103 protein-coding genes, 2 tRNA genes, 3 rRNA genes, 19 pseudogenes and 1 riboswitch (2 of these 128 only partly in view) are annotated in these 112,555 nt (G+C 67.7%); of the genes and pseudogenes, 51 read left to right on the top strand and 76 right to left on the bottom strand.

What is annotated here, in order from left to right:
• The 3 genes and pseudogenes from LXX_RS00860 to LXX_RS13150 all read left to right on the top strand — a co-directional run.
• On the top strand, positions 1-418 hold the 3' portion of the coding sequence (locus LXX_RS00860) for a TrkH family potassium uptake protein (RefSeq protein WP_041766905.1). The gene continues 1,019 nt to the left of window position 1, outside the view; only the last 418 of its 1,437 coding nucleotides appear in the window; its start codon lies beyond the left edge, outside the window; the stop codon is at positions 416-418.
• Positions 411-1,082: a potassium channel family protein gene (locus LXX_RS00855; RefSeq protein ID WP_011185243.1), complete on the top strand. Its 672-nt coding sequence runs from the start codon at positions 411-413 to the stop codon at positions 1,080-1,082. The genes LXX_RS00860 and LXX_RS00855 overlap by 8 nt, the downstream gene beginning before the upstream one ends.
• A 311-nt stretch (positions 1,083-1,393) precedes the next feature.
• Positions 1,394-1,750 (top strand): annotated as a pseudogene (locus tag LXX_RS13150) (GNAT family N-acetyltransferase); the annotation flags it as partial.
• Between the two features lie 208 nt (positions 1,751-1,958).
• Here LXX_RS13150 and proC read toward each other — a convergent pair.
• Positions 1,959-2,807 (bottom strand): pyrroline-5-carboxylate reductase, encoded by an 849-nt coding sequence (gene proC, locus LXX_RS00845; protein ID WP_041766901.1) that lies wholly within the window; start codon positions 2,805-2,807, stop codon positions 1,959-1,961.
• Between the two features lie 22 nt (positions 2,808-2,829).
• Between proC and LXX_RS00840 the strand changes: the two genes are divergently transcribed.
• From LXX_RS00840 to LXX_RS00825, 5 genes are all read left to right on the top strand, one after another.
• Positions 2,830-3,792, top strand: a complete 963-nt coding sequence (locus LXX_RS00840) for a cation diffusion facilitator family transporter (protein ID WP_011185241.1) — start codon at positions 2,830-2,832, stop codon at positions 3,790-3,792.
• Positions 3,789-4,094 carry a hypothetical protein gene (locus LXX_RS00835; RefSeq protein WP_011185240.1) on the top strand — a complete coding sequence of 102 codons (306 nt, stop codon included), beginning with the start codon at positions 3,789-3,791 and terminating at the stop codon, positions 4,092-4,094. Before LXX_RS00840 ends, LXX_RS00835 begins: the two co-directional genes overlap by 4 nt.
• A 158-nt stretch (positions 4,095-4,252) precedes the next feature.
• Entirely contained in the window at positions 4,253-4,405 is a 153-nt protein-coding gene (locus LXX_RS13955) for a hypothetical protein (protein ID WP_011185239.1), read from the top strand.
• Between the two features lie 93 nt (positions 4,406-4,498).
• Positions 4,499-5,380: a hypothetical protein gene (locus LXX_RS00830; RefSeq protein ID WP_041766898.1), complete on the top strand. Its 882-nt coding sequence runs from the start codon at positions 4,499-4,501 to the stop codon at positions 5,378-5,380.
• A gap of 56 nt (positions 5,381-5,436) precedes the next feature.
• Entirely contained in the window at positions 5,437-5,811 is a 375-nt protein-coding gene (locus tag LXX_RS00825; RefSeq protein WP_155806747.1) for a hypothetical protein, read from the top strand.
• Here the strand turns inward: LXX_RS00825 and LXX_RS00820 are convergent.
• Positions 5,745-6,176, bottom strand: coding sequence for a nucleoside deaminase (locus LXX_RS00820; RefSeq protein WP_011185237.1), 432 nt, complete (start codon positions 6,174-6,176; stop codon positions 5,745-5,747). The two genes, LXX_RS00825 and LXX_RS00820, sit on opposite strands and share 67 nt — an antisense overlap.
• Before the next feature lie 74 nt (positions 6,177-6,250).
• Between LXX_RS00820 and upp the strand changes: the two genes are divergently transcribed.
• The 6 genes and pseudogenes from upp (at position 6,251) to LXX_RS00790 (ending at position 9,138) form a co-directional block, all read left to right on the top strand.
• Positions 6,251-6,883, top strand: coding sequence for a uracil phosphoribosyltransferase (gene upp, locus LXX_RS00815; RefSeq protein WP_011185236.1), 633 nt, complete (start codon positions 6,251-6,253; stop codon positions 6,881-6,883).
• Between the two features lie 407 nt (positions 6,884-7,290).
• A complete protein-coding gene (locus LXX_RS00810) occupies positions 7,291-7,992 on the top strand; it encodes a winged helix-turn-helix domain-containing protein (RefSeq protein ID WP_011185235.1) in 702 nt (233 codons plus the stop codon).
• A 117-nt stretch (positions 7,993-8,109) separates the two neighbouring features.
• Positions 8,110-8,388: pseudogene (locus tag LXX_RS13145) on the top strand (leucine zipper domain-containing protein); the annotation flags it as partial.
• Between the two features lie 109 nt (positions 8,389-8,497).
• Positions 8,498-8,965 carry a M23 family metallopeptidase gene (locus LXX_RS16440; protein WP_068981841.1) on the top strand — a complete coding sequence of 156 codons (468 nt, stop codon included), beginning with the start codon at positions 8,498-8,500 and terminating at the stop codon, positions 8,963-8,965.
• Positions 8,956-9,027: transfer RNA gene (locus LXX_RS00795), tRNA-Thr, on the top strand. The genes LXX_RS16440 and LXX_RS00795 overlap by 10 nt, the downstream gene beginning before the upstream one ends.
• Positions 9,028-9,064: 37 nt before the next feature.
• Positions 9,065-9,138 (top strand) — tRNA-Met (locus tag LXX_RS00790).
• 152 nt (positions 9,139-9,290) lie between these two features.
• Here the strand turns inward: LXX_RS00790 and LXX_RS15045 are convergent.
• Positions 9,291-9,406: pseudogene (locus tag LXX_RS15045) on the bottom strand (tyrosine-type recombinase/integrase); the annotation flags it as partial.
• A gap of 194 nt (positions 9,407-9,600) precedes the next feature.
• Between LXX_RS15045 and LXX_RS13950 the strand changes: the two are divergent.
• From LXX_RS13950 to LXX_RS00775, 4 genes are all read left to right on the top strand, one after another.
• A complete protein-coding gene (locus LXX_RS13950; RefSeq protein ID WP_141692834.1) occupies positions 9,601-9,843 on the top strand; it encodes a hypothetical protein in 243 nt (80 codons plus the stop codon).
• Positions 9,844-10,519: 676 nt separating this feature from the next.
• Positions 10,520-10,750, top strand: a complete 231-nt coding sequence (locus tag LXX_RS14720) for an integrase core domain-containing protein (protein WP_050737794.1) — start codon at positions 10,520-10,522, stop codon at positions 10,748-10,750.
• 172 nt (positions 10,751-10,922) lie between these two features.
• Positions 10,923-11,264 carry a hypothetical protein gene (locus tag LXX_RS00780; RefSeq protein WP_041766890.1) on the top strand — a complete coding sequence of 114 codons (342 nt, stop codon included), beginning with the start codon at positions 10,923-10,925 and terminating at the stop codon, positions 11,262-11,264.
• A gap of 720 nt (positions 11,265-11,984) precedes the next feature.
• Positions 11,985-12,869, top strand: coding sequence for an ROK family protein (locus LXX_RS00775; protein WP_011185234.1), 885 nt, complete (start codon positions 11,985-11,987; stop codon positions 12,867-12,869).
• Between the two features lie 323 nt (positions 12,870-13,192).
• Here the strand turns inward: LXX_RS00775 and LXX_RS00770 are convergent.
• Positions 13,193-14,191, bottom strand: a pseudogene (locus LXX_RS00770) (IS481-like element ISLxx4 family transposase).
• Positions 14,192-14,308: 117 nt separating this feature from the next.
• Positions 14,309-15,027, bottom strand: a pseudogene (locus tag LXX_RS15040) (aldo/keto reductase family oxidoreductase); the annotation flags it as partial.
• Between LXX_RS15040 and LXX_RS00760 the strand changes: the two are divergent.
• Positions 15,004-16,875, top strand: a pseudogene (locus LXX_RS00760) (MDR family MFS transporter); the annotation flags it as partial. The pseudogenes LXX_RS15040 and LXX_RS00760 sit on opposite strands and share 24 nt — an antisense overlap.
• Here LXX_RS00760 and LXX_RS00755 read toward each other — a convergent pair.
• The 6 genes and pseudogenes from LXX_RS00755 to LXX_RS00730 form a co-directional block, all read right to left on the bottom strand.
• A complete protein-coding gene (locus LXX_RS00755; protein WP_011185232.1) occupies positions 16,848-18,233 on the bottom strand; it encodes a cation:proton antiporter in 1,386 nt (461 codons plus the stop codon). The pseudogene LXX_RS00760 and the gene LXX_RS00755 sit on opposite strands and share 28 nt — an antisense overlap.
• 70 nt (positions 18,234-18,303) lie before the next feature.
• Positions 18,304-19,128, bottom strand: a complete 825-nt coding sequence (locus LXX_RS00750; RefSeq protein ID WP_041766886.1) for a phosphatase PAP2 family protein — start codon at positions 19,126-19,128, stop codon at positions 18,304-18,306.
• A gap of 53 nt (positions 19,129-19,181) precedes the next feature.
• The gene (locus tag LXX_RS00745; RefSeq protein ID WP_081423033.1) at positions 19,182-20,099 is read right to left on the bottom strand and encodes a DNA-methyltransferase; all 918 of its coding nucleotides are present in this window, start codon (positions 20,097-20,099) and stop codon (positions 19,182-19,184) included.
• A gap of 812 nt (positions 20,100-20,911) precedes the next feature.
• A pseudogene (locus LXX_RS16435) lies at positions 20,912-21,265 on the bottom strand (integrase); the annotation flags it as partial.
• A 205-nt stretch (positions 21,266-21,470) separates the two neighbouring features.
• The gene (gene menD, locus LXX_RS00735; protein ID WP_011185228.1) at positions 21,471-23,249 is read right to left on the bottom strand and encodes a 2-succinyl-5-enolpyruvyl-6-hydroxy-3-cyclohexene-1-carboxylic-acid synthase; all 1,779 of its coding nucleotides are present in this window, start codon (positions 23,247-23,249) and stop codon (positions 21,471-21,473) included.
• Positions 23,242-23,598, bottom strand: coding sequence for a PLD nuclease N-terminal domain-containing protein (locus tag LXX_RS00730; protein WP_011185227.1), 357 nt, complete (start codon positions 23,596-23,598; stop codon positions 23,242-23,244). The genes menD and LXX_RS00730 overlap by 8 nt, the downstream gene beginning before the upstream one ends.
• A gap of 42 nt (positions 23,599-23,640) precedes the next feature.
• Here LXX_RS00730 and LXX_RS00725 point away from each other — a divergent pair, with 42 nt between their 5' ends.
• Positions 23,641-23,964, top strand: coding sequence for a DUF4229 domain-containing protein (locus LXX_RS00725; RefSeq protein WP_011185226.1), 324 nt, complete (start codon positions 23,641-23,643; stop codon positions 23,962-23,964).
• A gap of 71 nt (positions 23,965-24,035) precedes the next feature.
• Here LXX_RS00725 and LXX_RS00720 read toward each other — a convergent pair whose 3' ends face one another.
• From LXX_RS00720 to LXX_RS00710, 3 genes are read right to left on the bottom strand one after another with little or no spacing between them, the layout of a single operon-like run.
• Positions 24,036-25,019 carry a 1,4-dihydroxy-2-naphthoate polyprenyltransferase gene (locus tag LXX_RS00720; RefSeq protein ID WP_041766882.1) on the bottom strand — a complete coding sequence of 328 codons (984 nt, stop codon included), beginning with the start codon at positions 25,017-25,019 and terminating at the stop codon, positions 24,036-24,038.
• Positions 25,020-25,045: 26 nt separating this feature from the next.
• A complete protein-coding gene (locus LXX_RS00715; protein WP_011185224.1) occupies positions 25,046-26,299 on the bottom strand; it encodes an AMP-binding protein in 1,254 nt (417 codons plus the stop codon).
• A gap of 12 nt (positions 26,300-26,311) precedes the next feature.
• The gene (locus LXX_RS00710) at positions 26,312-27,223 is read right to left on the bottom strand and encodes a 1,4-dihydroxy-2-naphthoyl-CoA synthase (RefSeq protein WP_011185223.1); all 912 of its coding nucleotides are present in this window, start codon (positions 27,221-27,223) and stop codon (positions 26,312-26,314) included.
• 56 nt (positions 27,224-27,279) lie between these two features.
• On the opposite strand from LXX_RS00710, the gene LXX_RS00705 reads away from it, so the two are divergent.
• Positions 27,280-28,272 carry an o-succinylbenzoate synthase gene (locus tag LXX_RS00705; protein ID WP_011185222.1) on the top strand — a complete coding sequence of 331 codons (993 nt, stop codon included), beginning with the start codon at positions 27,280-27,282 and terminating at the stop codon, positions 28,270-28,272.
• Positions 28,273-28,276: 4 nt separating this feature from the next.
• Here the strand turns inward: LXX_RS00705 and LXX_RS00700 are convergent, their stop codons facing one another.
• From LXX_RS00700 to LXX_RS00655, 10 genes are all read right to left on the bottom strand, one after another.
• Entirely contained in the window at positions 28,277-29,296 is a 1,020-nt protein-coding gene (locus LXX_RS00700) for an HAD-IIA family hydrolase (protein WP_041766881.1), read from the bottom strand.
• Positions 29,274-30,059, bottom strand: a complete 786-nt coding sequence (locus tag LXX_RS13945) for a hypothetical protein (RefSeq protein WP_141692784.1) — start codon at positions 30,057-30,059, stop codon at positions 29,274-29,276. Before LXX_RS13945 ends, LXX_RS00700 begins: the two co-directional genes overlap by 23 nt.
• Before the next feature lie 1,009 nt (positions 30,060-31,068).
• A 5S ribosomal RNA gene (rrf, locus tag LXX_RS00690) occupies positions 31,069-31,185 on the bottom strand.
• Between the two features lie 135 nt (positions 31,186-31,320).
• Positions 31,321-34,433 (bottom strand): 23S ribosomal RNA (locus tag LXX_RS00685).
• A 482-nt stretch (positions 34,434-34,915) separates the two neighbouring features.
• Positions 34,916-36,439: ribosomal RNA gene (locus tag LXX_RS00680) — 16S ribosomal RNA — on the bottom strand.
• The 16S, 23S and 5S rRNA genes sit together here, the layout of an rRNA operon.
• A gap of 720 nt (positions 36,440-37,159) precedes the next feature.
• Positions 37,160-38,254 (bottom strand): c-type cytochrome biogenesis protein CcsB, encoded by a 1,095-nt coding sequence (gene ccsB, locus LXX_RS00675; protein WP_041766879.1) that lies wholly within the window; start codon positions 38,252-38,254, stop codon positions 37,160-37,162.
• Positions 38,255-38,263: 9 nt separating this feature from the next.
• Positions 38,264-39,886, bottom strand: a complete 1,623-nt coding sequence (locus tag LXX_RS00670) for a cytochrome c biogenesis protein ResB (RefSeq protein ID WP_011185218.1) — start codon at positions 39,884-39,886, stop codon at positions 38,264-38,266.
• Positions 39,870-40,607, bottom strand: coding sequence for a cytochrome c biogenesis CcdA family protein (locus tag LXX_RS00665; RefSeq protein WP_011185217.1), 738 nt, complete (start codon positions 40,605-40,607; stop codon positions 39,870-39,872). The genes LXX_RS00670 and LXX_RS00665 overlap by 17 nt, the downstream gene beginning before the upstream one ends.
• Position 40,608: 1 nt before the next feature.
• Positions 40,609-41,214 carry a TlpA disulfide reductase family protein gene (locus LXX_RS00660; protein WP_011185216.1) on the bottom strand — a complete coding sequence of 202 codons (606 nt, stop codon included), beginning with the start codon at positions 41,212-41,214 and terminating at the stop codon, positions 40,609-40,611.
• Positions 41,211-41,900: a histidine phosphatase family protein gene (locus tag LXX_RS00655; protein ID WP_011185215.1), complete on the bottom strand. Its 690-nt coding sequence runs from the start codon at positions 41,898-41,900 to the stop codon at positions 41,211-41,213. Before LXX_RS00655 ends, LXX_RS00660 begins: the two co-directional genes overlap by 4 nt.
• Positions 41,901-42,006: 106 nt before the next feature.
• Between LXX_RS00655 and aspS the strand changes: the two genes are divergently transcribed.
• Complete coding sequence (gene aspS / locus LXX_RS00650) at positions 42,007-43,335, top strand: aspartate--tRNA(Asn) ligase (RefSeq protein ID WP_041766877.1); 1,329 nt, start codon at positions 42,007-42,009, stop codon at positions 43,333-43,335.
• Here aspS and LXX_RS16430 read toward each other — a convergent pair.
• The 7 genes and pseudogenes from LXX_RS16430 to LXX_RS00620 all read right to left on the bottom strand — a co-directional run bounded on the left by LXX_RS16430 (position 43,265) and on the right by LXX_RS00620 (position 49,278).
• The gene (locus LXX_RS16430) at positions 43,265-43,441 is read right to left on the bottom strand and encodes a hypothetical protein (RefSeq protein ID WP_176714745.1); all 177 of its coding nucleotides are present in this window, start codon (positions 43,439-43,441) and stop codon (positions 43,265-43,267) included. The genes aspS and LXX_RS16430 overlap by 71 nt on opposite strands.
• Before the next feature lie 52 nt (positions 43,442-43,493).
• Positions 43,494-43,997, bottom strand: a pseudogene (locus tag LXX_RS00645) (UPF0758 domain-containing protein); the annotation flags it as partial.
• A 228-nt stretch (positions 43,998-44,225) separates the two neighbouring features.
• A pseudogene (locus LXX_RS00640) lies at positions 44,226-45,354 on the bottom strand (bifunctional 2-methylcitrate synthase/citrate synthase).
• 32 nt (positions 45,355-45,386) lie between these two features.
• Positions 45,387-46,286: a methylisocitrate lyase gene (prpB, locus tag LXX_RS00635; RefSeq protein WP_011185213.1), complete on the bottom strand. Its 900-nt coding sequence runs from the start codon at positions 46,284-46,286 to the stop codon at positions 45,387-45,389.
• Positions 46,286-47,855 (bottom strand): annotated as a pseudogene (locus LXX_RS00630) (MmgE/PrpD family protein). The gene prpB and the pseudogene LXX_RS00630 overlap by 1 nt, the downstream one beginning before the upstream one ends.
• 82 nt (positions 47,856-47,937) lie before the next feature.
• Positions 47,938-48,468 carry a YbhB/YbcL family Raf kinase inhibitor-like protein gene (locus tag LXX_RS00625; RefSeq protein ID WP_041766875.1) on the bottom strand — a complete coding sequence of 177 codons (531 nt, stop codon included), beginning with the start codon at positions 48,466-48,468 and terminating at the stop codon, positions 47,938-47,940.
• Between the two features lie 9 nt (positions 48,469-48,477).
• Complete coding sequence (locus LXX_RS00620) at positions 48,478-49,278, bottom strand: polyprenol monophosphomannose synthase (protein ID WP_041766872.1); 801 nt, start codon at positions 49,276-49,278, stop codon at positions 48,478-48,480.
• Positions 49,279-49,359: 81 nt separating this feature from the next.
• On the opposite strand from LXX_RS00620, the pseudogene LXX_RS00615 reads away from it, so the two are divergent.
• Positions 49,360-50,290 (top strand): annotated as a pseudogene (locus tag LXX_RS00615) (rhodanese-related sulfurtransferase).
• A gap of 36 nt (positions 50,291-50,326) precedes the next feature.
• On the opposite strand, the gene LXX_RS00610 reads toward LXX_RS00615, so the two are convergent.
• Entirely contained in the window at positions 50,327-50,806 is a 480-nt protein-coding gene (locus LXX_RS00610) for a hypothetical protein (protein WP_011185210.1), read from the bottom strand.
• A gap of 158 nt (positions 50,807-50,964) precedes the next feature.
• Entirely contained in the window at positions 50,965-51,606 is a 642-nt protein-coding gene (locus LXX_RS00605) for an LssY C-terminal domain-containing protein (protein ID WP_011185208.1), read from the bottom strand.
• 466 nt (positions 51,607-52,072) lie between these two features.
• Here LXX_RS00605 and LXX_RS00600 point away from each other — a divergent pair, with 466 nt between their 5' ends.
• Both LXX_RS00600 and LXX_RS00595 read left to right on the top strand, forming a co-directional pair.
• Positions 52,073-53,095 carry an MDR family oxidoreductase gene (locus tag LXX_RS00600; protein ID WP_011185207.1) on the top strand — a complete coding sequence of 341 codons (1,023 nt, stop codon included), beginning with the start codon at positions 52,073-52,075 and terminating at the stop codon, positions 53,093-53,095.
• A 63-nt stretch (positions 53,096-53,158) separates the two neighbouring features.
• Positions 53,159-53,539, top strand: coding sequence for a DUF1304 domain-containing protein (locus LXX_RS00595; RefSeq protein ID WP_011185206.1), 381 nt, complete (start codon positions 53,159-53,161; stop codon positions 53,537-53,539).
• 181 nt (positions 53,540-53,720) lie between these two features.
• On the opposite strand, the gene LXX_RS16425 is transcribed toward LXX_RS00595, so the two are convergent.
• Positions 53,721-54,116 (bottom strand): S-layer homology domain-containing protein, encoded by a 396-nt coding sequence (locus LXX_RS16425; RefSeq protein WP_081423031.1) that lies wholly within the window; start codon positions 54,114-54,116, stop codon positions 53,721-53,723.
• A complete protein-coding gene (locus tag LXX_RS16420) occupies positions 54,010-54,312 on the bottom strand; it encodes an HNH endonuclease (protein WP_041766870.1) in 303 nt (100 codons plus the stop codon). The genes LXX_RS16425 and LXX_RS16420 overlap by 107 nt, the downstream gene beginning before the upstream one ends.
• 241 nt (positions 54,313-54,553) lie before the next feature.
• Here LXX_RS16420 and LXX_RS13940 point away from each other — a divergent pair, with 241 nt between their 5' ends.
• Both LXX_RS13940 and LXX_RS16415 read left to right on the top strand, forming a co-directional pair.
• Positions 54,554-55,045: a hypothetical protein gene (locus LXX_RS13940; protein WP_141692785.1), complete on the top strand. Its 492-nt coding sequence runs from the start codon at positions 54,554-54,556 to the stop codon at positions 55,043-55,045.
• Positions 55,012-55,251 carry a PLDc N-terminal domain-containing protein gene (locus LXX_RS16415; RefSeq protein ID WP_041766868.1) on the top strand — a complete coding sequence of 80 codons (240 nt, stop codon included), beginning with the start codon at positions 55,012-55,014 and terminating at the stop codon, positions 55,249-55,251. The genes LXX_RS13940 and LXX_RS16415 overlap by 34 nt, the downstream gene beginning before the upstream one ends.
• A 326-nt stretch (positions 55,252-55,577) precedes the next feature.
• On the opposite strand, the gene LXX_RS00580 is transcribed toward LXX_RS16415, so the two are convergent.
• From LXX_RS00580 to LXX_RS00570, 4 genes are all read right to left on the bottom strand, one after another.
• Entirely contained in the window at positions 55,578-56,057 is a 480-nt protein-coding gene (locus tag LXX_RS00580) for a DUF7341 domain-containing protein (protein ID WP_041766866.1), read from the bottom strand.
• On the bottom strand, positions 56,044-56,463 hold the full coding sequence (locus LXX_RS13930; protein WP_041766864.1) for a hypothetical protein: 420 nt from the start codon (positions 56,461-56,463) through the stop codon (positions 56,044-56,046). Before LXX_RS13930 ends, LXX_RS00580 begins: the two co-directional genes overlap by 14 nt.
• Complete coding sequence (locus LXX_RS13925) at positions 56,432-57,181, bottom strand: hypothetical protein (protein WP_192807305.1); 750 nt, start codon at positions 57,179-57,181, stop codon at positions 56,432-56,434. The genes LXX_RS13930 and LXX_RS13925 overlap by 32 nt, the downstream gene beginning before the upstream one ends.
• A gap of 294 nt (positions 57,182-57,475) precedes the next feature.
• A complete protein-coding gene (locus LXX_RS00570; RefSeq protein ID WP_041766862.1) occupies positions 57,476-57,862 on the bottom strand; it encodes a hypothetical protein in 387 nt (128 codons plus the stop codon).
• 157 nt (positions 57,863-58,019) lie between these two features.
• On the opposite strand from LXX_RS00570, the gene LXX_RS00565 reads away from it, so the two are divergent.
• Entirely contained in the window at positions 58,020-58,256 is a 237-nt protein-coding gene (locus LXX_RS00565) for a hypothetical protein (RefSeq protein ID WP_041766860.1), read from the top strand.
• Here LXX_RS00565 and hemL read toward each other — a convergent pair.
• The 10 genes and pseudogenes from hemL to hemE all read right to left on the bottom strand — a co-directional run bounded on the left by hemL (position 58,239) and on the right by hemE (position 67,975).
• A complete protein-coding gene (gene hemL / locus LXX_RS00560; RefSeq protein ID WP_223227673.1) occupies positions 58,239-59,606 on the bottom strand; it encodes a glutamate-1-semialdehyde 2,1-aminomutase in 1,368 nt (455 codons plus the stop codon). The genes LXX_RS00565 and hemL overlap by 18 nt on opposite strands.
• Positions 59,603-60,529 carry a porphobilinogen synthase gene (gene hemB, locus LXX_RS00555; RefSeq protein WP_050737973.1) on the bottom strand — a complete coding sequence of 309 codons (927 nt, stop codon included), beginning with the start codon at positions 60,527-60,529 and terminating at the stop codon, positions 59,603-59,605. The genes hemL and hemB overlap by 4 nt, the downstream gene beginning before the upstream one ends.
• A gap of 81 nt (positions 60,530-60,610) precedes the next feature.
• Positions 60,611-61,393, bottom strand: coding sequence for a uroporphyrinogen-III synthase (locus LXX_RS00550; RefSeq protein ID WP_011185200.1), 783 nt, complete (start codon positions 61,391-61,393; stop codon positions 60,611-60,613).
• The gene (gene hemC, locus LXX_RS00545) at positions 61,390-62,379 is read right to left on the bottom strand and encodes a hydroxymethylbilane synthase (protein WP_011185199.1); all 990 of its coding nucleotides are present in this window, start codon (positions 62,377-62,379) and stop codon (positions 61,390-61,392) included. The genes LXX_RS00550 and hemC overlap by 4 nt, the downstream gene beginning before the upstream one ends.
• A complete protein-coding gene (locus tag LXX_RS00540) occupies positions 62,376-63,569 on the bottom strand; it encodes a ferrochelatase (protein ID WP_041768006.1) in 1,194 nt (397 codons plus the stop codon). The genes hemC and LXX_RS00540 overlap by 4 nt, the downstream gene beginning before the upstream one ends.
• Positions 63,570-63,584: 15 nt before the next feature.
• Positions 63,585-64,298: pseudogene (gene hemQ / locus LXX_RS13110) on the bottom strand (hydrogen peroxide-dependent heme synthase); the annotation flags it as partial.
• Between the two features lie 63 nt (positions 64,299-64,361).
• Complete coding sequence (locus tag LXX_RS00535; protein WP_011185197.1) at positions 64,362-64,577, bottom strand: DUF3618 domain-containing protein; 216 nt, start codon at positions 64,575-64,577, stop codon at positions 64,362-64,364.
• Positions 64,567-64,977: a phage holin family protein gene (locus LXX_RS00530; RefSeq protein WP_041766858.1), complete on the bottom strand. Its 411-nt coding sequence runs from the start codon at positions 64,975-64,977 to the stop codon at positions 64,567-64,569. The genes LXX_RS00535 and LXX_RS00530 overlap by 11 nt, the downstream gene beginning before the upstream one ends.
• Before the next feature lie 35 nt (positions 64,978-65,012).
• Complete coding sequence (hemG, locus tag LXX_RS00520; RefSeq protein ID WP_011185196.1) at positions 65,013-66,845, bottom strand: protoporphyrinogen oxidase; 1,833 nt, start codon at positions 66,843-66,845, stop codon at positions 65,013-65,015.
• Positions 66,842-67,975: a uroporphyrinogen decarboxylase gene (hemE, locus tag LXX_RS00515; RefSeq protein WP_011185195.1), complete on the bottom strand. Its 1,134-nt coding sequence runs from the start codon at positions 67,973-67,975 to the stop codon at positions 66,842-66,844. The genes hemG and hemE overlap by 4 nt, the downstream gene beginning before the upstream one ends.
• A gap of 109 nt (positions 67,976-68,084) precedes the next feature.
• Between hemE and LXX_RS00510 the strand changes: the two genes are divergently transcribed.
• Entirely contained in the window at positions 68,085-69,383 is a 1,299-nt protein-coding gene (locus tag LXX_RS00510; protein WP_011185194.1) for a glutamyl-tRNA reductase, read from the top strand.
• Between the two features lie 76 nt (positions 69,384-69,459).
• The gene (locus tag LXX_RS00505; RefSeq protein WP_011185193.1) at positions 69,460-70,851 is read left to right on the top strand and encodes a glycine--tRNA ligase; all 1,392 of its coding nucleotides are present in this window, start codon (positions 69,460-69,462) and stop codon (positions 70,849-70,851) included.
• Positions 70,852-71,024: 173 nt separating this feature from the next.
• Here LXX_RS00505 and LXX_RS00500 read toward each other — a convergent pair whose 3' ends face one another.
• The 6 genes from LXX_RS00500 to LXX_RS00475 all read right to left on the bottom strand — a co-directional run bounded on the left by LXX_RS00500 (position 71,025) and on the right by LXX_RS00475 (position 76,559).
• Positions 71,025-71,933, bottom strand: coding sequence for a serine hydrolase (locus tag LXX_RS00500; RefSeq protein WP_041766853.1), 909 nt, complete (start codon positions 71,931-71,933; stop codon positions 71,025-71,027).
• A 128-nt stretch (positions 71,934-72,061) separates the two neighbouring features.
• Positions 72,062-74,017, bottom strand: a complete 1,956-nt coding sequence (locus tag LXX_RS00495) for a M13 family metallopeptidase (RefSeq protein WP_011185191.1) — start codon at positions 74,015-74,017, stop codon at positions 72,062-72,064.
• Between the two features lie 16 nt (positions 74,018-74,033).
• Positions 74,034-74,432 carry a hypothetical protein gene (locus tag LXX_RS00490; RefSeq protein WP_041766850.1) on the bottom strand — a complete coding sequence of 133 codons (399 nt, stop codon included), beginning with the start codon at positions 74,430-74,432 and terminating at the stop codon, positions 74,034-74,036.
• A 282-nt stretch (positions 74,433-74,714) separates the two neighbouring features.
• Positions 74,715-74,930 carry a hypothetical protein gene (locus tag LXX_RS00485; protein WP_155806744.1) on the bottom strand — a complete coding sequence of 72 codons (216 nt, stop codon included), beginning with the start codon at positions 74,928-74,930 and terminating at the stop codon, positions 74,715-74,717.
• A gap of 685 nt (positions 74,931-75,615) precedes the next feature.
• A complete protein-coding gene (locus LXX_RS00480; RefSeq protein WP_011185188.1) occupies positions 75,616-75,933 on the bottom strand; it encodes a hypothetical protein in 318 nt (105 codons plus the stop codon).
• On the bottom strand, positions 75,930-76,559 hold the full coding sequence (locus LXX_RS00475) for a hypothetical protein (RefSeq protein WP_041766846.1): 630 nt from the start codon (positions 76,557-76,559) through the stop codon (positions 75,930-75,932). The genes LXX_RS00480 and LXX_RS00475 overlap by 4 nt, the downstream gene beginning before the upstream one ends.
• Positions 76,560-76,623: 64 nt before the next feature.
• Here LXX_RS00475 and LXX_RS00470 point away from each other — a divergent pair, with 64 nt between their 5' ends.
• The 3 genes from LXX_RS00470 (at position 76,624) to LXX_RS00460 (ending at position 79,696) form a co-directional block, all read left to right on the top strand.
• Positions 76,624-78,060 (top strand): MATE family efflux transporter, encoded by a 1,437-nt coding sequence (locus tag LXX_RS00470; protein ID WP_141692787.1) that lies wholly within the window; start codon positions 76,624-76,626, stop codon positions 78,058-78,060.
• 211 nt (positions 78,061-78,271) lie between these two features.
• Positions 78,272-78,730, top strand: a complete 459-nt coding sequence (locus LXX_RS15025; RefSeq protein WP_141692788.1) for a hypothetical protein — start codon at positions 78,272-78,274, stop codon at positions 78,728-78,730.
• Positions 78,731-79,066: 336 nt separating this feature from the next.
• The gene (locus LXX_RS00460; RefSeq protein WP_011185185.1) at positions 79,067-79,696 is read left to right on the top strand and encodes a hypothetical protein; all 630 of its coding nucleotides are present in this window, start codon (positions 79,067-79,069) and stop codon (positions 79,694-79,696) included.
• A 43-nt stretch (positions 79,697-79,739) separates the two neighbouring features.
• Here LXX_RS00460 and LXX_RS00455 read toward each other — a convergent pair whose 3' ends face one another.
• Positions 79,740-80,795, bottom strand: a complete 1,056-nt coding sequence (locus LXX_RS00455; RefSeq protein WP_041766842.1) for a lactonase family protein — start codon at positions 80,793-80,795, stop codon at positions 79,740-79,742.
• A gap of 32 nt (positions 80,796-80,827) precedes the next feature.
• Here LXX_RS00455 and nucS point away from each other — a divergent pair, with 32 nt between their 5' ends.
• From nucS to LXX_RS00440, 3 genes are read left to right on the top strand one after another with little or no spacing between them, the layout of a single operon-like run.
• Entirely contained in the window at positions 80,828-81,523 is a 696-nt protein-coding gene (gene nucS, locus LXX_RS00450) for an endonuclease NucS (RefSeq protein WP_011185183.1), read from the top strand.
• Complete coding sequence (locus LXX_RS00445) at positions 81,523-81,942, top strand: SseB family protein (protein ID WP_011185182.1); 420 nt, start codon at positions 81,523-81,525, stop codon at positions 81,940-81,942. The genes nucS and LXX_RS00445 overlap by 1 nt, the downstream gene beginning before the upstream one ends.
• 37 nt (positions 81,943-81,979) lie before the next feature.
• The gene (locus LXX_RS00440; RefSeq protein ID WP_011185181.1) at positions 81,980-82,678 is read left to right on the top strand and encodes an HAD hydrolase-like protein; all 699 of its coding nucleotides are present in this window, start codon (positions 81,980-81,982) and stop codon (positions 82,676-82,678) included.
• A gap of 29 nt (positions 82,679-82,707) precedes the next feature.
• On the opposite strand, the gene LXX_RS00435 is transcribed toward LXX_RS00440, so the two are convergent.
• The 5 genes and pseudogenes from LXX_RS00435 to LXX_RS16030 form a co-directional block, all read right to left on the bottom strand.
• On the bottom strand, positions 82,708-84,606 hold the full coding sequence (locus LXX_RS00435) for a BglG family transcription antiterminator (protein ID WP_011185180.1): 1,899 nt from the start codon (positions 84,604-84,606) through the stop codon (positions 82,708-82,710).
• 440 nt (positions 84,607-85,046) lie between these two features.
• Positions 85,047-86,162, bottom strand: a complete 1,116-nt coding sequence (locus LXX_RS00430; RefSeq protein WP_011185179.1) for an acyltransferase family protein — start codon at positions 86,160-86,162, stop codon at positions 85,047-85,049.
• Positions 86,159-86,449 (bottom strand): hypothetical protein, encoded by a 291-nt coding sequence (locus LXX_RS00425; protein ID WP_141692789.1) that lies wholly within the window; start codon positions 86,447-86,449, stop codon positions 86,159-86,161. Before LXX_RS00425 ends, LXX_RS00430 begins: the two co-directional genes overlap by 4 nt.
• Positions 86,450-86,457: 8 nt before the next feature.
• A complete protein-coding gene (locus LXX_RS16035; RefSeq protein WP_041766836.1) occupies positions 86,458-88,320 on the bottom strand; it encodes a glycoside hydrolase family 97 catalytic domain-containing protein in 1,863 nt (620 codons plus the stop codon).
• Positions 88,212-88,733, bottom strand: a pseudogene (locus tag LXX_RS16030) (glycoside hydrolase family 97 N-terminal domain-containing protein). Before LXX_RS16030 ends, LXX_RS16035 begins: the two are co-directional and overlap by 109 nt.
• A gap of 280 nt (positions 88,734-89,013) precedes the next feature.
• Between LXX_RS16030 and LXX_RS00410 the strand changes: the two are divergent.
• From LXX_RS00410 to LXX_RS00385, 6 genes are read left to right on the top strand one after another with little or no spacing between them, the layout of a single operon-like run.
• Positions 89,014-89,370: a PTS sugar transporter subunit IIB gene (locus LXX_RS00410; protein ID WP_011185178.1), complete on the top strand. Its 357-nt coding sequence runs from the start codon at positions 89,014-89,016 to the stop codon at positions 89,368-89,370.
• Positions 89,363-89,629 carry an HPr family phosphocarrier protein gene (locus tag LXX_RS00405; RefSeq protein WP_011185177.1) on the top strand — a complete coding sequence of 89 codons (267 nt, stop codon included), beginning with the start codon at positions 89,363-89,365 and terminating at the stop codon, positions 89,627-89,629. The genes LXX_RS00410 and LXX_RS00405 overlap by 8 nt, the downstream gene beginning before the upstream one ends.
• Positions 89,629-91,335 (top strand): phosphoenolpyruvate--protein phosphotransferase, encoded by a 1,707-nt coding sequence (ptsP, locus tag LXX_RS00400; RefSeq protein ID WP_041766831.1) that lies wholly within the window; start codon positions 89,629-89,631, stop codon positions 91,333-91,335. Before LXX_RS00405 ends, ptsP begins: the two co-directional genes overlap by 1 nt.
• Positions 91,332-92,846, top strand: a complete 1,515-nt coding sequence (locus LXX_RS00395; RefSeq protein ID WP_011185175.1) for a PTS mannitol transporter subunit IICB — start codon at positions 91,332-91,334, stop codon at positions 92,844-92,846. Before ptsP ends, LXX_RS00395 begins: the two co-directional genes overlap by 4 nt.
• Entirely contained in the window at positions 92,843-93,280 is a 438-nt protein-coding gene (locus tag LXX_RS00390) for a PTS sugar transporter subunit IIA (RefSeq protein ID WP_011185174.1), read from the top strand. Before LXX_RS00395 ends, LXX_RS00390 begins: the two co-directional genes overlap by 4 nt.
• Positions 93,281-93,292: 12 nt before the next feature.
• On the top strand, positions 93,293-94,444 hold the full coding sequence (locus tag LXX_RS00385) for a mannitol-1-phosphate 5-dehydrogenase (RefSeq protein ID WP_011185173.1): 1,152 nt from the start codon (positions 93,293-93,295) through the stop codon (positions 94,442-94,444).
• Between the two features lie 111 nt (positions 94,445-94,555).
• Here LXX_RS00385 and LXX_RS15010 read toward each other — a convergent pair whose 3' ends face one another.
• On the bottom strand, positions 94,556-94,849 hold the full coding sequence (locus LXX_RS15010) for a hypothetical protein (RefSeq protein ID WP_041766829.1): 294 nt from the start codon (positions 94,847-94,849) through the stop codon (positions 94,556-94,558).
• Between LXX_RS15010 and LXX_RS15005 the strand changes: the two genes are divergently transcribed.
• The 5 genes from LXX_RS15005 (at position 94,821) to LXX_RS00360 (ending at position 99,417) form a co-directional block, all read left to right on the top strand.
• Positions 94,821-95,306 carry a glycoside hydrolase family 38 C-terminal domain-containing protein gene (locus tag LXX_RS15005; protein WP_223227672.1) on the top strand — a complete coding sequence of 162 codons (486 nt, stop codon included), beginning with the start codon at positions 94,821-94,823 and terminating at the stop codon, positions 95,304-95,306. The genes LXX_RS15010 and LXX_RS15005 overlap by 29 nt on opposite strands.
• Positions 95,307-95,315: 9 nt before the next feature.
• Positions 95,316-95,516, top strand: a complete 201-nt coding sequence (locus tag LXX_RS14695) for a glycosyl hydrolase-related protein (protein ID WP_223227787.1) — start codon at positions 95,316-95,318, stop codon at positions 95,514-95,516.
• 164 nt (positions 95,517-95,680) lie between these two features.
• Positions 95,681-96,307 (top strand): response regulator, encoded by a 627-nt coding sequence (locus LXX_RS00370; RefSeq protein ID WP_262967457.1) that lies wholly within the window; start codon positions 95,681-95,683, stop codon positions 96,305-96,307.
• A gap of 14 nt (positions 96,308-96,321) precedes the next feature.
• Positions 96,322-97,992, top strand: coding sequence for a hypothetical protein (locus LXX_RS00365; RefSeq protein ID WP_223227671.1), 1,671 nt, complete (start codon positions 96,322-96,324; stop codon positions 97,990-97,992).
• A 327-nt stretch (positions 97,993-98,319) separates the two neighbouring features.
• Positions 98,320-99,417 (top strand): hypothetical protein, encoded by a 1,098-nt coding sequence (locus tag LXX_RS00360; protein ID WP_223227670.1) that lies wholly within the window; start codon positions 98,320-98,322, stop codon positions 99,415-99,417.
• Here the strand turns inward: LXX_RS00360 and LXX_RS00355 are convergent.
• The 3 genes and pseudogenes from LXX_RS00355 to LXX_RS00350 all read right to left on the bottom strand — a co-directional run.
• Positions 99,414-100,460 (bottom strand): YihY/virulence factor BrkB family protein, encoded by a 1,047-nt coding sequence (locus LXX_RS00355; protein ID WP_011185169.1) that lies wholly within the window; start codon positions 100,458-100,460, stop codon positions 99,414-99,416. The genes LXX_RS00360 and LXX_RS00355 overlap by 4 nt on opposite strands.
• Positions 100,450-100,656 carry a DUF3618 domain-containing protein gene (locus LXX_RS13085; protein ID WP_068981816.1) on the bottom strand — a complete coding sequence of 69 codons (207 nt, stop codon included), beginning with the start codon at positions 100,654-100,656 and terminating at the stop codon, positions 100,450-100,452. Before LXX_RS13085 ends, LXX_RS00355 begins: the two co-directional genes overlap by 11 nt.
• Positions 100,657-100,729: 73 nt before the next feature.
• Positions 100,730-101,011 (bottom strand): annotated as a pseudogene (locus LXX_RS00350) (phage holin family protein); the annotation flags it as partial.
• 199 nt (positions 101,012-101,210) lie between these two features.
• Here LXX_RS00350 and LXX_RS00345 point away from each other — a divergent pair.
• The 3 genes from LXX_RS00345 (at position 101,211) to crcB (ending at position 102,675) form a co-directional block, all read left to right on the top strand.
• Positions 101,211-101,735, top strand: a complete 525-nt coding sequence (locus tag LXX_RS00345; protein ID WP_041766823.1) for a universal stress protein — start codon at positions 101,211-101,213, stop codon at positions 101,733-101,735.
• A riboswitch (Fluoride riboswitch) is annotated at positions 101,736-101,807 on the top strand.
• 65 nt (positions 101,808-101,872) lie between these two features.
• On the top strand, positions 101,873-102,265 hold the full coding sequence (locus LXX_RS00340; protein ID WP_223227669.1) for a fluoride efflux transporter FluC: 393 nt from the start codon (positions 101,873-101,875) through the stop codon (positions 102,263-102,265).
• Positions 102,262-102,675 (top strand): fluoride efflux transporter CrcB, encoded by a 414-nt coding sequence (gene crcB, locus LXX_RS00335; protein ID WP_011185165.1) that lies wholly within the window; start codon positions 102,262-102,264, stop codon positions 102,673-102,675. The genes LXX_RS00340 and crcB overlap by 4 nt, the downstream gene beginning before the upstream one ends.
• Here crcB and LXX_RS00330 read toward each other — a convergent pair.
• From LXX_RS00330 to LXX_RS00300, 8 genes and pseudogenes are all read right to left on the bottom strand, one after another.
• The gene (locus LXX_RS00330) at positions 102,644-102,997 is read right to left on the bottom strand and encodes a nuclear transport factor 2 family protein (protein WP_041766820.1); all 354 of its coding nucleotides are present in this window, start codon (positions 102,995-102,997) and stop codon (positions 102,644-102,646) included. The two genes, crcB and LXX_RS00330, sit on opposite strands and share 32 nt — an antisense overlap.
• A gap of 202 nt (positions 102,998-103,199) precedes the next feature.
• Positions 103,200-103,535, bottom strand: coding sequence for a ParB family protein (locus LXX_RS00325; protein WP_176714751.1), 336 nt, complete (start codon positions 103,533-103,535; stop codon positions 103,200-103,202).
• A 96-nt stretch (positions 103,536-103,631) separates the two neighbouring features.
• Positions 103,632-104,648: pseudogene (locus LXX_RS00320) on the bottom strand (NAD(P)/FAD-dependent oxidoreductase); the annotation flags it as partial.
• 45 nt (positions 104,649-104,693) lie between these two features.
• Positions 104,694-105,200 (bottom strand): annotated as a pseudogene (locus LXX_RS16025) (isoprenylcysteine carboxyl methyltransferase family protein); the annotation flags it as partial.
• Positions 105,201-105,764: 564 nt separating this feature from the next.
• Positions 105,765-106,151 (bottom strand): annotated as a pseudogene (locus LXX_RS16410) (type III polyketide synthase); the annotation flags it as partial.
• Between the two features lie 276 nt (positions 106,152-106,427).
• Positions 106,428-106,832 (bottom strand): RidA family protein, encoded by a 405-nt coding sequence (locus LXX_RS00310; RefSeq protein ID WP_011185161.1) that lies wholly within the window; start codon positions 106,830-106,832, stop codon positions 106,428-106,430.
• Between the two features lie 11 nt (positions 106,833-106,843).
• Complete coding sequence (locus LXX_RS00305; protein ID WP_011185160.1) at positions 106,844-107,632, bottom strand: IclR family transcriptional regulator; 789 nt, start codon at positions 107,630-107,632, stop codon at positions 106,844-106,846.
• The gene (locus LXX_RS00300) at positions 107,629-108,642 is read right to left on the bottom strand and encodes a sugar kinase (protein WP_041767991.1); all 1,014 of its coding nucleotides are present in this window, start codon (positions 108,640-108,642) and stop codon (positions 107,629-107,631) included. The genes LXX_RS00305 and LXX_RS00300 overlap by 4 nt, the downstream gene beginning before the upstream one ends.
• 468 nt (positions 108,643-109,110) lie before the next feature.
• On the opposite strand from LXX_RS00300, the pseudogene LXX_RS13080 reads away from it, so the two are divergent.
• Positions 109,111-109,539, top strand: a pseudogene (locus tag LXX_RS13080) (IS481-like element ISLxx4 family transposase); the annotation flags it as partial.
• Between the two features lie 39 nt (positions 109,540-109,578).
• Here LXX_RS13080 and LXX_RS00295 read toward each other — a convergent pair.
• The 3 genes and pseudogenes from LXX_RS00295 to LXX_RS00285 all read right to left on the bottom strand — a co-directional run.
• Positions 109,579-109,950, bottom strand: coding sequence for a hypothetical protein (locus LXX_RS00295; protein WP_011185158.1), 372 nt, complete (start codon positions 109,948-109,950; stop codon positions 109,579-109,581).
• 200 nt (positions 109,951-110,150) lie between these two features.
• A pseudogene (locus LXX_RS00290) lies at positions 110,151-111,870 on the bottom strand (alpha-mannosidase); the annotation flags it as partial.
• A gap of 32 nt (positions 111,871-111,902) precedes the next feature.
• Positions 111,903-112,555: the 3' portion of an IS30 family transposase gene (locus LXX_RS00285; RefSeq protein WP_223227743.1), read on the bottom strand. 367 nt of this gene lie beyond the right edge of the window; only the last 653 of its 1,020 coding nucleotides appear in the window; its start codon lies beyond the right edge, outside the window; it ends in the stop codon at positions 111,903-111,905.

The raw sequence follows: 112,555 nt of genomic DNA, 5'->3' as shown, positions 1-112,555 counted from the left end.
CTCCACCGCCGGCGGCATCAAGGTGACGACGCTCGCGGTGCTCTTCCTCGCGGCCGTCGCGGAAGCGCGCGGGGTGGAGCCGATGGATGCGTTCCGACGACGCATCCCCGTGGACGTGCTGCGACTGGCGGTGGCGGTGGCGCTCTGGGGGGCGACGATCGTGGCGGTGTCCGCCGTCCTGATCTTGCAGATCACCAAAGCGCCGCTCGACCATGTGCTCTTCGACGTCATCTCGGCGTTCGCGACCTGCGGCCTGTCCACCGGCCTCACCGAGAAGCTGCCCGACGCGGGCGTCTACGTCATGGCCGCCACGATGTTCTGCGGTCGCGTTGGTACAGTGACACTCGCCGCGGCGCTGGCCCAGAGCCAGCGCAAGCAGCTCTACCAGAACCCCGAGGAGAGGACGCTCGTTGGTTGACCGTATCAAGCACAACGCCCCCGTCCTGGTGATCGGGCTCGGCCGCTTCGGGGCGGCCACAGCCGGTCAGCTGGACCGGCTGAACCGCGAAGTCCTCGCGATCGACACCGATCCCAGCCTCGTGCAGAAGTGGGCGGACCGCGTGACGCACACCGTCCAGGCGGATGCGCGCTCGATCGAGACGCTGCGGCAGATTGGTGCGGAAGACTTCTCCATCGCGGTCGTCGCTGTCGGTTCGTCCATCGAGGCGAGCGTGCTCATCACCGCGAACTTGGTCGACCTACGCATCCCCCAGATCTGGGCCAAGGCGATCTCGCAGTCGCACGGCAAGATCCTCGAGCGCATCGGCGCCAACCACGTCATCTATCCGGAGGCGGAAGCCGGCGAGCGGGTCGCGCACCTCGTCTCCGGACGGATGCTCGACTTCATCGAGTTCGACGACGACTTCGCGCTCGTGAAGATGTACCCACCGAAGCCCATCCGCGGCCTGAACCTCACCGAGTCGGGCGTGCGCACCAAGCACAACATCACGGTCGTCGGGGTGAAATCCCCCGGCAAGCCATTCACCTACGCCACGGCCGACACCGTTGTCTCCAACCACGACCTCATCATCGTCTCCGGCGCCTCCGCCGACATCGAACGCTTCGCCGCCCTCGACGCCTAGCTGTAGTTCCTCGTGAGGTTGCGAACGCGGGCTGCTGGGTTGAGCCGCTGATGCCGGTGTAGGGTCGGTGGTGATTGTGGTGCTGGTGCCGGTGCAGGGGTCGTATTCGAGTTGGATGAATGCGTGAGACTTCCGGCGCGGTTCTGCGGCTCTCGATGTCGGGATTGATCGCTGGGTAGGCTCCCTCTCATGCGTTCGACTCAGACCTCGTGGTGGTGGCTGCGGTAGCAGCCTTGACGCATGTTCGCGGGCTGCATGGCAGTTCACGAACCCGCGATCATCGCCGTGCAGTCCTCCATTCTGGAAGGTGCATGATGACGAACACTCAGCAGCCGCAACGGTTCGAGTTGGAGAGACTCACTTCGGATGCTGCGGGTGAGGTGATGACGTTGCAGCGGGCGGCTTATGCGACCGAAGCGCAGATCTATCACGATCCGTTTCTGCCCGCTCTGACCCAGTCCCTGCCGGACCTTGAGCAGGAGCTCCAAGGACCCGCACTGGGAGCACGCGTCGGCGCGAGGCTTGTGGGCGCCGTCCGGTGGTCGGTTGAGGCTGGCGTCGCGCATATCAGGCGGCTCACAGTCGCGCCCGATATGCAGGGGCGTGGTCTGGGGACGCTGCTGCTCAGGGCCGCCGAGGAGGCCAGCGGCGCGCAGGTCTTCGAGCTCTTCACCGGTCACCTCAGCGAGGCGAACATCCGGCTGTATCAGCGTGAGGGCTATGTACCAGACGCGGCGGGAGGCGCTCCACGACGGCGTCGATCTCATCTTCCTCCGCAAAGAAGTGCCTCGTTCGGCATAACGGCATCGGAGATCGGTCGGTCCCGGCCGATGTCTGAACAACGGTGTGCGGGGTCTGGCCTGATCCGGAAGTCGGTCAGGTGGCGGCAAGTTCGCGGGAGCGGGCGAGGGCGGCGTCGGTGGCGCGGGCGAAGAGGGCGGGGAGGTCAGCGGCGGCGAGGACCCCGATGGCGCGCTCGGTGGTGCCGCCGGGACTGGTGACGCGGCGGCGGAGGTCGGCGGGGTCTTCGCCCGAGGCGACGAGGAGGTCAGCGGCGCCGAGAAAGGTGCCGTTAACAAGGGTGCGCGCCTGCTCGGGTGTGAAGCCTTTCTCGAGGGCGGCGGCGGTGAGGGCCTCGACGAGGAAGAAGACATAGGCGGGCCCGGAGCCGGAGATGGTGCCGAGAGCGTCGAGCTGCGACTCGGGGACGTCGACCACCTCGCCGACGGTCTCGAAGAGGGAGCGGACGAGGGCGAGGTCATCGGGTTCCGAACGGGTGCCGGCGCTGATACCGGTGACGGCCCTGCCGACGACGGCGGGGGTGTTCGGCATCGACCGCACGACAGCCACGGACTCCGGCAGGAGGGACTCGAATGTCGCGGTGGTCACACCGGCGGCGACGCTCACCACGACGGCCCCGGGAGTGAGCGAAGGGGCGATCTCGCGCAGCAGACCGGGGACCATCCCGGGTTTGACGGCCACGACCACGATCTCAGTGCCGGCCACGGCCAGACGGTTGGCGTCCGGGTCGGCCTCAGTGGCGTACGCGGTGACGCCGGGCAGGTCGCCCAACCCTTCGGCGCTGGCAGCAGAGCGATTGGTCGCACGGATGCCGCCGGTCACGGTCACGCCGGGAGCGGTGAGGCCGGACAGGATGGCCCGGCCCATCGACCCGGCGCCAAGCATGGCGATGGTCGGCAGGGTGAGGTTTTGCGTGTCGGTCATGGGGCCATCCTAGGATGAGGCCATGAGCGCATCAGGTGGCACCAGGGCGATCGTCGCGGCCTTCGCCGCCAACCTCGGCATCGCCCTGACGAAGCTCATCGCCTGGCTCTTCTCCGGCTCCTCCTCGATGCTCGCCGAAGGCGTCCACTCGATCGCGGACTGCGGCAACCAGCTGCTCCTGCTGCTCGGCGGCCGGCGGGCCAAGAAGAAGGCGGACCGGAAGCATCCGTTCGGCTATGGCCGGGAGCGCTACGTCTACGCTTTCGTCGTCTCCATCGTCCTGTTCTCCGCCGGTGGGGTGTTCTCGCTCTACGAGGGCGTCGAGAAGCTCACGCACCGGCACTCTCTTGAGAACTCCTGGCTGCCGCTGCTCGTGCTGCTGATCGCGATCGGGCTGGAGTCGTTCTCGCTGCGCAGGGCGATCCACGAGTCGCGACCGCACAAGCAGAGCATATCGTGGCTGCAGTTCATCCGGCGCGCCAAGGCTCCCGAGCTGCCCGTCGTGCTGCTCGAGGACGTCGCCGCGCTCGCGGGTCTGCTGTTCGCGCTGATCGGGATCAGCCTCAGCGTCCTGACGGGCGACGCCGTGTGGGATGCGATCGGCACGCTCCTCATCGGCACGCTGCTGATCGTCGTCGCCCTCGTCCTGGGCTTCGAGACGAAGAGCCTGCTGGTCGGCGAGGGCGCGTCGGACTCGGATGCCGCCGCGATCGAGCGGGCTGTGCTCAGCGGCGGCGAGGTCGAGCGCATCATCCACATGAAAACGCTCTACCTCGGGCCCGACGAACTGCTCTTCGGGGCGAAGGTCGCGATGTCCGGCGAGAGCCGCCTCGCGGACGTCTCGGCGGCGATCGACGCGGTCGAACGGCGGATCCGCGAGGTTGTTCCCGCGGCCCGCGTGATCTACGTCGAACCGGACGTCTGGGTCGACCCGAACGAACGGAATCCCCCCACCGACGCGATCGTCATCAAAGGACTGGAGTGACGAAGACAGCTCTCATCCTGCAGCACAGCCCCAGCATCCACCTCGGCAACATCGGCCCGGTGCTCACAGAGCACGGCTACGACCTGTGCGTGATCGACGCGACGCGGACGGATGTTGCGGCGATCGACCCGACGGAGGCCGATCTCGTCGTGGTCCTCGGCGGCGAAAAGGCCGCTTACCAGTCGGAGGAGTTCCCGTTCCTCGCGGCCGAGCAGCCGCTGCTGCGCGTAGCTGGACGGGACCTCACCCAAAACGACGAGCGGCACACTGCAATAGCACACATTGCGATGGCAGTCGTTTGACGTCAGCCTAGGATCGCTCCGTGCGAAATCGAAGCCCTTTTCTTCGCGCGCTGGTTTTCAGCGTACCGCTCTTCGCGCTGATGGTCGTCCTCTCCACCCTTTGCGTCTTCGACTAGCCATTCGGGAGCGCGTCGGTCAGTTCATACGACACATCGGGGATGACCGTGGAGGCCCCGCCACCGGCAATCGGGCGTCCGCTCATCTGGTTCGGGATGCGGGTGCTGGCCTTCGCGATGGTCTATTCGGCCGTTCTCTGTGCGATGGCCTTCATCCGCAAGTGGCGGAACGGCGACCCCGCGATGCGGCGCTGACTCATCATCTCGGCGGTCTATTTCGGCCTGTGCATCCTCCTGCTTCTTCTCATCTGGCCGGGTTACTGGCAGTACGACTCCTATCGCGTCGTCTTGAAGGCGCAGGAGAACTGGATCCAGACCTGGCAGAACCTGCTGACGTCTGTGTTCTTCACAACGAGCATGATCATCATCCCGTCCCCGATCGCGCCGATCGTCGTCCAGGTCCTGGTTGGATCCGTTGTCGTGGGCTGGCTAACCGCCCGCACAGCGGACCTGTTGCGGCGGTCCTGGCTCGGCTCTGCGATGGTTCTGCCCTTCCTCCTCCCGCCGATCCTGCTCTACAACATGCTTCCGCTGAGAACGACGATCCTGCTCTACATCGAGATCGCGATCCTGTTCCGGCTCCTCCTCAAGCTGCGTCCGGAACTCCTGACGAACAGGTACCGGGAGTTCGTCCTGCTGACGGTGGCGATCGTCGTCGTGGCCTTCTGGCGCTCAGAGAACCTCCTCTACCTCCTCATCCCGTACGCGGCCGTCTCCCTGCGGATCTTCCGCCGCGACCCTGGCAGCAGTCGACGCGCGCTCGCGACCGCGCTGGTGATCGCCGCAGGGTTCTCAGGGGCGATGGCCGGAGTGAACGTCGTGCTGGCCAACTCGAAATACCTGATGACCGCGACCATGAATCCGCTTTCCGTGATGCTCGCCGGCAACCTGGGCGGACCGCACCTCGAAGCGAACCTGGCCGCGATCGATCGATCGACCTCTCCATCCTCCGGAAGTACCCGGACCCGCTGGACATCACGGCGATGTGGGAGAGCGAAGGCGCGGTTCTCCGCGACGGGTACCGAGAGAATGCCGGTGCGTTCCAGCGGGCGTACCTCTCACTCATCCGAGAGAACCCGGGAGTGTTCCTCGAGGCCAGGATGCAGACCTTCGTCGCGACGAATTCGCTGGGCGGCATCCCGTCGGCCGAGGTCAGAGGCAAAGAGATGATCGCTTGCGCGACATGCCATGCCGAACTCCCCGCGATCATCGATCGCTCGCCTGAGATGGCAGCGATCGATCAGGACACGCGTGTCGCGGTCGTCCGTGCCTTCCTGCTCGTCGACGCGAACAATCAGGATGTCCCCGGCGGCCAGATCGTGTGGAACGTCATCCCGGCGCTCGGGCTCCTCCTCCTGCTCTTCGCCGGCGCCCTCGTCCGCCGAAAGCTGTTCGTCGCCGCCATCGCTGCGGGGCTTCTCGCTCGCACCGCGATCGTGTTCGCGACAGCCCCGGCGACATTCTTCATGTACTACCAGTCGACCTACGCGATCGCCTTCGCACTAGCCGTCTTCGTCGCCGTGTACTGGATCGATCAGCGCTTGGCCTCGAAGAAGGCCAGCAGCAGCGCACGGCACTCCTCCGCCAGCACCCCCGCGTAGACCTCGGACCGGGCGGGCAGCCGGCGGTCGCGCAGGATGTCGTACAGCGACCCCGCCGCCCCCGCTTTCTCGTCCCACGCCCCGAACACCACCGTCGTGACGCGTGCCCCCAGGATGGCGCCCGCGCACATCGCGCAGGGCTCGAGGGTGACGACGAGCGTACACCCTTCCAGATTCCAGTCCGCGCGGGAGGATGCCGCCTCGCGCAGGGCGAGCACTTCCGCGTGCGCGGTCGGGTCGCGGAGCAGTTCGCGCTCGTTGCGTCCCGTTCCGATGACCCGCTCACCGGCATCCACCACGAGGGCGGCCACGGGCACGTCGCCGGTCGCGGCAGCGCGGGCTGCGTCGGCGAGGGCGCGCCGCATCCACTCCTCGTACGCGGCGGGGACAGGCAGGGGCACGGGCTTCCTCCCGGGGGTGTTCGGCTACCCTTGAGCCTATGCGAGTGCATGTTGCGGACCACCCCCTGATCACTCACAAACTCTCTGTGCTCCGCAACAAGGAGACACCGGCTCCGACATTCCGGGCGCTCACGGAAGAGCTCGTGACCTTGCTCGCCTACGAGGCGACGCGCGCGGTCCGGGTCGAGCCCGTCGAGATCGAGACGCCGGTCACCTCCACGAGGGGGGTGACCATCAGCGAGCCGCGGCCTCTGGTCGTCCCCATCCTGCGCGCCGGGCTCGGGATGCTGGAGGGCATGGTGAGCCTCATGCCGACCGCCGAGGTCGGGTTCCTCGGCATGGCCCGCAATGAGGAGACGTTCGAGCCGACCACTTACGCCGAGCGCCTCCCGATGGACCTCTCCGAACGCCAGTGCTTCGTGCTCGACCCGATGCTCGCCACCGGCGGCTCGCTCGGCGCGGCGATCGACTTCCTCTTCAAGCGCAATGCGGTGGATGTCACCGCCATCTGCATCCTCGCGGCCCCAGAGGGCCTGGCGGCGCTGGAGAAGGCGACGGAGGGGCGGGATGTGACCATCGTCCTGGGGGCGCTGGACGAGCGCCTCAACGAGAACGGCTACATCGTTCCCGGCCTGGGCGACGCCGGGGACCGGTTGTACGGCACCGTTTAGGTGTACTCGGTCGCCGGGGGTGGGCACACCCTGCCGTAACGATTTGACACCGCAAGTCACAAGACGGTTTACTTCTCACCATGATGGACAACTCGCGTACCCTGACCTCCTTCGAGGCCCTTGGGGATGCCGGCATGATGATGGCCGGCCGCGAATCCGTCATGCATTGCCGAATGTGTCGCTGACCTGACGACCCTTTCGCCGAGCGGTCGCCCTCCGACGTGTACCGCGCGTCGACGCCGGGCAGAGCTCCCCGGGCGCGCCACACGAACGCACCCGCGCATCCGTCCCCTTCTGAACGGGGACATCTCGTAACACCGGAAAACCCCGGGCCTCCGCCGCCACGAATCGCGGAACTCGTCGTACCGGGAACCGGCACATCATCGTCATCCGAAGGACTCCCTCCCATGTCTCTCGCCACCCTCGACACTCTCCGACCCACCGCACAGCCCGCCGCTGCCGCCCCCGCCCCGCGCATCCGCGCCGTGCCGGAGGGCACCGAGGCCCGCGGCTTCGTCCTCTACGTCGGCATCGACGAGCTGAAGGCCGCTTCCGCCGGCACCGACCTCGGCCGCATCGTGGAGGCGCTGAAGCAGCTGACCGCGGAACTGGCGCCCGAGTCCGAGACCTACGCCGCCGTCGCCCTGGCCCCGGCCGGCGCAGGCGGGCGCGATGTGGATGTCGTGCGCCTCGCCCTGCAGGACCCATCCGCCATCGCCAAGCACCGCCACACCAGAGCGGCGGACGAGGACGAGGACGAGGACCGCGCTTCCTCCGGTGTGGTCATCGACATCTCCCGCAAGCGCCTGGTCCTCGACAACCAGGCGGTCGCGCTCACATACAAGGAGTTCGAGCTACTGCAGTACTTGGTCCTGCGCAAGGGCCGCACGATCGAGCGCGCGGAGCTCATCTCCTCGCTCTGGGCCGCCGCCGACGAGGACGAGGTGCCCAACGAACGCACCATCGACGTCCACATCCGTCGGCTGCGCTCAAAGCTCGGCCGCTACGAGGACATCGTGCGCACCGTGCGCGGGGTGGGCTACCGCTTCGACCGGCGCGCGGACGTCTCCATCCGCCACGCGAGCGCGCCGTCGCCCGACCTCTTCTAGGTGTGATGTCCAGGGGGGTTGTTTCGGCGATACGGTCGTGAGGAGTTGAGGGGCGAGGGCCTCCGGTTGTGAAGTGGAGCTGTTCAGTTCAACCGCTTCACGATCCAGGAGGCCTTCGTGTCCCACGTTAACGCTGCTCTCACACCGCGCGCTCGTCTGCGCCTTGCCAGGCTCATCGTCGAGGACCATTGGCTGGTCTCCGTCGCAGCGAAGATGTTTATGGTCTCGCCCGTTACCGCGCGGAAATGGGCGGCGAGGTTCCGCGCCGAAGGCACGGGAGGGATGACCGACCGGTCTAGCCGCCCACGATCGATGCCAACGCGGACGCCGTTGCCCGTGCTCAAGCGGATCGTGCGGGCGAGGTGGCGACGACGCCTGGGGCCGGTGCAGATCGCCGATCTGTACTCGATGCGGATTACCGACACCTTCACGAACGAACCGGACGGCGCCGACCGCTGGGGCGTCCAGCAACCACCTCGGTGTCGATTTCACCCCGGGTGCGGGCGTGCCGATTCGGATCGTCGCGGACGGGGTGGTGCGCGATGTGGTCACGCGCGGCGATGGCTGCGGCGTGAACGTGACGATCGACCACACGATCGGCGGCAAACTCGTCAGCAGCAAGTACTGCCACATGCAGACGGGGTCCGTGCGGGTCTCCGTGGGTCAGCAGGTGACGGTCGGAGAGATCGTCGGTCTCGTGGGCAACACCGGCGTCTCGACCGGCGCCCACCTCCACCTTGAGATCCGCCTCGACGGGACCGGCTCGGTCGGACCCCTACGCCTGGCTCAAAGCCAACGCCTCCTAGCGGGCGCTGCACCTTCGCTGTCCGGTCCGCCAGGTCGGCAGTCCCCTCGCGTGACGAGGGCCGATGCTGGAACGGAGGTGGTCCGAGCCCCTCCCTCCGGGATGCTATTCTCTTACGGTTGCCGAAAACGTCCCCGCCCTGGCCAGGACGCGGCTGCGCCCCCTTAGCTCATTGGTAGAGCACTTCCTTGGTAAGGAAGAGGTAGTGGGTCCGATTCCCACAGGGGGCTCCGTCTCCCCGATCACCTTGCGATCGCAGGAGACCGCGGCGGGGTAGCTCAGGTGGTTAGAGCACACGGCTCATAATCGTGGTGTCGCGGGTTCGAGTCCCGCCCTCGCTACAGACCAGTGATTTACTGGGGACGGCGATCCGAGAGGGTCGCCGTTTTCTTTTGTCTGGTCTTTTTGCCCACATTTTGCCCACACGTGAAAATTCCGCTGCTTTGTCGAGCGCGATCGCAACGGCATCGAGGTCGTCGAACAGATCGGCTTAGGTATCGAGCGTCATCGCCGCTGAGGCATGCCCGAGCATCTTTTGCACCGCTTTCACAGTGGCTCTGGCGAGATGACCAGGCTCGCAGCCGTATGCCGCAGGTCGTGGATCGTCATGGGCGGAAGGTTAGCGGATCGGAGCGCCTGGTCATACCAAGAGTTCTCGCGAATAGTCGGCGTGAACATGAATCCGCCCGCGGGTGTGGAGAACACCATGATTCGCCCTGGGTTTGGTTTCGGTATTTGGATTTGTGAGAGTTGGAACGAGGGCAAGGATCTACACACTTGATTTCTGGAAGCGAGTATTACGTTTGGTGGTCGAAGTGTGCTCTGGTCGTTCGTCTGGTTGGGTTGTGCTGGCGCATTTTTTTGGCAAGTTCGGCGTGAGTCCAGAGGCGTTTCGGAATTGGGCTCGCAAAGCAGAGATCGACGTGGGTGAGAGATCCGGTGCGATCAGTGGAGCACGTATGGAGATTTACCGGTTGAAGAAGCATGTGGGTGAGTTGGAAGGTGTGAACGAGATATTGTGGGCGGTGTCGGTGCTTTTCGCGTAGGAACTCGATTGTCTCGTGACGCGATGATCCGGTTTGTCACCGAGCATCGGGATCGTTTCGGGGTCGAGGCCGTTGCGCGAAACTGCGTCTGACAACTAAGCGTGTTCCACGGCTTCCAACAGCTCGCGCCATAGATGCTTCAGGTGGCGAAGAGGCAGAAACTCACCTGCACGTTGGCCGATTGTGCTGCCCGCTTCGTGAAGAAGCTTGCCAAGCTGCCAGTGCGGTTATGGAGATCGCGTGGTGACGGGAGAGCCACGGCAGAAGAACTGCTGCAACGATCATGCACCAAATGACCGGGATTCCGAATCCAAGGAGCGCAAGAAAGAAGTTGATTCCGAATGCGGTGGCGATCACAGCAACGAGAATCGCCAGCCCAATCGAGAGCATGGAAACGAATGCTGCTGCGGTGAACGGGCTAACGTGGCGTTGTCTTATGAACCTCAGCGTGGCAAGTCCGACGATCAGGGTTCCTGCCGCAAGGGGGCCGATACCGATCAGCGTGTAGGTACTGGCAACAGTGAGCGTGTTGGTTGGCGGTGGGAGCAGGAGCGCGGTCGAGCGCTCCGGTCAGCAGACCGACCCCCGTCCCGGCGAGCATGCCGAGAACGGTGTAGGCGGGGCACGCATCATTCGGGTCATGGGTCGAAGTACATGGCGGTGGTCTACACCGATCGTGCGCATCGTCGTGCTCGGCGCGATGCCGTCGACGGGAACGGTTGGAGACAGCTATGAAAGCGCTCTGGTCGAGGCCGTCAATGGCCTTTACAAAACGGAGTTGATCCGCAGGCAAGGTCCCCAGCGAATCATCGAGCAGGTCGAACTGGCAACCCTCGAATACGTGTGGTGGTGGAACGACCAGCGCTTCCACGGAGAACTCAGCATACGCACCCCGATAGAGGCCTAAAAATCCCACTACACCGAAACTGAATAACCCTTAAGAGGAACCGTTTCTCAAGACTCCCAACAGGAACCAAACCCAGGGCGAATCACACCGCACACTCCCTGACGGCCCTCGGTGGGGTGCGCGGTCTGGTCTGACGATTAGGGATTGACGTGCATCGAGTATTGGTAAGAGCATGAGCGCGCAGCTTTTGCTGCGGTTCAACCGGAACGGCCACGACCCTGGGGAAAGGGCGGAGGCTGGGTGCCGGAGTGATTACGGAAGAAAGGTTCTGATGATGTCTTTCAAGAGGTTTGTCAGGTTGGCGGTGGTCGCGATTCCCGCGCTCGCTGTTCTAATGACAGGGGTGATCGTCGCCCCTGCCGCCAACGCCAAATCGAACTACCGTGTCTGTGGGGTGTGGAATAGTTCTTCAATTGACGGGTGGATAGGCACGGGTTTGGTTGTGAAAATCTACAAGAACGATTACAACTTTGATACTTGTTTCGTAAAGATCGACTACATGATCAATCACTAAGCTGAGGCGTACACTGGGTCGTCTGCAGTATACAGGTTCACCATGAAAACATGTGAAGATTTTTCCTTTGAAATCGGCTATGTGGGTGACCCGTGCTTTTCTATGACGGTGAATAAGATTTATAAGCAAACGTCACAGTGTGACGCAAACTATCCCGTGTTGAATCCTACCGTTACTTTTTGGAGAAATTGATTAGGAGGCGCTCCTGGTGGTCGAAAGATCAGCCTTTTCTTCGGCCGATCGAGCGCCTTCCTCGGCTTCGTCCTCGTGCTGCCGCAGATCATCCAGGCCCTCGGCCTGCCCCTCATCTCGAAGGTCTACCTGTGGCTGATCGGCTTCGCCACACACCCGGGAACGCCGAAACCGCCGCGCCCACGCAACCCAATGCGTGGGCGCGGCCTTTCGTCGTCCCCGGGCGAACCCCGTCCCACGCGTTGGGTCATATCCGACCACACATGCGGTCGCGTAAGATCCAAACCCGGTCAGGTGTGCTTCTTCTTCGAAGGGTAAACAGACCACTCTCGTCACCATCGGTGGCAGCGTGTGACACCGTCCGCGCAACGGTGTGCGATGGGCCCTCCTGGCTCGGCCAGCCAACCGGGGAGAGGTCTCCTCGTCGGTCCGCCGTTCGGCGACCGAGTGCCGACGCGGGCTGCGAGTCGGCTACCGTTCACTAGGGACGGCGGATCCGCCGCTGGGACAAGGGAGGATGGTGGACCGATGATCGCGGGTATCGAGACCGGAGGGACGAAGATCGTCTGCGGCGTTGCGGAGCGGGGGAATCCGGCCGAGCCCGCACAGACTCGGCGGTTCCCCACGACCACACCCGGGGAGACGCTCGGCCGCATCGCCGACTTCCTCCGCGAGGTCGGTCCTGTCGAAGCCGTGGGGGTGGCCTCCTTCGGACCGGTCGACGCCGATCCGTCCTCGTCTCGGTTCGGCTGGGTGACCTCGACCCCGAAGCCGGGCTGGGCCGATACGGACGTGCTCGGCGCGGTGCGCTCCGCCGCGAACGCACCGGTTGCGTTCGTCAGCGATGTCACCGGCGCCGCCATCGGCGAATTCCGCGCCGGAGCCGGGCAGGGCGCCCGCAATCTCGGCTACACGACCATCGGCACGGGCGTCGGCGTCGGGCTCATCCTGGACGGCCGCCCGGTGACGGGGAACGGCTGGCCGGAGCTGGGGCATCTTCTCGTGCGGCGCCACCCCGCCGATCGGTTCGCGGGCAACTGCCCATACCACGGCGACTGCCTCGAAGGGCTGACCGCCGGGCCGGCCGTCAGTGCCCGGTGGGGGGCCGACGCGTCCTCGTTCTCCACCGATCTGCGCGACGAAGCGTTCGACATCCTGGCCTACTACATCGCACAGCTCGCGGTGACGACGGTGTTCACCCTGGGACTCGACCGGATGGTGCTGGGCGGTGGCGTGATGCTCGCACCCGGGCTGCTGGAGCGGACCCGGCCGGCTCTGTCTGCCATCGCGGGTGGCTACGGGCCGCCGCAACTGGCCTCGGGCGACCCCCGCGATCTGCTCGTCGCCCCGGCCCTCGAGTGCGCCTCCGGACTCGTGGGGGCGCTGAGCCTCGCTGCGGACCTCGTGGCCTGACGCTCGGGTGCGAGCGCCTCGTGGCTGGCGGAACTCGCCGCTTTCGGGGTCCGCATCATGATCGCGGCTCCTTGGGCTGACCCCACGGGTTCACCATCGCCGGGCGCTGTTCGGGAAGCCGAAATCCTTGCACTGTCGGGGGATCGTCCTGGCGATCTTCTGCGAATCGGGGACAGTCGGGGCGGATTGTCCACAATGAGTAATAAATTTTGTATCAGGCATGTACAGCATGGACAAAACCGAGTGCCGTGGAAACATCCGGCTCTCCGTAACGGACAGGAGACCTGAACGGGTACAGGACCTGTCCGGTCCGTGTATGCGGCCTAGGTGTGATGTCCAGGGAGGTTGTTGTCGATTCTGCTAATGGGTGGGGCTCTGATGGCGGAGTGGTGCTGGTGATGATTGTAGAAGTGGGGCCAGCCGGGGAGTGCTTCTCGTCGTTCGGCCTCTGAACCATAGAACCGGGCGTAGGCCCAGCCGTCGGCGAGTGTGCGGTGGAAGCGTTCGATCTTCCCGTTGGTCTGTGGTCGGTATGGTCGGGTCTTCTTCGCCCTGATCCCGAGCTCTGTGCAGGCGTCTCGCCAGGCGTAGGACTTGTAGGCGGAGCCGTTGTCCGAGAGGACGAGTTCGACGCTGACATCCCGGTCGGCGAACCAGGCGACAGCACGCCGCAGGACACCGATCGCGGTGTCCGCCTTCTCGTCGGAGCAGATCTCGGCGTAGGCGACGCGGGAGTGGTCGTCGATGATCGTGTAGACGAACGCGGTGCCCAACCGTGGCTCGTAGCGGTGGTTCCTGCTCTTCGTGCGGGTGGCGGTCGCTTCCCGGTTGCGTTCGCCCTGGACGCGGCCGACGAATCGTCAGCCGCCGCCGTTGGGGATGTTGCCGAACTTCGTCACGTCGACATGGATCAGCGATCCAGGGTGGTCGTGCTCGTAGCGACGGATCGGCTCGCCCGTGACCCGATCAATGGTGCAGAGCCGGTTGATGCGGCAGCACACCAGGACGGCGTGGACGGTCGAGGCGGGAAGGCCAAGCTCGCCGGCGATCTGCACCGGCCCCAGGCGTCGTCGCCACCTCGCCCGCACGATCCGCTTGAGCACGGGCAACGGCGTCCGCGTTGGCATCGATCGTGGGCGGCTAGACCGGTCGGTCATCCCTCCCGTGCCTTCGGCGCGGAACCTCGCCGCCCATTTCCGCGCGGTAACGGGCGAGACCATAAACATCTTCGCTGCGACGGAGACCAGCCAATGGTCCTCGACGATGAGCCTGGCAAGGCGCAGACGAGCGCGCGGTGTGAGAGCAGCGTTAACGTGGGACACGAAGGCCTCCTGGATCGTGAAGCGGTTGAACTGAACAGCTCCACTTCACAACCGGAGGCCCTCGCCCCTCAACTCCTCACGACCGTATCGCCGAAACAACCCCCCTGGACATCACACCTAGAAGAGGGTGTGACCGGCGGCCCGGAACAGGCGATACCACTCTTCCCGGGTCAGCGGCAGGTCGGAGCCGGCCGCCGACTCGGCGACACGTCCGGCGTCGGTGGTGCCGAGCACGACCTGCATCCGGGCGGGGTTACGGGTGATCCAGGCGACGCGACGGCGACACCGATCGGGGTGACGCCGTACCGGGCGGCCAGGTCGTCCAGTGCGTCGTTCAGCTCGGCGTAGTGCTCACGGTCGCCCAGGAAGACACCGTCGAAGAAGCCCTTCTGGAACGGCGACCACGCTTGCAGCGTGATGTCGTTCAGCCGGGCGTAGTCGAGGATGCCGTTGTCGCGGTCGGCGGACTGGTCGAGGCCGGCCATGTTGGCGGCGACGCCCTGCGCGATGATCGGCGCGTGCGTGAGGCTCAGCTGCACCTGGTTCACCAACAGCGGCTGCCGCACCCAGCGCTTCAGCAGTTCCACCTGGCCGGGCGTGTGGTTGGAGACGCCGAACGCCCGCACCTTGCCCGACTCCTCAAGCCGGTCGAACGCCGCCTCGACCTCCTCCGGCTCGACGAGCGTGTCGGGCCGGTGCAGCAGCAGGATGTCGAGGTAGTCGGTGTTCAGGGCCGCGAGCGACTCGTCGACAGTCGTCAGAATGTGCTCGCGCGAGAAATCGAAGAAACCGTCCCGGATGCCCGCCTTGGACTGGATGACGACCTGCACGGCCTCAGCCAGCAGGCCTGGGTGACCACGGCTCACCTCATCGTCTCCACGATCGCGACCCCGATCTACGGCAAGCTGTCCGACATCTTCGGCCGTCGCCCGCTGTTCATCTTCGCCATCGTCGTCTTCATCCTCGGGTCGTTCGCGGCCTCCTTCTCGAATTCGATGATCAAGCTGGCCGCATTCCGCGCGATCCAGGGCCTCGGCGCCGGCGGCCTGATGTCGATGCCGCTCGCGATCATGGGCGATATGCTCGCCCCGCGCGAACCGCGCCAAATACCAGGGCTACTTCCTCGCCGTCTTCGGCGTCTCCTCGCTGATCGGCCCCCTGGTCGGCAGCCTCTTCGCCGGCGCCGACCAGATCCTCCGGATCGCCGGCTGGCGCTGGGTGTTCCTCATCAATGTGCCGATCGGCATCCTCGCGCTGTTCATGGTGATCCGCTTCCTGCACCTGCCGAAGAACGCACCCGCATCGGTGCGCATCGACTGGTGGGGCGCCGCCGCGGTCATCGTCGCCCTGGTCCCGCTGCTGGTGGTGGCCGAAGAGGGCCGCAACTGGGGCTGGGACAGCGCTGGTGCGATCGCCTTCTACGCGATCGGCGCCATCGGCATCCTCGCGTTCATCCTCATCGAGCTGGGAATGAAGGACGATGCGCTCATCCCGCTGACGCTGTTCCGCTCCTCCACCTTCTCGATGGCGACCGTCATGGGCGTGTTCGTCGGCTTCGGGATGTTCGGGGCGATGCTGACCATCCCGCTCTACCTGCAACTCGTGCTCGGCGCGAACCCGACCGAGTCCGGCCTCCAGATGCTGGCGATGATCCTCGGCCTCATGATCTCCTCGATCGCCTCCGGCCAGATCATCAGCCGCACCGGCCGCTACCGGCAGTTCCCGATCATCGGAACGGCGATGCTCGCGGGCGGCTTCCTGTACCTGACGTTCCTCGAGTACGACAGCTCGTACTGGTTCATGGCGGGCGCAATGCTCCTCATCGGCCTTGGACTCGGCCAGCTGATGCAAACGCTCACGATCGCCAGCCAGAACTCGGTCGGCCCGAAGGACATCGGCGTCGCGACCAGCGCCTCCACATTCTTCCGCCAGATCGGCGGAACGCTGGGAACTGCGGTGCTGCTCTCCCTGCTGTTCACGGTTTTCCCGACGAACCTGCAAAACTCACTCGCCACCACGTCGACCCTGTCTAACGCCCTCGACGCCACCCTCGACCCCTCGGTGGCGAACGCCCCGGCGAACAAGGGAATCATGGACAAGATCTACAACCGGATCGTGGAACCGCTTGAGAAGAACGCCCAGGCAGGGGCGCGCGCAGCGGGCGTGAAGCAGCTCGTCGCGCAGGGCGTCCCGCTGGACATCGCCGAGCAGAAGGTCCCGGCCGCGCCGATCGATTTCTCGAACGCCGAAGCGCGCAAAACCGTGGTCGAGAGCGCTGTGCCCGAGGTCCAAGCACAGCTCAAGAAATCCTCTGCGAGCAGCGCGAACACCTCGGAGATCGACGACACCTCCTTCCTCACCAAGGCCGACCCGCGGCTCTCGAAGCCGTTCCTCCGAGGCTTCAACGCCTCGGCGGTCACGGTCTACTGGGTCGGGCTCATCGTCGTGCTGATCGCCTTCGCTCTGTCGCTGTTCTTCCGGACCCCGCCTTGCGGGCCAAATCGGCGCTGCAGGAAGCCTCGGACGCCCAAGCCGAGAAGAACGCGACCGAACGCGAACAGGAGGAGCAGGCGGATACCGGCGTCCTCGCGAACCGCGCCGCGGAGACGTTCGGTGCGCTGGTCGAGCCCGGTGCCGACACCGCCTCGGTGCGCGCTCAGCGCCCACAGACGGCAGGCGAGTAGCCCGCCGAGCGCTCACGATGGCCGCCGTCCGGGAGCCGCCGCAGAACGAGCGGCGCCACGACACCGTGCAGCAGGATGCTGCCCACCACGGTGAGCGCCGTCACGCTCAGGATGCTCTTTCCGTCCCCCTCCGGCAGCTGGTTGAAGGCGAGGAGGCCGAACACGATCGACGTGGTGCCCCGCGGCCCGATCAGCCCGAGAAAAGTGCGATCGCGCCAGCCGAGCGGTGAGCCGAGCATCGCGAGGAAGACCGGCAGCGCCCGGAAGACCGTGAGCGCCAGCAGCGCGATGACCACCAGCCGCCCGTCGATCCCCGCCACGGTCACAGCAGTCATCATCCCGCCCAGGATGAACCAGACGAAGTTGGCCGCGACCGTGCTCGCCTCCTCCACCAGCAGCAGTTCCTCGTTCGGCACCGAGCGCATCCCGCTCTTCCGCATCCGGGCCACGCGGAAGACGACACCAGCCACGAACGCCGCGACGAACCCGTTGGCGCCGATGCCGGGCAGCGTCGCGACGCCGAACGCGAGCAGCGGTGCGAGCAGCGTGACGAACCGGATACCGGTGGCGTCCGCCCAGCCGCGGCGGGATGTCCAGTGGGTGAGGAACCCGAGCGCTCCGCCGACGACCAGGCCGACGACGATCGCGAAGACCGTGGCGGGGACTGCTCCCAAGAACGCCTGCAGGAAGTCCGCGATGCCCTTCTCGAGGTGCTTCCCGTCCACCCCGGCCTCGTTCCCCGTGTCGACGATGCGGATGAGGGCGGGCAGAGCGACGGCGACGGCCAGCGACATCCCGAACACCGGTGAGATCAGGCCGTCGTTGTAGCCGCTCTCGACGTTGAGGATGCGGCGCACGCGGGCCGGGATGAGCTGCGAGCGCAGGAGGGCCGTCACCGGAGCGAAGTCGATGGGCATCACGATGCAGGCGATGACGACAAGCACGAAGATCCCGGTCGTGGGCAGCAGCCACGCCCCGACGACCACCAGCAGCGCGAGCGAGAGCGGCAGCGCGATGAGCACCAGCCGCACGAGAGAGCGGCCTTTGCCGCCGAAGAGACCGCCACGCACCTCGCAGGCGTCCACGAAGAGCAGAACCGCCAGGATCAGCTCCACGACGCGCTCGGCGATGTCGCTGTCGATGGCCGCCGTGAACGCGGGCACATCGACGAGGACGACGATCGCCCCGAGCGCGGCGAGCGCGGCCGGGCCGGCGATGCCGGTGCGCTCGAAGCGGCGCGCGACGAGAGACCAGAGAACGACAGCGGCGAAACCGATGAGGACGATGACGGGCACTCGGACCTCCGTTCCGGTGAGCGCCCCGCCCGGCCGGGAGGGCTGCGAACCCCAGTCTGTCACCGAGCGGACTCCGCAGTCGTGCTCATCGCCCGTGTTCGGGGCCGCCCGGGGGCGCTGCCCCGCCAGCAGATCAGGCCAGCGCGCGATAGAGCCGGTTCCCGACGACGGCGATGAGGAATCCCGTCGTCACGATCGCAGCGACGCTACCGGCGTAGGCGATGAACAGGTGCTCCGAGCCCGCCTGCGCCGAGAAGTAGGTCGCGGCCAGCGCAATGACCGCGGCGACCGCACAGACCACGGCGATCGAGAGCAGCGGCAACAGCTTCGAGCGTACGGGCGGGTCGGCCGGAGGAAGCCGTAGCACCGCGAGGACGACCCCGGCGACGCACCCCCAGAAGGCGATCACCAGCATCGCGGCCACCACATCGCTCGGCCGGTGCCACTGCTCGACCAGTGTCGAAGCACCGGCGACGATCGTGAAGACCGAACCGATAACGGCCGCGAGGGGCCGGTATGCTGGGGCGGTGACGAGGAACACCACCAGCGCGGCCGAACCGGCGACGGAGGTGTGACCGGAGGGCAGGGAGTTGGCGAGGCCGATGTCCACACCCTTCTCCAGACGGGACAGGATGGCGTACTTCAGCACCTGCGTACACACATTGGCCGCCAGCGCGGCGCCGACAGCCACGGCGAAAACCGTGCCGTTGCGTCGGACGGCCACGATGGCGATCGCGGTCACAACCCCGATGACGACGGCCACGACCGGCAGGACCTCCAGAAAGGTGGAGGCGAATTCGATCAGATCGCCCTTCCAGACATCCGCCCCGGTGAAGGCGCTCTCATCGATCACCTGGCCGATGTAGCTGCGGACGAACAGGAGATAGACGCCGGCGAATGCGACCGCGCATCCGAGTGCGCCCACGAGGAAAGGCAGGACGCGAAGCTTAGTTCGCATAGTCACCCACCCTCCCACAGGCGGACCGTGAATCGCCAGGACACCGTCCGCGATCAGCCGACGAACCGCACCGGGCTCACTGCGGCGGCGAATCGCTCACGCATCACCGCCAAAGCGTCCGGACTGCTGTCGACCAGCAAGAAGCGCCGGCCCAGCCCGGCCGCGACCGCGCCCGTCGTTCCGCTGCCGGCGAAGAAGTCGAGCACCCAGTCGCCCTCGCGGCTGGAGGCCTGCACGATGCGGCGCAGGATGCCCTCCGGCTTCTGCGTCGGGTACCCAGTCTTCTCCCGCCCGGTCGGCGACACGATCGTGTGCCACCAGACATCGGTCGGCAGCTTGCCGAGCTCAGCCTTCTCCGGCGTGACCAGCCCGGGCGCCATGTACGGCTCCCGGTCGACAGCTGCGGAGTCGAAGAAGTAGCCGCGCGGGTTTTTCACGTAGACGAGGATGGTGTCGTGCTTGGCGGGCCAGCGGTTCTTGGCCTTCGCCCCGTAGTCGTAGGCCCAGACGATCTCGTTCAGGAAGCATTCGCGGCCGAACAGCGCGTCCAGGAGCACCTTCGCGTAGTGGGCCTCGCGGTAGTCGAGGTGGAGGTACAGCGTGCCGTCGTCGGCCAGGAGCCGCCACGCTTCGATCAGGCGCGGCTCCAGAAACTGCCAGTAGTCGTCGAAGCGGTCGTCGAAGCTGAGCAAATCGCCCTTGATCCGCTCATAGCTGCGGCCTTTGAACCCGATCACGCTGCCTCCCTCGGAGCGCACGGACGTGGTCTGCTGCCGCGCCTGCGGACGTCCGGTGTTGAACGGCGGGTCGAGGTAGATGAGCCGGAAGGCGCCGTCCGGCAGAGCGGTCACAACGCTCACGTTGTCGGCGCACACGACCGTGTCGGGTGCGCCGGGATGCCAGAGCGGCACCGTGTCCGCTGAGTCCGCGGCTGTTCTGACATCGGATTCAGTGGAGGCGGGTTCGAGCATGGACCCATTCTTCCGCACCCGGGGAGAGCGCGACAGCAACGAGCCTGACGCAGGAGTTCCCACCGATACCCTTGCGAATCTCCTCCGTTTCCGTCACCGGTCGGAACCGGAGGAGAGCGAGCGCTGGCGGGCGAACCGGCAACCGGCCAGACGCCCTAGGTGTGATGTCCAGGGGGGTTGTTTCGGCGATACGGTCGTGAGGAGTTGAGGGGCGAGGGCCTCCGGTTGTGAAGTGGAGCTGTTCAGTTCAACCGCTTCACGATCCAGGAGGCCTTCGTGTCCCACGTTAACGCTGCTCTCACACCGCGCGCTCGTCTGCGCCTTGCCAGGCTCAACAGGTGGATGTACTCCAGGGACGATTTCACCTTGAACCGGCGTTGGGGGAATGACGAGCCGCGCTTGGTCAGGCACGACCACTGTCCCTCGGCGAGCGGCTCGCATCCGTGCTCGGAGCGCAGCTCCTCAAGCTGCCAGTCCACGCGCAGAGTCCCCGCATCAAGGTCCAGGCCCTCGATCAGGGCTCCGAGTCGTTCGGACTGACGGATGCCGTCGAGCACCGCCACCCACCAGCGGGTGCCCTCCACGTTCGCGGATGCGGCGAGCACGGCGAGCGCCTGCTCGGTGCTGAGGCTGCCGCGAGGGTTCTTCGCGATGACCTCCGGAGGCTTCACGTCGTCCACGACGTTGCGTGTCACAAGCCCGTCGGCCTTTGCGGCGCTGAGCATGCCGCTGAGAATCTCGTGTGCCTTGCGGGCGGTGCCTGTCGCGAGGCCAGCATCGAAGACGGCCTTATGCACCAGGCGAACATCCGAGGGTTTCAGCTCCGAGATGCGCCGGCGGCCGAGGAGGGGAACGATCCAGTTCCGCATCAGAGACTCTGTGGTCGCGAGTGAGTTCGGCTTCAGCCTCATCCAACAATCGGTCTCGATATAATGCTCAGCCCATGCCGCAACAGTCACCGTGCGACCCAAGGTCGTACCGTACTCCGCGATCTCCGCAAGCTTCTGCTTCAGCCTCTCACGCGCGACAGTTTGCGTCCGCGCCGACACCTCACGCTGCCGGCGGCGACCATCAGGGTGGAAGCCGTCGTCATACCTTCCACGCCACAGGCCCTTCGCCCTGTCATAGTGGAGACCGCCCTCACCCGGCGACCGCTTCTTCGGCATCGCTCCCCACCATCCTCGCTAACTCCCCACATAAGTCCCCACATGAAACCGCAAACCCTACCCTTGCAGTTACACCCCTCCACACGCTAGCTCCAGCGGTGGTCCTGCGCCGCCATCCGGGGTGCTCTGTCACACTTCTTATGTCCAGGGCTCCCCGACCCCGGCCGGCACTGCCAGCGTCCGACGCGCACATCGGACGAGGAGGTCAGCGCTCAAGCGGGACCTCCAGGACGCTGGCCCCCGCCGGCGGCGCCGAGAGGGCCTGATCGAGTTCGCCCTTGGTCCGCACGACCCGATGCGCCCACCCGTACGCGGTGGAGAGCGCCGCGATGTCCCCCCTCTGCGGCGTGTACAGGACGCGGTCGAATGCGGCCGGCGAAGCGATCGTCGCGACCTCGAGCCCGTCGAATATCGTCCCCCCGCCATCGTTCCCGACGATCACCTGCACGTTCGGCCAGGCTTCTCCGGAGCCGCCGAGGAGGGCCCCCGCGTCGTGGAGCAGCGCCAGATCGCCCAGCAGGACTCGCGTGATCCCGGGCAGCGTGCCCGTCTCGACAGCGACCGCCTGGCTCGCGAGAGCGACGCCGATGGCCGTCGCGATCGTGCCGTCGATCCCCGCCAGACCGCGATTGGAATGCACGCGCAGTCTCTTCCCCGGAACGATGCGGTCGGCATCCCGGATCAAACGGGACGCGCCGAGCACCAGCCGATCGTGCGGCCAGGTGTGACGCCACAGCGCCTCAGCGAGCAACGGCCGGGTGATCGGTGCGCGGACAGCGGCGAGCTCCATTCGCGCGAACGCCAGCGCGTCGGAAGGGTCGAGGGACCGCGCCTTCGCCAGGTCCGGCGCCGTCGCGTCCGGGGACGCCACCCGCTCCGCGGCCTCGACCAGCCGGCGGCTGGCGGACACCCAGAGTCCCACCCAGGCCCGCGCCTCCGGCGAGCGCGGGTCCGCCTCCACAGCCGGCCGCACCGCACCGACGATGACCGCGCGCCGCCCCGGGTTGTAAGCCTGCCGTCCGCGCGGCGCGACCACGACCGTCTCCACATCGTCGCGTAGCAGCAGGGCGGGCACTTCGCGGCTGAGCGTAGGATGCCCGAACACCACGGCACGGCGCACCCGCCCCCCGAACTCCGGTTCCCGCAGCAGCTCCCGGTACGCGACCACGAGGTTCGGCCCGAAACGGGACCCACTGCTCACTTCCGCCAGCAGCGGGAACCCCGCCGAGCGCGCGTACTCCTCGGCTTCCGGACCGGCGTCCGCCCCGGCGATCACGACAGTGGACGGGCCGATGCCGGGCACGACCGTCTCACGGCCGAGCTTCTGCGCTCCTGCGAGCGCCGGAAGCGCCCCCCGTTCCACCACAGGCAGCGGCGGCACTGCGACGGAGAGCGGCTCTCGGAAGGCGAGGTTCAGGTGAACCGGTCCCGGGTCAGCTGTCTCCGCGCCGACGGCCGCGCGCACGGATTCGACCGCCAGCCGTGCCGCCGTCGCGACATCCTCTTCTTCGCCGCTCGGAGCGGGCACATCCTTCGCGAGCCGCACGGCGACGCCGTACAACCCGTCCTGGTGGGTCGTCTGGCTCGATCGGATGCCGCGAAGCTCCGGCGGCCGGTCCGCGGTGATCACGATGAGCGGCACCCCGGACTCGTGCGCTTCGAGAACGGCCGGGTGGAGGTTGGCCGTCGCCGTCCCGCTCGTCGTCACGACAGCGGCGGGCGCGCCGGTCTCGCGTCCGATCCCGAGCGCGAGGAATCCGCCCACCCGCTCGTCGAGACGGACGTGCAGCCTCACGGCGCCCGCCCGCTCGAGTTCGGCCGCGGCGAGCGCGAGGGCCTGCGAGCGCGAGCCGGGGCTGACCACGATGTCGCGCACGCCGGCTCCGATGAGGTGTGCCAGCAGTGCGAGAGCGTAGTCCGTCGCCGGGTTCCCGGTTCGGGGGAGGCGCTGCGCGGGCTCGTCCGCCGCCCGCGCGTCAGGCACCCCGGTAACCGGTCTGGTCGTCGGGCTTGTTCTTGTCATCCAGGTCGGCGAATTCCTTCTCGAGCCGCCGGATGCGCTCTTCCTGGTCGCGGTCGAACCGCAGCTTCCCGAGGAACTCGGGATCGTCGTCCGGCGCGACCACCCGGCGCCCCGGAGCCTGCGACAGCCGCCGCCGGCCGACGACGAACCACAGGAGGCCGCCGATGAGAGGGAAGACGACGGTCACAAGCAACCAGACAGATTTAGGGAGGGCGCGCACCCGCGACCGGTCGAAGAAGGCGCAGTCCACCAGGGAATAGATGTAGAAAACCGCGGCTGCGACGCCGAGGACTATCCAGAGGCGAACCATGAGTCAATCGTAACTCTCAGAGTCGGTGCCTAAGCTGGGAGAGTGAAGCGGATTCCCTCTTGGCTGACCTACAGCGCGCTCCGGCTCCTGGTGTTCGCCGTCCCTCTCGTCATCCTGCTTCTGCTCGGCATCATCTGGTGGGCCTCCGCGATCGCCGCAGCGCTCATCGGACTCTGCCTCTCCTACATCTTCCTGAGCAGCCCCCGCAACGCGGTCTCCACCGATTTGTACGCAGCCCGCCACCGCGAGAAGCCCGGCGCCTCCCCGGATGACGACGTCGAGGACGCCGCGGTGGACGCGGCACAGGACGCGCTGGGTCCGATCCGCGCCACCGACCAGGAGCAGAAGCCCGGCGCACCCGCCTGACCGGCGGCGGGACGGCCCCGTCTCCCCGGGAGCTCAAAGCCGGCCCACGTGGTCAGAGCCACCCCGCGCGGTCAGAGCGCGTAGGCGAGTCCCAGTGCGATCGCAACCAGCAGCCCTGTCAGGCTCGTGAGCTGAAGAGCGGTCACCAGCTCCCGCGCGGTCCTGGCGAACAGAGCGATGACGCACGTCGGCAGCGCCGCGAGCAGCGCGAACATCCCGAACCACGCGATCGGATAGAGCAGCGCGAGCATGCCAAGGATCGCGAACGCCGCCAGAACGAGCACGCAGAACACGATCCGCGACGCGACATCGCCGAGCAGCACGGCCAGCGTCCGCTTCTTCGCGAGGCGATCCGGTTCGATGTCCCGGATGTTGTTCGCCATCAGCACCGCGCACGCGATGAGCCCCGCGAGGACCGCCCCGAACCACGATTCCTGGTTGATGACCCCCGCCAGCATGTACGTCGTCCCGGCGGCCGCGACCAGCCCGAAGAAGAGGAAGACGAACACCTCTCCGAGCCCGTAATAGCCATACGGCCGCTTTCCCCCGGTGTAGAACCAGGCCGCGGCGATGGCGGCCGCTCCCACGAGCAGGACCCACCAGTGCTGCGTGAGGACGATGAGCGCCAGTCCCGCGATCGCCGCGAGCCCGAAGGAGACCAGGGCGACCGTCAGAACTCTGCGTGGTGCTGCCTTCCCCGACCCGGTGAGCCGCCCCGGCCCCACCCGGAACTGGTCTGTGCCGCGGATGCCGTCGGAGTAGTCGTTTGCGTAGTTCACGCCGATCTGGAGCAGGACAGCGACCACGAGACACAGCAGCGACCGCACGGGATGCCAGACCCCTGGCCCTTCTGCGACCTTCGCCGCCCCCACACCGATGAGGACGGGAGCGATCGCCAGCGGGAGCGTCCGCAACCGCGCCCCGGCGATCCAGTCCCGGCCCGTCGCCGGCCGCACCGCTGCGGCCGCGGCTCCCGGGCGTCCGCTCTTGCCACCGCGTGGTCCGCGCGCCGGGGGAGGCGCCATCCGCTGCATTCGAGGCTTGTTCTGACTCATCACAGAGCGAATCGTAACAAGATCGGCTATGCCTCCGTTCCCGGGTAGCCGCTTCCCGCGGCGATCCTCCCGATTTCGGGCCGATCCGGCTTGCCGCTGCCCAATCGGGGCAGCTCCCCCACCCGGACGATCCGCGACGGAGCGGCGGCCCGGCCGAGCCTCCGCACCACGCTCGCCCGCAGCGCAGTCAGTTCTTCTCCACCCTCCATATCCTCCACCGCAGGTCCACGACCACTGCCGCCAGCCCCTCCCCCGATGACCACACCGCGTTCCCGCTTCCCCCCTCCGACCACGACCACCGGCGCCTGCCCCCACTCCGCGTCCGCCGCACCGACCACAACGGCCGCCTCATACCCCGGCCTCTCCCGGACCACCCGTTCGACCGCGTCGAGCAGCACCTTCTCCCCACCCGAGACGATCACGTTGTCCGCGCGCCCGCGCACCCGCACCCGTCCATCGACCACGCTTCCCAGATCCCCCGTGCGGTACCAGCGCACCCCCTCCTGCTCATGGAACGCCGCCGCCGTCCGCTCCGCCTCCCCCAGATACCCCTCGGCCAGCGACGGCCCGCTGATCTCGAGCATCCCGGCGACCTCGCGCACCACCGTCGTCCCGATCGGCGCACCATCGTAGACGCACCCTCCCGCAGTCTCGCTGGACCCGTAGGTGCTCAGGATGCGCGCACCCGCCGTCACCGCCCGCTGCCGCAGCAGTGGATCGAGCGACTGCCCCCCGATCAGAATCCCGTCGAATCGGCGAACCGCCTCCGCGACCGTTCGGGAGCCGCCCTCGATGGCGTCCATCAGCCGGGCGAGCTGCACCGGAACCAGCGATGTGTAGCGGAGATCATGGTCGAGCCTGCCCGCCGCCCGCGCGAATCGTTCCGCCTCGAAGCGCCCTTCCTCGGCATAGACCGGCTCGGTCTGCGCCGCCAGCGACCGCACGAGAACCTGAACGCCCGCGACGTAGCGCGCCGGCAGCGCCAGCAGCCACTGTCCCTGGCCTCCCATCGCCCCGGCTGAAGCCGCCGCACTCGCAAGGAGCGCATCCGCCGACAACGCCACCCGCTTCGGTGGCCCGGTCGACCCCGACGTCTCGATCACCAGAGCGACGCTCTGTGCGACCGTCCCCTCGACGGGCGCCCGATCGCCGGAACGTCTTCCCCCCTCAGCCCCGCCGTCACGAGGCAGGACCGCTGGCCCCCCTTCGCTCAACGCGGCCCGCAGTGCGACGAACACATCGGCCGGCCGGCCGGCGTCCAGCGCCCTGAGCGGTCTCATCGTTCCGTAACCTCAGTACTGCCAGGGGAACGGCGACCAGTCGGGTTCCCGCTTCTCGAGAAAAGCGTCGCGCCCCTCGACAGCCTCATCGGTCCCGTAAGCGAGCCGCGTCGCCTCTCCGGCGAACACCTGCTGCCCGACCATCCCGTCGTCCACCGCGTTGAAGGCGAACTTCAGCATCTTGATCGCTGTTGGCGACTTCGTCAGGATCTCGCGCGCCCAATCAAGCGCAGTGGTCTCCAACGCGGCATGGGGCACCACCGCGTTGACCGCCCCCATCTCGTATGCGCGCCGTGCCGAGTACTCGCGTGCCAGGAAGAAGACCTCGCGCCCGAACTTCTGCCCTACCTGGCGGGCGAAGTACGCGCTCCCGTATCCGGCGTCGAACGAGCCGACATCCGCATCTGTCTGCTTGAACCGCCCGTGTTCCTCGCTGGCGATCGTCAAATCGCATACGACGTGGAGCGAGTGCCCCCCACCGGCCGCCCACCCGGGCACGACGGCGATGACCACCTTGGGCATGAAGCGGATGAGCCGCTGCACATCCAGGATGTGCAGACGTCCGCTCCGCTCCGCGTCGATGCCCGCCGAGGTCTCGCCGCCCGCGTACTTGTAGCCGTCCCGCCCGCGGATGCGCTGGTCACCTCCCGAGCAGAACGCCCATCCGCCGTCCTTCGGGCTCGGGCCATTGCCGGTGAGGAGCACCACCCCGATCCGCGGGTTCGTGCGCGCATCGTCAAGGGCAGCATGAAGTTCGTCCACTGTGTGAGGCCGGAACGCATTGCGGACCTCGGGACGGTCGAACGCCACCCGCGCCACACGCCCGCTCACGTCGTGGTGGTAGGTGATGTCGGTGAGCCCCCCGAAACCGGGGACATCGTCCCACTCTCGTGGGTCGAAGGTCTCTGATACTGCCGCTGCCATGAAGACAGCCTACGGTGGCCCGTTCCGGCATAAGGGAGTCGTGGGAAACTTGTGGAATGATGCCCGGGCTGTCCGACCTGTTAGCGACTTCTCACGTCGTCCGCCTTCCGATGACCAGCAGGTTCCGTGGCATCGCCGCCCGCGAGGCGGTGCTTTTCGACGGCCCTCAGGGCTGGACGGAGTTCTCGCCGTTCACCGAGTACGACGATGCCGAGTCAGCCGCCTGGCTGCACGCCGCGATCGACTTCGGCTGGCGCGCCACACCACCGGGATTGCGCGAGCGCATCCCCGTCAACGCCACGGTGCCGGCTGTCGCGGCCGGAGAGGTGCCCAGGGTGCTGTCGCGCTACCCGGGCTCGCGCACGGCGAAGGTCAAAGTCGCCGAGCCCGGCCAGACCCTCGCCGACGACATCGCACGCGTCCGCGCCGTGCGCGAGCGCCTCGGCCCCGAAGGCCGCCTCCGCATCGACGCTAACGCCCTGTGGAACGTGGATGAGGCCGAGCACGCCATCCATGCGCTCGCCCCGTTCGACCTCGAATACGTCGAGCAGCCCTGTCCGTCCGTGGAAGAACTGGCCGAAATCCGCCGGCGCACCGCGTACATGGGAATCCCGATCGCCGCCGACGAAAGCGTCCGCAGGGCCGGCGACCCGCTCGCCGTCGCCCGTGCGGGAGCGGCCGATCTGCTGGTCATCAAGGCACAGCCGCTGGGCGGCATCCATTCCGCTCTGCGGATCGTCGAGGCCGCCGGTCTCCCGGTCGTCGTCTCCAGCGCGATCGACACCTCAGTCGGCGTCGCGATGGGCGCTCACCTCGCCGCTGCCGTTCCGGAGCTCGAGTTCGATTGCGGACTCGGCACGGTCGCGATGTTCGAGCGGGATGTCGCCGTCGATCCCCTGCTCCCGGTCGGCGGCAGCATCCCCGTCGTGCGCCCGGCGATCGCCCCGGACCGGCTCGCAGAACTGGCCGCTCCCGCCGAGCGCCGGGAATGGTGGCGGAACCGTGTCCGCCGCTGCTACGGGCAGCTCGAGCGTACGCTCGAGCGCTGACCGCTCAGATGTACAGCCGTTCGGGCACGTCGAGCCCGTAGATGGCACGCCCGGAGTTCCAGATCGCCACACACGCCGCACGCAGCAGGTTCAGCTCGTCGCTGCCCGATGTCAGGATGCGGACATCGTTGCCGTCGATCGTCACCGTCGCGTCGCCCACGCTCACCGCACCGTTCCGGGCCACCTTCGCGACCGGATACGGCTGTGCGAGTCCGCGCAAATCGTCGAGGATGTAGGCCGGCCGCGAGTCCGCGTCGGCCGCGATCAGCTGCTTGGCCCGGTCGATCCCCGTCAGCACCAGCACGGAGTCAATTCCGGCCCGGTTCGCACCGAGCACATCGGTGTCGAGGCGGTCGCCGATGAAAAGCGGTCTCGCCGCAGCGAAGCGCGCCACCGCCTCCGCGAAGATAGCCACCTCCGGTTTGCCCGCCACCATCGGCAGGCGCCCAGCCGCCGTATGCACAGCCGAGACGAGAGTGCCGTTTCCGGGCGCGACCCCGCGAGCCACCGGGATGGTCCAGTCGATGTTCGTGGCGATCCAAGGCCGCTCGGCATCGGTTCGGCCTTGGAGCGCGAACGCCGCCTCGGCGAGCTGCGTCCACCCCACATCGGGTGCGAAACCCTGGATCACCGCCGCCGGGTCGTCCTCGGCGGAGCGGGTGACCCCGAAACCGCCTTTGCGGACCTCGTCCACCAGTCCGTCGCCGCCGACGACGAGGACGGTCGCCCCGGGCGGCACCTGCTGGCTCAGGAGCCGCACAGCAGCCTGCGGCGACGTCACGACATCCGTGGGCTCGACCCGAAGACCGAGTTCGGTCAGATGCCCGGCGACCGACACCGCTGTCCGGGAAGCGTTGTTCGTAATGTAACCGACTCGTGTGGTTTCCGCTGCGCGATTCAGGCTCTCGACCGCATGCGGGATCGCATCCGGTCCCTTATAGACGACACCGTCCAGATCCGCCAGGATCAGATCGCGGCCGTCCAGGGGCGAAACACCGTTCTCATTCCTCCGGAGCAACGCCATCGCCCGGCTCACCCTCCTGCACTCCCGCCTCAGCCTCGCCCTCATCGGCTCCGTCGCCCGCGCCCTCGTCATGGATCGCGTCCAGACCCTCGATCCGGTACTCCTCCTCGACCACAGCGATAGTCTCACGCTCGCCGCCCGCATAAGCTTCCGCCAGTGCCGCTGCCGCCCGCTCCGCGTGCCCACGCCAGGATGCCGCCTGCTCGGCACGCCCGAGCTCCTCCAGCACTTCCGCATAAGCGTGAAACAGATCCGGGCTCCAGCTGAACGCGCGGTCCGGGTCCAGCTGTGGGATCTCAAGCTCAGCGAGCGCCGCTTCCGGCTGCGCCCGGTCCAGGCGCGCGCCCGACATTGCAATGGCGAGGGAGACCTGCACATCGCTGGGGAGCGTCGCACGGTCCACAGAACGCCCGAGTTCGAGCGCGCGGTCAGGGCGCCCGACGCCTCGCTCGCTGTCGACCATCAGAGGCAGCTGGTCGTTGGAGCCCGTGATCCGCCGGTAGGTCCTCAGTTCGCGAAGGGCCAGCGCGAAGTCACCGGTCGCGTAGGCCGTGATCGCGAGCGTCTCACGCACGACGCCGATACGCCCGGCCCGCCGTGACGCCGAGAGCGCATGACGGTGCGCGAGCACCGGGTCTTCCTCAATGACCCGCGAAACCATCACGAGGTGCCGTGCCACCCACTCCGCGTTGTCTTTGCTCAATGTCTTGAGTTCGACGCGAGCCGCCTTATCGAGGTCGCGTGCCTCGATGTCGTGCGGCAAGTCGGGGTCATCGTGCCGTGGCCGGACGGAGCGCAACTCGCGCGCCCTATCCTGCTCCGGTGTGAGCGCGGTGTCCTGGGCGGACCAATCGCCACGAGCGGGACGGCCCCCCTTCGTCCACAGGCGCTCATCGTCGCGACGCCCCTGAGTCGCACGGGATGCGTGGAGGCGACCGCCGCCGGAAGAACGCCAGCCACGTGAGGACGGTGCATCGCGATCGCCGTAACCGCTGCGACGATCGTTGCGTTTCGGCCGCTGACCGTTCCGGTCGGGACGACCGTCGCTTCCGCGGTCGTTGCCGTTACCGAAACGACCGGCGCGCTCGCCCGCAGAATCGCCCGCACCAGCACGGCCACAGCGATACGGCGGCTTGCCTTCACCGGCGCGCTCACCCCGATATGCCGGCTTCTCCGGCTTCTCCGGCTTCTCCCCGCGCGAACGCTCACCGCGAGGAGACGGTCTTCCAGCACGGTCATCGCGGTAAGAAGTCTTTCCGCCACCGGAGCGTTCGCCCCGGAAGGACGGCTTCCCCTGCCCGGAACGCTCACCGCGATACGGGGGAGCCCCGCCCTCGGAAGGCTCACGCCGATACGGCTTCCTGTCACCCGAACGATCACCGCGATACGGGGAAACCGCATACGGACGCTCACCCCGGGAAGGCTGCCGGCCATCGGCCGAACGCTTCGCACGGAAAGGCGGCTTCCCCTCGCCAGAGCCTGTCCGAGGTGTTCCCGCCCGGTCACCACCACCGCCCGCCGCATCGCCACCACGAATCCAGCCGGTGTTCTTCCCGCCAGCGTCGCCGGGACGCGCGTCACCGTGGCCGGCGCTTCTACCGCTGTTGCGCCGCGCCCGTGGGGTCTTACCGTCGTCTGCCGGGGTGTCGCTCACGACTTCTCCTGTCGATGCCGAGGATCGGTCCCCGGCTTACGTTCGTGCTTCACGAGCGACTGCCCGCGAGAATAACGCGAAATGGCCGCCCATCACTGGGCGGCCATTTCACAAAGAAGTCCGGCGGTGTCCTACTCTCCCACAGGGTCCCCCCTGCAGTACCATCGGCGCAGAGAGTCTTAGCTTCCGGGTTCGGAATGTGACCGGGCGTTTCCCTCTCGCTATGGCCGCCGAAACACTATTGATGTATCAAAGTGAACGATCAAGCTTCGCTTGAATCAGTTCTCGACCGTACATCGAGAACCACATAGTGGACGCGTGCAATCTCAGGCCCCTCATAGCTGCCTTACACACTCCTATGAGAGTGGTGATTATCAAGTTATCGGCTTATTAGTACCGGTCAGCTCCATGGGTCTTTAGTCCCCACTTCCACATCCGGCCTATCAACCCAGTAGTCTAGCTGGGAGCCTCTCGCCCGAAGGCGTGGAAATCTCATCTTGAGGCCGGCTTCCCGCTTAGATGCTTTCAGCGGTTATCCATCCCGAACGTAGCTAACCAGCGGTGCTCCTGGCGGAACAACTGGCACACCAGAGGTTCGTCCAACCCGGTCCTCTCGTACTAGGGTCAGATCCTCTCAAATTTCCTGCGCGCGCAGCGGATAGGGACCGAACTGTCTCACGACGTTCTAAACCCAGCTCGCGTACCGCTTTAATGGGCGAACAGCCCAACCCTTGGGACCTACTCCAGCCCCAGGATGCGACGAGCCGACATCGAGGTGCCAAACCATGCCGTCGATATGGACTCTTGGGCAAGATCAGCCTGTTATCCCCGAGGTACCTTTTATCCGTTGAGCGACAGCGCTTCCACAAGCCACTGCCGGATCACTAGTCCCGACTTTCGTCCCTGCTCGACTTGTCAGTCTCACAGTCAAGCTCCCTTGTGCACTTACACTCGACACCTGATTGCCAACCAGGTTGAGGGAACCTTTGGGCGCCTCCGTTACTTTTTGGGAGGCAACCGCCCCAGTTAAACTACCCATCAGGCACTGTCCCTGAACCGGATTACGGTTCTAAGTTAGATATCCAGAATGACCAGAGTGGTATTTCAAAAATGACTCCACGAACACTGGCGTGCCCGCTTCAAAGTCTCCCACCTATCCTACACAAGCCACACCGAACACCAATACCAAACTATAGTAAAGGTCACGGGGTCTTTCCGTCCTGCTGCGCGTAACGAGCATCTTTACTCGTAGTGCAATTTCGCCGAGTTCGTGGTTGAGACAGCTGGGAAGTCGTTACGCCATTCGTGCAGGTCGGAACTTACCCGACAAGGAATTTCGCTACCTTAGGATGGTTATAGTTACCACCGCCGTTTACTGGGGCTTAAATTCTGAGCTTCGCCGAAGCTAACCCTTCCTCTTAACCTTCCAGCACCGGGCAGGCGTCAGTCCGTATACATCGTCTTGCGACTTGGCACGGACCTGTGTTTTTAGTAAACAGTCGCTTCCCACTGGTCTCTGCGGCCTTCAAACGCTCCAGGAGTAAATCCCTTCACGCCTCAGGCCCCCCTTCTCCCGAAGTTACGGGGGCATTTTGCCGAGTTCCTTAACCACGATTCTCTCGATCTCCTTAGTATTCTCTACCTGACCACCTGAGTCGGTTTGGGGTACGGGCGGCTGGAACCTCGCGTCGATGCTTTTCTTGGCAGCATAGGATCACTGAATTCGCCTTGACGGCTATGCATAAGATCTCAGGCTATGTGAGAGACGGATTTGCCTATCTCTCGCCCTACATCCTTACCCCGGGACAACCATCGCCCGGTACAGCTACCTTCCTGCGTCACACCTGTTAATACGCTAGCCGCACCAGCATGGGGTCGAGCGTTAGACCTGGACCGTCACCCCGAAGGGATCGGTGTCCAGGATTAGGACTCTTAGCACCACTGGATTAGCTTGGACGGTTCTTCGCCGGTACGGGAATATCAACCCGTTGTCCATCGACTACGCCTGTCGGCCTCGCCTTAGGTCCCGACTTACCCAGGGCGGATTAGCCTGGCCCTGGAACCCTTGGTCTTTCGGAGGACGGGTTTCTCACCCGTCTTTCGCTACTCATGCCTGCATTCTCACTCGTGTGGCGTCCACGGCTGGTTCACACCGCCGCTTCACTCGCCACACGACGCTCTCCTACCCATCAACACGGCTGGACCACGAAAGCCTACCAATAATGTTAATGCCACAACTTCGGTGGCGTGCTTGAGCCCCGTTACATTGTCGGCGCGGAATCACTTGACCAGTGAGCTGTTACGCACTCTTTCAAGGGTGGCTGCTTCTAAGCCAACCTCCTGGTTGTCTGTGCAACTCCACATCCTTTCCCACTTAGCACGCGCTTAGGGACCTTAGTTGGTGGTCTGGGTTGTTTCCCTCTCGACGATGAAGCTTATCCCCCACCGTCTCACTGCTGCGCTCTCACTTACCGGCATTCGGAGTTTGGCTGACGTCAGTAACCTTTTGGGGCCCATCGGCCATCCAGTAGCTCTACCTCCGGCAAGAAACACGCAACGCTGCACCTAAATGCATTTCGGAGAGAACCAGCTATCACGAAGTTTGATTGGCCTTTCACCCCTATCCACAGCTCATCCCCTCAGTTTTCAACCTAAGTGGGTTCGGTCCTCCACGACGTCTTACCGTCGCTTCAACCTGGCCATGGATAGATCACTTCGCTTCGGGTCTAGGACATGCGACTGAATCGCCCTATTCAGACTCGCTTTCGCTACGGCTACCCCTCACGGGTTAACCTCGCCACATATCACTAACTCGCAGGCTCATTCTTCAAAAGGCACGCTGTCACCCCTACAAGGAGGCTCCAACGGTTTGTAAGCAAACGGTTTCAGGTACTATTTCACTCCCCTCCCGGGGTACTTTTCACCTTTCCCTCACGGTACTTGTCCGCTATCGGTCATCTGGGAGTATTTAGGCTTATCAGGTGGTCCTGACAGATTCACACGAGATTTCTCGGGCCCCGTGCTACTTGGGATACTCTTCGCACCATTGGACCATTTCGGTTACGGGGTTGGCACCCTCTATGACTGGCCTTTCAATGCCATTCACCTATGATCCTCTGTAACGCTTGCTGTTCGGCAGAAGCAGCAGAAAAGTCCCGCAACCCCGACCATGCAACGCCTGCCGGCTATCACACATGATCGGTTTAGCCTCTTCCGGTTTCGCTCGCCACTACTAACGGAATCGCTTTTGCTTTCTCTTCCTGTGGGTACTGAGATGTTTCACTTCCCCACGTTCCCTCTACCCGCCCTATATATTCAGGCGGGAGTCACTGGGTCACCCAAAGGGCCCAGCGGGGTTTCCCCATTCGGAAATCCTCGGATCAAAGTCCGTTTATCAACTCCCCGAGGCTTATCGCAGATTACTACGTCCTTCTTCGGCTCCAGATGCCAAGGCATCCACCGTTTGCTCTTAGAAACTTGAAATCACATGAGTTTGAATCGATCGGCTCACCGAAGTGAGCAGATTGACCAATGATCTAATCAGTACTCGAAAGTACTATGATCATCTTTTGTGATCCGAACCCGAAGGTCCGAATCTAAGATGCTCGCGTCCACTGTGTAGTTCTCAAAGTACGGGCGGTACCTTTTCCGCCGGCCCAGTTATGGCCGACCAAAAAAGGTCCAGAGGATTCGGTTCTCATCTCAGCGTCTTGAAGACACAGCGATGAGGTCCGGTCCCTCAGGACCCAACAGCGTGCATGTGCGAGGCTCCCCGGTCCGAACTGTTCCTTCCTGCAAGCAGGCGTACTAAGTTCGAGCCGTTCGGCTCCGCACCAATGTCAATGTTCCACCCATGAGCTGACCGGCTGAGACCCAGTCGTACCGATGTGATAAGTACTGTCTCAGATCCGGCGCCTGGACAATCTCTGCGTTGAAAACAACACAGGGTGCCAGATGCTCCTTAGAAAGGAGGTGATCCAGCCGCACCTTCCGGTACGGCTACCTTGTTACGACTTAGTCCTAATCACCGACCCCACCTTCGACGGCTCCCTCCACAAGGGTTGGGCCACCGGCTTCGGGTGTTACCGACTTTCATGACTTGACGGGCGGTGTGTACAAGGCCCGGGAACGTATTCACCGCAGCGTTGCTGATCTGCGATTACTAGCGACTCCGACTTCATGAGGTCGAGTTGCAGACCTCAATCCGAACTGAGACCGGCTTTTTGGGATTCGCTCCACCTTACGGTATTGCAGCCCTTTGTACCGGCCATTGTAGCATGCGTGAAGCCCAAGACATAAGGGGCATGATGATTTGACGTCATCCCCACCTTCCTCCGAGTTGACCCCGGCAGTCTCCTATGAGTTCCCACCATTACGTGCTGGCAACATAGAACGAGGGTTGCGCTCGTTGCGGGACTTAACCCAACATCTCACGACACGAGCTGACGACAACCATGCACCACCTGTTTACGAGTGTCCAAAGAGTTGACTATTTCTAGCCCGTTCTCGTATATGTCAAGCCTTGGTAAGGTTCTTCGCGTTGCATCGAATTAATCCGCATGCTCCGCCGCTTGTGCGGGCCCCCGTCAATTCCTTTGAGTTTTAGCCTTGCGGCCGTACTCCCCAGGCGGGGCGCTTAATGCGTTAGCTGCGACACGGAAACCGTGGAATGGTCCCCACATCTAGCGCCCAACGTTTACGGCGTGGACTACCAGGGTATCTAATCCTGTTCGCTCCCCACGCTTTCGCTCCTCAGCGTCAGTTACGGCCCAGAGAACTGCCTTCGCCATCGGTGTTCCTCCTGATATCTGCGCATTCCACCGCTACACCAGGAATTCCATTCTCCCCTACCGCACTCTAGTCTGCCCGTACCCACTGCAGGCCCGAGGTTGAGCCTCGGGTTTTCACAGCAGACGCGACAGACCGCCTACGAGCTCTTTACGCCCAATAATTCCGGACAACGCTCGCACCCTACGTATTACCGCGGCTGCTGGCACGTAGTTAGCCGGTGCTTTTTCTGCAGGTACCGTCACTTTCGCTTCTTCCCTACTAAAAGAGGTTTACAACCCGAAGGCCGTCATCCCTCACGCGGCGTTGCTGCATCAGGCTTTCGCCCATTGTGCAATATTCCCCACTGCTGCCTCCCGTAGGAGTCTGGGCCGTGTCTCAGTCCCAGTGTGGCCGGTCACCCTCTCAGGCCGGCTACCCGTCGTAGGCTTGGTGAGCCGTTACCTCACCAACTACCTGATAGGCCGCGAGTCCATCCTCGACCGAAGTTCTTTCCAACCGCTGGAGATGCCTCCGCGGTTCGTATCCGGTATTAGCTTCCGTTTCCGGAGGTTATCCCAGAGTCAAGGGCAGGTTACTCACGTGTTACTCACCCGTTCGCCACTAATTCCCAAGAGCAAGCTCCTGGTTCATCGTTCGACTTGCATGTGTTAAGCACGCCGCCAGCGTTCGTCCTGAGCCAGGATCAAACTCTCCGTAAAATATTTAGCTCCATGTCGCAAGCGACTGGAAACATAGTGCAGGCTTGACAGGAAATATGTCTTCGCGCTGCGAGTTTGTCTTGACTAGTTTCGAATATCTACTGACATTCTGTATCTAATCCAAAGGAATCTCGCATTGACAGTCAAACCGGAGTCTTTCGAGTCAATGCCGAGGTTGTTTGGCATTTGACATTGTGCACGCTGTTGAGTTATCAAGGATCGGACGCTCTCACTTTTCACCCTTTCGGGCTGCTCCGTGAGGCAACTTTACTAACTTACCACTCTCATTCAGTTTGTCAAGCTGACCGTTTCGCGTCTTTCGTTCATCCATCGTGGGATACATCCGACTGCTCGCGATCCGAACCGGTTAGACCCGTCCAGTGAGTTGAGTGTTAATCCTAAGCGCTACAAACGAACTCTTACAAGCTCAGATTTGCCGCTAGGCTAAGGATTTGGTCCCGCTTGAGGCCGAGGAGATCTTCTTCTTTCCCGCACCTTTGAGGTGACAAGTAAGTACTTTACGCAGGTCCCCCGAGAGCCCGCAAATTCGGCTGACAACCCGGGCGTGTCGAGGTTGACTTCGCCAGAGTTCCGCCCTTGTCGCGCTCGGGGACGGATCGGCCGCACTGAGAGGGGATCGACCCTGAACGGCACATCCGGGAAACGACGATGGCGCCGAACCGAGTTCGGCGCCATCGGAGTTCGCGAGTTCCGCTCCGGTCAGAGACCGGAGTAAGCGTGCAACCCGTGGAAGAAGACATTCACAATTCCGAAGTTGAACAGGACCGCGACGAAGCCGACGATCGCAAGCCAAGCGGAACGGGACCCCCGCCACCCGCGGGTGGCGCGCGCGTGGATGTAGCCGGCGTAGATCACCCAGATGATGAACGTCCAGACTTCCTTGGTGTCCCACCCCCAGTAGCGCCCCCACGCTTTCTCGGCCCAGATCGCTCCCGCGATGAGAGTGAAGGTCCAGGCGATGAAGCCGACGATGTTGACCCGGTAGGCCAGGTTCTCGAGCGCGGCCGAGGTGGGCAGCGTGGCGAGGAAGGCGAACTGCGGGGGACGCGACTCCTCGAGCTGGCGCTCGCGCCGATACTGAAGCAATTGCAGAGCCGAGAGCGCGAAGCCCAGCGCGAAGAACGCCGTTCCCAAAACGGCCACAATGATGTGGATAACCAGCCAGTACGACTTGAGCGCGGGCTGGAGCGGCACCACCGGGACGAAGTAGTTCAGCAGCGCGATGCCCTGGAGCACCAGAACGAGGCCGAGAATGAACGTGCCGAGGTACTTGATGTCCCACTTCAGGGTGGCGACGAGGAAGACGCCGATGATGACCAGGGTCCCGGTCATCGAGAACTCCCACATGTTCGCCCACGGGACCCGCGCGGCAGCGATGCCGCGGAGGAGGGTCGCAACGAAGTGAGCGACCCAGCCGGCGATGGTCAGTCCGAAGGCCCACTTGAGGGAGACCGACGACGCCGAGCCGTAGAGCACATCCTGCTCGACGCGCGAGCTGATCCGGGAGGAGAGGCGTCCGAGCGCGGAGGACGGGGGCTGAGCGTCAGCGCCACCGATGACGGGAATTCCAGAGCCGGGCGCGCTCGCTGGGGCGATCGTGGTCACGCCGGCGGCGACGGGGGCGGAGACATCGGCCCGGCGGGCGACCGCACTCGGGACGACGGCCGCGGCGACCGCAGTCGCCTGGGCGCTGCGGCGAGCCAGGTCGAGCGCGAACGCGATGAACGCGGCGCCGTAGAACCCCATCGCCACATAGATGTAGACCGTGGAGAGCTGAGACAGGGTTTCGGTCACGGTGCAAGCCTATTTCGTCGAGGGTCGGGACAATATCGCCGCGTGCTCATCGGCGACAGCGGAGATCGTGGCGAGGAGATTCGGGTCCTCTCCCCGGGCGAGGCCAGCGTACTCCAGCATCAGGGAGCCGTCACCATTCTCGACCGCCTTCACCCAGATGCGGCGTCGCGGGACGAACAGCGATGTCAGCAGTCCGGCCAGGATGAGGACGGCGAACACGAGCACCCAGACCTGTGCGGGATCGTGGTGGACCTCGAGCGAGGCGTAGCGCTTGACGCCATCGAGCGAGATGGTGCCGAGCCCGTTCGGTAGCTCGACCTTCTGGCCGGGACGGAGTTCGAGGGCCTTCGTCTTCGTGGGCGGACCCGTGAGCTGGTCCAGCCTGTCGGTGTTCAGCGAATAGACCGATTGCGGGACGCCGCTGTCGACGCCGAGGTCCCCGACATACACGTTGAGGCTGAGCACGGGATCATCCAGACCGGGGAAAGTGGAGGTGAGGGCGCCGGCCGTGCCGCTCTCGCCGACGGTCGGGTAGAAGAAGCCGATCATCCCGACCTGCTGCCTCAGACCGTCGGGGACTTTGACCCAGCCGAGTGAGGTGAGGCGCGGGTCCTGAGCCAGGAACGGCACCGAATCGGTGAACACCACCTTGCCCTCCGGGTCTCGGACGGTGATCGTCGGGGCGTAGCCGTTCCCGAGCAGGTAGACGTTCGTGCCGCCGATCGCGAGCGGCTTGTTGACCTTGATGCGGGAGATGCCGGTCGCCTCACCCGGCCCCGTGGTCGTGACGGTGGCCGTGTAGTCGAGCGGGATGCCTTTGGCGTGCTCGTTCTGCGTCTCGTAAGCGACATCGAGTTTGTCGACCCGGATCGAGAACGGCTGAAGCGAAGAGTCGGAGAAGAAGCGCCCGGGGTTGAACGAGTTGTAGGAGGGCAGGCTGTTGACGAAGCTCTGGCCCTCGACCACCACTTTCTGCCCGGTGTAGCCGAAGCCGCCACCGATGCCGACAGCGACCAGAACGCCGACGAGGGCGATGTGGAACACAAGGTTCCCGCTCTCGCGGAGATACCCGCGCTCGGCCGAGACCGATGTGGAAGTCGCGTCCTGAAAGAGGGCGACGCGGTAGACGGAACGGCGGAGGATCTCGCGCGCGGAGCCGATCGGGTCCGGCCCGCCGGTGCGGAGCCCGGCCGGGAGCATCCGCACCTGGAAGCCCGCCATGCGGCTGAGCCGGACCGGTGTCCTCGGCGGCTTCGCACGCATCGCGTCGAGATGATGCCCGGTGCGCGGGACGATGCAGCCGATGAGTGAAGCGAACAGCAGCAGGTAGATGGCCGAGAACCAGAATGACGTGTAGACATCGAAAAGCTGGAGCTTATCGAGAACCGGCGCCAGCTGCGGGTTCTCGCTGAAGTACCTGGTGACGCCGTTGGGGTCGGCTCCCCGCTGCGGGAACAGGGAGCCGGGGACGGCGGCGATCGCCAGGAGCAGCAGCAGGAACAGCGCGGTGCGCATGCTCGTCAGCTGACGCCACGCCCAGCGCAGCCACCCGGTCAGTCCCAGCCGCGGCTGGACGACGTCGGGGTACTCGCGCGGCGGCGCACCGTCGATGTGATCAGAGGGCCGGCTCAAAACCAGTGATCACCGCCAAGGACTGCGACAGGAGGGCTGTCCAGAGCCCGGTGGCCATCAGGACGCCGATGACCACCAGCAGGGCGCCCCCGATGGCGTTGATGACACGGATGTGCCGTTTGAGGAACGAGACAGAGCCCGCGACCCAGTCGAACCCGAGCGCCACCAGCAGGAACGGGATGCCGAGCCCGACGCAGTAGAAGAGCCCAAGCAGGGCACCGCGCCAGGGCGATCCAGCATCCACGCTGAGAGCGCTGATCGCGGCGAGGGTCGGTCCGATGCACGGCGTCCAGCCGAGGCCGAACACGATGCCGAGAAGCGGAGCGCCCACGAGACCGGTGGACGGACGCCAGGACGGCTTGATCGTGCGCTGCAGAAAAGAGAACTGGCCGATAAAGACCAGGCCCATGAGGATGACGAGAACTCCCAGGAACTGGACGATGAAATCCTGCCAGCGAAACAGCCACTGGCCGAGGGCGCCGAACGCGGAGCCGTACGCGACGAAGACCACGGCGAAGCCGAGGACGAAGAGTGAGACGCCGAGGAGCACACGGCCGCGGTCGCGCTGAGCGCCAGGGTCGCTGATCCCGCCGACGTACGCGAGGTAGCCCGGCACGAGCGGAAAGACGCACGGAGAGAGGAACGACACCAGCCCGGCGAGGACGGCGATGGGCAGCGCGATGAGGAGCTGGCCGCTGAAGACGATCTGGCCGACGTTCATGTCAGTTCTCGGCCACGGCGTCGGAGATCAGCGCGTCCAGGATGCTGCGGTCCGGGAGACCGCCCAGGATGCGCGCGGCGACACGGCCCTTCTTGTCGATGACCAGCGTCGTCGGAGTGGCCTTCGGCGGAACGGTCTTGCTGAACGCGAGCAGGACGGAACCGGTGTCGCGGTCGAGCACAGAGGGGTAGGTGACGCCCTTGTCCTTTTCGAAGCTCGCGGCCGTGCTGGCGGTGTCGTACAGGTTGACGCCGAGGAACTCGACGCCGTCGGAGGCGTGCTTCTGCGAGAGCGCCTCCAGGTCGGTAGCCTCCAGACGGCACGGCGGGCATCCCGCGTACCAGAAGTTCACGACCAGCACCCTGCCCGCGTAGTCCTTCGAGAAGACGGCGGCGCCGTCGGCCAGCTTGCCCTGAAAGCGGACGGGCTCGCCGCGCTTGCCCGATGGGTACTCGCTCACGCTGCCGTCGCCGGCGATGTAGCCCTGGCCGCTGCCGGAGCGGTATTGCGCGGCGAGACTGTCGTTCGATGAGCACCCGGCGAGCAGAAGCGCTGCGACGACGGCGACGGCGGGCAGAGCACGCCTCAGGCGGGGGCGGGGGCTCATACGGCTCCCACGTCGGTCGCGGCCGAACCGAGGCGGGCGGCGGGCTCGACGTAGGCGACCTCGACGAGACGGCCCCCCGGCCCGACGTTCGCGGAACCCGGCAGGCCTTCGGCGTCGCCAGCCTCCACCGTGGTGTACTCGAACGTGGTGACGCTGGACAGCGAACACCGGCGGTTGCGCGGGTCGTGCGGGAAGCGCGCGCCGACGACGGAGAGATGGGCGACCCAGATCGGCAGCTGGTGACTGACGAGGACGACATCCCCCGATTCGACCGAGTCGAACGCGTCCTCGATGGCCTCGCGCATCCGCTTCTCGATGCTCGTATAGGGCTCGCCCCAGCTGGGCCGGAGCGGGTTGACGAGGTACGGCCAATTCACAGGCTTCCTCAGAGCGCGGCGCATCACGGTGCCTTCGAAGCGATTCGCTGGCTCGATGAGGCGCTCGTCGACCGCACGCTCCCGGCCGAACGCTGCGGCGATCGGCGCAGCGGACTCGCGCGTGCGCTGGAGGGGAGAGATCCGGATGGCGGTGACGGGACGGCCGCGCGAGACCAGCTCGTCGGCGGCGGCCTGCGCCATACGGTGACCGAGTTTGGAGAGGCCGAAGCCCGACAGCCTGCCATACAGGATGCCGTCGGGGTTGAACACCTCGCCGTGACGGACGAGGTGGACCTGGCTCGCTACCACAAACCCAGTCTACGGATGCTCTTCCCCTGAACTGACTGAACACAAAGCCGGGAGTCGCGCGACCGGTCCGATCGCGCGACAAAGACGGGCGGTAGGCTTGGGGCTCGTGACCGCACGCAGTTTGATCAAAGACCTCGCCGACCTTCCCGACGGCCCCGTGAGCGTCGCCGGATGGGTCGAGACCGTCCGCGACCAGAAGAAGGTGCAGTTCGTCGTTCTGCGCGACGAGTCGGGCGCCGTCCAGCTGGTCAATCCGCGCACGGTGAACGAGGACGGGACCGTCGCCGCCGATGAACCAGCGCTCACGGTCTCGGGGCTCTCGCAGGGTTCATTCGTCCGGGCGACGGGCGAGCTCAAGCACGACGAACGGGTCAAGCTCGGCGGCATCGAGATCAAGCTGAGCGCTCTCGATGTGGAGACGGCGGCCATCCCGGAGACCCCCATCGCGGCGGACAGCGGCATCGACAAGCGCATGGATTGGCGCTTCCTCGACCTGCGCGAACCGAAGCACAACCTGATCTTCCGCGTGCAGACGACGTTCGAGAACGCGCTGCGGCACTACTGGGTGGACAACGGTTTCATCGAGATCCACACGCCGAAGCTCATGGCCTCGGCCTCCGAGTCGCGCGCCGAACTCTTCGAGCTGCCGTACTTCGAGACGACGGCGTACCTCGCGCAGAGCCCGCAGATCTTCAAGCAGATGGCGCAGGCGGCGGGCTTCGGCAAGGTGTTCGAGATCGGCCCCGCTTTCCGAGCCGATCCGAGCTTCACCAGCCGCCACGCGACGGAGTTCACCAGCGTGGACACCGAGATCAGCTGGATCGAAAGCCACGAGGACGTCATGAAAGTCCACGAGGACCTTCTCGTGGCCGGGTTCACCGCAGTCAAAGAGAAGCACGGCGCGGAAATCGAGGCGCTGTTCGGCGTGGAGATCACCGTGCCGACCACACCGTTCCCGCGCATCCCGCTGGCCGAAGCCAAACGGATCGTCGCCGAGCGCGGCTACGAAGTCCCCCGGCACGATGACGACATGGACCCGGAGGGCGAGCGGCAGATCTCGGCCTACGTCAAGGAGACGTTCGGGCACGAGTTCGTCTTCCTCACCGATTACGCGGCCAGCATCCGGCCTTACTATCACATGCGTCATTCTGAAGACCGGTCGATCACGAAGAGCTACGACCTGATCTTCAACGGTGTCGAGATCTCGACCGGTGCCCAGCGCGAGCACCGTGTGGAGACGATCGAGCAGCAGGCCCGCGAGAAGGGTCTCTCGGTTGAGGAGCTCGAAGACGTGCTCGCGTTCTTCCGCTACGGCGTCCCGCCGCACGGCGGCTTCGGGATGGGGCTCGCCCGCGTCCTGATGCTCATGCTGCACCTCTCGAACCTCCGCGAGACGACCTATCTCTTCCGCGGGCCGACGCGCCTGACCCCGTGACCCCGGCAGCGGGAAGCGTTGTCCAGCGCTCGCCCGCCACCAGGATGTGCCCAAGGAACCGCAATCCGATGGTGGCGGCTGCCTGATCGAGACGGCGGGTGAGCATCGTGTCGGCGACAGATGCGTCCAGGACCCCCGAGGGATGTGTTGTGCGCGACGGCGAACGAACGCCCACCGCTAGTGAGCACGGCTTGAAGGATGTCGGCGGGCTGGATGCTGGTCTCGTCCACTCCCCCGCCGCGCAGCAGCACGAGTTCGATCGGGCGGGCGGCGCGATCGGCGATGACCACGACGAACCGCTCGCTGTCGCGGTGGAGGAGCTCCGGCCGCACGATGTCGGCGATGGCTGCGGCATCGACCAGGCGCGTCCAGGCCGACGGAGCGCCCGCTCGCCACCAGATCTCGATGATGGCCACGAGCCGGCCCGCGGTGGCGGGGCCGACCCCGGGGAGCGTCTCGAACCGGGCGAAGTCCATCGTTGCGAGCCCGGGGAAGCCGCCTGTGCGGCGGAGGATGGATCGTGCGAAGGCGAGGACGCTGCGACCGCTCTGCCCGGAACCGAGGACGAGTGCGAGGACTTCGTCGTCGGTGAGCGAGCCGATGCCGAGACGGCGCATCCTCTCGCGCGGGCGGTCATAGTTCGGGATGTTCGCAAGCGGCACCTCGCTCTTCTTCTTCCTGCTGAGACATGATCCTCAAGCTACGGGCACCCCGCCTCAACCATCGGTCAGTCCGGCAATCTGTGGAGAAGTCCCAGACCGGCCCGGCCTGTGGAAAATGCCCTGGAAAGCGGTCCCGTGGGAAGTCGCTTGCGGGTGAAGGGCGGTGGGATGCGGGCAGGGCAGGGCGGAGTGAGACGCAGACCCGGCGGGGAGGAAGCGGGGAGGGTCTCAGCGGGAGAGGTGTCGTTCGGCGGGGCCGGTGTACTGGGAGAGGGGGCGGATGAGGGAGTTCGCCGCATACTGCTCGAAGACGTGGGCGGTCCACCCCACGACACGTGCCGCAGCGAAGAGCGGGGTGAAGGTCTCGGTGTCGAAACCCATGAGAGAGTAGGCGGGGCCGGAGGGGTAGTCGAGGTTGGGCTCGATGCTCTTGCGATCCCTCATCGCCTTCTCGAGCGCCTCGTAGAGGGCCAGCAGGTCCTGCCTGCCGACGTGCTCGACCAGCTTCTCCAGCGCCGCCTTCATGGTCGGGACGCGGGAGTCGCCATTCTTGTAGACACAAGTGGCCGAAGCCCATGATCTTGCGCTTGCCGGCGAGGGCTTCATCCAACCAGGCCTCGGCCCCGCCGGCGTCCCCGATCTCCTCGAAAGCATGCATGACCGCCTCGTTCGCCCCGCCGTGCAGCGGGCCTTTGAGCGCGCCGATCGCGACGGTGACCGCGGAGTAGATATCGGACAGGGTCGAGGCGATGACGCGGGCGGTGAAGGTCGACGCATTGAAGGAGTGCTCCGCGTAGAGGACGAGCGAGATGCGGAAAGCGTCCACCACCGCGTCATCCGGGACCTCGCCGAACGTGAGCCAGAGGAAGTTGCGCGAGTAATCGAGGTCGTCGCGCGGCTCGACGGGCTTGAGGCCGCTGCGGCGGCGCTGGATGTGCGCGACGATGGAGGGCAACTGCGCGAGCAGGGAGACGGCCCGGCCGGCGTTGAGTTCGGGGTCGAGGATGCCGTCCCGCTGCGACAGGGTGGGGTCGATGCCACCGATCTGGCTGACCGCGGTGCGCAGCGCATCCATCGGATGAGCATCGGCCGGGATGTCGTCGAGCGCCCGGCGTGTCCGGTCGTCCAGGCGGCGGAGGCTGCGCTCCCGCTTCTCGAACTCGGCCAGCTGGCCGGCGTTCGGCAGCTCTCCGTTCCACAGCAGCCAGGCGACCTCCTCGAACGAGCAGTTCGCCGCGAGCTCCTGAACGGGGTAGCCGCGGTAGAGAAGAGAGTTGGTCTCGGGGTTCACCGAGGAGATGGTCGTGGTGTCCACCACGACACCGGCGAGGCCCTTGTGGATCTCCGGGTCGGTCATGGCTGCTCCTTTGCCGCTGCTGGTGGAGCGCGTCAGCGCCTCACCTCGAAGGTGAAAACAGAGGAATCGAACGCGTTGTAGCCCTCGTAGTCAATCAGGTCGTACAGCTCGGCGCGATGCTGCATCTCCCCGAGCGCGGGCTCGAGGGTGCCGCCGGTGAGCAACTGGTCGAGGCCGCGCTCGGCGGCGCCCATCGCGAGGCGGAGGAGCGAGACCGGCCAGATGACGATGTTCACGCCGATGTCGCGCAGCTGGTCCACGGTGAAGAGCTCGCTCTTGCCGAACTCGGTCATGTTGGCGAGGATCGGGACATCGACGGCCGCACTGACGGCCGCGAATTCGGAGAGGCCGACCAGCGCCTCAGGGAAGATCGCGTCGGCCCCAGCGTCCACCAGGGCCTTGGCGCGGTCGATCGCGACATCCAGCCCCTCGACGGCGCGGATGTCGGTGCGGGCCATGATCAGCAGGTTCGGGTCGCGGCGGGCGTCGACGGCGGCGCGGATGCGCTTGAGGGCGACGCCCTCGTCGACGACCTGCTTGCCGTCGAGGTGGCCGCAGCGCTTGGGATTGACCTGGTCTTCGATGTGAAGACCGGAGACACCGGCGTCTTCGAGGGTCTGGACCATGCGGGCGACGTTCATCGGCTCGCCGAAACCGGTGTCGGCGTCCACGAGGGCCGGGAGGCTGGTCATCCGGGCGGTCTGGGTGGAGCGGGCGGCAACCTCGGTGAGAGTCGTGAGACCGATGTCGGGGAGGCCCAAGTCGGCGGAGAGGACGGCTCCGGAGAGGTAGACGCCCTCGAAGCCCTTGCGTTCGATGAGACGGGCGCTGAGCGGGGTGAAAGCCCCGGGCATCCTCATCAGTTCGCCCGAAGCGAGGCGGGCGCGGAAGGCAGCGCGCTTCTCGTGCGTCGGCACAGAGGAGTAAAGCATCAGAAGAGCCCCTTCGGGACAGGGACGCCGGCGAGCAGGCCGGGTCGGGCGATGATGGTGAGTCCTCCGAGATCGGCGGCGGAGAGGTCCGGGAGACGCTCGGCGAGGGCGAGGAAACGCTCGATCTCGGTCTGGTCGAGCACCCCGGCAGCCAGCGAGCGGAACTTGGCGACGTAGTCGGCGCGAGCGAACGGGCGGGCGCCCAGCGGGTGCGCGTCCGCGACGGCGATCTCGTCGGCGACGACACGGCCGTCGGCGAGACGGATCTCCACCCGTCCGCCGAACGCCTTCTCCGCGGGGTCGGTGGAGTGGTAGCGCCGCGTCCACTCCGGGTCCTCCGTCGTGGTGACCTTGCCCCAGAGGGCGACGGTGTCCGGGCGGGCGGCACGCGACGGAAGGTAGGACTCGACGTGGTGCCAGCCACCATCCTGAAGCGCGACGGCGAAGATGTACGGGATGCTGTGGTCGAGCGTCTCGCGGGAGGCCGCCGGATCGTACTTCTGCGGGTCGTTCGCCCCGGAGCCGATGACGTGGTGCGTGTGGTGCGAGGTTCGGAGGAGGATGCTCTCCACCCGCTCGGGGTCCGCGACCTCGGGATGCTCGCGGTGCAGCTTCCTAGCCAGGTCGATCCACGCCTGAGCCTGGTACTCCGCGGAGTGCTCCTTCGTGTAGGAGTCGAGGATGGCGCGCTTCGCCTCACCCGGCTCGGGCAGTGGAACGCCATAGCTCGCATCGGGTCCGTCCAGCAGCCAGGCGATCACGCCGTCCTCGCCCTCGTAGATCGGGGTGGGGCTGGTCTGGCCGCGCATAGCCCGGTCGATCGCCTCCACGGCCATCTTCCCGGCGAAGGCGGGGGCGTGCGCCTTCCAGCTGGAGATCTCCCCTTTGCGGGACTGCCGGGTGGCCGTGGTGGTGTGGAGCGCCTGACCGACAGCCTGGAAGATCGCCTCGGGCGGGAGGCGCAGAAACGTCCCGATTCCGGCGGCGGCTGAGGGGCCGAGGTGGGCGACGTGGTCGATCTTGTGCTTGTGCAGGCTGATCGCTCGGGCGAGGTCGATCTGGATCTCATACCCGGTCGCGATCCCGCGCACGAGGTCGCGGCCGGTGAGCCCGAAAACGCGCGGCGTGCTGAGCGACCGCGGTGACGGGTGGGATGTTGTCGCCGGGGTGCGAGTACTCAGCGGCCAGGAAGGTGTCGTGGTAGTCGAGCTCGCGGACGGCGACGCCGTTGGCCCAGGCGGCCCACTCGGGGCTCACCCGGGCGTTGACTCGCTCGCCGAAGACAGTCGAACCGTGCTGAGGGCGACCGGCGCTCCGCGCGAGCTCCCCGAACTCGGCAGACGGAAGCGGGTGTGCGAGCGCCTGCAACCGGGCCGAGACGACCGGGCGCCGGGTGAGGGAGGCCGCGGCGACAGCGGCATTGTCGATGACACGGTTGATGACCATATCGGTGACATTGGCGTCCACCTCCACCGGGTCGGCGGCGACCTGGGCGATCTTCCACGCGAGCTGGTCCTGACGGGCGAGGTCTTCGTCGCTTCTGTACACACGAACGTTGTGGAGTTTCACGTAACGAACCTACCTCCCTTGCGCTCCTCGGATGGCTCCCGGCCGGTCTCCCCGGGCCCGGCCGCTCGGCGGGCCGAACGGGTCAGATGTCGCCGGCGGTCGCGAGCGGGACGAGGAGGGCGCGTGCGAGGACGTGGAAGCTGGCGGTGAAGCCAAGGAGAGCGGGGGTCGACTCCGGATCGAGGTCGAGACGGTCCACATCCAGGGCATGCACGATCACGAAGTAGCGGTGCGTCCCGGTCCCCGGCGGCGGACCCGCGCCGGTGAAGCTCTTGGAGCGCAGCTCGTTCGAGAGCATCGCCGCGCCCTGGGGCAGTCCCGCGCCGCCCTCGGCCCCCGCATTCGCCGCGAGCGCGGTGACGGACGCGGGGATGTTGTACACGGCCCAGTGCCAGAAGCCGGAGCCCGTGGGTGCGTCCGGGTCGTGGATGGTGACGGCGAAACTCTTCGTCTCCGCCGGGAATCCGCTCCAGGACAACTGCGGCGAGCGGTCGCCACCACCGCCACCCGCGCCCCACTGCTCGCGGGAGAGCGGCCGGCCGTCGGCAATGTCGTCGCTCGTGAGGGTAAAGTGCGGGACGGAGCGGAAACGCTGAAGAGGATCGTTCGGCATGGCCACACGCTACGCCTGCGGAGCCGTCTCGGTCACCTCGGCGGGTGTCACGGTGCGGCGGCGGAATCGCCTAGGCAGGCCCGCAATGCCCCATCCTGTGACCCGGAGCATCGCCTCGGCGACGATGCAACCGGTCATCTTCGAGGCGCCGTGCTCCCGCTCCACGAAGGTGATCGGCACCTCCGTGACGGTGAGGCCGGCGGCGTGGACGCGGCGGAGCATGTCGATCTGGAAGCAATAGCCCTGGCTCTCCACGTCGTCCAGGCGGACGCTACGCAGCGCATCAGCGGTGAAAGCGCGGTAGCCGCCGGTGACATCCCGCGCAGGGACGCCGAGCGCGATGCGCGAGTAGACGCTGCCGCCCCGCGAGAGAAGGCGACGGTGCGCGGGCCAATTGACCACACCCCCGCCGGGGACCCAGCGGGAGCCCAGGACGAGATCGGCGCCCGCCGAGCCCGGACCGGGCGCCTCGCCGGGCGGGCGGCGGAGGACGGCCAGGAGACGCGGCAGCTGCTCGGGCTGGTGGGAGCCGTCGGCGTCCATCTCCACGATCGCGTCATAGCCCGCGTCGAGCGCCCAGGTCATCCCGGCGCGGTAAGCAGCGCCCAGACCGGATTTTCCCGCGCGGTGCAGCACCTGGACATTGGCGTCGGTCGCGGCGAGCGCGTCGGCCAAGTCGCCCGTTCCGTCCGGTGAGCCGTCGTCTACGATCAGGACGTCGGCGTCCGGAACGGACGCGCGAAGCCGCCCGACGACGGGGCCGATGTTCTCCCACTCGTTGTAGGTCGGAATGATGACGATGGAACGCATAGTGCGACCATCCTCCCCTCTGATGAACGGCAGACGAACGAATCTGACGGTACTCGAAGTTTTCGCGGCTAGCATCATCCGGTGCCCGTCGCGAAAGTCCTCCTTTTCTATGTGTTCGCCCCGCTGCCCGATCCCGAGGCCGTCCGGCTGTGGCAGCGCGACTTGTGCGAATCCCTCGGTCTGCGCGGGCGCATCCTGCTCTCCAAGGACGGGCTGAACGGCACGCTCGGCGGTGAGCTCGACTCCCTGAAGCGCTACCTGCGGAAGACGAGGGACTATGCGGCTTTCAGCGGGCTGGACGCGAAGTGGAGCGAGAGATCCGGGCTGGACGCCGAAGGCGGAAGCCTGGACTTCCCCCGGCTCTCCGTTCGCGTACGCGACGAGATCGTGTCGTTCGGGGCACCGAACGAGCTGGTCGTCGGCGCGGCGGGAGTCGTCGGGGGCGGTTCGCGGCTCGATCCGGACGGGGTGCATGCCCTGGTCGAGGCCCGGGACGATGTGGTGTTCTTCGACGGGCGCAACCGCTTCGAGGCGGAGATCGGACGGTTCCGGGACGCAGTGGTCCCGGCTGTCGCGACGACGCGCGAGTTCATCGCCGAACTGGACAGCGGCAAGTACGATCACCTGAAGGGCAGGCCGGTCGTGCACGTACTGCACCGGCGGTGTCCGCTGCGAGGTCCTGAGCGGGCTGATGCGCTCACGCGGGTTCCAGGAGGTCTACCAGCTCGACGTCGGGGTGGTGCGCTACGGCGAGCGCTTCGGGGACTCGGGACTGTGGGAGGGGTCGCTGTACGTGTTCGACGGGCGCGGCTCGTCATTCCCCCCCCCTTCGGCCGCTACGATCGGGCGCTGCGCCGGGTGCGGTGAGGCGAGCAGCCGGATGCGGAACTGCGTGGAGGCGGCCTGCCGGGAGCAGCTGGTGGTCTGCGAGGTATGTGGAACCTCGGCTTGTCCGGAGCATGCGGCGGCAGAGCATGCGGCGACAGGTGAGCGGGTAGCGTCAGCGGGCTGAGCGCAGCAAACCCCATTCCCCGCGCACGCTGCCCGCTTATGAACGGGTTATCGCTGGCGTCTCGGGGTCGAGGTGCGCGAAGGGGTGGTTGTGGAGGCGGCGCTCGCCGCGGCTGCCCGGGCGCAGCCGTCTCGCCCACAGGCGGGCGCCCTGGGAGGAGAGGGCCAGCACCACCAGGATGTCGAGCGGGAGGCCCAGGGCGTTCACACTGAGGGTCGCTTGCGGTCCGCCGTTGAAGAAATCGATCGCAGCGACGACGATCAGCAGCGCGCTGTACGACATGGATGCGATGCGCGCCCAGTTGCTGCCGGCGAAGACGAGCAGGGCGAGAACGGAGTAGAACACGAGCCCGGCCGCGAAGACCCCCACGGCGACCCCGATGGCCCCTTCCGCCTGAGACTGCTCGACAGCGGTCAGGGACGGCCCGGCGGTGGCGAGCTGGGAGCGGACGAAGGCAGGCCAGCCGAGGGCGGTCAGCACAACGGTCAGCACACCGGCGAGCACTCGGAGGAGCATCAGGAGGAAGCCGAGTGTGGTCGGCGCGCGGCGAGGGCGGCCCGGCGGGCATCCGCGTTCCGGGCGCTCCCGGTCGAGGCGGGTTCGACGGTCACACCGGTGAGGTCGACGATCGGGAGATCGCCATCCGTCTTGATGCTGTCCCCGCCGCCGTTCCGCTAGTGGTAGCCGGTGGAGAAGTCGCGGATGACCGACACCTCCACGTCCAGCCCGGACCCGGTGAGGGTGGAGACGATATGGTCGCGCTCGATGTCCGTGTTCGCGTCTATCTTGTGCGTGATCTGGAGCGTGAACAGCGAGAAGCCGACAGCCCGATCGAATGTGCCGGCGGCGAGCCAATCGACGCGGTGGCCTCCGGGGAGAAGCCAGCCGTCCGGGCAGCGCCAGAAGCGGACGTGGTGACGCTTGGCGGGGTTGCCCAGAACCTCCTGCTGGTAAGCGACGTCCTGCTGGCGCCCGAACAGGAAGAGCGGGCTGACGGGGGCTTCGTCGTAGCTGCGGCGAAGAATCGTCGAGGCGACGATCCGCCGGCTGGAGGCCGCCGTCACCTCGTCCGCGCGCGTCCACCCTGCCGCGGACATGGCCTCGTCCAGCTGCGCTTCCGAGCCGAGAAGCGCCAGGTTGATCGGGTCGCCGAGCAGCCCATCGCTGGTGCGAGACCGGCCGATGAAGTAGTCCGGAACGTAGATCCGGGTCAGGATGCGATGCAGCCGCGGCAGGACGAGGTAGGCGAGGACGACCCAGAACAGGACGAAGAACGGAAGGAGGAGCAAGCCCCAGCCGAAGCTCTCGGTGAGCACGATCCACGCCAGCCAGATCGCGGCCAGCCCGCCGAAGACGAAGAACGCGGAGTCGACGACCGCGTTGATCGAGACACGGCGGCCGAGCGCAGACCGGGTCTTGGGGGGTTCGGGGGTGCGCCGGGCGGGATCGACGGCAGCGGAGGGCTCCCGGTGCTCGGAGCGCTCGAGCGGCCGGGGCGGGGCGATGGATGCGCCGGGGTGGAGGGCGTCATCCGAACTGGTCGCCGGTTCCGGTCATGCGGCCATCCTAGATGCGGGAGGCGGCGAGCGCGGCGGAGGGCGTGCCGTTCGCGCTGAACGCACGGACCGATGTGCGGTTCCGGGGTGCGCTGCCAACAGACGATGAGAAGACCGAAGAGGCCATCCGGCGCGGGTGGGCGTTCCTTGGCGGCGGGGCTCTACGCGGGCGGAGCGCTGCCGGAGGAGACACGGGCGCTGAACGGACGCGGGTAGCGTGAGCCGTATGACCGGATTCCGCGCGATCGTAATCGACCAGCAGACCGAGGGCGGACGTGTGCTTGCGCACTCCGCCGAGATCCGGCGGGTCTCCGACGACATCCTGATGCCCGGCGCGGTCACCATCGACGTCGATTTCTCCGACCTCAACTACAAGGACGGCCTGGTGATCGCGGGGCGGCCGGGGGTCGCTCGGATCTCCCCGCTCATCCCGGGGATTGACTTGGCCGGGAGCGTCGCGGCTTCCGACGATGCCCGCTGGCGGCCCGGCGATCGGGTCGTCCTGAACGGGGATGGCCTCGGCGAGCGCCACCACGGCGGCTTCGCGGAGCGGGCGCGGGTGAGGGGGGATGCGCTGGTGCGGATCCCGGATTCGATCACGGCCGAGCAGGCCGCCGCGATCGGGACGGCGGGCTTCACGGCGATGCTGGCGGTGCTCGCTCTGGAACGGAGCGGGGCCGACCCCGACCGGGTCCGCGCGGAGGGTTCGAGCGTGCTGGTGACGGGTGCGGCGGGCGGCGTGGGTTCCGTCGCGGTGGCGATCCTCGCAAAACTGGGTTACCCGGTTACGGCTGCGACCGGCCGGGCCCAGGAACTCGGCGGCTACCTGACGGACCTCGGCGCGGAGGCGATCATCCACCGGGACGAAATCGCACGCGGCGGGAAGCCGCTGCAAGCCCAGCGCTGGGCTTGCGCGGTGGACGCGGTGGGCGGAACGACCCTCGCCACCGTCCTGGCGCAGACCCGGTACGGGGGCGCCGTCGCGGCTTGCGGCCTCGCGCAGAGCCCGGACCTCCCCACCACAGTGCTGCCGTTCATCCTCCGCGCTATCACCCTAATCGGGATCAACTCGGTCGAAGCCCCGGTGACACTGCGGGAGACAGCGTGGCAACGGCTGGCCACAGACCTCGACCGGGACACCCTCGCCACAATGACACGGACCATCCCGCTCGCGGAGGCGATTCCGGCCGCAGAGGAGATCCTGGCCGGACACATACACGGACGGACAGTGGTGGATGTCCGGGCGTGAGTGGAGGACCGACTCCGGGGCGTCCCTCCCCTCCCACCGCCGGTGTCGCCGTATGCTGGCCGCATGATCGTCCTCGCCACCGTCGTGGTCACACTGGCCGCCGCCCTGCACATCGCGATCTTCTTCATGGAGAGCGTCGCCTGGACGCGGCCGACGGTGTGGAGGCGGTTCGGCGTGGCCGACCAGGCAGCGGCGGAGACGACCCGGCCGCTGGCCTACAACCAGGGTTACTACAACCTGTTCCTGGCGATCGGGGCGATCGTGGGGCTGATCCTCTACGGGGCTGGGACGCTCGGCGCCGGTCTCGCGCTCATCCTGTTCACGATGGGGTCCATGCTGGCCGCAGCGGTCGTGCTGGTCACGACCGGACGCGGGCATCTGCGGTCGGCGCTGATCCAGGGGACGCTGCCGCTGGCCGGCATCGTCCTGATGCTGCTGTCGTAGCGCCGGTCGCGGCCACCGCCTCCTGTAAGCGCGGCGCCCACAGCGAGGGCCGGGCGCCATCGCGTGTACGACGACGCCCGGCCCGATGCCCGATACCTCCGTCAGCGCATGTTCCGGGCCCGGTGGAGGAAGGCCGACATGGCCTCCCGTGTGATCTCGGGCCTTGGGCTGGTAGGTTCCGTCAGCGTTGCCCGTCGACAGCCCGGCCTGCTTCATCCACGCGATCTCGCCAGCGAACTGGCTGGCGACGGGCACATCGGCAAAAGGCGCGCGCAGGTTTGACCGCGGAGCCGGGCCCTTTGATGGTCCGGTACAGGAACGCCGCTGTCGCTTCGCGCGAGATGGGGTTCTCCGGACGGAACGTGGCGTCGGCATAGCCCGTCGTGATTCCCGAGCCGCGCAGCCAGGCGATCTCACAGTAGAACTTGTGCGAGCCTGAGGAGGCGAAAGGGGTGGGTATCCCCTTCGTGTCACCAGATCGGGGTTGTGATGACCTTTTGAGGCAGTTTTGGCGGTTGTGGGTCCATCGTCTTGTTTCCGCGTGACTGGTTGCAGCGTCGGCAGATGACGCGCCCATTGCTGAGGGGGTTTGTGCCGCCGTTGGCTGCGGGGATGATGTGGTCCGGTTCGGCGCTGTTCGGCTTCCGCGTCACCCGGTAATCGAGTCCGACCGCGCAGATCGGACAGTGTGTGACGCCTTGACTCCGCCCGGCGTCGAGGACTCTCTTCCTCCAGTGGAGGGAGGGAGCCAGCCTGGTGCGCGAGGTCGCCATGGTGGATTGCCTGCCTGATGGAACGACCCGTCATCGTTAGCCGTCGTCGAAACTCTCTCACGGACACTTGACCCCTCTTGGGTTCGAGACGATTAGTGAACAGGGGAGCCAACCAACGCCTGACGCTAACGTCGCACAGTCCAGCACATACACGTATCAGAACACAACGTGCGTTGACGCGATCATTGCAGCGCGCGCCGCTGGCAAGACCACCCAGCCGGTTAGCGTCTGCAACACGACGGTGATCCTCACCTCGTCGGCCGCAACGATCGTTACGGTTTCCGGCCTTGCTGCGGCGAAGCAGTATTTGAGCGCACCCGCCTATCAGTCGCTGGCCGCCGCTACAGCCGCCGGAACGGTCAAGGGAAGAAGTTACAGTCAAGCCTTCAACAACATCACTGATCAAGAAACCCAGTCCGGCTACTTCTACTACGACGGCAGTCATGCCTGGGTCACCCAGAGCTACCGTGGGACGCAGGGAAACCACCAGTGCAACGTGTCCTGGGCTGTCGGTTACTACGTCACGAACACCGGATGCACTGACACTGGAAGCACCAGCCAGCGAAACCTGACCATGTCGTGGCTTATTCAAGTCGGCATCAAAGGAAGCCCGATTTCCTGGGGCGAGTCGCATACGATGCATGTGAACAGCGCCGGATCGATCTGGCAGCAGCCGCTATCTGAGAGAGGGAAAATGCCATGCTCGCCAATACAGCTTCACCGTTACATCTGATCGTTCTGCTGGTCGTCCTCAGTCAACTAGTTGCAGCGATCTGGGCACTCGTCGTCACCTGGAAGAACGAAACAGTCCGCACTGCTGACAAAGCAAGCTGGACGGTCCTCCTTGTCCTCGTTCCCATCGTGGGAATCGTGGTCTGGCTCGCTATCTTCTTCCCACGTCGCCATCGACTCAACTCGAATCCGACAGCTGCGAAGTAAGGGCAGCGTCGTTGACTTGTTTGGTCACAGTGAGAAAGCCCCGCTATTTCCGGTCAGGGCTTCAAGGGTGCTGCCAGGCAGAGTTCACCTACGCAAGACTGCGTACAGCCGGGAATGACAGCTTTGTCATTCATTCCGCGGTTCGATGGCGTGTCGGCGACTGCCTCACCCTGCTCTCTCGCTGAGTTCGTCTGCGAGTTCTTCAACGGCCTCGCGGCCTTCCCACACGACACGGCACGCTTGGCAGAGCACGTTCACATCTTTCGGGCGCGCGTTGTCGTCGAGGACGTATTCGACTTTCAGAACTCGCATTCCGCCTCCGTCGATCATGTTGCCCCACTCAGTGGAACCGCACACCGGGCAGGCACCGGCGAGGGTGAATGACTCCGGTTCGTCGAACAGTGTCGGATCGTGTACGCCCACCCGTGGAGCATGCGCACATACCAGTCGTCGTCACGGTCGGGGTCGGACATGTGGAGGCGAGCCCACTGATTGAGGTTGGGGATCGGGTAACGGGTGGGTTTCCCACCGGCCATGCGAACCCAATCCGCGATCGCGGCGTTGATCGTCACGTACGCGAAGAGCATGCTGTTGTCGGCAAGGGCGCGTTCTTGGGGTGAGCTCTTCGAGTTGCCGTCGTTGCCGGTGGACGGCCACACGGCTTCACGCATCTGCTTCAGGAGGGGCGGATGCTCGACGGTATGAGCTTTTATCCACTTGCCCGAGTCGGTTCTTTGGGCGATGTGATCCACAACCGGTTTCGTGAGCGTTTCAATGGCTGCCAGCAGCGGGTCAGTTTCGGTCATGCGGGGCCTCCTCCGCGGCCGTTCCGCGGATCAGATCGGACAGATCCGGGCACTCCACCAGGCCGCCGAACGGCATGTGCTTGATGAGGAATCCGCAGGAACAGCGGTAGCTGTACTCGTGCGGGCGCTCTTGGAAGACGTGTTCGATCCTGTGGGCGCGGACCTCTTCGAGAGCGTCGTCCCGCGCCTCACGCACAGCCTCCTCGGCGTTTTCGCGGGCCGCCCCGGCGGCAGCGACCATCATGTTCGCGAAATCCTCAGCCCCGGAGGTCAGGCTCGCGGCCGGTGTCGGGTTCCCGTCGCGGTCGAAGCCGAGGAGGCTGTACATGTCCCCGAGTGCCTGCGCGTATGCGTCCCGGTCTGCCGTCAGAGCCTCAACGGCGGTCAGGGTGATGGGGTCGGTCATGGGGTGTTCTCCTAGAAGGGGGTCTCGTCGGCCGGTGGAACGTTGCCCCAGGGGTCTTGTGTGAGTTGCTGTGGGGTGTGTTCGGGTGTGGGGTGCGGTGGCCCAGCCGGTTTTTCCTGGGGCCTCTGGGGCGCGTTTGGGGCGCAGGATGATGGCGGCGAGGGTCGCGCCGGTCACGGTGAGGGCGATCCCGGACTTCCCGTTCGTCTGCCACGCCCGCGGTCCCACACCGGTGCGTCGTCGGGACATCGGTGAAGGGGCTCTTGGCCGGGGCTTTGTAGCTGGACGGCGCACCAGCGCGGCGGAAGAGGAACGCGGCCATCGCCGCGCGGGTCAGGGACTCCTTCGGGCCGTAGACCGGACCCGGCTCGGTAGCGGTGCCCGTGCTCAGCTTCGAGTCAGCCATCCACTGGATCGCGTCAGAGAACTTCGCCCCGACCCGCACACCGGTGAACGCACCGAGCAGATCGCCTTCCCGGCTTGCACGCTTCGTAATCATCGCCGTAGAGGCGAGCTCGATCTTACCGTACGTCTTGTAGTTCCAGGCACGGATCTCGTCGATGTCCGTGAAGTACGCCCGTGTGGCTGAGGGCTGGTACCCGCCGACGCCTGCCTGGAAGGGAATTCGCTTCCCATAGGGGTCGATGGCGTGCAGAAGCGCGATGCTCTTACCGTTCGCGTAGCCGATCTGCTGGTTTTGAACGAAAAAACGATTCAATGTCGGATGATTCTTTGCCGTGCGCAGATCCACAGCGCAGGGTCGGCCACACGCGCCAAGACGTCGGGGACGGCCGTCACCGCGTTCGCGGGGCCAGCGCCGAGCGCCCCGAGGACGGCAGCCACAGCCGCTGTGGCGACGATTTCACGAGTTCAAGCAGCTCGATCCTTCAGGTTCAAGGCAGGGTGGCATGAGCACCCCACAGTTTCGCTTCACTCTGCACATTAGATAAAATATAATATTGAGGCCGCGAGAGGGCCTCGCGTCCGCGGCGGAGCCCGAGAACCCGAACCGCTACCTGCCGCCCTCGCCGTCGCCCGGGATCTCCGAGATATCCACCCGCAGCGCCTCGACGAGCTTCGCGGCGTGCGGCGAGGAGACGATCACGCGGGAGAACTCCTCGCCGTCCAGGTCGACCACGACAGCGGCGCGCTGTTTGCCCTTGATGAGCAGGAAATCCTTGCCGCCGTGGAACTTCCAGGTGCCGACGGAGAGTGTGAGCGGGACGGCGGTACCTGGGGCGCGGATGCCACGAATCCAGATCCACGGGTCCTCCGTGATGGCGACCGAGCGGATGCTTTCGCGGGGGATCACAAGGTTCTCTCGACGCAGGGCCAGGGCCTTCTCGGCCCGCGTGAGGTGGATCTCCCAACGGTCGGGGTGAACATGCAGGTCGGCCATAGCCTCTATCCTGCCAAGCCCGCCCCCCGGGCGGGGAGAGCGAACCTCAACAAAGCGACAACCGTTCCTTTGGAACCGGACAGGATGGCGCGGCGGCGCTCCGGCCGGCGAACGGAAACCAGAAACCACGCCGCGACGGGTGTGGGAAAGTGGTCGGGTGACCCGGACGACCACTTTCCGCGCCCGCCTTCTGCGTTCCGGTGTAGAACCGCGGACGGTCACCGTGCGCTCGGCGTCGGACTCGCCGCCACGGATCCTGCGCTGGCCCGCCGGCGGCGGCGGGACGCTGGAATTCGACGTGTACGCGCTCCTGGACGCCGACGGTTGGCCGGAAGGTGCAACGTACACGTTCGTGGAGTCGCTGACCCGGGACCCCTCACCGGCGGACGAATAGCAGCGGACGTCCGGGGCAGGCCGAGGCCGCCGCCCGCGCAGCAGCGGGCAACGCTTCGAGGACGCGGCCCACAGCCGCATCGTCGTGCGCGGCGGTCACGAACCACGCCTCGAACACGCTCGGCGGCAGGGACACCCCCGCGTCGAGCATCGCGTGGAAGAAGGCCCGATAGCGGAACGCCTCCTGCCGCTGCACCTCGGCGAAAGTGCGCGGAGCGGCGGCGACGTCGCCGAAAACGAAGCTGAAGAGGTTGCCGGCCCGCTGCACGCTGTGGGCGACGCCCTCGGCGGTGAGGGCGTCGGAGACGGCGGCGGAGAGGGTGCCGGCCACGATGTCCAACCGGTCGTAGACCGCCTCGCCGGCGTGGGCCAGCGTTGCGAGACCGGCGGCGACAGCGACCGGGTTGCCGGAGAGCGTACCGGCCTGGTAAACGGGGCCGGCCGGGGCGAGGATGTCCATCAGCTCGGCCCGTCCGCCGACCGCGGCGAGCGGCATCCCGCCGCCGATGACTTTGCCGAAGGCGACGAGGTCGGGGGTGTAGCCGCGGTCGAGACCCCAGAACCCGGCCTCGCTCACGCGGAAACCGGTCAGCACCTCATCGAGGATGAGGAGGGCCCCGTACTCGTGAGCGAGGTCGGTCAGCGCGGCGTTGAAGCCCTCGTCCGGCGGGACGACGCCCATGTTCGCGGCGGCGGCCTCGGCGATGACCGCGGCGATGTCGGGACCGTTCGCCTCGAAGACGGCACGCACGGCCCCCAAGTCGTTGTACGGGAGCACCAGGGTCTGCGCGGCCGTCGCCTCAGTGACCCCGGCCGAGCCGGGCAGCGAGAGCGTGGCGAGACCGGAGCCCGCCTCCGCGAGGAGGCTGTCGGAGTGGCCGTGGTAGTGCCCGGCGAACTTGATCAGCAGTGGGCGGCCGGTGAAACCGCGAGCGAGCCGGATGGCGGTCATCGTCGCCTCCGTGCCGGTGGAGACGAGCCGTAGCTTCTCCACGAACGGGACCCGAGCGATCACCGCCTCCGCCAGTTCGGTCTCGGCCGGGGTCGAGGCGCCGAACGAGAGACCGCGCGCGGCGGCCTCCTGGACAGCGGAGACCACGGCGGGATGCGCGTGCCCCAGAATGGCCGGCCCCCACGACGCGACGAGGTCGACGTACTCACGTCCTTCGGCGTCCACGATGTACGGCCCGTTCGCGAAAACCATGAACCGCGGCGTCCCGCCGACGGAGCGGAACGCGCGCACCGGCGAGTTCACGCCGCCGGGGATGACCCGCTGCGCGCGCCCGAACTGCGCGAGGTTGGCCTCCCCGATCGCGGCGGCGGCCAAGCCCGGGATGCCGGTCTCGCTCATCGCTGCCACCCCGCCACTTCGGTCGCCCAATAGGTCACGATCGCATCGGCCCCCGCGCGGCGGGCGCCGACCAGCGTCTCCTCGATGATCCGGTCGCGGTCGATCCAGCCGTTCGCGGCGGCGGCCTCCACCATCGCGTACTCGCCGGAGACCTGGTAGGCCCAGACCGGGACCTCGCTGATGGCGGCGACGTCGCTGAGCACGTCGAGGTAGCTCAGCGCCGGCTTCACCATGAGGATGTCCGCACCCTCGTCCAGGTCGAGGCGGGCCTCGCGCAGACCCTCTCGGCGGTTGGCCGGGTCCTGCTGATAGGCACGGCGGTCGCCGACCAGCGGGGAGTCGACAGCGTCGCGGAAGGGGCCGTAGAAGCCGGAAGCGTACTTGGCAGCATAGGCGAGGAGCACCGTCTCCGTGTGACCGGCCGCGTCGAGCGCCTGGCGCACGGCGGCGACCTGACCGTCGATCATGCCGCTGAGGCCGAGCAGCTGGGAGCCGGCCTCGACCTGCGCGAGCGCCATGTCGCGGTAGCGCAGCAGAGTCGCGTCGTTGTCGACGGCTCCGGCTCCGTCGAGCACCCCACAGTGGCCGTGGTCGATGAACTCGTCCAGGCACAGATCGGTCTGCACGACGAGCGCGTCGCCCACCTCGGCGGCGACAGTGCGGGTCGCGACATTCAGGATGCCGTCGGGGTCGGTCGCGGCGGAGCCGGCGGCGTCGCGCATCTCCGGCACACCGAACAGCATGACGCCACCGACGCCCGCCTCAGCCGCGCCGGAGGCGGCACGACTCAGCGAGTCCAGCGTGTGCTGGACCACGCCCGGCATCGACGCGACCGGCCGCGGCTCGGCCAGGCCCTCGCGCACGAAGAGAGGGAGGATCAGCTCGGCGGGGTGCAGCCGGGTCTCGGCCACGAGACGCCGCATCGCCGGCGACTGCCGCAGACGGCGGGGTCTGATGACGGGGTGCAGTTCGCTCACTCGCTCAACCCTACGCCGCGGAACCGGTCAGCCCACACGGGAGGCGGCCACCGCCACGACCGCCTGGATCAGCGCGGCGGCGGTGCGCTCCTCGGCCACGACATCCACCCGCAGACCGCAGTCGCGGGCGTCGCGCGCCGTCCGCGGTCCGATGGCCGCGACCAGCGTGGACTCCGGAATGGGGCCGAGCTGCAGCTGCACCTGCTCGGCCACCGAGCCGCTCGTGACGAGGATCGCCTGCACGAGCCCCTGCCGCACATCCGCGACCACGCTCTCCGGCACGGTCACGCCGATCGTGCGGTAGGCCACGACCGAATCGACGTCGTGCCCGATACGGCGCAACCCCTCGGTGAGGAGAGGCTTGGCGATATCGGAACGGAGCGTGAGGATGCGCAACGGGACCTGGCCCTGGGTTGCGGCTTCCCACTCCGCAAGCAGTCCGTGGGCGGAGTTGTCCTCCGCGGGCACGAGGTCCATCTTGTAGCTGGCCGCGGTGAGCGCAGCGGCTGTGGTCTCTCCGACGGCGGCGATCCGTGTGCGGGGCGGGACGACCGCGCGGGACGCGCTCAGCACATCCACCGTGGTCGCGCTCGTGATCGTCACCCAGTCGAACTCGCCGGCGGCCAGGCGGTGCAGAGCGCGCTCCAGAGCGGAGGCGTCGGCCGCCGGCGCGAAATTGATCATGGCCGCGACGACCGGCGAAGCGCCCACCGCTCGCAGATCCGCCGCCACGGAGTCGCCCCACGGCCCCCCGCGCGGGACCAGAACACGCCAGCCGGCGAGCGGTTTCGGCACCGATCCCGTCGTCATCGGAGGCCCTTCAGCGGAGCCAGATCGGCCGCGCCCGAGGCGAGGAGCTCAGCGACGACGCGCTCTCCGACATCGCGGGCGGCCTCGTCCAGGTGCGCCGCGCCGAACGAATCCGGCGTCGCGGCGTGGGACGCGGTGAGCTGCGCGGCACCGTCGGGCCGGTAGACGGTCGCCGTGAGGAAGAGGAGGCCGTCGTCGATCATGGCGGTCGCGCCGACCGGGGCCGCGCAGCCGGCTTCGAGGCCGGCCAGCACGGCGCGCTCGGCGGTGGTCGCAGCGCACGTGGTCGCGTGGTCGACGGCGGCGAGCGCGCGAGCGATCGGTCCCCGCCCCCGCTCGTCCCCCTCGCGCACCTCCAGAGCAAGTGCTCCCTGACCGGGAGCGGTCGGCATGGTCGAGAGGGAGAAGAAGTCGGTGGCGGCGTCGAGGCGGCCGAGGCGGCCGAGTCCGGCGGCGGCGAGCACCACAGCGTCCAGGTCCCCCGCAGAGACACGGCTCAGCCGCGTGTCGACGTTGCCGCGGATGTCCACGATGTCGAGGCCGGGACGCTGCGCCCTGAGCTGAGCGGCCCGACGCGGCGACCCCGTACCGACGCTCGCGCCCTCCGGCAGCTCCCCGAAGCGGAGACCATCGCGAGCGCACAGGGTGTCGCGGGCGTCGGCGCGCTTCGGCACCGCGCCGAGCACGAGTCCGGGAGCGGGCGCGGTCGGCAGATCCTTCAGCGAGTGGACGACGAGGTCGCACTCGCCGTTCCGCAGCGCGTCCCGCAGCGCGGTCGCGAAAACACCGGTCCCGCCCAGCTCCGAGAGCGATTCGCGCGAGGTGTCGCCGTGGGTGGTGACCGTGACCAGCTCAATGTCGAAGCCCGTCGCGCGCGCGACGGCGGCGGAGACGGCCTGCGTCTGAGCGACGGCGAGCGGGCTACCGCGAGTGCCGACGCGGAGCGCTCCCTGCCGGCGCTCCGCCGGGCCGTCGGAGACGATCACGGCGTGAGACCGGCAACGGCCGGCTTGAAGCCAAGACGGACGTTCTCGCAGCATCCCGGGCGGCACACGTCGTACCAGGGGCCGAGCGTGGTGAGGGAGGGGCGCTGAGCGACCGGAAGGCCATCGCGGCGCTCAAGCACCAGATCCACGAGGCCCTTGACGTACTTGGCGTGGGTGCCGGGCGTCGGGACGCGGACGGCGAGCAGGCCGTTCTCCTCGCTCGACTCCATCGCCTCGGTGTCGAGGTCCCAGAGGACCTCCATATGGTCGCTCACGAAACCGAGCGGCACGATGATGATGGCCTTGACGCCCAGCTCGGGCAGCTCGGCGATGCGGTCGTTGATGTCGGGTTCCAGCCACGGCATCGAGGGGGGGCCCGAGCGGGATTGGTAGACGAGGTCCCAGCCGATCGTGCCGCCGGTCGCCTCGTGCGAGACGATCTCCGCGACCGCGAGGTGCTGAGCCGCGTAGGCCCCGCCCTCCCCCCAGGGCTCGCCGGAATCGGGCCGCCCGGACGGACCGGACTTGCCAGCGTCCGTCGACGGGATGGAGTGTGTCGAGAACAGGATGCGCACACCGGTCGCCGGGTGGATCTCCGGCGCCCTCTCGCGCAGTTCCTCGACGGCGTTCTTCACGCCCTCGATGAACGGCTCGACGAAACCGGGGTGGTCGAAGAACTGGCGCACCTTGTCAATCTGGATACGGCCCTCGAGCCCGGTCTCCCGCAGCGCGCGGGCGAAATCCTCGCGGTACTGGCGGCAGCTGGAGTAGGAGGAGTAGGCGCTGGTCGCGACCGCGATGAGCTTGGTGAACCCGCGCTGGTCCGCCTCCGTGAGGGCGTCCGCCAGGTAGGGGTCCCAGTTGCGGTTCCCCCAGAGCACCGGCAGGTCGATGCCGCGCGAGGCGAGCTCCGCCTCCAGCGCCGCTTTGAGCGCGCGGTTCTGGTCGTTGATCGGGCTCACTCCGCCGAAGTGGCGGTAGTGCTGGGCGACCTCTTCGAGGCGCTCGTCGAGGATTCCCCGGCCCCGCGTGACATTGCGAAGGAACGGGATGACATCGTCCTGTCCCTCCGGCCCGCCGAAGCCGGCGAGCAGGATGGCGTCATACGCGACCGGCTCGGTGACATGCTCGGCGACGCCGGCCGCGGCCGGCGTCGCGCCCAGCACACGCGGCGAGGCCTCGTCTGTCATTTGGAGCACCTCCACGAGCTCGGCCGGCTGGATGCGACGGCCGGTGTAGAACGGGATCTCCTCGCGCACATGGCGGCGGGCGTCCGTGTAGCGCAGCTCGCGCATCACATCGACGAGTTCGGTGAGATCGTCGGCTTCCAGCGGCAGAATCCACTCGTAGTCGCCGAGCGCGAAGCTCGCGACGGTGTTCGCGAGCACCCCGCGGAAGGCGGCGCCCTTGCGGCCGTGCTCGGCCAGCATCCGGGAACGCTCCTCCTCGGGCAACAGATACCACTCGTAGCTGCGCACGAACGGGTAGACGCACAGCCACCCCTTCGGCTCCTCGCCGCGGAGGAAGCCGGGGACGTGCGAGCGGTTGAACTCGGCGTCCCGATGCACGCCCATCGCGTTCCAGGTGGGAAGCAACGCCACCATCAGGCGGGTGCGGCGCAGCTGGCGCAGCCCCCATTGGAGCGTCTCGGCGTCGAGACCGTGCAGCCAGATCATGACATCGGCATCGGCGCGCAGGCCGGAGACGTCGTAGAAGCCGCGAATCGTGACGCCCTGCGTGTGGAGGTCGGCGACGACGCCCTCGAGCTCCTGAACCGCTTTCGGGACATCGGTACCGTCCAGGTCGTCGGGACGCGCCGGATCGCGGCGCAGCACGGCCCAGAGCGCGAACCCCCTCGGGCTGTCGGGATTCTCTCCGGGGGCGGTCGAATCTGCCGGAACGGCAGCCGGGATACTCATAACCACAGTCTCTCTCGCAAACACATGAAGGCAAAAACGAGCGCGGGCCCAGGGCCCGCACGGTCAGCGCCGCACGAGGGCGACAAGGCCCCAGGCGGCCGTGGCCGCGACGATCGCCGCGCCCACGGCGATGCCGGCGAAAGCCAGCGGGTTCTCGCGCCGGAGCGTCCGCACGCACTCGGCGGCGCGCTTCGGGATGTTCAGCTTGTATTCGATGGCGTCGAGGGTGGCGGCCAGCTCGGCGCGGGCGCGCTCGGCGTCGCTGCGGTCAGTTGTCATACTTGCCCATCCCTCTCAGCGCGTCGGCATCGGATCGGACGCTCGCGATGGTCTCCTTCGGGGCGAGGCCATTCACCTTCTTGAACGACGCGACACCGATCAGCACCAGGATCGCAGCGATCAGCGCCAGCGCGCCGAACACGGTGAGCGCAGCCGCCCACCCCGGCAGCACGACAGCGAGGCCGAGCACCGCCGCCGCGACGAGGACTCCGAGCGCGAAGAAGAGGAGCACCGCCGCCACGAGGAACAGCCCTATGCCGACACCGGCATATTTCACCTTCGCTGCGAACTCGGCCTTGAGGTGCTCGACCTCTGCCTTCAGCACGCCGACGACGAGCCGCGGCAGCGCGGTGATCAGTTTACCGAAGGGCTTTTTCCGGGCGTTCCGGCTGTCGCTCATCGCATCTCCCCTTTCCGGGTCAGAGTCTCTCCAGGTCAGGATGCGCTTCCGTCCCCCGCCGTCTCCGGCTCGGGGATCGGCGAACGCGCCTCGCGCCGTCGCTCGTTCACGCGGACGACGGCCTTCTTGATGGCGACGAACACGGCCTCCGGCGCCTCGCACGCCTTCTCCGCCATGAAGTCCTCGACCGCGTGGACCCGCTTCTGCACCGAAGGCGACTCCCACACTCTGGCGGCGGCGGCCTTCAGCTGGTCGTAGCGCTTCCGCCCGGCCCGCGCGCCGAGCACATAGCCGACGGCCGCTCCTGCGACGAACAGGATCTTTCCTCGCATCCTCACCCCTCCATGTCCTCGGTCAGTGCTCTCCAGCGTAGACCCCCGCGCCCGCTCGGCTGCCTGACGGGCATCCGGGACGACGGAGGCGAGCCCGGTCCCGGTCAGCCAGGAGCCGGTCACCTCGAGACCCTCGACGCTTCCGACGCCATCGCGAACGCGCTGGATGCGCTCCCGCTGCCCCACTGTCGCATAAGGAAGAGCGTTCGTCCAGAGAATCCGGGCGAATGCAGCCACATCGGATACCGCAAGCGGAATATTGAGTAGGGCAGAGGCGTCCGCGAGCGCGATCTCCCGGAGGCGCTGATCGCCCAGCTCGCGGGTCCCTGGCTGGCCCGCCCGGCCGTACGACAGACGGACGACGTGGCAGCCGTCTCCCGCGGCCTCCGCGACCCACGCCCACTTGGCGCTCGCATGCGTGAGGGCTTTGGCGGTGACGCCGGAGCCGGGGGCGTCGGCGACGAGCACGCCCGTCCCTCTGGGCGCCTCGGCGGCAGCGGGCGTTGTGAGAACGAGGGTGACCAGTTCGACGCTCGACGCCGGAGGCCAGTCGAGACCGGCCAGACCGGCCAGCGAAGGGGATGCCGTGGGGAGCAGCGCGAGCGCAGCGTGCGCGGGCGCGGCCATCACCACGGCATCCGTGTCGATGGCCGTCCCATCGGCCAGGCGAAGGGTCCAGCGGGCGGGTCGGCGTCCGCCGTCCGATTCGGGATGCGCGACCCCGGCGGGCGCATGCGTCTCGGACGCGGCCCACGGCTCGATCGCGGTGACGGCGGCGGCGGTGCGAACGCTGCCCCCGCGCGCGCGGAAGTCGGCGGCGAGCGCGGCAGGGAGCCGCCACATCCCGCCGCGGAGTCCCTGCACAGCGCTTCCCGCCTTCGCCTGCGACCACAGTTCGCCGACGGCTCCGGAGAGCGAGCCAAGGCGGGTCAGCGCGGCGTTGAGACCGGGGGCCACGACCTCGATGTCCAGATCGTCCGGCGCAGCCGAGTAGACACCGGTGACGACGGGGGCGACCAGTTCGTGCAGAGCTTTCGCGCCCATCCGCTTCCGCACGAGCGTTCCCAGCCGGCGCTCCTGCCCGATTTTGAGCACCGGCAGCAGCCGGTCGAGGTAGGCGCGGAGGGCGCCTCCCCAGCCGATGGCGGCCACTACATCGCTCGCGAGCGGAGAGCTCGGGATGCCGAGCAGCCCGGCCTTCGGCAGCGGAACGCTCTTCGTGCCGGTGCGCACCCACGCGCCTGCCGGGTTCGGCGAGACGACATCCCCGGCCAGGCCCAGCTCATCGAGGAGCTCAGCGACGTGACCGCCGCGAGTCGCGAAACTCTCCGCGCCGGCGTCGAGCGTCATCCCGTCGAGTTCGAGCGGTGCGACGGAACCGCCGATGCGGTCCGCCGCCTCGAGCACGATCACCTCGAAGCCGGGCCGGGCACACTCGCGCGCCGCGACGAGACCGGCCATGCCGCCGCCGACGACGGCGATCCGGGTCGGGTCGGCCTCGATGGTCTGTCTGAGCTCCGCACCGAGACTGGTCATGCTCGCCACCCATGCACCAGCTCGACCACGCGGGTGAGCACGGCAGGGTCGGTCTCCGGGGGGACGCCGTGGCCGAGGTTGAAAACGTGCGCCGGCGCGGCGCGGCCGCGGTCGAGCACATCGAGCGCATGGCCCGAGAGCACCTCCCAGGGCGCGGCGAGCATCGCCGGGTCGGCATTGCCCTGGAGCGGCACGATATGCCCCAGCCGGCGGCTCGCCTCGTCCAGCAGGGTGCGGTGGTCGACGCCGATCGCGTCCGCGCCGGCCTCGTGCATCGCTGGGAGGAGTTCTCCGGTGCCCACGCCGAAGTGAACGATCGGCACAGCGCGCACGACGGCCTCACCGTCCGGGTCCGCCGACGGGACCGTGTAGGTGAGGTCGCGGACGTGGGAGAACGCCCGGGCGGACGCCGGGGCGGCATGCTCGGCGTAGTCGCGGAGCGAGAGCGATCCCGCCCAGGAGTCGAAGAGCTGCGCAGCGCTGGCCCCGGCCAGCACCTGGGCGCGGAGGAAAGCGCCGGAGAGGTCGGCGGTCCAGTCCATCAGGCGGGCCCAGGCGCCTGGGGCGGCGTGCATCAGGGTCCGGGCCCGGAGGTGGTCTTTCGACGGCCCGCCCTCCACCAGGTACGCGGCCAGAGTGAACGGCGCACCGGCGAAACCGATCAAAGGGGTTTCATTCAGCTCGGCGGTCGTCAGCCGCACGGCCTCCTGGACCGCGGCGAAGGTGTCCGCGGCGAGCGCCGCCGGATCGACGGCGCTCAGACGGTCGACATCGGCGGACGTCCGCACGGCCCGCTCGAAGACAGGCCCCTTGCCCGGCTGGATCTCGACCTCGACGCCCGCGAGCTTCAGCGGCACGACGATATCGCTGAAGAAGATCCCCGCATCCACACCGTGACGGCGCACCGGTTGCAGGGTGATCTCGCTCGCCATCGCCGGATCGAGGCAAACGTCCAGCATCCGGGTGCCCACACGGAGGTCGCGGTATTCGGGCAGCGAACGCCCGGCCTGGCGCATGAACCACACCGGCGTCACCTCCTGCCGTTCACCCTGGTAGGAGCGGACGAGGCGGCTCGCGTGGGTGAGGCCCGCGGCGAGCGGGTGGGTGGGGTCGAGAGCGGTCACGATCACGATTCTGCCAGGTCGCCGATGGGCAATGCCTCGGGAATCCGCACGGCAAGACCGGAGGGCCGGGCCATCCGATTCGAGGAACGCGCGCGGCGCGCGTAGGCTGCACACCGTGCTTATCTGCTTCTCATCGAGCCACCGCACAGCCGCTTTCGACCTCCTGGACCAGCTCGAGCGCCATGCTCCGGCCGTTGCCACCGCGCTCGCGGAGCACAGCGAACTCGTGACCGGTTCGGTGGTGCTCGCCACCTGCAACCGCTTCGAGGCCTACCTCGACATCGACGAGCCGCTCCCGGCGGCACGCGCGGTGTCCGCCGAAACCGTGATCGCCGCTGTGGGCAACGCCGCCGGGATCGACGCGGACCTGCTGCGCTCCTCCAGCAGGGTGTACTGCGACGATGCGGCGGCAGAGCACCTGCTCTCCGTGTCGAGCGGACTCGATTCCGTGGTCGTCGGCGAGGGTGAGATCGCGGGCCAGGTGCGCCGCGCGCTCACCACGGCGCGCCAGGCGGGCACGGTGAGCCAAGACCTGGAGCGGCTGTTCCAGGTCGCGTCCCGGACCTCGCGCGGCGTGAAGAACCGCACCGGCATCGCGACCGCCGGCCGCTCGATCGTCCGCCTCGCTCTGGACCTGGCGGAGAGCCGGGTGAGCGATTGGTCCCGGATGCGCGTGTTGCTCATAGGAACCGGGAAGTACGCGGGCGCGAGCCTGGCGGCCCTGCGCGACCGCGGCGTCGCCGATGTGCAGGTCCACTCCCCCTCGGGCCGCGCCGAGAAGTTCGCACTCTCCCACGGGGTGACCGCCGTCCCGGCCGGCGGCCTCGGCGCAGCGCTCGCCCACGCCCACCTCATCGTCACCTGCACTACCGTGCGCGATTACACGCTGACTCCCGGGAATTTCGGGCAGGCGCAGCAACAGGACGGCATCGAACGCCGGCTCGTCATCGACCTCGGGCTGCCCCGCAACGTCGACTCCGCGGTCGCCGAGCTGCCGGGCGTCGAACTGCTGGATCTGGAGACCATCAGCCTCCACGCGCCGGTCGCCGAGCTGAACGCCGCCGACGACGCCCGCGAGATCGTCGGCGCCGCCGCCGCCGAGTTCGCCGCCCAGACCGCAGAGCAGGCGGTCAAACCCGCCCTCATCGCGCTGCGCAAGCATGTCTTCGACATCCTCGACGCGGAGATCGCCCGCGCCCGCACGCGCGGCGACTCGAGCGAGCAGACTGAGGCGGCGCTCCGGCACCTGGCGGGGGTCCTCCTGCACACCCCGTCCGTGCGCGCCCGCGAGCTCGCCCGGGCGGGAGACGCGCAAAGGTTCGCGGACGCGGCCGAAACCCTCTTCGGCCTCCGGATCGAAGAAGCGCCCGTCCACCCGCGGCTCATCGCGGTGGACCGGGTCACCGCATCCTGAGCCCCTCGCTCCCTTCAGTTAGGGTGGATCGGGGACTCTGCCCCCGATCCACCCCCGCACCGAAACAGGAGCACCTATGGCCGCCGCACCGTCGAGACTGGATTCCGTCATCACGCTGGCGCAGCACCGCGGGTTCGTGTTCCCCTCCGGCGACATCTACGGCGGTACCCGCTCCGCGTGGGACTACGGCCCCCTGGGCGTGGAACTGAAGGAGAACATCAAACGCGAGTGGTGGAACTCGTTCGTACGCGGCCGCGGCGACATGGTCGGCCTCGACTCGGCGATCATCCTGCCCACGGCAGTGTGGGAGGCCTCCGGGCACGTCAAGGTCTTCAGCGACCCGCTGACCGAGTCGCTGATCACACACAAACGCTACCGGGCCGACCACCTGTTCGAGGCGTACGAGGCGGAGCACGGCCACCCGCCCGCGAACGGGCTGGACGACATCGCCGACCCCGACCACCCGGAGAAGGTGGGCCAGTGGACGCCGATCCGGCCGTTCTCGGGTCTCATGAAGACCTACCTGGGCATCGTGGACGACGAGTCCGGTCTGCACTACATGCGGCCGGAGACAGCGCAGGGCATCTTCACGGATTTCGCGTCGGTGTTGCAGACCTCGCGGAAGAAGCCACCGTTCGGCATCGGCCAGATCGGCAAGGCGTTCCGCAACGAGATCACGCCGGGCAACTTCATCTTCCGCACGCGCGAGTTCGAGCAGATGGAGATCGAGTTCTTCGTCGAGCCGGGCACCGATGAGGAATGGTTCGACACCTGGATCGACCTCAGCTGGGAGTGGTTCACCGGGCTGGGCATCAAGCCCGAGAACATCCGCCGGTTCGAGCACCCGAAAGACAGCCTCGCACACTACTCGAAGCGGACCATCGACATCGAATACAAATTCGAGTTCGCCGGCTCCGAGTGGGGTGAGCTGATGGGGGTCGCGAACCGCGCGGACTTCGATCTGAAGACGCACATCGAGCACTCCGGCAAAGATCTCAGCTACTTCGACCAGAACAAGAACGAGCGCTATGTGCCGTTCGTGATCGAGCCGTCGTTCGGGCTGACCCGCGCGCTGATGGCCTTCTTGGTGGACGCCTACGACGAAGAGCAGGCGCCCAACGCCAAGGGCGGCACCGACAAGCGCACGGTGCTCCACCTCGACCCGCGACTGGCCCCGGTGAAGGTCGCGGTCCTCCCGCTCTCGCGCAACGAAGCGCTGTCCCCGCTCGCGCGCGGACTCGCCGACCGCTTGCGCCAGCGCCGCGCCGTCGACTTCGACGACTCCGGCGCGATCGGCCGCCGCTACCGCCGCGAGGACGAAATCGGCACGCCGCTCGCCGTGACGGTCGACTTCGACTCGCTCGAAGACGACGCCGTGACCGTGCGGGACCGGGACTCGATGAGGCAGGAGCGCATCCCGCTGGAGGGCCTGGACCGCTACCTCGCAGAGCGGCTTCGCGAGGTCTGACCTCCGACAGCGCACGATCGCCCCATCGCTCTCCCCGGGAAAGCAGATCCACTCGAACCGAGCAGCCACCGCTCGAACCGCAATATCGTCTTTCACAGTGAGATGAGGGGCGTCTGTGATGCCGAGCGCCGATCCAGCGCCGGGTACGACGCATGTTCAGCGGTCGCACCCGCTCAGAAGACGTACTCGAGGAGGTCGAGGCCGACCGTCCGCATCCCGTCGATGACGGCGAGCCGCGAGGAGAGGCTCGTGTCGTCGAAATAGGTCGAGACGGCGAAGGTCAGTCCGGCCCGCGGGCCGCGCAGCACGCCGACCTCGCTGCGCACACCGGCGTCGCTGCCGGTCTTGTTGACCAGCAGAATGCCGTGCTCGGCGTGCCGGTGCGAGTGCGGGTCGAGGCCGAAGGCACCGGAGACAAGGGAGAAGTCGCTGTTCAGCGAAAGCCAGGAGATGACCTGGCGGCTGGTCTGGGGGTTGACGACCTCGCCACGGGCGAGCGCGGCGAAAAGCCAGGTGAGTTCGTTTGCGCTGCCGATCGAGAGCTGCGGTGCGTCGTCCGGGCCCCGATGGTCGCGGACGAGGTCGAGAAGCGCGGTGCGGGTGAGCCCGAGCGCCTCGGTACGGGCGCTGACCGCCTCCAGGCCGACGCGGCGGAGGAGCACATTGGTGGCGAGGTTGTCGCTCGTCGCGCCGACGAGAGCGGCGAGGTCGGCGACAGGGAGGGCGGGCACCTGGAGGTGCTGCCAGATTCCGGAGTCGCCCACGGCGTCCTGGGGAGCCCGGTCCAGCAGGGCCAGGGAACTCAGCCCACCCGACTGCAATCGCGCCGCCACTTCGACGAGGAGGAGAACTTTGCCGATGGAGGCGGTGGGCATGACGACGTGGTCGTCCACCGAGAACAGCACCTCGCCGGTGCTCAGGTCCGTCACACGGCCAGACACCTGCACGCCCTGCACCGCCAGTTTCCCGAGCGCGTCGAAGGCGCGGCTGAATGTCTCCCGCGACGGCACGGCTCCCCGATGCCGGGCACGGCGCACGTTCACGCTGCGGCGGTGCTGGGTCTCCGGGGTCTGGATCGTCACGGCGGTGCTGGGTCCTTCTCCACGTCGGGACACTTCGGTCGATCTGCGGTCCCCCCGGCCATGGACATCGATGATGCTACTCCGCCCGGAGGGTGCTTAAGCGCCTCCGGAAGAAATTGTGGTGGGTGTCACCAGATAGTGACGCGCTTCTCCGGGGCCAGCCACAGACGATCGCCCTCACTCACCTCGAAAACATCGTAGAAGGCGCCGATATTGCGCACGATCTGGTTGCAGCGGAACTCGTTCGGCGAATGCGGGTCGATCGCCAGCAGGCGGAGGACCTCCTCATCGCGTCCTTTCTGCTGCCATGCCTGCGCCCAGCTGAGGAAGAAGCGCTCAGCGCCCGAAAGGCCGTCGATCACCGGCGGCTCCTCGCCACCCCGTGAGAGCAGGTACGCTTTCCAGGCGATTCCGAGCCCGCCGAGGTCGCCGATGTTCTCGCCGATGGTCAGCGCCCCGTTCACGTGGTGCCCGGGCACCTGCGCGGGCGACAGGGCGTTGTACTGTTCGATGAGGCTGGCCGTGCGCTCCTCGAACGCGGCGCGGTCGGCAGCGGTCCACCAGTCCTCAAGGCGGCCGTCGCCGTCGAATTTGGAGCCCTGGTCATCGAAGCCGTGGCCGATCTCGTGGCCGATGACGGCGCCGATCGCGCCGTAGTTGGCCGCGGCGTCCCGATCGGCGTCGAAGAAGGGGTATTGCAGGATAGCCGCGGGGAAGACGATCTCGTTGAAACCGGGGTTGTAGTAAGCGTTGATCGTCTGCGGCGTCATGAACCACTCGTCGCGATCCAGCGGCCGGCCGATCTTCGCGAGTTCGCGGTGGAACTCGAACAGCGCCGTGGCGCGGACGTTGCCGAGCAGATCGGCCGGGTCGATGGTCAGCGCCGAATAGTCGCGCCATCTGACCGGGTAGCCGATCTTCGACGTGAACTTCGCCAGCTTGTCGAGCGCCCGGCTCCGCGTCTCCGCGCCCATCCACTCCAGCTTCTGGATGCTCTGCCGGTACGCCTCGATCAGAGTGGCGACCAGGGTGTCCATCGTCTGCTTCGCCGCGGGCGGGAAATGCTTCTCGACGTAGATGCGACCGACCGCCTCGCCCATCGCGCCCTCGACCAGCGAGACGCCGCGCTTCCAGCGGACGCGCATCTCCGGAGTGCCGGTGAGGGTGCGGCCGTAGAAATCGAAGTTCGCGTTCACGAAGTCACCCGGCAGGTAGGGGGCGGCACTGTGGATGATCTGCCAGGCCAGCCAATCTTTCCACGACGCGAGCCTGTCCTCGGTGAGCAAGGAGGCGAGGCCCGACGCGAACGAGGGCTGCCGGAGCACGACCTCCGCCAGCGCGCCCTCCGGAGCGCTCAGGCCCCTCGCCCAGTCGTCGAGGCCCGCGGAGCCGAACAGCGCCGTGACGTCGGCCCAGGTGAACAGGTTGTAGGTCTTCTCGGAGTCGCGCGACCGCACATTGTCCCAGTGCTGCGCGGCGATCTCCGTCTCCAGCTCGAACACCCGCTGCGCGCGCTCCGGCGCATCCGAGAGCCCGGCCAGCTCGAACATCCGCTGGAGGTGCGCAACGAACGCCTCGCGGATCGGCGCGAACCGCTCCTCCCGGAAGTACGACTCATCCGGCAGCGAGATCCCGGCCTGCTCGGCGAACACGAGGTAGCGCTCCGGATCGCCCGGGTCGTTGTCCACGAACAGCTGGTAGAACCCGCCGACCCCGTGGCGCTCCAGCCGGCCGAGCGTCTCCAGCAGGGCCGGGACACTGTGCGCATAGCTCGCGAGCGCCAGCTGCGCCTCGATCGGCTGGACGCCCAGTGCGTCCACGCGCTCCTCGTCCATGAAGCTCGCGAACAGATCGCCGAACCTGCGCTCCTCGGTGCCCTCCGGCGCGGTCTGCGCGGCCTCGACGATGTCGCGCACCGCGTTCTCCGCCTCCTCCGCGAGCACCATGAACGACCCCCAGCGCGCTTTGTCGGCGGGGATCTCCGTGCGGTCGAGCCACTTGCCGTTCACGTGCCGGAACAGGTCGTCCTGCGGACGGATCGTGGGGTCGAGTTCGTCGGTGGCGATGCCGGAAACCTGCGTCATGGCCCCAGCCTACGGGTCAGACCAGCAAGGCGAGCGCCCGGAGACGCCAGAACGAGGTGAGGAACAGCCCCGCCAAGACAAGCTCCACCAGGATGGACACGACCCCGGAGACACTTCCATACCCGGCGAGGGAGAAGCCGGCGTTCACGACCGCAAGCAGACCGTAGCCGACGCCGAGCACGCCGGAGAGCAGCGGCCGGTTCGTCATCCGCCACCAGGGCCGAGCGGCCCGGACCGGTTCGCCAGGGCCGCGGAAGACCCGTGTCGCGAGATACCAGGCGACGAGCTGCAGGATGCTGAGAGCGATGGAGCCGCCCTGCGTGTTCAGCGCATCCAGAAGCAGGATGAGCAGGAGGTCGACTCCGACGAGGATGGCGACGACGATCGCCTTCTCCTTGGGCGTGATGAAGCGCATGGTGCTGTCCCCTGAATGTTCGATTCCGAGGATGTCAGATTCCGCTCGCTCGACCGGAACGGCGCGCCGCGGCTCGCTCAGCGGCCGGGTAAGGGGCGAAGAAACCGGCTCCCGAGTCGCGCAGCACGGAGACCGACCACGACCGCGACGAGGACCGCCACGACGTCGGAGATCGCGGCCCAGAACATCTTCTGCCATTCGAGCTCGTCAGAGCCGATCGACCTGTGTCACCGGCCGGGCCGGGTTTTCCCACCGGTCCGCGCGGAACGGGACCGCGGCGAGTCAGATCGTCTCGCAGATGATATCGTCGATGCTCGCGTACTCCCGGTCGGAGGCGCTGTCGGGGATCGTGTACGAATACGGGACCCCGCGCTCCAGCGAAACGACCTGGGAGTGCTCTTCGACCGTATCGCCGTCCTCCGTGTCCGCGAAGCCGGAGACGACGCGAGCGGACGGGCAGTTCCGGTCAGAGGTGAGCAGGAATGTCCAGCCGTCCACCGGCTCCACTGTGACGCCATCGATGACGTAGGTGTCGTCGGCCGCCCCGCTGCCACCGTCTGGAGCCGACGAGGCGCCCGGGAGGGAAGGCCGCGACGCGGCGGTCCGAGCAGGTGGCCGGCGACGAGGGCGACGACGAGAATCCCGGCGAGCGTGACGGCGAGAGCGGCGCCGCCGAGCGCCCAGGCGACGATGAAGCCGGTGGAGAGAGGAGGGCGAGCGGGGGCGAGCGGATGAGGGAGGGCTGCCGCGGGGAAGGCGACCGGAGCCGACGACGGGTGGCCGGGCTGGGGCGTTTGCCCCGGATAGGCGCCCTGCGGCGGCTGCGGCGGGTAAACAGGCGGCAGCGGGTAGCCGGGCTGGGCCGTTCGCTGGGGCGAGTCGCCCTGGCTAGTCTGCGACGGAGAGACAGGCTGCGGCACAGAGCCGGGAGCGGCCCCCGGAACCGGAAGCGGCCCCGGAGGCGGCGGACCGGGCTGCGGAGGTATGCGCCGGGAGCGGACGCGACGACCAGGCCGACCCGGGAGGGCGCTCGGCGGCGGCCATCGCGTCCCCGCGAGCAGCGCATCCCTCGCCGCAGCCTCGCCTTCGGGCAGCACGGCGGAACGGAGGCCGTACGCACGGAGAATCTCTTCCTGGATGGCCGACGGCAGAAGGCCGAGGAGAGCAGAGGCTTCGGCCGGGGTCATAGCAGGGTGGTTCCTCGTGATCGCATGGGTTGATCGTAATGGAGTGAGCAAGCGTAGCCGGTCGCCGGGGCGCGGCCTTTGACCGCGAGCCCGGCGAGAAGGGCGGTCGCCACGATGGGGGACGGCACGCCGGCATCGCGCGCTGAGCTGCCGGGCAACGCGCTCGGCGGGGTGGAGGCGGCAACGGCGCTGCCATCGGGGAGGCCGCCCGCTCCGCCCGACGAGGCGACGTATCCAGCCACGCCGATGACGACCAGAACGGCCAGTGCGCCGAGCGGGAAACTGCGCACGAGGCGACGCGAGCCCCAGCTCACCACAGATCCCCGAGAGTGCGGCGCATTCCGCGGCCACCGACGCGGACCCCCGGCCGCTGGGCCGTCGCGATCTCACCGAGTTCGCGCATCACGCGGCCGTAGTACGGCCGCGTGACGGCATTGCGATAGGCGCCGGGATGTAAATGCGCTTCGTTGCGGAGGCGGATCTCTGCGCGGGCAGCTTCGATCGGGGCGATGAGCTTCGCCCCGTTGCGGTAGCGGATGAGGCGGTGGACCCACTGGTCGAGCAGCTCCGGGAGTCCGGCCGGGATGCCCTCGTGCTCGGCGGTGAGCGGACCGCGCGCACGGGCCGGTTCCCCCGGGCCGGGCGTGCGACGGGCGTGGTCCCCGCCCTCCGCACCGCCGCGCTGACGACGCTCGGCGGCGAGCACGGCGAGCAGGTCGTCGGCGCGGTTCGCCTGACGGGAGAGGATCTCCAGCGCGTCGAGCGCGGCGGCGAGCTCGTCCTCGTAGGCTGCGTAGTCCCCGGGATGCGCCGACCGGTCGTGCTCGAGGTCGCGTTTCGCCGTCGCCGCCTGCCCACGGGTGAGGACGGTGCGCCCGGTGCGCCCACGCTCCAGCCGCCAGCTCCAGGTGGCGAGCAGCTCCGGCATCAACGAACTCATGACACCACTGTAGGAACAACCACTGACACTCGGCGAGGCCCCCGTCGAGTAGCGTGGAGGCGCCGTGAATCCCCTCCCCCGCCGCCCGCTCGACCGGGACATCCTGCGACTGGCCGTGCCCGCCCTCGGTGCGCTCGTCGCCGAGCCGTTGTTCCTACTGGCGGACTCGGCGGTGGTCGGTCACCTCGGCGTCGCACCGCTCGCCGGGCTCGGGATCGCCGCCGCCGTCCTGCAGACGATCGTCGGTCTGATGGTCTTCCTCGCTTACTCGACGACGCCCGCCGTGGCTCGCTGGCTCGGCGCGGGCGACGAACGCGCGGCCGTCGCCGCCGGTGTGGACGGCTGCGGGCTCGGGCTCGGGCTCGGGCTCGGGGCCGTGCTGGCGGCGGGACGGCTGGCCTCGCCGGTCCTCGTCTCGCTGTTCGCGGCCTCCGCGGCGGTGAGCGAACAGGCGGAGGTCTACCTCTCCATCTCGATGGCCGGGCTGCCCGCCATGCTGTTTGTGTTCGCGGCAACCGGGCTGCTGCGCGGACTGCAAGACACCCGGACGCCGCTGGCCGTCGCCGGCGGCGGCTTCGCGGCCAACATCGCGCTGAACGCTGTCTTCATCGGAGTCCTGGGCCTGGGCATCGCAGGCTCCGCGCTCGGAACCGTCGTCGCACAGTGGGCGATGGTCGCGGTGTACGCCGTCGTCGTCGCCCGCCACGCCCGCCGCGCCGGCGCGGGCCTGCTCCCCCGCCACACCGGCCTCGGGCGGACGGCGGTCGCCGGGGGCTGGCTGTTCCTGAGGACGGCGAGCCTCCGTGGCGCGATGCTGCTCGCCATCGCCGCGGCGACACGGCTCGGACCGGACGATCTCGCCGCCTTCCAGGTCGCTATGACCGTCTTCGCGACGCTCGCTTTCGCCCTCGACACGCTCGCCATCGCCGCCCAAGCGCTCGTCGGCAAAGGACTCGGCGCGGGCAAGCTCCCGGAGGTGCGCGCGGTGCTCCGGCGCTGCGTCCAGTGGGGCGTCGGGTCGGGGGCTGTCCTCGGCGCCGTCACCGTCGCGCTGAGCCCCGTCGCGGCCGGACTGTTCACAAGAGATGCCGCCGTCACCGCGCTTCTCCCGGCGGCGCTCGCGATCGTCGGACTCAGCGCACCGCTCGGTGGGTACGTCTTCGTGCTCGACGGTGTGCTGATCGGAGCCGGAGACACGCGCTACCTCGCGCTCACGGGCTTGCTAAACGTCGCAGTGTTCGCGCCGCTCGCCGTGGCCGTGATCGCGCGGGGCGACCACGACGCCGGAGGCCTCGCCGCGCTCGCCGCCGCCTTCGCCTTCGGCTACCTCGGCTCTCGCGCCCTCACCCTGGGCCCGCACCTCCGCGTGGCTCCGGCCCGGCGCGGCGTTCTAGGCGAGGAACTCGCGGGCGGCGGCGACCAGCGTCCGGGGCGAGGCGGAGGGCGCTCACCGGCTCCTTCCTCCCGAACCCCCTCCGTTTGCGAAGGGACCGACAGGTAGGCGCAGACCGGCAGAGAGACAGGACGCTGCGCTGTTCACACCCTCACGGATTCCGCGCCATTGCTTGAGCGTCAGGAACCGATGAGCCAGGCAGCTGCCGGGAGCTTGACCGACCGTGCCGTCGAAGTCCACCGTCAGCTTCAGTTAAGAGTCACTTCCATAGTGGCTTGTAATCTTCTTGGAAGGACACGACCTGGAAGTCGAGAGAGCGGTGAATGATGAAGCAAAAGGGCGCACAGAAGAAGCGGTTGCGAACCTTGTGTGGATCATTTGTCAGGATGAATCTCCACACAACACGGTTCTGGGGGTATTCGCAAACGAGGCCCAAGCTTCACAGTTTGCGGAAGAAGTGCGGAGCGAGTTCGCCAATGGAGTGATCTATTCGTCGTTCCCCATCGGATTCCGGTACGACCGCGGTTCGGGGCATGTCGCTGCGGAATTCGTCGATGAGTTCGTTCGCGGCGTCGATGCGAGTGTTGCAGTGGTCAGTGAAGAGAGCGGCGATCTTAGCACCGTCCTTGACGGCGTGCTTCGCGGCGGCGATTTTGTCGCGGCTCTTCTCCCATTCGGCGACAACCTTCTCTGCGAGGGCGATAGCCTGGTTTCGCTGCTCGTCCCCCGTGCCGCTCAAGCCGCTGATCGTCGAAGAGTCCGAAAGCGTTTCCGCTGAGCCCTTTGCCAGCCACGTCGCGCATGCAACAGAGGCGAACGCGGACGGCTCAACTCCCGGATAGCTGGCGGAGCAGCCAGCGAGGAGGGCCGCGGGAACAAGAGCGGCCAGGACAAGAGACTTCTTCGGTATAGAGGATTCTCCCATTGAAAACTGATGCACAGAATTTAAAAGGTATCGTTCAGGATTAATGGTGGCCGCTCGCACGGCGCTCCTCCCCTGAGGCAGTGGACAGAATGAGGACGATGCCCCTCTGCGCACACCGGTCCCGGGCCGGAATGACGAGGATGGGCGGTAGAGCCTCCTCGTCTCAATGACGTCCAGGAGAAGATGAATATGAGTTTCACACCGTTTAAGACTCGGTCGCGCACTCTCTCCGCTTGGTTCGCAACGCGTCCCGACCTGTTCACGCCGGAGCGCTCACCGCGTAAGACGATGTCGTGGATGATCGTCGCCGGGCTGATGGCAGCGCTGACCCTCATCGTCTTCCTCAATCCAGCGGCCATCGTAGAGACCCTGGGTGGACGCGTGAAGGCCGGTCTCGCGATTGCCGGTGCGTTTGCAATGCCCCCGGCGATCTTCGTTGTGTGCGTCGCGATGGTCATCGCCGGCTCTCGCCGCTGGAGAGTCACGGGCGGTGGGGTGCTCACGAACCCGGTGATTCACAGTTTCCGCCCCGGCTTCCCCATCGACGATCTCCTCGCGGCGATGCAGCGGGGCGCGGTCGCCAGCGCCGCGATCGTCGCCGGTCTGGCGGCAGTCCAGAAGGACGGTGGGAACACGAGACTGATCACGGTCTGGGCCTCCGAGGCCGACCGTGTCCTGTATGTCGGACTGCTCCGTGTCGACGGCGACGAACTCTGGATCGACACAGAACCGTTCGCTGTCGGGCCGGACCGCTACTTCGACGCGAAGAAGCACGATCGGACCGCGATGCGAGCCCGCACCAGCGTCGATGGCCTCTGAACTCGCCCAGCGAAGCGCTCGCAGCGAACCGCGCCGGGCGGCCTCAGAGCACGACAACGCACACCGGCGTCGGCACCGCGTTGTCGCTCAGCCAGGTGAGCGCGCGGGTCTCCGGATCGAAGGCGAAGACCGTCACCCGGTCGCTGTCCTGGCACGAAACCAGCACGCGGTCACCTTCGGGCGTGAGGACGAGGTCGGGGGGGGGGGGGGAACGCCCCCCGGCCGGTGCGAACGTCGCGAGTCTGAGCCGGGATTCCGCGCCATCGAAGGCGAACACGGCGATCGTGTCATCGCCCCGATTGCTGACCAGAACCGTCCGGCCGTCGCCGGTGACACGGACGGCGGCCGGGAAGTTCGGCCCGTCCGCCCCGGGCGCACGGGTGGACGCGGCGCCCGCAAGGCGGAAGCGTCCATCCGCCCCGCGTCGCAGCACGGCGACCGTGCTTTCGAGCTCGTTGACCAGGAAAGCGTGCCCGCCGTCCGGGTGGAACGCCAGGTGGCGCGGTCCGGCCCCGCCCGTCACGACCGTGGCCTCGGGACGGAGCGTGAGGCAGCCCTCTTCGGAGAATGCGTACCAGCGCACCTCGCCCAGTCCGAGGTCGACCACGACGAGGTCACCGGTGACCGGGTCGACGCTCAGCTGGTGGACATGCGGACCCTCCTGCCGCTCCGGGTCGGGGCCGGAACCCTCGTGCTGGACGAACGCGGTGCGCTCCAGCGGCATCCCCTCGGCGTCCAGCGACCACACCGAGACGGTTCCGCTCCCGTAGGAGCCGACCAAGAGGAAGCGTCCAGAGGGATGCACGGCGAGGTGCGCGGGTGAGGAGCCGCCCGCGGACTCGCGCCCGCTGGGGAGGAGAGCGCCGCCGCCCTCGCGGGAGAAAGCGGTGACCGAGCCATCCGGGCCGGTCTCCTCGACCGCATAGACGGTGCGCGCCCCCGGTCCGACCGCGATCCACGACGGGTTCTCGAGAAAGGCGGCGACACCGGCGGGCGAGACCGCGGCGCCGTCGAAAGTCGCAGCGAGAAGCCCCTCCGCGTGCCCGTCGACGTGCGGAAGGGACTCGGTGTACGTGCCGATGAGGAGCTGATGGACCATGCCCCCATCCTGGCGCACCCTAAACTTGTCCGGTGCGCCTCGTGATTGCCAACTGCTCCGTCGACTACGCGGGCCGTCTGAGCGCCCACCTGCCGCTCGCCAAGCGGCTGCTGATGCTCAAAGCCGACGGCAGTATGCTGGTCCACTCCGACGGCGGCTCCTACAAGCCGCTGAACTGGATGAGCCCGCCCTGCACGCTCGCGGTCGACAAACCGGACGAAGCGCAGCGCGAGGCCGGCGTCACACAGCTCTGGCGCGTCAGCCAGGCGAAGACTGCGGACATGCTCGTCGTCTCGATCCACGAGGTGCTTCACGACTCCGCGCACGAACTCGGGATCGACCCAGGCCTGCAGAAGGACGGTGTCGAGGCGCACCTGCAGAAGCTGCTCGCCGAACAGATCCACCTCCTCGGCGACGGGCATGTTCTGGTGCGCCGCGAGCACATGACGGCGATCGGGCCGGTCGACATCCTGGCCCGGGACGCCGCGGGCGCGTCGGTCGCCGTGGAGTTGAAGCGACGGGGCGACATCGACGGCGTCGAGCAGCTGACCCGCTACCTGGAGCTCATGAACCGGGACCCGCTGCTCGCCCCGGTGGCCGGGGTCTTCGCCGCCCAGGAGATCAAGCCGCAGGCCCGCACGCTCGCCGAGGACCGCGGCATCCGCTGTCTCGTGCTGGACTACGACGCGATGCGCGGGTTCGACAACAGCGACAGCAGGCTGTTCTGATGGGCGCCCGGGGCCGGTTCCCCCCGAGCTACGAGAACGTGCCGGTGCGCAAGGCGCTGGCCGTCATCGCCGCCGAGCCCACACTGGAGAACCTGGCTGCGCTGCTCGCCGCCGCGAAGAAGGGCGGTCTGGTGGTGGATGTCACCGGCTCCGGCCCGGGGGAGGTGCGGCTGCGCACCATCGGCTCCACGACCGGCGAGGCTGTGCTGCCGCTCTTCACCTCGATGAGAGCATTGCGCGCGGCCGTCGGCGGCGCAGCGGGCGGGGGGACGCGCGTGCAGGCGGTCATCGTCCCCGGCCCGGAGGCGCTCGGGCACATCTCTTCGGCCGATTTCGTCGCCGTGCAGTTCGATCCCGGAACCCCGCACGCACTGGTGGTCGCCCGCTCACATATCGAAGCCGCTCTCAGCGAGCGCTGAGAAATCATTCATATAGATCACATACCCTGGGACCGCCATGACTGACCCGACCAGCACGACCGAACCGGCCAGCGCGCCCACCGTCACACGCACCTGGACCTGCGTCCTCTTCGACCTCGACAGCACCCTCACAGACTCCGCCGCGGGCATCACCTCCTCGCTGGCGCACACGTTCGAGACCATCGGCCTCCCCGTCCCGGCGCCGGCCCAGCTCGTCGAGTATGTCGGGCCCCCGCTCCTCGACTCCCTGCAAAGCATGGCCGGCCTGACCGAAGCCGGGGCCCGCGACGCGCTCACCGCGTACCGCGCACACTACGCGGAGCACGGCGCCCTCGACAGCGCGGTCTTCCCCGGCATCCGCGGCCTCCTCCAGCGGCTGAGCGCCGCGGGTGTCCCGCTCGCGGTCGCGACCAGCAAACCCGAGACCCAGGCGGTCCGCATCCTGGAGCACTTCGGACTCGCTCAGCATTTCGAGGTCATCGCCGGCGCGACCGACGAAAGCCGCAGCGCCAAGGCGGATGTCGTGGCCGAGGCCCTGCGCCGCCTCACCGCGGCCGGCGTCGGCATCGGCCACGCCGTCATGGTCGGCGACCGCCTCTACGATGTGGAAGGCGCCGCCGCGCACGGCCTGCCCACGATCCTGGTCGAATGGGGCTACGGCTCCCCGGCCGAGGCGGCCGGGGAGATCGCGGTCGTACACTCGACCGATCAGCTCTCCGCGCTGCTTCTGGGCTGACCGGAGGTTCCGCCGAGAGGAGCGCCACGCTAGGCGTCGATGATCCGCACGAGTTCGTCGATGAAGGCGGTGAAAGTGTCCGCGCGGCGGATCAGCCCCCGCACCGCCTCCGGGTCGGAGAACACCTCGACGAACTGGTCGAAAACCGTCTGAAAGGCCGCACGGCCGCCCTCCGAGAAGGCGATGAAGGCGATGACGTTGACCCGGGCGTCCCCCCAGTCCATCGCCGTGTCATTGACGACGATCGCGATGGCCGTGCGCTTGGCGGTCATCGTCATGGCGTGCGGGACGGCGAGCGTGTCGGTGAAGGCCGTCGAGGACATCTGCTCGCGCTCCACCGACTGCTCGACATAGGCGCTGTCGATGGCGCCGGCGGCGATCATCCGATCGCCGAGGGCGCGGATCATCGTGAGCGGGTCGCGAGCGTGGAAGTCGCGGAGGAAGAGGCTCTCGTCGAAGTACTCGAGCAATTCGCTTTTGATGCGCGCGCGGCGGCGCTGACGGCGGATGCGGGCGACCGACTGCCGGATGCGCCCGATGTCCGTCTCGGTGAGGAACGGCTGCACGATCACCGCGTTCTCCCGGTGGCCACGGGGGTCGATGGTGGTGAGGACGAGGTCTTCCCCGATGACGTTCCAGTCCGCGTCCGCCGACGTAATCACGTTTGTAATGTCCAGTTCGTCGCCGAGCGCCCTCTCCAGACGCTCGCGGAGGAGGATGTGCATGTCGTAGTAGTTGGGGCAGACGACGGCGCAGGTCACAGCATCCCGCCGCCGCGACTGCTGCTCCAGATGCGCGCCGACATGCATGGCGATGTACGCGATCTCGTCATCGTTGACCGCGATGCCCTCCGCCGCCTGCAACCGGCTCGCGATGTAGACGGCCAGTTCGTAGATCATCGGGTACGCGCTCTTGATGGAGCGGGTGAGCGGATTGCGCGAGTAGCTCTTCTCGTGAGCTCGGGCGACGAGGTTCTGAAGGTGCAGCGTAAGGCGCACGATGAAACTCTCGTCACGCAGGTCCACCAGGTACTCGGCGGAGGCACTCGCCACGATGCACCGGACGGCGGCAAGATCCTCGTCGCTCACGAACTCCGCGAGCGTGTCGCGCGCACCCGGAACGATGACCCGGGTGCGCAGCAGGATAGCGAGGGAGCGCAGTTCGACCGGATCGAGCTGCGCTCCGAAGTGGTGCAGCACGAGTTCCCCCAGGTCCACGGCGAGCGCACGGATCTCGTCGCTCACCTCGGGGTCGGCGGTGGCGGGCAAGACCCGGTCTTTGGCGACGCGGTCGAGGGCGACGGCCATGTGCAGGAGCACATCGTTGATGCCGTACTCGTTGACGAAGAAGCCGCGCGCATCCAGTGTCTCGACCAGATCGTCCTTGAACTCGGCGAGCCCGCGGGAGGAAAAAACCTCCTGTATCCGGGCGATGTCCACGACGCTCTGCGTCATCTCGTCCCGGAACAGGCGGCTGATGAGCTTGCGCCTCGCGATCTCCGGTCCGGTCAAGCGGACGACGGCGCCCTGACGTTCCAGCGCCAGTTCGGTGCCGGAGAGCAGCCCCCGGATGCGCGTGAGGTCGGACTCGATGGTCGAGTCGGAGACGAACAGACTCTCCGCCGTCTCGTAGACCTCGACCCCCTCCGGTGCGTCCAGCAGCCGGCGGACCAGGAGCACGAGACGCTCCTGCGGGGAGCCGGCCGTGGAATCCGGGGAGGCCATGCCGGCGAGGGAGGCGGCGTAGGCGTCCGGACGCACGCGATATCCGTCCGGGCCGGACTCGATCAGTTCGCCGAGCGCGGCAGCGTAGCTGCGGATGCTGCGGGTGGTCACGCCGAGGTCCCGGGCTAGTTCGGCGGCGGTCACCCAGGCAGCACGCCGCGAGAGGATGCCGAGCATCCTGGTCCGCTTCGCCGAGAGAGCCACCGGAGACCGCCTTTCCCACCGAGTCAACCACCTGAATCCCTGAGTCACCCTGGTGTTCGGAGGGTGTTTTGCTGGTGTCAGCCGGCTTGTCCGACCGGTTCGTTGCGAGCGTAGCCGAGTTGTTCGATCTCGAGAAGTGTGAGGTCATCGATCGAGCCGTGGGCGCGCTCGGTGTCGAACGGTGTCAGTTCCTGCCGGACTGGCGACCGTGGCGGTTGCATCGGCGCACCCAAGCCACCACAGCGAAGATGCCCGCAACAACGATCACAGCTTGCAGCACCACAAGCGTGTTCCAGAGAATCATGAGGGCAACTCCTTAGTTGTCGTTCCAGCCGAATCGCGCCGAGCCACCACTCACCGTGATTAGCAGCAAAAATACGGTGGTGTGCGGCACCGTACACATCTGAGGCGTGTGCCGGCGGCATCGTAGAATTATCTCCTCAGCGGCAGCAGGGCCTGCAGCGCCCGGATCGGTGCGGCCAGTGCGACCGCGAACAGACGCCGCCACATCGGCGCCGCCGCACGCTCGACACCGAGGTGGACCGCGGCCGCCGCCGCCAGCACGACAGCAAGGGCGATCCCGTAGCCGGCCCAGGAGCATCGACCGAACCGAAGGCGTTGAGCAGGGCGTATCCGAACACAGCGTGGCACAGATAGATCGGGTAGGTGAGCCCGCCCGCGAGCCTGCTGCCCGGGATGCGCCAGGCAGCGATTCGACTTGTGGTGAGGACGAACACGAGCGCGTACAGTGCCGCGACCGCGACCGCGAGGACGACGGGGTCGACCGCCCCGGGGTCGGACTCCTGCGCCCGGCGGACGGTCGCCGCCGCCGATCCGGCGACGCTCGCAGCGAGGGCGACCGCGCGCAGCGGCGTCCAGCCTGTGTACGCGATCATGGCGATGAGGGCGCCGCCGGCGAACAGCTCGAACAGTCCGCCGAGAAGCGGCAGCCCCGCGATCCGGGGCAGGAAGAGCGTCGTGGGGAGCATGGCGATCGCCCAGACCGCGAAGAACGGCTCCAGCCACTCGCGACGGCCGGCCAGCAGGAAGAGGAAGACGAGGGCGTAGAACTCCAGCTCCAGGGTGAGCGTCCAGTACACCCCGTCCAGCTGCGCCTGCCCGAAAGCGGCCGGGGCCATCGTGAGGTTCGCGAGCAATCGCCCGAGGATGCTGGGAAGGCTCGCCTGGGCCGTGACGAGCAGCGGCGCCGGCGTCAGCAGGACGCCCGCCCAGAACGCCGGATAGAGCCGGGTGGCCCGCCCCGCAGCGAAGGAAGCGGCGTCGCGACCGCTCGCGGACAGAAAGATCACGAACCCGCTGATGAGGAAGAACAGCTGCACCCCGAGATTGCCGTAGGCGGCGAGCGCGGCGACGGGCGCGGGCGCGGCGAACGCCACCTCACCGTACCGGGGTCCCCAGAAAAGCCAGTGGTACGAGACGACGCTGAGCGCCACCAGCAAACGCAGACAGTCGAGGGCGGCGAGCCGTGCGCTGGGAGCGGCGGACGGGACGGGCGCATCGCGTGCGACGCTCGCCAGAGCGGGGCCGCCCGTCATTGCCAGACTCGTATCTCGTCGAAGTCCGGCGCATACCAATCGCTAGGCGCCTTCAGCACGATCGTGTTGAGTCCAGCGACAAGATCGACGATGACGGTCTTCGTCGCGACCCCGTTCCAGTTCACACTCTCTGCAAAATCGACCCGGCGTAGGTTAGAGCCCTGGACCCCCACGAAGGCCGAGCGGCCGGCAGCTCCGTTCGTGAAGCGAAGTTCGACCGTGGTCGGCCCGGATCGATGCGCGACTACGGGGAATCTAAGCTCCGCATCCTTGACGAGGTTGCCCACCTTCTGCCCTATGCACGCACCCGGGGCGCACTCGGACACGGCAGCTGGCTTCGTCCTCGCCGTAGTCGGATCCTCGGCCTGATAAGCGCGGAGCAGGGTGACGCGGTCAATGTCAGGAGCGTACCAAGAATCACCGAGAACGATCGTGTGCTGACCAGGACCGAACGAGAGCGGGTATCGATCGAGCGCAGCACATCCCATCCGATCGGCACCCCGGAGGCAGCTCCGGAAACCGGCGACGTGACGCGGACCGGCACACCATCCACAGTCACGGTCAGGCTACGCGGTTCGCCGAGCAGGTAGGCGACGCGAAGACGGTAGTCGCCTTCTGCCTCTACGCCAGAGAACGTCATTCGACCGCCGACGCCAAGGTAGCCGACCTTGAAGCCACCCGAGCAGGTCACGCACGGATCGATGCGCGCCGCACCGCTGAGGGTCGCGGTCTCGGCCTCCAGCACCCGATCCGCCGACGGCTCGACGGACACGGCGACCCCGGGAGTGAGCACGACAGCCGCGCCACCATGCAGGGCGACGTTCAGCGAAAGCCGATCGTCCGCCGTGACCGTGCGCCTGCTCACTGCGACAGAGGTCCCATCGGCACCATCGGTGTAGCTGGTCGCAGTGTAGGCACCCTCTCCAAGGAAACCGAGCGGAACGTCGACCGTGCGCGCAGCGTCGTCGATCGCGGCGACCCGCCACGTCTCGCCCGAACGCCGGGCGACGGCAACATGGCTGTCGGGCACCGCGTCGAGGAGGAGGCTCTGATCCCAGACAGTCGGCGCATCGGCCAGGTAGCCCCAGCCTGCCCAGCCCTCGTAACTGTTCGGCGAATCAGCAAGTGTCGTTAGGGCGGAGGGGATGACGGTGGTCAACGCGAGCTGATGCGCCTGGCTGACATTCGGCGCACCGCCGATCGCGAGGGCATCCGGTGTATAGTACGCGCTGCCCAGCAGACCGCGCGTGACGGCCGCGTTTACATTGTCGGCAGCCGATTTCGGCGCACGCATCTTGTACCATTCGTCACCGCCGATCGCCTCGCTGGTAAAGATGTTGGGATAGGTCCGATCCTCACCACCCGGCTTAGTCGCTCCGTGCAGGCTGAGTACGAGCTTCGACGACGCGGCGGCGCGCGCCAGACGCGGGTAGAAGGCCATCGTTTCGGCACGATCCGAGTCAAAGAAATCGACCTTGAGCCCGACCACACCGGGAACCGCGTGTTCTTTGACAGCGGTCGTCAGAGTGGCCTGGTCAAAGAAACTGCCGTCCGGGTTCCGGAACTCGTTCTTGTGGAGCCAGGCGATCACACCAACCCCGTGCATCCGAGCGTAGACGCCGATGGTCGCGATATCCGCCCAGGAGCTGTAGCCCAAGTCTGCGACGACATACGGGACGCCGAGCCGCTCGGCGGCGTCGATGTACTGCTGGTGGAGCGCGATGTAGTCCGGCGACGAGTTCGTCCACCACGGCCAGAGCGCCGTACCCGGACGGATCCAGCTCGCCGCCTCCGGTGCGAGCGTGCCGCTCGGAGCGTCGTTGAGATCTGCCAGGATGCTTCCCTCGGCCAGCTCCGCGAGCGATGAGCCGAGCTCGATGACACGCCACGGGGTCTGCGCACCCGCGGCGACAGGAACCCGCACCGCACCAGCGCTCGTGTCGAAGACAGAGCGGTCCGGGCCCGGGAGCTGCACGCGCAGCACACCGTTCGCGCCGCCGTCGAGCCGGACGGCGGGATAGCTCCCGCCCGCGTAGACCGCAGCCTCGGTCAGCAGCATCCACTGGCTCCCGCCGGCTGCGCTCGCGAGCAGGGGCATGGCCATCCTGCGCCCGGCGAGGTCGGGCACCGCACTGCGTTTCTGCGCGTTCTCGTACATCCCCGGGCCGGTGTAGTCGGCCGCCCAGGTACGGCGTCACCGGAGAGATCGAAGGCCTTGGCCTCGCCGATCACCGCCGTCTCCGCGGTCGGGAGGCCGTAGCGAAACGCCACACCGTCGTCCGAAACCCGCACCACGACCGTCAGACGCGAGGCACCCTTAGCATACTGAAGCGTCAGTTCCTAGGCGGTAGAGCAGACGACGGCGTTCACTCGGGCTACCGTAGCATACTCCTGCACGATGGTCTTCCGGGCCTCCGAGAGCAGCGTCAGTCCGGTGGAGAGATCTCCCACCACCGTCACAAGCCCCAGTCGCACAGCATCGAGGACGGTGATCCCGTCGCGGCGCACGTCCAGCCGAGGCTGACCGCCATCGTTCGAGATTGTCGCCTGGATCCGGCCATCCGGTGACACGACGATCGAACCGTCCGCTGCCGAAGCGGGCGCTAGGCCGAGAGAATGCGATCATGGTCGCGAGGGCAACCAGGCGATGGATACTGAAGCGCACAGTCAATAATCCTTCTCATAATACTGGTTAAGTAAACCTGGCGTTGTTAACCCGTGGGAAAGACTCTTCCGCCACCCCGGAAAGTTCTTTGTTTGAGTGTCAGCGTCCGCCGGGCGACGATGGACGGCGATCCACCCGTTTCACACGCTCCACTGCTCCCGCTCCCCCCAGAAAGGCATGAGGTCGATGAAGATCGTCGTCGTCTGCGGCGCTGGCGCCTCCAGCGCATTCGTCGCCATGAAGCTGCGCACCGCCGCGGCCGATCGGGGGGTGGATGTCGCAGTGTCCGCGGGCAGCACGGAACAGCTCGCCTCCCTCGACGGCATCGATATCGTGCTGGTCGGGGCGCACCTGGAATCGTCCGTCCCCGCGCTGCGCGACAGGACCGCCGGCACAGGAACCGCCATCGTCGTGCTCCCGCCCGTCTCCCCCGCCGCCCTCGACGGCGCGTGGACACTCGACCTGGCTCTCGGCGCGAAGCGCGACAGGAGAGCGAACGACCCCCTGGTCACCCCACCCGAAAGGAACCACACCAATGGCTGAGCGAATCATCACCGTCGGATCGAGCCACGGGCTGCACGCCCGCCCGGCGAAGCTCTTCGTCGAAGCGGTCAACGCCACCGGGGCGAAGGTGCAGCTGACGAAGGAGGGCGGCAAGACGGTCAACGCCGGGAGCATCCTGGGCGTCATCTCGCTGGGCATCGACCACGGCGACAAGATCGTGCTGACCACCGACACGCCCGAGGGCGAGGCCGTGCTGGACGGTCTGGCGGAGATCCTCGCGACGGACCACGACGCCTGATGTCCGCCACGACGGAGCTGACCGGAGCCGGCATCGGCCAGGGGATCGCCCGGGGCCGCGTGCTCCGGATGTCCGAACCGCTGCCCGAGCCAGCCGACGCGCCGAGCGCCCGCACGCCCGGGGAGGAGAAGGCCCGGGTGGCGGATGCCGTGGCCGCCGTGGCCGCCGACCTGCGCGCCCGCGCCGGCACGGTGACCGGCGCCGCCGCCGATGTGCTCGAAGCGCAGTCGATGATGGCCGAGGACTCGACCCTGGCCGACGACGTCTCCTCCCGCATCGACAGCGGCAAGACCGCCGAACGCGCGGTGTTCGAGGGCTTCGCGGTCTTCCGCGACATGCTCATCGGGCTCGGCGGCTATATGGGGGAACGCGCGACCGACCTGGACGATGTCTCCCAGCGCGTCATCGCCGCCCTGGAAGGCCGCGCCGCGCCCGGCGTCCCCGAGTCGGACGAGCCCTACGTCCTGGTGGCCCACGACCTCGCCCCCGCCGACACCGCCCTGCTCGACCTGGACAAGGTGCTCGGCCTGGTGACCCGCGAAGGCGGACCGACCTCGCACACCGCGATCCTGGCGCGCGAGAAGGCAATCGTCGCCATCGTCGGCGTCGCGAGCGCGGACACCCTGACCGATGGAACCGAGGTGATCGTGGACGCCAGAGCCGGAATCGTGACGGCCTCGCCAGACACCGCCCAGAGCGCCGAAGCACAGCGCCGCATCGACGAGCGCGCCGCCGCGCTGTCGGGCGGCCTGGGGCCGGGCGCCCTCGCCGACGGCACCAGCGTCCCGCTGCTCGCCAACCTCGGCTCCGCGGAGGGCGCCGGGAAGGCCCTCGCCGCGGGAGCGGAAGGCGTGGGGTTGTTCCGCACGGAATTCCTCTTCCTCGACCAGCGCCTCGCGCCGACCGTCGAACAGCAGCGCGAGCAGTACGCAGCGGTGCTGCGGGCGTTCCCCGGCCAGAAGGTCGTGGTGCGGGTTCTGGACGCGGGCGCCGACAAGCCGCTCGAGTTCCTCAACGACGCGCACGAGGACAACCCGGCGCTGGGCCTGCGCGGCCTGCGCGCGCTGCGCTCGAACGAGGACATCCTGCGCGAACAGCTCACCGCCCTCGCGGAAGCCGACGCGCAGACCGGCGCCGACCTCTGGGTGATGGCGCCGATGGTTTCCACCGTCGAGGAGACCCGCTACTTCGTCGAACTCGCGAGCGAATTCGGGCTGAAGACCGCCGGTGTGATGGTCGAGGTCCCTTCCGCCGCGCTCCTCGCCGGGCGGGTGCTGCAGAAGGCCGCGTTCGTCTCCATCGGGACGAACGACCTCACGCAGTACACTCTCGCAGCCGATCGCCTGCTCGGCTCGGTCGCCAGTTTCCAGGACCCGTGGCATCCCGCCGTGCTCCGCCTCATCGGGGAGACCGGCAAAGCCGGCGCGGCGACCGGCAAACCGGTCGGGATCTGCGGCGAGGCCGCGGCCGATCCGCTGCTCGCAGTGGTCCTGGTCGGACTCGGCGCCACCACCCTCTCGATGTCGACCACGGCCATCGCCGATGTGCGGCTCTCCCTGAAGCGCTACACCCTCGAACAGGCCCGCGGGCTTGCCGAGATCGCTCTGGCCGCCGACGGCGCAGCCGAAGCGCGGGAAGCGGTGCGCCTCGCCGCGACCGCCTCCACCTCCCCTGCACATCCCGACAGAAACGAGGCACCAGAATGACAACGGCGGCAGAAACATCGGCGACGTCCACCCCGAAACAGCCAGGAACCGCGCGCGTCGCGGTCCAGCGCTTCGGCACATTCCTCTCCAGCATGGTGATGCCGAACATCCCGGCCTTCATCGCCTGGGGCATCATCACCGCGCTGTTCATCCCGAAGGGGCCGTTCCCCACCGAGAGCATCGCGAGCATGGTCGGCCCGATGATCACCTACCTGCTGCCGTTGCTGCTGGCCAACACCGGCGGCCGGCTCGTCTACGGCGTGCGCGGCGGCGTGGTGGGAACGATCGCGGCGATGGGCGTCATCGTGGGCTCCGACATCCCGATGTTCATCGGCGCGATGGTCATGGGACCGCTCGGCGCCTACCTGATGAAGCTGGTCGACAGGATCTGGGAGGGGAAGATCAAGGCGGGCTTCGAGATGCTCGTCAACAACTTCTCCGCCGGCATCCTCGGCTTCCTGCTCGCGATCGGCGCTTTCTTCGGAATCGCACCGCTCGTGGAAGGACTGAGCAAGGCCCTGGAAGCGGGAGTCGACTGGCTCGTCTCGGTACACCTGCTGCCGCTGGTGAGCGTCCTGGTCGAGCCAGGCAAGGTGCTGTTCCTCAACAACGCGATCAACCACGGTGTGTTCACGCCGATCGGAACGCTCGAAGCGCAGCAGGCCGGCAAGTCGATCCTGTTCCTGATCGAGACCAACCCCGGCCCTGGCGCGGGCATTCTGCTGGCCTGGGCGATCTTCGGGCTCGGCGCGGCGCGCGCCAGCGCTCCGGGTGCGTTCATCATCCAGTTCTTCGGCGGCATCCACGAGATCTACTTCCCCTATGTGCTGATGAAGCCGATCCTCATCGTCGGCGCGATCCTCGGCGGAATGACCGGGGTCGCCGTGAACGTGGCCTTCCAGACCGGGCTGCGCGCACCGGCCGCGCCGGGGTCGGTGTTCGCGATCTTCGCCCAAGCTCCGGTGGAGAACATGTTCGGCATCGGCCTCTCCATCGTCGCCGCTGCCGCCGTCTCGTTCGCCTTCAGCGCGATCGTGCTGCGCGCCAGCCGCAAACGCGACCTCGATTCCGGCAACGCGGGCGATCTCTCGGCCGCTGTCGCCCAGACCGAGGCCAACAAGGGCACATCCTCCTCGGTCCTGGGGGCTCTGGTCCAGGAGGGCGAGCACGGCACCGACGACGCGCAGGGTGAGGCAACGGGCCGTCTGGTGCGGACCATCGTGTTCGCCTGCGACGCCGGGATGGGATCGAGCGCGATGGGCGCGTCCGTGCTGCGCAAGAAGATCGAGAAGGCGGGAGTCACGGGGGTGACGGTGACCAACCAGGCGATCAGCGCCCTCGACGGCACCGCCGATCTCGTCATCACCCAGCAGCAGCTCACCGACCGCGCCAAGGGACAGTCGCCGGACTCGCTGCACGTCTCGGTCGACAATTTCATGAACAGCCCCCGGTACGACGAGGTCGTCGACCTTGTCAAGCAGCAGGAGACCACAGAGGACGCCGGCAAATGACCGACACGATTCTCGACCGGGCGAACGTCGTGGCCGCGGGCGCTGCGACCACGCGGGAGGAGGCGATCCGGGAGGCGGGCGCACTCCTCTTGGCCGCGGGCGCCGTCGAGCCGGGCTACACCGAATCGATGCGGCAGCGCGAGGAGACCGTCTCCACCTTCATGGGGAACGGCCTGGCCATCCCGCACGGCACCAACGAGTCCAAGGACGAGATCAAGCGCTCGGCACTCTCCTTCGTCCGCTACTCCTCGCCGCTGGACTGGGGCGGCGAGGAGGTGCGGTTCGTGGTGGGCATCGCCGGGCAGAACGACGAGCACCTGGAGATCCTCTCGAAGATCGCCATCCTCTTCTCGGAAGAGGACGATGTGCGCAGCCTGATCGAAGCCCCGGACGCGGACGCGCTGTTCGCTCTCCTCAGCGACGTGAACGAGTAGGGGACAAGAACGATGAAGGCCGTCCATTTCGGCGCGGGGAACATCGGCCGCGGCTTCGTGGGGCTGCTGCTCCACGAAGCCGGGTACGAGGTCGTCTTCGCCGACGTCAACGCCGAGCTGATCGAGGCGCTGGCCGCAGCGGACTCGTACGATGTGCGTCTCGTCGGCGACGAGACGGTCACGAAGACCGTCACCGGGTTCCGCGCCCTCAACAGCGCGACCGCGGAGGATGAGCTGGTCGGCGAGATCGCGACCGCCGACGTGGTCACCACCGCGGTCGGGCCGCGCATCCTGCGTTTCGTCGCCCCGGTCATCGCCCGCGGCCTCGGGGCCCGGGCGTCCGGCGCCCCGCGCCTGGTCGTCATGGCCTGCGAGAACGCGATCGGCGCGACCGACCTCCTGGCCGCCGAGCTGATGGACGGCCTGCAGGACGGCGACACCCGCGACGAGCTGGCCGCCCGCGCCGTGTTCGCGAACACCGCCGTCGACCGGATCGTGCCCGCCCAGGACCCCGCCTCCGGGGTGGATGTCACCGTCGAGGCGTTCTTCGAGTGGGTCGTGGACCGCAGCCCGTTCGCGGGTGCGGAGCCGCCCATCCCGGGTGCGCACTTCGTGGACTCGCTGGGCCCGTACATCGAGCGCAAGCTGTTCACCGTGAACACTGGCCACGCGACCACGGCGTACACCGGCTTTCTGGAGGGTGCGGCCACGATCAGCGAAGCCATCGCCAAGCCGTCGGTGCTGGCGACGGTGGAGGCGGTGCTGGAGGAGACCTCCGCTGCGCTGACCGCGAAGCACGGCCTCGACCCGGAGGAGCTCGCCGAGTACCGCGCGAAGATCCTGAACCGGTTCCGCAATCCGCACCTGGTGGACGAGGTGACCCGCGTCGGCCGCGAGCCGCTGCGAAAGCTCGGGCGCAACGACCGCTTCATCGGCCCGGCCTCCGACTACGCCCGGTACGTCGGCGGCGCCCCCTCCGCCCTTCTCGCCGCGGTCGGGGCGGCGCTCCGCTTCGACCTGCCCGGGGACAGCCAGAGCGCCGAGCTGCAGCAGCTGCTGCGAAAGACGGAGCCTGGCGGCATCGTGACCGAGGTCATGGGCGTCGAGCCGGGCGACGCGCTGTACGAGCCGCTGGTCGCGGTCGTGCGCACCGCCCAGGGCTGACCCCCACACCGCGCCACCCCGACCCCCAGCTGTGCCGGAAAAGGGAGGACACTCCGCCTCGATGGGCGGGAGTTTCCTCCCTTTTCCGGCACCCGGCTACGGGCGCGCGCCTCAGGCCACGAACACCCACAGCAGCGCGACCATCCCGAAGCAGACTATCGAGAGGATGGTCTCCAGCACCGTCCAGGTCAGCAGCGTCTGCGGAACCGTCATGTTGAAGTAGCGCTGCACGATCCAGAACCCGCCGTCGTTGACATGCGAGAGGATGATGGAGCCGGCCGCGATGGCGATGCCGATCAGCGCGAGCTGCGGCTGCGAGAAGTCCCCGGCCATGACGACCGGCTGCATGATGCCGGCCGTGATGACGATCGCCGCCGTGGCCGAGCCCTGGGCGATGCGCAGCACGCAGCTGATGCGGATGCTGAAGCTCGCCTTCCCCGTGGACGTCCACACGGCCTCGGCCCGCTCCGAGATCCAGTTCGGCCACCTGGAACGCCCTACCCACACCAATACGAGCTGGGATGTCGCCCGTTTCGAGACGAGCGCGCACCGCTGGGTGCATGTCGGCGAGAGCGGTTTCGGGGTGGGTATCGCGAACGACGCCACATATGGCCATGACATCACCCTTCATGAGCGCGAGGGCGGCGGCACGTACTCTCTGGTGCGGCAGACACTGCTGCGCGCTCCGGTCTTCCCCGATCCGGAGACCGACCAGGGCGAGCACACCCTGCGCAGCGCGATCGTCGTCGGAGGGGTGGAGACCGCCATCGAGCAGGGCTACCGGCTGAACCTCCCGCCGCGCCCGGCGACGGTCGGGGTGGAGCCGCTGGCGGTTTCGAGTTCGTCTGCCGCGGTGATCTAGACGGTCAAACTGGCCGAGGACGGTTCGGGGGACGTCATCGTGCATCTCTACGAGTCCCGCGGAGCCCGCGCGACGACGACGGTCGCGGCGGGATTTCCGCACCGGGGGATTCAGCGCACCGACCTGCTCGAACGCGAGCTCGGCGCCGCGGAAGCGACGCTCACCCCCCGTCCCTTCGAACTCGTCACCCTGCGTTTCAGCCGCGGGTGAGCCGCCCCGCCCCGGGCCGTGTCATGTCCGGGGCGGGTCGCCTGCGCACGATCCCGTTGCGCTCGCCGGACCCGAAAAGGGGTGGGGAGTGGAGGCAGCGCGTTTCCCCCAGCCGGGCTAGTGTGGCGAGCGTGGTGGCGGAAGTGTGGCGCAGGAGAGTGCTGGTGGTGGAGGACCATGCCCTGATGCGCTCGCTCGTCGCCGATGCCTTCCGTCAGCGCGGCTTCGAGGCATCCTCGTTCGGCTCCGCCGCCGAAGCGCTCGCCTCCGCCGACGAGTTCGACCCGGACCTTCTCGTGACCGACATCGATCTCAGGGTGCGGCCCAACGGCGTCGAGCTGGCGACCATCCTCCGCGAGCGAGCGCCGCACATCGCTGTCCTGTTCCTCTCCAATCTGTCGCGCGAGGCCGCCGCCGCCGCAGAGAGGGGCACGGTCGAGGGAGCTTCGTTCGTCAACAAGGCCGCGATCGACTCCGTCGATGAGCTGGTGGATGCGGCCGACTCGGTTCTCGCGGACCGTCCGGTCTCGCGCGTCGAGCCTCGTACCGGTGCGCAAGCCGTCCTCCTCCGGCTCAGCCCCGCTCAGCTGGAGACCACACGGCTGCTCGCCGCGGGTCTGACCAACGCGGAGATCGCCCGCCGCCGCGGTGTCTCGGTGCGCGCCGTGGAGAAGAGCGTGGAGCGCGTCTTCCAGACGCTCGGACTGTCCGCCGGCGAACGGACCGCCCCGCGTTTCGCTGCCGCCACTCTGTACACGCTGACCTTCGGGGACGCCGGCAGCGGCCTATGAGAAAGCTTGGCGCTGTGCGTGCCCGTCGGCTCATCGCCCGGGCGACGGGTCCCGCTGCGATCACCTGGTGGACCTGGCTGGTCACGGTGCCCTTCGCGCTGACCGTGATGTCTGGGCTTCAGTACGTCACCGGCGACGCTTGGGCCGTCACGGCTGTGGCGTCGCTGGTCCATGCGGTCGTGGGCGCGTTGCTGCTCGAGGGGAACGCCGTGCTGCGGGTGATCCGTGGCTGGGTGCGCGTCTTGGTCGTCTTCCTGATCTTCGCGGCGATCGGCGTTTTGCGGCCGCTCCTCTTTCTCGTGTCTGGGGCGGTGCTCGACATCGACGTGCAGCCCGGGAATTTGCAAGGCCGCATCCTGATCAGCAGCGTCATGACCGTCACGCTTTTCGCGCTGATCGCCGTCGTCGTCGACCTTGTGCGCGACCACTTGGGTGTCTACCGACGGCTCCGCGCTGCTCAGCGGGCATCGGCGGTGGACGCGGAGCGCGCCGTAGAGCGTTTCCGCGAGCTGCGCCACTCGGCGGTGGAAGCGGTGCTCGACCATCTACAGGAGGCGGCTGACACGGCGGAGCAGGACGGCATCAGCCCTCCCGATGCGGCGCGGCTGCTGCGCGGCCTCGCCGAGCAGGTCGTCCGGCCGGCGAGCCACCGGCTCTACGACAGTGCAGAGCCGGCGCCGGCGCCGGGAGAAGGGGAAATCCGGGTGCGCCGCCGCGACTGGGGCGCTTCCGTGCTGGGGCATCTGCACGCCGCTCCGCCGTTCCTGCTCGCGCTCGTTTACACGGCGCTGGTCACGCCGTTCGGACTGCAGCTGTTCGGGCCGGGGTCCGTTCTGCTGCTCGGGACGGGGCTGGTGGCAGTGTGGGTGGGCAACAACCTGCTCGCTTGGCTGGTCGAGGCGACCGCGCCGGCGCTGCGGATCGTTGTGCTGCTGCTCGGCTACCTGGCGATCGGGACGCTGCTCGCGGCCACGATGATGCTGGTCGTGCAGGGCATCGGCACCCACCCGCGGCTCGTCTGGTTCGAGGCGGGGACGTATGCGATCTTCGGCCTCGGGGTCTCGCTCGTCGCTTCGCTCTCGTCCCGCATCCGGCAGGATCAGGGCGAGCTGGAGGCAGCCGTCCAGCTCAAGGTGGGGACGGCCGCCGAGCTGCGCGCCGCCTACGATCACGAGCGGTCCACGCTCGCGCGCCTGCTGCACTCCGGTGTGCAGGCGGAGCTGATCGCTGCGGCGCTCGCGCTCGGGACCAGTGACGGAGAGGACGCCTCCGGCGAGCTGCGCGCCGTGGTTGAACGCATTCGCGCCGAACTGCTCGTGCCGCGTCCGGAGCCGGACCCCGCCGAGCGGATCTCCGCGCTGGTGGAGAGCTGGGGGTCGGCCATCTCCCTGCGGGTGGAGATCGGCGCCGAGGTCTGGGATCGGCTGCGCGATCCGGTGCGGGCGGAGACCGTGGTCGATGCGATTTCGGAGGGCCTGGCGAACGCTGTGCGGCATGGGGACGGAACCCAGGTCACCCTGGAGGTCCGACCGCAGGGGCCAGCCGGTGTCGCTGTGGTCGTCACCTCTGGGGGCGTGCTCACCGAGGCGGGGCCGGGGATCGGACTCCGTCAGCTCGCGGAGCACGGCGCGGTCGTGCTCCGCGAAGAGGCGGGGCGCGTTGAGTTGGCGGTCGCCATCCCCTAGCCCTTCGCGGTCGCCGCTGTGTCGTATCAGCCGTACCCGCTCCGGACTGGATGCGTGAGCATCGGTATTTTCTTTTTATCGGAATCCAGCGATCCGACACCACCGGGATGGGCGCTTCTGCGTGACCCGAACATGTGCGAAGCGCCCCTCGCCGGCTTCTCCGATCCGGACGCATTCGTTTGCATAGAGACAACGCCCAGGCGAATGCGGTAGAAAGGGATGCGAAGCACTCCGCTCCGCTCGGTGCTTTCCTCTGAACCGCCCTCAGGAAGCCGATTGCCCCAGTCACCGGAATCTCTGCGGCCTCGCCGCGGTTTTCGCGGACCCGTGAGGAGGGATGCCGGCCAGCGGAATCCGCTGATCGCCGCCCCGGTTCAGCACGCCGCCTCGGCTGAGGATCTGATCGCTGCGCTCGAAGAGGCTGCTGAGCCTGCTGGGCACGCGGCCACCGGCGCACCGGCGATCCCCGCCGTCGCACCCGCGGCTCCCGAGTCGTTCAGCCGTCGCACCGCACGGGCGGCCGAGCGCGCCAAGGGACGTGGACGCCCCGTTCGTGAGCGCCTCGTCGCGACGCTGTCGCCCGCCGTCGCGACAGCAGCGGCTGCGCTCCCGTCCCGCAAGGCTGCCCGGGTGGCCGGGCCGCGGCGTGTCAGTGCGTCGCAACCGGCTCATCCCCCTTCGCGCACCCGCCGCTGGAGCTCCAAGACGGTCGTCGTCCTCGCTCTGGCCGCGTTCTTCGGAACCGCCGCGCTGCCCGCCTACGCCACGACCGGCGAAGGCTCGGCCGTCGGCGCGGCCCGCACCGCGCTCGCCGTGCAAACGCTCGCCGGCGGGGACACGGCTGCCCAGCTCGTCTCCCGCGACACCCTCGGCATCTCGGAGGCGCCGCAGACGCTGACCTCCACCACAAACAGCACCGTCTCGCCGAGCGTCCAGGCGCTCGCCATTCAGCTCATGGGCGCTGTGGCTTCCGGTCGTCTGGTCGGTTCGACGCCGAACCACCTCCCGGAGATCGCGAACCTCGCCGCAGGCAAGGCTGTCCCCGGCTGCGGTGTCGACTACCGTGTGCTCCAGGCCATCTCCATCGCGCTCGACCACTTCGCTCAGGCGGGCGTCAGCGACATCAACCGTCGCTGCACCGGTCAGATCGAGGGCGCGGGAACAGAGTCCGCCCACTACACGGATGGCGGCGGCCACGCCCTCGACTTCTACCTCCTCAACGGCTCACCGCTCACCGGCGGCGATGCGAAGTCCATCCAGCTCATCAAAATCCTGGACCCGCTGGTCCCGTCCGGAACCGGCCTCGGCCAGATCGAGTGCCGTCCCTCGATCCGCCTCGGTGCTTTCCAGCCGTTCAGCGACTCCTGCGATCATCTGCACATCGACTTCCTCAAGGCTCAGGGCGCGACGCTCCGCTACGGCTAGCGGTTCCCCTCAGCCGTCCGCGTCGAACGGGTCTGCCCAGATACGCTGCCGCGGGAGCGCCGCCTGATCTCGCGGGCGGCGAGGATCTCGCCGGCCTCGGCATCCCGTGCCTTCGCGATCGCCGCGTCGGACTTCAGCGGCAGGAGGAGCCGGCGCTCCGCCTCTTCGCCCGCGATCAGTTGGCGCGCGCGCTCGATCTCCGAGTCGAGTTCGGCGCCGAGGAGGAGCGCGACGTTGGCGATCCAGATCCACAGCAGGAATACGATGACGCCGGCGAGCGCGCCGTAGGTTTTGTCGTAGCTGCCGACATTCGCGACGTAGAAAGCGAACAGGACCGAGGCGACGCCGAGCAGGACGATCGCCGTGAACGACCCGGCGGTCAACCAGCGGAACCCGGGCCGCTTCACGTTCGGCGTCGCCGAGTAGAGCAGGGCGACCAGAACGACCAGCGCGACGGCCACGGCCGGCCAGCGCAGGATCTCCCACGCGGTCTGCGCCGCATCACCCAGCCCGATCGCCCCGCCGATTGTGCGGGCGATCGGACCGGACACCACCAGCACGACGGCCACGATCGCCACCAGTGCCACCGCCGCGACGGTCACACCCAGCTGGACCGGTCGCAGAACGAACGCCGAGCGGCCCTCCTCGACGCCATAGACCCGGTTGAGCGCGCGGCCGAAGCCACCGACGTACCCGGACGCCGACCAGAGGGCGCCCACGATGCCGATGACCAGACCCCAGCCCGTCGCCGGCGAGGTGGAGAGCGCTTCGATCGGACCGTGAGCGACATCCAGCATCCCGGGCGCCAGCTGGTCGGCCATCCCGAACAGCGCGTCGATCCCGGTCTTGCTCTGTCCGACCAGACCCAGGACGCTGACCAGTGCGATGAGCGCCGGGAAGAGCGCCAGAACGCCGAAGTATGTGAGGCCCGCGGCGAGGTCGGTGCAGGCGTCCCGGCCGAACGAGCGGAGGGTGCGCTTCAGGATGTGGCCCCAGGGCAGCCGCCCGTGCGGAACCGCGGTCCGCGGCCGATCAGCGCTCACGCGCGACGCTCTGGTACAGCAGCGTTGCCGCTCCGCCGAGCAACCCGGCGAACAGGACCATCGCAACCATCGGGTGCGAGCGGATCTGCACGCGCGGGTTGAGTGTCGCGAAGAGGTCGTCGAGGGTTCCCGCGAGTTCCTCCCGGGTCTCCTCGAGCTCCAGCTTGAGTGTGTTGATTCCTTTGGCCGGGCTCACGGACGCTCTCCTTTCTCAGTGCCTGCGCGTCGGCCTTCAGTTCGGAGCCGATGTCGTCTGCCACCGGCGGCAGCCCACGCTTCAGAGCAGCGCGGCCGACCAGCGCCGCGAGCGCGGCGACCGCGATCAGGAGGCCCGCCACGATCAGCGCAGCCAGCCAGCCGGGAACGATGAGTGCGAAAGCGAGCACTGCCGCGGCAATGAGCACCCCGGTTGCGAAGAACGCGAAGACCAGCGCGCCGGCGAGAAGCCCCGCGCCGATCCCGGCGGCTTTCGCCTTCGCGGCCATCTCCGCCTTGAACAGCGCGAGTTCGGCGGAGGCGAGGCGCTTCAGCTGGTCCAGCGCGGCCTTCATTAGTGTGGGAAGCGAGCGTAGCCCTCGTGTCGTGTACCGTCGTTCGCGGGGGAGCGCGGCTTTCCTGTCGATCGCCGTCGGCCGGTCGGTCATCTCGGCTTCCTTCCCGTGGCCGTCTCCCCACCGCCCGACCGTACCCCAGCACCGCGGCCACAGGAAGGGCCCGGCCAGCCGGCCGCGAATGGTACACACTAGGGGTATGAGCGGCAAAGGCAGCGCCGGTTCCGGCGTCATCGTCGTGGCGGTCGTCCCCGGTCAGCCCGTGATAGTCCTGGAGCAGGCCGCCCGGCTCGCCGGCGACCTCGGCGTTCCGCTGGTCTGCGCAAATGTCGATCCCACCCGCTACCTCGTGCCGAACGGCGTGGACGGCACCGTTGTCGCGCTGCCGTTCGACCCGGACCTTCCCGAGGCCGGCGAGGAGGCGTTCGACGCGGAGCTGGAACAGCGCATCCGGGAGACTCTGGAGGGCTGCCGCGTCCCGTTCGCCCTGCGGCAGCTTGCGGGCGACCCCGCCTGGGCGCTGGCCTGTCTCGCGGACGAGGTGGATGCCCGCTACATCGTGGTCGGGACCCGCGAGGCCGGCCTCTGCGGCAGCGTGCGCGAGTTCTTCACCGGTTACGTCGCCGCGCACCTCGCGCACCGGCAGCACCGGCCCGTGGTCGTGGTGCCGCTGGCCCCGATCTCCGGCGGTGAGAAGCTGCCGTGGGAGGGCCGACCGGTATAGTGGCTCTGCGGCGATGGATCTCGCCGGGGCGCTGACCGAACCGTGATGGCCGCTGATAGTTCCTGCGCTTCTCTCCGAAGGGTGGAATCTGTTTGTCCAGGAGGTCCTCGTTTCCCGTTCACTTGCACGGGCGTTCCATGCTGCTCGTCTTCGTCGGCGGCGCTCTCGGCACGGCCGCCCGCGCTCTGCTCTCGGCGGCGGCGCCGACGGTCGCGGTCATCTCGGTGATCACGTTTGTGATCAATGTCATCGGCGCGTTCGTCCTCGGCTGGTTGCTCGAGTCGCTGGCGCTGCGCGGTCCCGATGAGGGGCGACGTCGGGATGTGCGCCTCTTCGCCGGCACCGGAGTTCTCGGCGGGTTCACGACCTACAGCGCGTTCGCGGTGGACACCGATGGGCTGATCGTCGCGTCGAACGTGGGCGGCGGCATCCTGTACGCGGCCGCGACCATCGCGATCGGGGCCGCCGCATACCTCGCGGGAATCGCGCTGGGGGCGGCGATCGGATGCCGCCGCGGGGTGAGCGCGTGACGCCGCTGGTCGTGCTGGCGGTCGCGATCGCCGGTGGGCTCGGCGCGGTCGCGCGACTCGTCCTCGACGGTGTGCTGCGCAGCCGGGCGCCCGTGAGCTTTCCCCTGGGCACGACGGCGATCAACGTCACCGGCTCCTTCGTGCTCGGACTGGTGACGGCGCTCGCGCTCGGGCACGGGCTGCCGCCGGAGTGGCGGGCGATCCTGGGCACCGGGTTCATCGGCGGATACACGACGTTCTCGACCGCGAGCTACGAGGCCGTGAGGCTCGCACAGCAGCGGCAGTACCGGGCAGCTCTGTTAACCGGCGTCGGGATGATGTTTCTCGCGCTGGGCGCAGCGGGGCTGGGACTGTGGCTGGGCGGGCTGGCTGTAGCGCCTACACCTCCTGCTCCATCCACCACTCTGTGAACTCCTCGGCGCGCCCGTCCGGAGCCAGCGCGATCACCCACAGGTTGCTGTAGGTCGGACCGTCGCGGTAGTCGGTCACGCCTTCCACGAAGTAGGTCGATCCGTCCTTGCCGGCCAGCCGCCAGCCGAACTCGGCCGCTCCGGGATCGTCCTGAGCGTCCAGCCAGCCCTCGACGATTTCGAGGTGGCCGACCCAGGGTTCCGCGAACGGCTCCGTGCGGTAACTCGCGTCCTCGGTGAAGAGGTACCGGATGTCCTCGGGGTCGTTCGACTCCCAGGCGCGCCGATAGCGGTCGATCCAGATCGTGATCGCGTCGGCCATGCCACCGTTATACGCCCTGGAACTCCCCGCGCACCAGAGCGGACCGTCGATCGTCCGAGTGTGCTTCGGCCGTCGCGCGGAGGGCAGCGATATCGGCGAGCCGTGGGGGCGAGCCATCGTTCGGGTTGGGCTCCGCGTTGCTGTCAGCAGTGTGTGTCGCAGTGGGGGTGACGGGGGGCCACAGCGGGACGTCCAGTACCCGTCAGAACCCGATGGGCCTTCCGGGAGAGAGGGGCTCGTCGGTGCCGGTGAACTTCTCGCCGTCGTTGTAGGCGGCTTCGCGGCGTTCGACCTCGGCGAGGAGAGCCTTGTTGAGCATCTCGGACCAGCTGCTGTCCTTCTCCTCGAAGGACGTGGAGCGGTAGGCGGCGCGCGCCCTGTTTCTGAGCCCTTCGCTCAGATAGAAGGTGATCGTCGTTCTCTTTGCCGTCGTCGTCGTGCCCGCGACGGTGGTTGGCGCGACGCGGAATTCCGACGACGCGGGCGCGGCAGACGCCGGTGACTCGACTACCGTAATCGCCTCTGTGTTCGGATTCATGGGGGACCTCGCAAAATATTGCATGTGGTAATGTCTAGTTCCAGATACTATACGGGTTGTTCCAGAAAAAGTCACCCTTTCGAGTGTCGGGTGTTATTACTGTGACAATCGTTCCACGATCGCGCCGAACAGCGCGGGCCTTGCGGCGGCGGTCGGGACGATGCGCGGCCGGAGCCGCGAACGGGCCGCGATGACGAGTCCGGTGGTCAGTGTTCTGAAGTCTTTCGTACTGGTTCGCCAGGCGCGTTCGTACTGCCTGGAATCCCCTGAACGTATGGCGGCGACGGCCGCGCGTGCCTGTGCGAAGCCGACGCGCATCCCCTCTCCGGTGAGGGCGTCGACGTATCCCGAGGCGTCTCCGACGAGGAGCACGCGACCGGAGGTGCGTGTACGCGAGCGTTGCAGCAGGGGGCCCGCACCGCGCGGATCGCTGGCAGGCGGCGCGCCATCCAAATGAGCGGCAAGAGCCGGAACGGTGCTGATGATGGCTTCCTGGTCGAGGGGGCGGGGCCCGAGAACCGCCACGCCGATGGTGCGATCGTCCACGGGAGTCACATACACCTCCGCGGTGGGGGACCAGTGTACTTCCACGAGATCGGTCCACGGTTCGACGGTGTAGTGGCGGCGGACGCCGAAGCGACGGCGGGACTCCGGCTGGGGGCGTCCGCCGAGTTCGAGCAGGCGGCGCAGTGGCGAGTGCAGGCCGTCGGCGGCGATGACCCAGGGCGCCGAGAGCGTGGAGCGCTCGCGCCCGAGGGTGAGCATCGTTCCCGAGGAGGCGCTCGTAACGCCGGTGACACGATCGTGGAGTGTGTGAGTCCCGAGTTCGGCGGCGCGCGCGGCCAAGGCCGAGTGCAGCGCGGTCCGCCGCACACCGCGCCCAGGACGCTCCTTGAACCGGTGCTCGGCTCGCGAAGCGGCATCGAGGTAGGCGATACCGGCGAGGGTCCGCCCCGGCGGGTCGACGCCGAGGCGGTGCAGTGCGGCGAGGGAGCCGGGCATGAGACCCTCGCCGCACGCTTTGTCGATCGGCGCGCTGCGCGGTTCGACCACCAGCACATCCATCCCGAGCAGGCGGGCTTCGATCGCGCAGGCGAGCCCCACCGGTCCGCCGCCGACGACGATCAGGCCGGCATCGCTCACGGTCGTGCCACGGACGACGTCCGCGAGAGCGCTGTTCTCACAGGGGATGCGGTAGCCGGCAAGCAGGACGGCGTTCAGCGCCGTGAACGCGAGTGCGGTGATCCACGCGGAATGCACGAGCGGAAGCGCGAATCCCTCGACCACGACCGCGAGGTAGTTGGGATGCTTCAGCCAGCGGTAAGGCCCGCGCGCGACGAGCGGGAGGTCGTGGATGACGATGACGCGGGTGTTCCAGCGCGGTCCGAGTGCGGCGATGCACCACCACCGGAGAGACTGACTGGCGAGGACGAGCGCGAGCATCGGCCAGCCCAGCCACGGCAGGAACGGCCGGTCGAGGAACCACGCCTCGGCGAAGCAGGCGAGCAGCAGGCCGGTGTGCAGGGCCACCATCGGCGGGAAGTGGCGGCGGCCGAACTCGACACCGCCGCGGGCGAAAGACCAGCGTGCGTTGCGGGCGGAGACGACGAGTTCCGCGAGACGCTCGGCGCCGGTGGCGAGGATGAGAAGGCAATACGCGATCATGGCGCCGCCCCGATCATGCGGCTGCCCCGCTCGCGGGGAGCCTGGGGCCGCCCGCCCCGGCGGCGTCCCCCGCCGCCCAGCGCAGCAGCACCAGCTCACTCGTGACCCCCGGACCGAGGGCGAACAGCAGCCCGACCGTGCCCGGCGGGTGGGCGTCCAGCTGCTCCGCGAGGACGTGCAGCACCGCTGCCGACGACAGGTTGCCGACCCGTGCGAGCGAGCGCGCCGTCGGGCAGGTCGAGAGCCCGTGAGAACGCCTCCAGGATTTTCGGTCCGCCGGGATGCGCGGCCCACGCGGCGACATCTCTCGGTGAGCCCGTGCGCGGCGAGAAGCCCGCGGGCGTCGTCGGCGAAGTGCCGGTCGATCACCTCCGGAACACCGGCGCTGAGGACGATCCGGAAGCCGGTGCCGCCGATGTCCCAGCCGATCACATCCGCCGTGTCCGGGTAGATGCGGCTGCGGGTGTCGACGATTTCCGGCCCGGGGAGGCCCAGCCGGGCGGCGCGGCGGTCCCCGGCCACGACGACGGCTGCGGCCCCGTCGCCGAAGAGGCCGCTTGCGACGATGTTGGCCATCGAGTCGTCCCGGGCTTGCACCGTGAGCGAGCAGAGTTCGACCGAGAGCAGGACGGCGATCTCCTCGGGATGCCCGGCCAGATAGTCGTTCACTCGGGCCAGCCCGGAGGCGCCCGCGACACAGCCCAGTCCGAAGCTCGGCAGGCGCTTGATGTCGGAGCGCATCCCGAGCCGCTGGACCAGCTGGGCGTCGATGGAGGGGGCGGCGATGCCGGTCACGGAGGTGAAGAGCAGGTAGTCGACATCGGTGGCGGTCAGGCCTGCGGTCTCGAGCGCCTGGGTCACGGCGCGCGCAGCGAGGGAGGCGCCCTCGGCGATGAAGAAGTCGTTCGCCTCCCGGAAGGAGGCGAGCGAGCGGTACCATTCCAGCGGCATGATGAGACTGCGGCTCTCCACGCCGCTGGCCGCGTGGATGCGACGCATCACCGCCTGCCGGGCCGGGTCGTCGGTGATCATCCCGAGCAGCGCTGCGGTGATCTCGCCCTGGCCGTACGACCGAGCGGGGAGAACGGGCGCCACGGCGACGATTCGGCTCACAAGCGAAACGTACCACCTGGGGTGTCGCGCAGTCCGGGACGCAGCGGACTCGTGCCGTTCGAGAACGGCCGGGCCGCCGCCGCGTGGAGGACGGCGGGCCGGGCCGTCGCGAATTCAGTCGGTGAGGGCGATCGCGTCGATCTCCACCAGCATATCCTCGCGCGGCAGTCCGGTGAACACCGTCGTGCGAGAGGGCAGCACACCGGTGGTGACCCGAGATCCGACGAAGTCGCCGTACGCCTCGTTCATGGCCGCGAAGTCGTCGCGCGTCGTCAGGTAGACGCGCAGCATCATGACGTCGTCGAAGGTGGCGTCGCCGGTCGCGAGGATGGCCTCCACATTCTGCAGCGTCCGGACCGTCTGAGCCCGCACATCGCCGGGGTGGAGGTACTCGTTCGTGACCGGGTCGACCGGGCCCTGTCCGGAGACCTGGACGAAGGGTCCGCGTTTCACTCCCTGCGAGAAGGTGTGCGCGGGCGCGGGGGCGTCGGTGGTGGAGAGGGCGATGCGGTCGGTCATGGTGTTTCCTTTCAGCGGGGGAGGTCGGAGGGCGGGAGAACGGGTTGCGGGAGGTCGTCGGGGTGCGCGCCGAGTTCTGCGGAGATCCGGGCGGTCGTGTCCAGCAGCGCCGGGAGCAGGCCGAGCACGTCCGCGTAGGGCAGCACGACGTTCGGCACGGAGAGGGAGACCGCCGCGGCGATGCGGCCATCCGGTCCGAACACAGGCGCGCCGACGCAGTTCATGAACGTCTCGTGCTCCTCGTGGTCCTCCGCCCAGCCGCGCCCGGCCGTGCGGGCGACTTCCGCGAGCAACTCGTCCGGTCCCGCGATCGTGCGATCCGTGTAGCGCTCGTACGGCACACCGGCGGCGATGCTCTGGCGTTCGGCCGGGTCCAGAGCGCTGAGCAGCACTTTACCGACGGCGGTCGCGTGCAGCGCCGCGGGGAGACCGACCCGCGAGTACATGCGCAGCGGCTGACGCGACTCCATCTTGTCGATGTAGGTCACGACGCCGTCCGCGTAGGTGGCGAGGTGGACGGTCTGACCGGTCTCGGCGGCGAGGGCGCGGAGGTGCGGAGCCGCCGTGGCCCGGACATCCTGCGACTCCTGCGCCGCCGACGCGAGCGCGAAAACGGTGCGGCCGATGTGGTAGCGGTGGTTGCTGTCGCGCCCCACATAGCCCCGCTGCTCCATCGTCTGCAGCAGGCGCAGCACGGTGGACTTGTGGACGCCGATCTCGGCGGCCATCGCGTCCAGGGTGGCGACTCCGCTTGAGACCAGGTCGAGCAGGTCGAGCGCCCGCCCGACGGATTGGCTCACGCCCCGTTCCACGGGATTTCACCCGGGCGGACGCTCCAGCCGGCCCACTCGGTCTCCGGCACGGCGGCGATCCGGTCGCGCTGGGCGTTGTCCGGGACGGTGAGCGGCCGGTCGCCGTGCCCGATCAGGGTGAGCGCGGCGAGGGCGTGCCCGAGCCGCAGCGCGGAGGCGTCGTCGCGCCCTTCGGCGAGACCGCACAGGAAGCCGGAGGCGAAGGCGTCGCCGGCCCCGACGGGTTCGACGACCTCCACCGTGAGGCAGGGGACGTGCGTCTCGCCGCCGTCTCGCCGGTACACCGAGGCACGGCGTGCATCGTCCTTCACCACCAGGACGCCGAGGCGGGGATTCGCGGCGAAGAAACGCTCGGGGTCGGCGTGGCCCGCGTAAGCCTCGGCTTCGTCGCGGCCGAGGAGCAGGATGTCCGCCTGGCCGATCAGGGCGTCCAGCGGTTCGGTTTCGCGGCCGGCCCAGAGCAAGGGCCGGTGGTTGAGGTCGACGCTCACGATCGTCTGCGGTCCGATGGCCGAGCGCAGGTCGCTCATCGCCTCGGCGGCGGATGCCGACAGCGCGGGGGTGATCCCAGAGGTGTGGACGATCGAGGCCCGGCCGAGGAGATCGGCGGCCGGAGCGGAGCGCAGCAGACCGTTCGAGAGGGCCGCCGCAGCGGAGTCCCGGCGGTAGTAGCGCATCCGGGTGCGGACGCCGTCGGGCCCGTCGCTCGTCTCCTTGAGGTACAGGCCGGTCGGGCGCAGCTCGTCGCGTTCCACGGCGGAGGTGTCGACCCCCGCCTCGTTGGCGGTCTTGAGGATGCGGTCGCCCAGACCGTCCGCTCCGAGCCGTGAGATCCAAGCGGTCGGCAGACCGAGGCGGGCGAGGCTGGTCGCCACGTTGTACTCTGCTCCGCCCACAGCGGAGGCGTAAGTGTGCGCTTCGGCCAGCGGGCGGCGGTCCTCCGGGTACAGCACGACCATCGCTTCGCCGATGGTCGCCAGAAGTCCCGTTCTTGGCACTCCGGCTCTCGGCTGTTCGGCGGTCGCCTCCATACCGGCTCCCCTTTCGCGATTCGTACGGAATCATGCTATACAGGAGGGAACACTATATGCAACGAGCATTGCAACATGCGCAACACACCGAAGGAACAGTGTGGAGGAGTACAAAGCCGCCCCGCTCGGCTACGCCGCCGTCGATGTCGCCGCCCTCGGCGAGCGTCGGCCGCCGCTCGCCGGATTCCCGACTCCGCTGGTCACTCTCAGCGAAGCGGCGGTCGCCCACAATCTCACGACGATGGCGGCCTGGTGCCGCGAGGCCGCTGAGTGTCGGCATCGCGCCGCACGGCAAGACCACGATGAACCGCGAGCTCTGGCAGCGCCAGCTGGACGCCGGAGCCTGGGGCATCACGCTCGCGACGCCGTGGCAGGTGTCCGTGGCGCTCGGCTGGGGCATCCTCCGGGTGTCACGGCGTTCCGGTCGAGTGGGACACGATCATCGACGACCACTCCCGCGTCGCCTACGCCGAGATCTGCTCCGACGAGAAGGCGGACACCGCGATCGGTGTCCTGCGGCGTGCTGTCGCCTGGTTCGCCGACCGGGATGTCAGCGTCGAACTCGTCCTCTCGGACAACGGCTCCGCCTACAAGTCCTACGCCTGGCGAGACGCCTGCACAGAGCTCGGGATCAGGGCGAAGAAGACCCGACCATACCGACCACAGACCAACGGGAAGATCGAACGCTTCCACCGCACACTCGCCGACGGCTGGGCCTACGCCCGGTTCTATGGTTCAGAGGCCGAACGACGAGAAGCACTCCCCGGCTGGCCCCACTTCTACAATCATCACCAGCACCACTCCGCCATCAGAGCCCCACCCATTAGCAGAATCGACAACAACCTCCCTGGACATCACACCTAGCCAGGCCCGGCCGTCAGGTTGGTGGTAGCCGGGTACACCCTAGCCCCGGGTGTACCGCCGCGATGGGGGGAGGCGGGCGCGCCCCGAGTCGCCGGGCGTGCGGCCCTCGGCGCGCTGACCGCGGCCGGCCGCACCGAGGTCGAGGCGGATCTTGCCGCCCTCCCAGAGGCCTGTGCCCCCCTCGCCACCGGCAAGCGGCGCCGGCGCAGGCAGCAGCGAGTGCCGGTCCAGCTCCTGCTGGGCCTCGTGCCGAGCCGGTGCGAAGATCTCGTCGAACGAGCCGCCAACCGCACCGCTGATAGTCCCCGAGCCACGGCGGGACTTGTCCGAGAGGTCGATGAAACCCAGCTTCACGGCCACGACGATTGCAGCCACGATCGCTCCGACCGCGATCAGGACCCAGAAATCCACTCATCAAGGATAACGGAGATTCCCTGCAGGTCTCGGCAGGTTCACAGCGGATTCACGAATTGACGGCACCCGCATCAAGGCACGCGATAGAGCCACTCGTCGGTGCCGAATTTCTCCCGCACGAGCCGTTCTGCCTCGGCATACTCCGCTTCGGTGATATCCCCGTCCCTCGCGCCAGAGAAGACCCGGAAATGGGCGGCGACCTCCATCGACTCCAGCACCGTGAGGTCCTCGCCGGAGAGGCGATAGTCGATATCGACATCCCAGTCGTCCCACTGGACGGGGGTGTCCCGGAAGAGCTGGAGCAGATTGGCGCGCGACCCGGGTGGCAGGACCTCGCGGCCGGTCGCCGCATCCACGATCGAGGGGATGAGGCCGTCGGCGTCCACCGTCACCGCGATGCGGTCGTTGATCAGCCGGAATCCGCCGCCCAGCGCCGAGAGCGAGCGGTCGATGATCCCCTCCAGCGACCGTGCGACCAGCGCGTAGTTCTCGACAGCCTGATCGTGAACCCAGCCGATCGACGAACCGGGCAGGATGTCGTGGAACTGCTGCAACAGCACCGTCCGCCACGCCTCCCGGAGTTCCTCAGCCGGGTACTCGACCCCGGTCCGGACCGCGGCCGTCGCCGCCCACAGTTCGGCTTCGTGCAGCAGCGCCTCGCTTCGCCGGTTGCCCTGTTTGGTGCGCACCTGCGAGGTGTACGTCCCACGGTGGAACTCAAGGTACAGCTCACCTGCCCACACCGGCGCTGGATCGAACTCGGCGCGCGCAGCCGCGAAGAAGTCGGCCGGCGAGGCCACCCGGACGCGCGGCGAACCCTCAAGGTCGGCGGCGCGTTTCGCAGCCGCGACCATCTCGCGGGTCGGCCCGCCGCCACCGTCACCGAAGCCGAAGGGGACCAGCGACGTGTTCGCGCGGCCCTTGTCCGCGAAGTTCCGCTCGGCGTGCGCCAGCTCCGCGCCCGAGAGAATGGAGTTGTAGGTGTCCACCGGCGGGAAGTGCGTGAAGATCCGGATCCCGTCGATGCCCTCCCACTGGAAGGTGTGGTGCGGGAACTTGTTCACCTCATTCCACGAGATCTTCTGCGTGAGGAAGCTCTGCATCCCGGCCGCGCGCGCGATCTGCGGCAACGCGCCCGAGTAGCCGAACGAGTCGGGCAGCCAGACCTCCAGCGGCTCCACGCCGAGCTGCTCCTGAAAGAAGCGCTTGCCCTCCACGACGGGCCATCGCCTCCGAACCGGGGAGGTTCGTGTCCGACTCCACCCACATGCCGCCCACGGGGACGAACCGGCCCTCGGCGACGCGGCGGCGGATGCGCTCGAAGAGCTCGGGGTAGAACCGCTGCATCCACTCGAACTGCTGGGCGGACGAGCAGGCGAACACGAAGTCCGGGTCCTGGTCCATCAGGTCGAGCACATTCGAGAACGTCCGCGCACACTTGCGGATCGTCTCGCGCACCGGCCACAGCCACGCCGAGTCGATGTGGGCGTGCCCGACGGCGAACACCCTGTGGGCGGTCGCCGCCGCGGGCGAGGCCAGCACCCCGGCGAGCGACGCGCGGCCACGGGATGCGGTGCTCGCGACCGCGAACGGATCGACGGCCTCCACCGCATCCTCCAGCGCAGCGAACAGAGCCGCCCGGCGCGGAGAAGTCTCGGGGAGAACCGCGTCGAGCTCCTGCACCGTGGAGACGTCCTGCACCAGCTCCCACACCTCGCGGTCGCGATGCACGACATCCACTCGCCGGAGCGTGTAGATCGGCTCCTGCGCCGCGGTGGACTTGCGGCCGACCAGAGTGGGCCGGAAGGACCAGTCGGAGCCGACATCCGGGTTGGCCGCCGCTTCGACGAACAGCTCGAAGGACTCCCCGGGAGCGGCGTGGAGCCGGACATAAGAGTTGCAGAGCTCGAGCGCCTGGGCGGATTCCAGTGGTTGTTGCAACACGACGATTAGCTGGCGAGTAGTTTAGCGAGGCGTTCGGCTGGGGTTTCCCAGCCGAGCGTTTTGCGTGGGCGGGTGTTGAGCTCGTGGGCGACGTTCGTCAGGTCGGTTGCGGTGAATCGGGCGAGGTCTGTTCCCTTTCCCTTGGGGAAGTATTGGCGAAGGAGTCCGTTGGTGTTCTCGTTGCTGCCGCGTTGCCAGGGACTCGCGGGGTCGCAGAAGTAGACCGGGATGTCGGTGGCTATCGTGAACGACTTGTGAGCTGCCATTTCCGAGCCCTGGTCCCAGGTGATCGAGCGACGGAGTTCGCGTGGGAGTGTCTTGACGGCGCTGATCAGTCCGTCCCGGACGGATTCTGCGGTGCGATCGATGGGGAGATGGATCAGCATCACGAACCGGGTGGAGCGTTCCACGAGGGTGCCGATGGCGCTGTTGCGGTGTCCGCCGATGATGAGGTCGCCTTCCCAATGTCCGGGAACGGCGCGGTCCTCGATTTCGGCGGGACGGTCGGAGATCATTACCATCGGATCCGCGAAACGATGTCTGCGAGCGGCGCCAGAACGATGCGGTTTCCGCTTGGCCCGGCCGGTCCGCAGCACCATCGTGAGCTCGCGGCGGAGTTGTCCACGGCCCTGCACGTAGAAGGCTTGATAGATCGTCT

Source organism: Leifsonia xyli subsp. xyli str. CTCB07 (assembly GCF_000007665.1).
Taxonomy (GTDB): Bacteria; Actinomycetota; Actinomycetes; order Actinomycetales; family Microbacteriaceae; genus Leifsonia; species Leifsonia xyli_C.
This window is presented reverse-complemented; position numbering and strand designations above follow the sequence as displayed.

Bases quoted from the DNA above. Each gene is read 5' to 3' on its own strand.
- LXX_RS00570 (WP_041766862.1), bottom strand. From the start codon at position 57,862: ATGGCCGACCTGCATGTTCACCCCGACCGTTGGGAGATCCACCTCACG.
- LXX_RS00730 (WP_011185227.1), bottom strand. From the start codon at position 23,598: ATGGTTCGCCTCTGGATAGTCCTCGGCGTCGCAGCCGCGGTTTTCTAC.
- LXX_RS00710 (WP_011185223.1), bottom strand. From the start codon at position 27,223: ATGGCAGCGGCAGTATCAGAGACCTTCGACCCACGAGAGTGGGACGAT.
- hemL (WP_223227673.1), bottom strand. From the start codon at position 59,606: ATGAGCGAGACCGGCATCCCGGGCTTGGCCGCCGCCGCGATCGGGGAG.
- LXX_RS00530 (WP_041766858.1), bottom strand. From the start codon at position 64,977: ATGAGCGACAGCCGGAACGCCCGGAAAAAGCCCTTCGGTAAACTGATC.
- proC (WP_041766901.1), bottom strand. From the start codon at position 2,807: ATGACCGACACGCAAAACCTCACCCTGCCGACCATCGCCATGCTTGGC.
- LXX_RS00810 (WP_011185235.1), top strand. From the start codon at position 7,291: ATGTCTCTCGCCACCCTCGACACTCTCCGACCCACCGCACAGCCCGCC.
- hemB (WP_050737973.1), bottom strand. From the start codon at position 60,529: ATGCGGCGTCTCGTGGCCGAGACCCGGCTGCACCCCGCCGAGCTGATC.
- LXX_RS00825 (WP_155806747.1), top strand. From the start codon at position 5,437: ATGGCAGCGATCGATCAGGACACGCGTGTCGCGGTCGTCCGTGCCTTC.
- LXX_RS16035 (WP_041766836.1), bottom strand. From the start codon at position 88,320: ATGTACGAGAACGCGCAGAAACGCAGTGCGGTGCCCGACCTCGCCGGG.
- LXX_RS00665 (WP_011185217.1), bottom strand. From the start codon at position 40,607: ATGAACGTCGGCCAGATCGTCTTCAGCGGCCAGCTCCTCATCGCGCTG.
- LXX_RS00440 (WP_011185181.1), top strand. From the start codon at position 81,980: ATGACTGACCCGACCAGCACGACCGAACCGGCCAGCGCGCCCACCGTC.
- LXX_RS00840 (WP_011185241.1), top strand. From the start codon at position 2,830: ATGAGCGCATCAGGTGGCACCAGGGCGATCGTCGCGGCCTTCGCCGCC.
- LXX_RS00620 (WP_041766872.1), bottom strand. From the start codon at position 49,278: ATGCGTTCCATCGTCATCATTCCGACCTACAACGAGTGGGAGAACATC.
- LXX_RS00775 (WP_011185234.1), top strand. From the start codon at position 11,985: ATGATCGCGGGTATCGAGACCGGAGGGACGAAGATCGTCTGCGGCGTT.
- LXX_RS00625 (WP_041766875.1), bottom strand. From the start codon at position 48,468: ATGCCGAACGATCCTCTTCAGCGTTTCCGCTCCGTCCCGCACTTTACC.
- LXX_RS00460 (WP_011185185.1), top strand. From the start codon at position 79,067: ATGAGTTTCACACCGTTTAAGACTCGGTCGCGCACTCTCTCCGCTTGG.
- upp (WP_011185236.1), top strand. From the start codon at position 6,251: ATGCGAGTGCATGTTGCGGACCACCCCCTGATCACTCACAAACTCTCT.
- LXX_RS00325 (WP_176714751.1), bottom strand. From the start codon at position 103,535: ATGAATCCGAACACAGAGGCGATTACGGTAGTCGAGTCACCGGCGTCT.
- LXX_RS00750 (WP_041766886.1), bottom strand. From the start codon at position 19,128: ATGCGAACTAAGCTTCGCGTCCTGCCTTTCCTCGTGGGCGCACTCGGA.
- LXX_RS00385 (WP_011185173.1), top strand. From the start codon at position 93,293: ATGAAGGCCGTCCATTTCGGCGCGGGGAACATCGGCCGCGGCTTCGTG.
- LXX_RS00600 (WP_011185207.1), top strand. From the start codon at position 52,073: ATGACCGGATTCCGCGCGATCGTAATCGACCAGCAGACCGAGGGCGGA.
- LXX_RS00455 (WP_041766842.1), bottom strand. From the start codon at position 80,795: ATGGTCCATCAGCTCCTCATCGGCACGTACACCGAGTCCCTTCCGCAC.
- LXX_RS00410 (WP_011185178.1), top strand. From the start codon at position 89,014: ATGAAGATCGTCGTCGTCTGCGGCGCTGGCGCCTCCAGCGCATTCGTC.
- LXX_RS16415 (WP_041766868.1), top strand. From the start codon at position 55,012: ATGCTCGCCAATACAGCTTCACCGTTACATCTGATCGTTCTGCTGGTC.
- LXX_RS00715 (WP_011185224.1), bottom strand. From the start codon at position 26,299: ATGAGACCGCTCAGGGCGCTGGACGCCGGCCGGCCGGCCGATGTGTTC.
- LXX_RS13955 (WP_011185239.1), top strand. From the start codon at position 4,253: ATGACCGTGGAGGCCCCGCCACCGGCAATCGGGCGTCCGCTCATCTGG.
- LXX_RS00495 (WP_011185191.1), bottom strand. From the start codon at position 74,017: ATGACGCAGGTTTCCGGCATCGCCACCGACGAACTCGACCCCACGATC.
- LXX_RS00445 (WP_011185182.1), top strand. From the start codon at position 81,523: ATGGGCGCCCGGGGCCGGTTCCCCCCGAGCTACGAGAACGTGCCGGTG.
- LXX_RS00490 (WP_041766850.1), bottom strand. From the start codon at position 74,432: ATGCGCTTCATCACGCCCAAGGAGAAGGCGATCGTCGTCGCCATCCTC.
- LXX_RS00595 (WP_011185206.1), top strand. From the start codon at position 53,159: ATGATCGTCCTCGCCACCGTCGTGGTCACACTGGCCGCCGCCCTGCAC.
- LXX_RS00390 (WP_011185174.1), top strand. From the start codon at position 92,843: ATGACCGACACGATTCTCGACCGGGCGAACGTCGTGGCCGCGGGCGCT.
- LXX_RS00580 (WP_041766866.1), bottom strand. From the start codon at position 56,057: ATGACCGAAACTGACCCGCTGCTGGCAGCCATTGAAACGCTCACGAAA.
- LXX_RS00540 (WP_041768006.1), bottom strand. From the start codon at position 63,569: ATGACAGACGAGGCCTCGCCGCGTGTGCTGGGCGCGACGCCGGCCGCG.
- LXX_RS00345 (WP_041766823.1), top strand. From the start codon at position 101,211: ATGAGCGGCAAAGGCAGCGCCGGTTCCGGCGTCATCGTCGTGGCGGTC.
- LXX_RS00610 (WP_011185210.1), bottom strand. From the start codon at position 50,806: ATGCTCCTCCGAGTGCTCGCCGGTGTGCTGACCGTTGTGCTGACCGCC.
- LXX_RS00310 (WP_011185161.1), bottom strand. From the start codon at position 106,832: ATGACCGACCGCATCGCCCTCTCCACCACCGACGCCCCCGCGCCCGCG.
- LXX_RS00780 (WP_041766890.1), top strand. From the start codon at position 10,923: ATGAGCGCGCAGCTTTTGCTGCGGTTCAACCGGAACGGCCACGACCCT.
- prpB (WP_011185213.1), bottom strand. From the start codon at position 46,286: ATGCTTTACTCCTCTGTGCCGACGCACGAGAAGCGCGCTGCCTTCCGC.
- LXX_RS00550 (WP_011185200.1), bottom strand. From the start codon at position 61,393: ATGACGACGGGATCGGTGCCGAAACCGCTCGCCGGCTGGCGTGTTCTG.
- LXX_RS00720 (WP_041766882.1), bottom strand. From the start codon at position 25,019: ATGAGTCAGAACAAGCCTCGAATGCAGCGGATGGCGCCTCCCCCGGCG.
- LXX_RS00475 (WP_041766846.1), bottom strand. From the start codon at position 76,559: ATGAGTTCGTTGATGCCGGAGCTGCTCGCCACCTGGAGCTGGCGGCTG.
- LXX_RS16420 (WP_041766870.1), bottom strand. From the start codon at position 54,312: ATGGCGACCTCGCGCACCAGGCTGGCTCCCTCCCTCCACTGGAGGAAG.
- LXX_RS00430 (WP_011185179.1), bottom strand. From the start codon at position 86,162: ATGACGGGCGGCCCCGCTCTGGCGAGCGTCGCACGCGATGCGCCCGTC.
- LXX_RS00505 (WP_011185193.1), top strand. From the start codon at position 69,460: ATGGCCGCCGCACCGTCGAGACTGGATTCCGTCATCACGCTGGCGCAG.
- LXX_RS16430 (WP_176714745.1), bottom strand. From the start codon at position 43,441: ATGCTCACCCGCCGTCTCGATCAGGCAGCCGCCACCATCGGATTGCGG.
- LXX_RS13930 (WP_041766864.1), bottom strand. From the start codon at position 56,463: ATGACCGACCCCATCACCCTGACCGCCGTTGAGGCTCTGACGGCAGAC.
- LXX_RS00535 (WP_011185197.1), bottom strand. From the start codon at position 64,577: ATGACAACTGACCGCAGCGACGCCGAGCGCGCCCGCGCCGAGCTGGCC.
- LXX_RS00820 (WP_011185237.1), bottom strand. From the start codon at position 6,176: ATGCGGCGCGCCCTCGCCGACGCAGCCCGCGCTGCCGCGACCGGCGAC.
- hemG (WP_011185196.1), bottom strand. From the start codon at position 66,845: ATGACCAGTCTCGGTGCGGAGCTCAGACAGACCATCGAGGCCGACCCG.
- LXX_RS00340 (WP_223227669.1), top strand. From the start codon at position 101,873: ATGCTGCTCGTCTTCGTCGGCGGCGCTCTCGGCACGGCCGCCCGCGCT.
- LXX_RS00660 (WP_011185216.1), bottom strand. From the start codon at position 41,214: ATGAGCCCCCGCCCCCGCCTGAGGCGTGCTCTGCCCGCCGTCGCCGTC.
- ptsP (WP_041766831.1), top strand. From the start codon at position 89,629: ATGTCCGCCACGACGGAGCTGACCGGAGCCGGCATCGGCCAGGGGATC.
- LXX_RS00395 (WP_011185175.1), top strand. From the start codon at position 91,332: ATGACAACGGCGGCAGAAACATCGGCGACGTCCACCCCGAAACAGCCA.
- LXX_RS00705 (WP_011185222.1), top strand. From the start codon at position 27,280: ATGATGCCCGGGCTGTCCGACCTGTTAGCGACTTCTCACGTCGTCCGC.
- LXX_RS00745 (WP_081423033.1), bottom strand. From the start codon at position 20,099: ATGCTCGAACCCGCCTCCACTGAATCCGATGTCAGAACAGCCGCGGAC.
- LXX_RS00330 (WP_041766820.1), bottom strand. From the start codon at position 102,997: ATGGCCGACGCGATCACGATCTGGATCGACCGCTATCGGCGCGCCTGG.
- LXX_RS00405 (WP_011185177.1), top strand. From the start codon at position 89,363: ATGGCTGAGCGAATCATCACCGTCGGATCGAGCCACGGGCTGCACGCC.
- LXX_RS16425 (WP_081423031.1), bottom strand. From the start codon at position 54,116: ATGGGCGCGTCATCTGCCGACGCTGCAACCAGTCACGCGGAAACAAGA.
- LXX_RS00700 (WP_041766881.1), bottom strand. From the start codon at position 29,296: ATGGCGTTGCTCCGGAGGAATGAGAACGGTGTTTCGCCCCTGGACGGC.